Here is a 114,754-nt window from a genome sequence, read left to right on the forward strand (position 1 = left end):
TGCAGCCGGTCGCGAAATCGGCACCGGCGCCGGCAAGATCCACCGGCAGCGCGCCCGCGGAATGTGCCAGATCCCAGAGCGTCAATGCGCCAACCTCATGCGCCTTCCTTGTCAGTGCTGCCATGTCATGCATCCGGCCGGTTCGGTAATCGACCTCGGTCAGCATGACGGCAGCGACATCCTCGGAGATGGCGTCCTCGACCTCCTCGGGCGCGACTACGCGCAATTCATGCCCCCTGTTCAGGCTGCGCAGCAGACCTTGCGCCATGTAGAGATCGGTGGGGAAATTGCCGCTGTCGGAGAGAACGACCTTTCTATCCGGGCGCAGATCAAGAGCGGCCGCAAGCGCCTGATAGACCTTGATCGACAAGGTGTCGCCCATGACCACGGTGCCCGGCGCGGCGCCAATCAGCCTGGCGATCCGGTCGCCGACACGACGTGGCATATCCATCCATCCCGCCCTGTTCCAGGCGGTAATGAGCATCTCCCCCCATTCGCGGCCAATCACTTCCCGTGCCCGCTGTTCTGCAGCAAGGGGAACGGGACCAAGCGAGTTTCCGTCCAGATAGATCACGCCGTCGGGGATGTGAAAAGCGGTCCTTGTGATCGAAAAGTCTGTCATTTCCCCTCCGTTTCGTTGCCGATCCCGCCTTTCGCGGAGATGGCCGGGCAAGCGCGCCCGGCCGGCGCGGTCCCGTTTCCGCCAATGCCGGCGCATCCGTTCGAGAAGACAGGGCGCATGTCAAGCGCCTGAAACTTTCAGACAACACAAAAACGGGGGATGAAACGATGTGTCCGCGGGCACTAGGCGGCGACGACAACCTGATCGCGACCGCGGTTCTTGGCCTCGTAAAGAGCCGCATCGGCACGGGCAACGAGCTTGTCGAACGAGGTATCGCCTTTCGCCAAGCTGGCAACGCCGATCGATACGGTTATTCCGAATGTCCCGTTTTCGGCACGTACATCAATGTCGCCTGCCGCCTTGCGCAACTTTTCGGCCAGCGCAACCGTCTGCCCGAGACCATACCGCGGCAAAAGAAGCAGGAACTCCTCGCCACCGATCCGTGCGAAAATCGCTTCGTCATCGCCGACATCGGCGCGCACAATCTCGGATACCGCTCCTGCCAGCGAAATTAACGCCTGGTCGCCGACGCCGTGGCCGTGATTGTCGTTGATCTTCTTGAAATGATCGACATCGAGAATCGCGACCGAAAGCTCGTATTCTCCGTCGACCGCACATTGCATGTGGCGTTCCGCCTCGGTGTAGACGTGGCGACGATTGTGGACGCCGGTAAGTTCGTCGATGATTGAAAGACGCTGAAGCTGTTGTTCCTTGCGCTTCAGGTCGGTCACGTCCTGCAGGAGGAGCTGGACAACCGGCGTTCCCGCCCATGGCAGGCGTGCGGATATCAGCTTGATCGAGATCATGCGGCCGCGCGGACTGTGCAGCAGCGTCTCCTGCTTGATCGGCCCATCGCTGTTGCCGAAAGAGCGGTCGATCTGCTCCAGGACACCCGGGATCTCCCCTTGCGCAACGAAATCGAGAATATGCTGTCCGATCAACTCGTCGCGGCTCGCCCCAAGCATCCGACACGCTTCCTGATTTGCGAACAGGATGCCTTGGCGCGTGTGAATGAGCAGTCCCATCGGCATGATGTCGAGCATCATGCCCATGCGCTCCTGCGTATCTATCAATGCCTGCCGCGTTGCTTTCGCGGCGTCCAGGGAGTCATCGTCGTCAATGAACTCCCGTTCGGCTGCTTCTCCCATAGCATCCCCCGATACCTCGGGAACACATGCCCCGAGGATCGTAAACATAGCGTTTCCCAAGGGGAAGAAAGTGTTCTGTTTCGAACTATATTCCAATTTTGGTAACTGCTTGCCTACGATTCGCCAACCTATTTGCCCCGGAATGACACAGGTTATGGTTGTCGTGCGCCACATAAGCGGCACAAGTCCAACGATCCGGCGCGGCCGACCGGAATTGCATTCGCGCGGCTCAATCCGCTTTTCGGGACCTCCCCGCAGCCAAGCCGCGTTACGTGAACGACGGGATCGCTGCAACGCACAGGGCGCAACCGCCTCGGCCGGATTCCGGACAAGATCGACGGGCTCGCCGGATGTCAGAGCGGCACGCGCGGCGTGGACTTGATCGATTTCAGGATCAGGTTCGTTCGCACCTGCGCCACGCCCGGCAACCGAAACAGGAATTCTTCGAGGAATGCATTGTAGGCGTCCTTGTCCTCGCAAAGCACGTGAACATGGTAGTCGGCCTCGCCGGTGGTTGCGAAAACCTGCAACACCTCAGGTCGGCGCGAGAGGGCATCCAGGAATTCGTCAAGGTGGTGTCGCTCGTGACGCTGGAGCATCACGTGCACGATGGCGCTGAAGCGCTGGCCGATGCGCTCGCCATCAACAAGCGCGACATAGCCGGAGATGACGCCAGCCTCCTCCAGCGCCCGAACGCGGCGCCAGCAGGCCGAAGCGGACATGCCTATCGCGGCAGCGAGTTCCTGGTTGGATATGCGGCAGTCCCGTTGCAGGTGATCCAGCAGTCGGCGGTCCACCTCGGACAGAGCGACGGTATTCTTCATGGTAGATTTTTCCGTTGTTTTTGCATTTTTCGGATAGATGATCCGAAAAAGTCTTTCAAGTCGGTGTTTCTGACAAATTTTCTCCCGCAGTTCTGGTAAATTGATCAATCCAGGCAAGCGGGAGGATTTGCCATGAACAAGCACGTCGACGGAACGAATCTGCTCACGTCATATGACCTAGGCGACCGCTACACGCAGGAGACGGGCCGGGTTTTCCTGACCGGCACGCAAGCGCTGGTGCGCATCGCGCTCGACCAGGCGCGGCGTGACCGTGCAGCCGGGCTGAACACCGCCGGCTTGGTTTCAGGCTATCGCGGATCGCCGCTCGGCGCAGTCGACCTGGAAATGTGGCGCGCACGAGACCTGACGACGAGTCTCGGCATCGAATTCCTACCGGCCATCAACGAGGACCTGGCGGCGACCGCCATCCTCGGCTCGCAGCAGGTGGAAACGAACCCGGACCGGACGGTCGACGGCGTGTTCGGCCTCTGGTACGGCAAGGGCCCCGGCGTGGACCGCGCCGGCGACGCCCTGAAGCACGGCAATGCCTACGGCTCGTCCCCGCGTGGCGGCGTGCTGGTTGTCGCAGGCGACGACCACGGCTGCGTTTCCTCATCCATGCCGCACCAGTCGGACGTGGCCTTCATGACCTTCCTCATGCCGACGCTCAATCCCGCGTCCGTCGGCGAGTACCTGGAATTCGGCGAATACGGCTATGCACTGTCTCGCTTCTCCGGCATGTGGGTCGGTTTCAAGGCCGTCTCCGAAACCGTCGAATCCGGAGCATCCGTCGAACTGTCACCGCCACGCGCTTTCTCCATGCCGGACTACGAAGCGCCGCCCGGCGGGTTGCACTACCGCTGGCCCGACCTGCCCGGGCCGCAGATAGAGGAGAGGCTGGAGGCGAAGAAGCACGCGGTCTTCGCCTTCGCCGAGGCCAATCCGGTCGACCGGCGCATCCATGAAGTGGAGAATGCGCGGTTCGGCATCGTCACCACCGGCAAGGGGCACCTGGACCTGATGGAGGCGTTGCGCCTGCTGGGCCTCGACGAAAACGAATGCCGCAGGCTCGGCATCGACATCTACAAGGTCGGCATGGTCTGGCCGCTCGCCCGCCGCGACGCGCTGGAATTCGTCAGGGACAAGGAAGAGGTCCTCGTCATCGAGGAAAAGCGCGGCATCATCGAAAGCCAGCTGAAGGAATATTTCTACGACTGGCCCGGCCACAAGCCGCGTGTCATGGTCGGCAAGCGGGACGAGGCGGGCAACCGCCTGGTCCCATGGACCGGCGAACTTTCCCCCAGCCTGCTGCTGCCGATCGTCGCAAAGCGACTCGCGCCGTTCTGCCCCGACATGAACCTCGAGGAACGAGCCGCAGCCCTCACCGCCGCAGACAACCGAGTAATCTCGGTCGCCGGCGCGACGCGCACGCCCTACTTCTGCTCCGGCTGCCCGCACAACAGCTCGACGCGCGTGCCTGAAGGATCAAAGGCGCTGGCCGGCATCGGCTGCCACTTCATGGCGAGCTGGATGGACCGGGAAACCTCGTCGCTGATCCAGATGGGCGGCGAAGGCGTCAACTGGGCCGCCTCGTCGATCTTTACCGGAAAGGGCCACATCTTCCAGAATCTCGGCGAAGGCACCTATTACCATTCCGGTTCAATGGCGATCCGTCAGGCGATCGCCGCCAAGGCCAACATCACCTACAAGATCCTGTTCAACGACGCCGTGGCTATGACCGGCGGCCAGCCGGTCGACGGGCCTATCAGCGTTCAGGCCATCGCTCATTCGGTGCGCGCGGAGGGCGTCGAGCGCATCGCTCTGGTCTCCGACCGGCCGGAAAAGTTCACGGCAGGCGATTTCCCGCCGGGCGTGACGTTCCATCACCGCCGCGACCTGGATGCGGTGCAGCGCGAGTTGCGCGACATCGAGGGCGTCACGGTGCTGATTTACGAGCAGACCTGCGCGACCGAGAAGCGCCGCCGCCGCAAGCGTGGCACGATGGAGGCCCCCAAGCGCTTCGCAGTGATCAACGACCTGGTCTGCGAGGGCTGCGGTGACTGCTCGGTGGAATCCAATTGCCTCAGCGTCGAGCCGGTCGATACGCCGTTCGGGCGCAAGCGCAAGATCAACATTTCAAACTGCAACAAGGACTTCTCCTGCCTGAACGGTTTCTGTCCGAGTTTCGTGACCGTCGAGGGTGCGACACGGCGGAAGAAGGCACCCGACACAGACGCCCTGGCGGAGAAGGCACGGGCACTGCCCGAACCGGATCTGCCTTCGCTTGACACGCCGTTCGATCTCGTCGTGACCGGGGTCGGTGGAACGGGCGTCGTCACCGTCGGCGCGATCGCGACCATGGCAGCGCATCTCGAGGGCAAGGGAACGAGCGTGCTCGACTTCACGGGATTCGCGCAGAAATTCGGCCCGGTGATCTCCTACGTCCGCTTCGGCAAGAATCCGGAGGCCATCAACCAGGTTCGTGTCGACGCGGGAGCGGCCGATGCCCTGATCGGGTGTGACGTTGTCGTCTCCTCTTCACCCAAGGCGTCCAACACCTACCGCGCCGGAATGCGCGCCGTGCTGAACACGGCGGAAATGCCCACCGGCGACATCGTCTTGCGACGCGATGCCGAACTCGGGACCGACGCGCGCGTCGAAGCGATTGCCGGCGTCATTGGCCGGGACAAACTGCGGACAGCAGACGCCAACCGGCTGGCCGAGGACCTTATGGGCGACGCGATCTACGCAAACATGATCATGCTCGGAATGGCATGGCAGGACGGCCTCGTACCGGTCGGCATGGCAGCGATACTGCGCGCGATCGAGCTGAACAGCGTGGAGGTGGAGCGTAACAAGGCCGCCTTTGCAATCGGGCGACTGGCTTCCGCCGACCCCGAAGCGCTGAACGTCACCGGCGCCCCGACCGAACCGGAGAGCCTCGACGCTGTCATAGTACGCCGCGCCGCGTTCCTGGCCGACTACCAGAACGCCCGGTGGGCGGACCGTTTCAGAGCGCTTGTCGAACGCATTCGCGCAGCAGAGGCCGGTCACGCAGGCAGCGAATCGCTGTCGACCGCGGTGGCGAAATCGCTGTTCAAGCTGATGTCCTACAAGGACGAATACGAGGTGGCGCGGCTGCACATGCAGACGGGCTTCATCGGCAAGTTGCAGGAGGGATTCGAGGGCGACTTCAAGGTCCACTACCATATGGCTCCGCCTTTCCTGCCGCTGGGAAAGGATCATCGCGGCCGCCCGCGCAAGATCGAGCTCGGCCAATGGATGCAGTTGCCGCTGCGGCTGCTCGCGAAGCTCAAGTTCCTCCGCGGCAGCGCCTTCGACCCGTTCGGCCACAGCGCCGAGCGGCGCATGGAACGCGAGCTGATCGACTGGTACGCGGGACTTCTCGAGATGATGCTGGAAAAACTCCCGCAAACCGGCATTGAACCGCTGTTGCCGATCGCGGAAGCACCGATGGACATAAGGGGCTACGGGCCGGTGAAGGAAAAGGCCGTCGCCGAGGTCAAGGCGCGGGTCGAGGCCCTGTTGGCGGAGATCGACGCAGCAAACGGCCTCAGGCAGGCCGCCTGACAATGTGATTGTCCCAGGCGAGCGAGGTCTTTCTGCCGTCGAGCATGCCGAGCCCGGAGGACAGAAGAAACCCGTCGCCTCGCGGCGCTGCACCGCAGACGTCCCGGATCTCGTGGCAGGCGCACACTTCTTCCGTTCGCCGGTCGACCTCCAGGGCGACATTGCCCTGGGGCGAGGTGAACACCACCGATCCCGCCTTCTCGTTGACAGCGACGGAACCGATATAGCCGCGCATCAAGCGGAGATATTCGCCCGGCAAGTCAAGCAGGCGAAGGCTGCCATCAGGCGAGACGGAGCCTGCAAGCGGCAACAGTTCGTGGACATCGCCCTGGTTCTGCGCGCCGAACCATACAGTGCCTTCAGCCGTCATCCCCAGGTGGCGGATCGAAAGCTTGTGCATTTGCGGCGGCAGTTGGTGGATCGCGACGATATCGGTGGATTCCAGGTCGACCAGCGCCAGGTTCGGACTCATGGTCGCGACATTCAGCACGGTTCGCCCGTAGTCGGGATGGGTCTCCAGTCCGCCATTGGCAACGAGCATAGCCCTTCCGCCGGGCAGGACGACAATGTCATGGGGACCTATACCCCCGGAATCGAACTCGCCAATGCGACGGAAGCCGTCAGTGGCATCATAGATCCCTATGACGCCGCGCGCGTTGTCGAAGTCGTTTTCGGTGGCATACAGCAACCTCCCATCGGCGGAGAAGCGACCGTGGCCGTAGAAATGCCGATCCGCGGGCGCGTGGAATACAGATGGTTCGTCCTCTCTTGCCGTATCGATCACGGCGGCAAAGGTGCCCGGACGGCGCGCGAAAGTTACAAGCCTGCGACCGGTCGGATCGAACACGGAATCATGCCCACGCCCGGGCAAGACATAGCGGTGGACGATCTCGCCGGCCTCGGTGAACAGGGCAATACCGTAGTCGGTGTAACCGTCGAAGTAGGCCGAGGCATAGACCGCATCGGCATTGGCAAGCGCCGCCGCCGCGCGCGGAGCCAGCCCGGTAAGGAAGGCGCCTCCCGCGGCCTTCAACAAGACACGGCGCTCAATCAAACCCGTGGAACGACACAACTCCATCAGTCACCGTCCAGCGAGGAAAAGCCGACCGAAAGGCCGAGAGTCGCAGTCAACTGCTCGCCGAACAGGCTTTGCAGGCTCTGCGACAGGATGACGAGATACCCCAGATCGGCGACAAGCTCATCGCTGGCGACGATATCCGCGATCGGCATGTCCAGACGCGCCAGCACTCTCCCGGCATTGCCGAACTCGAACTCCACGGAACGGGTCTGCCAGCGCGCCTCTTCCGGAAGAAGATCCGCGATCTCCGCCGTCTCGAAATAGACCCGCAATCCCTCGAATCCGGCCGCAACGAAATCCATCGAAAGGCCCGACCGCCAAAATAGCGCCCGCTTCGGATTGGACTTTCCGTTTTCCGGCACGACCGGCTTCAGCCGCTGGTCACGGATGATCTCGAAGGCCTCGGACGGAATGGAGAGCAACTCGCCGACTGCCTCCTCGGCATTGCGGAATGCCGGATTGTCGGGACCCGGATGCATCCAGGCCGCAGCATAGCCATCCTCGTCCCTCCATTCCGCCTCCAGCTCGAGAGCGATCGAATGGATGTTTTCGGCTACGGCGGTCGCGAAACCGCAACGATGGCCTGCTTGCCTGGCGAGGTCATCCGATCCGGTGCCGAACAGCAGATATTCCAGGGCGGTGAACCCCTGCACCCCGACACTCTTCGCCGGCAGGTTGGCGGCATCCGTGACACTGTCGTCGGCTTCGGCGAGCGCCGCCTGGACCTGGCGCAGCGCGATGCCGCGGCGATCCGGCCAGAACAGCAACCGTTCCAGGCGGTTGTGACGGATGAGCGGGCCGACCCTCAGGAATTCGATCCGGGCCAATGCACGAACGCTGTCTCGGAATGCCCCGCGCGTCGATGCGAGAGCCTGCTCTCCCGGCGCCCCGCACAACCCCGCGGCGGCAACCGCCAGACGTTCCGTATCAGAGGCAAACCGCGCGAATGACGGTCGGATGTATCCGGCCACCAGCTTGCGCACGGAAGCGGCTGCCTGTTCCCCATCCATGGTCAAAGCGCCCGCAGGCGACACCAGCGTGCAGCCAAAGACCAACACCATTGCGAGAATGCGGCTCATCAAAGCGACTCCAGAAAGCGGACAAGTGCCTCGCGATCCCGTCTTGCGAGCGAGGCAAAGCCGTCGCGCGCATCTTGCGCCTCGCCGCCATGCCACAGGATCGCCTCGGTCAGATTGCGGGCACGCCCGTCATGCAAAAAGAAGGTGTGCCCGTTCACGGTCTCGGTCAGCCCAATTCCCCATAGCGGCGCGGTCCGCCATTCGCGCCCGGTCGCCACGCCGACCCGTTGGCCGTCGGCCAGCCCCTCGCCCATGTCATGCAGAAGGAAATCGGAATAAGGCCAGATCAGCTGGAAGGCGTGCTGTTCGGATTCCGCATTTCGGCTGGTCACGTATTTCGGACGGTGGCACGACGCGCAGCCGAGCGCGTAGAACATCTCCTTGCCACGCAGGACCTGCGGATCGTCGTAATCCCGCCTGACCGGAACAGCGAGATGCCTTGAATAGAATGTGACGAGTTCGAGCACCGGATCCGGCGCCTCGGTGTCACCGAGACGCGGCTGGACGCCCGCCGGCATGGCCAGGCACTCCCCCTGCTTCGGCGTGCAATCGCCGTGACTGTCGGGCAGATCCGGAGTCGAAATGCCGATATCATGGGCAAAGGCGTTGGCGGACTGCATGCGGATCGTCGGATTCTGCGCCTTCCAGCCGAAACGGCCGATTGCAATCGGCGAGCCCGGCGTCGCGCGAAACAACTGCACGCGCCCGGAGATTCCGTCCCCGTCGGCGTCGTCAGGATCGGCATTTGCAATGATGTCTGCCGGTTCGATTGCCTCGATCAGCCCGAGGCCGATCATCGGAGGCGCGATCCGCGGCGAAAGGGTCGTCTGCGGGTGCAGCGGTCCGTAGGCGAGATCGTCGACGGAATAGGCGGGCTTGCGCAGCGATACCACCTCGCCATCGGCCAGCATGACCGGCATTTCCTCGTATCCGATGCGCATGTGCCCCTCGGCCCTCAATCCGGGGACCGCATGATCCTGCAACTGCCCGCCATAGACCGGATCCGGGAAATTCATTGCCAGATGGTTTTCGAGGGCAGCGCGTTCAGCGTCCGATTCCGCCGGCCGCGCAAGACGCAGGAACATGGAGGTTGCGTCCGCATCGCCTTCCGGCGGGTGACCGCGACCGTCCTTCAGGTGACAGCTCTGGCAACTGCGCGCATTGAACAACGGCCCCAGCCCGTCTGACGCCTGAGTCGAAGAGGGAGACGACACCCAAAGCTTGCGAAACAGCGCATTGCCGAGATGGAAGTCCTGCTGCTGTTCAAAAGTCAGATTGGCAGAGAAGTGCGAGAATGCATCCCTGTCGACCTTCTTGCGCGACGTCGCGGCGCCGCCGGACATCGCCTCGAAAGCTTCCGGCGCGGAAAATTCCGTCGCCGGTTTCGTTGCCTCGCGCACGCGCACCAGGTCCCCGGCGGACAAGTCCGTGCGCTCGGCCGGCAGGTCGCCGGCCAGTGCTGTTCCGGCAATACCCGCGACGAGAACGGCGGCGAGCGCTCTAGTCGGCCTCGTCGGCACTCTTCGCATTCAACAGTCCGTATCTCTCCTCGCCAAGCTTGCCCAGCAACTCGATCTGCGTTTCCAGAAAGTCGATATGACCCTCCTCATCCTCCAGAAGCTCCTCGAACAGCTTCATGGTGACGAAGTCATCTTCCTCCCGGCAGATCTCACGCGACTTCTTGTAGGATGTGCGCGCATCGTATTCCCCGGCGAGGTCCGCCTCGAGCACTTCCTTCACGTTCTGGCCGATGCGCAGCGGTGCAACGTTCTGCAAATTCGGATGCCCTTCGAGAAAGATGATGCGCTGTACCAGCCTGTCGGCATGGTGCATCTCCTCGATCGATTCGGCCCGCTCCTTGTCCGCCAGCTTGCCGTAGCCCCAGTCTTCCAGAAGACGATAGTGCACCCAGTACTGGTTGACCGCGCCCAGCTCGAGAAAAAGTGCCTCGTTCAGGCACTCTATGACCCTGTCCTTGCCCTTCATCGCATTTCCTTCCGAGGATGAATCCTGTCGCAAGACAGGCCTATACCCGGCTTTCCGCCATCTCAAGCCGCCGTTCGCCGCAATCTTGCCTTTCGCGCAATCATGCGCGCGGTCTCGCACCGTTCGTGCTCTTCACGTATCCTCGCGATGAAGGGGACGATTTTCTCGTCGGGCGTTGCGCGCTCGCGGTGATAGCGCTCTGTCGTCTCGACAATGACCGAAATCACGTTCGGAAAGCAGCCGCAGCACCGTCCACGCTTCTTCAGGGCGTGATACACGGTGCCCGGCGTGATCAGCCGCCAAGCGTCCTCTTCGAGAAGGCCAACGATGGCCTCCTCGATTTCCTTTCGCATGATGACGTTGCAACTGCAGACGATCATGGCGGCAAGACCCTACTGGAAGACAGCCTCGGGATCGTCGAGACTGTCCGATCCCTCGATCTCGATGGAGCCGAGATCAAGAAGCGTGACCACCCTCTCGATCGAGCGGGTCTGGTCGACCAGCGCGTCGATGGCCGCCTGCACGATCGCGTTTCCTTCTGCATTCCCCTCGCCGATCATCTGATCGTAGGCTTCCCCTGCATCCGCGCGCGCGGCCATGGCCGTCATGGCATCGACTGTCGCCTGCAGCTTGCCCTTCAGTTCGGCATCGAGATCGGCATCCCTGGCAGCAACGAGTTCCGAAAGCGACGGTCCGGAAACGACGGAACCGTCGACGCGCTTGTAGGAGCCGAGATAGACATTGCGGATGCCGACGGCGTCGTAGAGGTGCGACTTGTCGGTGTTGTCCGAGAAACAGTCGTGCTCTTCCTCCGGATCGTGCAACAGGAGTCCCAGCTTCATGCGCTCGCCGGCCAGTTCCCCGTAGGAAAGAGACCCCATGCCGGTCAGAATCGCCGACATCCCGGCCTGCGGATCGGCCATCAGTTCCTCCCGCGCGGCGCCACCTTCCTGCCAGTTGCCGACCATTTCCTCCAGATCGGCGACCAGCAAGTCCGACGCAGCGGCGAGATACTGCGCGCGGCGATCGCAGTTGCCGTTGGTGCATTCGGTGGTGGAATAATCGGTCCACGGCCGGTTGCCCGCGCCGGGACCGGTGCCGTTCAGATCCTGCCCCCAGAGCAGGAACTCGATGGCATGATAGCCCGTCGCCACATTGGCCTCGACCTCGCCCGCCTCGTGGAGGACGGAGGACAGGAATTCGGGCGAGATGTTGGATGCGTCGACTTCCTCGCCATTGATCGTCAGCTTGGCATTCGCGATCACATTGGCAGTGTAGAGGCCGTTCTCATCGCTCTCGGTGCCGTAGGAAGCATCGACATAGTCGATCAGCCCCTCGTCCAGCGGCCAGGCATTCACGCGGCCTTCCCAGTCATCGACGATAGCGTTGCCGAAACGATAGACTTCGGTCTGCTGATACGGAATGCGCGCAGCGATCCAGGCATCCTTCGCCGCCTGCAAGGCCTCGGCCGACGGACTGGCAATAAATGCATCCACCGCCTCATCGAGCGCCTTGGCGGTAATCAGCGAATCCTCGTATTTGGCGAGCGCCAAATCCGCGTAGTGCGTAACGACGGCTTCCGGCGTGACATCGGCGGAGGCCGGCAATGCCAGCGCGCCGGCAAATGCCAGCCCGGCCACAAGCGTTACGGTTCTCGGTACAATCATCATATTCTCCCGGTTATTGGTTCAGTGCAGCGTCGGGCTTGGCCGCCCTGCGTATGCCGAGGCGCGCGAGCGGTCGAGAATGTCACGTACGACATGCGCCGGAATCGGCAGAAGCGTCTTGTCAAGGCCGCGCAGCACCAACGCGAAGGAGCCCGCCGCCAGTGCAACCTCGTCGCAGCGCGAGGCACAGGACAATTCCGTCAGACACAGCGACGCGGCAGCTTCATCGTGATTCTGGATGCCGGCAATCAGCCCCATGACCAGAACCTCGTCGCGGCAGACATGGTTCGAACCGCTTTCGAAGGTTTTCAACGGACAGGCGGCACAGCGCCCCAGTGCGGTGACGAATTCCGACAAGGCATGCAACGCCGTAGTCGCGCAGCGGACACCGAGCGTATCGCTGTAGAGAAGAGCGGCCTGGTCCCACGGCTCGCGGCTCCGGGTCGCAAGGCCGCGGGTCCAGTGCCTGTATCCCTCGAGAACGAGACGCTCAGGCTGCCGCGCAAAATAGGCGGCGCTTGCTCCGTTCTGGCAATTGAAGCGATCGGTCACTTTCGGCTCGCGGATAAACCTGACATCGATGATCAGGTTTATGCCGCAGCCGAAAAGTTGTGTCAAACACTCTAGTTTTGAAGGATTCTAAACTTCGTCCTTCCGTACTCAGGCGGCGGCTCTTCCCCGCGCGGACTCGTCCCCGGCAGCGGTCGCCACTTCCGTGCGGAAGCGCGCCATTGCCGCGTTGAGTTCTCCTATCTCCTCGAGCAGTGCATGTACCGAGGCCGTGGTTTCCTCTGCCATCGCGGCGTTTTGCTGGGTCACGCGGTCCATCTGGCGCACGGCCTCGTTGACCTCGTTGACGGAACTCGATTGTTCGCTGGACGACTGCACCAGAGAAGTCACATTGGTGTTGATATTGGTGACGTGCTCTCCAATCTGCGACAGGGCATCGCCGGTACGGCGAACCAGATCGGCCCCCTGCCGGACGAACCTGTTGGAAGATTCGATGAGCGCCTCGATCTCGCCGACGGCGGCAGCCGAGCGTTGCGCGAGCTCCCGCACTTCCTGCGCCACGACAGCGAAACCGGAACCGGCCTCGCCCGCCCTCGCCGCCTCCACGCCGGCATTGAGCGCCAGCAGATTGGTCTGAAAGGCGATCTCCTCGATGGTGGAGATAATCTGGGTCATCTCCTGGGAAGACTTCTCGATCGAGCTCATTGCCTCAACCGCCTCAGAAACGACCTCCCGCGACTGCGTCGTCAATCCGGTCGCTTCCGCCACCATGCGTCCAATCTCGTCGGCGTTCTGGTGCGCAATCTTGACGGTGGCCGCAATCTCCTCCAGCGCAGCGGCGGTTTCCTCTATGGCAGACGCCTGCTTCTCGGTGCGCGCCGACAGTTCGTCCGCCGAACCATTCACCTCGTCGGTACGCGCACGGATCCTGTCGCTGCTGCCGGCAATCGTGGACAAGGCCTCCTTCAGGCTGTCGACGGTCTCGTTGTAATGCTGGCGCAGTTCGTCGAGCTTGCCGGCGAAAGGCGTTTCGATACGCTGGGTGGTATCGCCCGCGGCCAACCGTGCAAGCCCCTGGCCGAGCCCGTCGATCGCTTGCTGAAGCTCGGCCGCGCGCCGTGTGCGCTCTTCCTCCTGACGCGCACGTTCTCGCTCCGACAGCTTGCGATTGCTTTCCGCTTCCTGCTCGAGCTCGACATTGCGCAACAGCGATGTACGGAACACATCGAGCGCGGAAGCCATGGAGCCGATTTCGTCACCACGGCCGACAAAAGGAACCTTCGTGCCGTGCTCGCCCCGGGCGATCTTCTCCATGGAACCGGTAATCGATACCAGGGGACGAATGACGTTCATCCGCATCGCGAACGAGATCCCCGTCGATATCAGGATCAGCAACAGGAACAGGCCGGCAGCGGCCAATTGCCCCTTGGCCGCAATGGCATTGTAGCTGGTACGATCGACGGCGATCACCGCGGAACCGATCACATTGCCGGAGAAATCGCGCACCGGAAACACGGTTCCGGCATATCGGTTGTCGGTGCCGGGCAACGACACATAGGTCACCTCTTCTGCGGCCGCCTCGGCGCTTTCCGGCAACAGGGCGGCAATATCGGTGTCGATTTCGATAGTGGACCCGATCACTTCGGCGCCATTCTCGCGCAGGGCATAGATCGCGGTCTGGTATCCCGTACCGTCCGTGAACTCGTCGACGAATCCCTGATGCAGGCTGAGGCCGAACTCGACGGTACCAAGATGCTTGTCGCCATCACGGATCGGCGCCACGCCGCGAATGCCAATTCCCGCCACGCCCGCTTCCAGGCCATTGACGACCCGGCTTTCGTTGTTGGCCGCGAGAACCGTCTTGCGGAAGCCCGAAAGGTCATCGCCAAACTTCTCGACCTTGTGCACGCGAAGGAACGAAGTGGCCGGGGGCACATGAAACTGGAACTGGCGCACGTCGTATTGGCTCTTTATCGACTCGAAGGGGCCAACGAATTCGCCGGCGAGCGAGTCGCGATCACCGGCAGCCATGGCCTGTTTTACCGAGGCCTGTTCGCCAACGAGAATCGCCATCATTGTCGCGGCCCTCTGGCTGGCAGCCAGTTCCGACGCGAATTCGCTGCGGACGCGCTCGAGCTTGTCGCGCATGGCCTGGTCAACGAACTGGTTTGAGAGGAAGAAAACGGAACCGGAGACGGCAATCGCAGATATCAGCGCTCCACCATAGAGCAATGCATTGAACTTCTTGCCGATGGTGAGATTTTTCACGATGTCCCCCGATAACAACAAGCTGAATTGCGCATCTGGCATTCAATAATATGAATGTTCCGATGGATGCTTTATCGAAGGTTAATCAAAAACCGGAAATACCGCCGTTACGCTAGGTAAATCAAAAGGTTGCCGGCATTCGTCTACGCAAATGCGGCGCCATTACACGGGCGATCCGCGGCGCTGGTAGCGCCGCTGTGGCATTATGTCGCGTCAGGCTGTTTCGATGGATGGGCCTCGGCAAACGCCGGCAGTGCTTCGCATGCATCGTGGATTCCGCGAACCAGCGGCATGGCCGCCAGGTCGACTTTGAAACGGTGTGCGGAGAATACCTGCGGTACTAGACATATATCCGCCAGACCGGGCGTCTCGCCGAAGCAAAAGGTCGTCTGCTTCTCGCGACGCGCAAGCAGCTGTTCGCAGGCGGCCAGGCCGTCTCCGATCCAGCGCTGACACCAGCGCTCGACGCCTTCCTGGTCCTCGCCATAGTTCTCGCGCAAGTAGGAAAGCACCCGCAGGTTCTGCAGGGGATGAATGTCACAGGCGATGATATCCGCGAATGCGCGCACGCGGGCTCGATCGTCCGGGTCATCCGGCAGGAAGGCGGGCTCGGGATACTTCTCCTCCAGCCATTCGAGGATGGCCATGGACTGGCCAACAACCATGTCGCCGGCCTCGAGTGTCGGCACCAGCATCTGCGGGTTCCGCTCGCGGTATTCGGGCTTCTTTTGCTCGCCGCCGTCCTTCAGCAGGTGCACCGGAACGAAATCATAGTCGATACCCTTCAGGTTGAAGGCTATGCGGCAGCGGTATGAAGACGACGAACGGAAATATCCGTAGAACCGGATCATGAGATTCCCCACCGTGGCGGCCCGCCCCTAGAGGCCAAGACCGCCGATGCAGACATACTTGGTATCGAGATATTCGAGAATGCCTTCCCTGCCGCCCTCGGAACCGAGACCGGATTCCTTGTGGCCGCCGAACGGCGCCTCCGGCGTGGTGATTACACCCTCGTTTACACCGACGAGACCGTAGTCGAGCCCCTCCATCACGCGGAAGGCCTGACCGAGATCGCGGGTATAGAAGTAGCAGGCCAGACCGTATTCGGTGTCGTTTGCCAGCGCGATCGCCTCCTCCTCGGTTTCAAACCGGAAGATCGGCGAAACCGGGCCGAATATCTCCTCGCGGGAGAACCGCATCTCGGCAGTGGCATTCGCAATCACGGTCGGCTGGAAGAAGGACTGGCCTAGCTCGTGGCGATTGCCGCCGGTCAGTACCTTGCCGCCCTTCGAGACGGCATCGGCGATCAGTTCCTCTACCTTCTCGACAGCGGCCATGTCTATCAACGGCCCCTGCTGGGTGCCTTCCTCGGTGCCCGGGCCGACCTTCAGGCTCTCAGACTTTCTCGCCAGCTTCTCGGCGAATTCGTCATAAACGCCCGCTTGGACATAGAAGCGGTTGGTGCACACGCAAGTCTGGCCGGAATTGCGATACTTCGCGGCAACGGCACCCTCTACCGCCTTGTCGACATCTGCGGAATCGAACACCAGGAACGGGGCATTTCCCCCGAGCTCCATCGACACCTTCTTTACGGTGTCGGCACACTGCCTGAGCAGAATCTTGCCGACATCGGTTGAACCGGTGAAGGTGATCTTCTTGACAGCAGGGTTCGAAGTCATCTCCCCACCGATCTGCGATGCAGAGCCGGTAACGATGTTCATGACACCTTCCGGCAGTCCGGCCATCTCGGCGATCACGCCCCAGGCGAGACCGGAATAGGGCGTCTGCGAAGCGGGCTTGATGACTGCGGTACAGCCCGCCGCGATCGCCGGCCCGATCTTGCGGGCCAGCATGGACGACGGGAAATTCCAGGGCGTGATCGCACCGACAACACCGACCGGCTCCTTGCGCACGAGGATGCGGCGATCTGCCCATGGTGACGGCACGATGTCTCCATAGACACGGCGTCCCTCCTCGGCGAACCACAGAATGTAATTGGCACCGACAGTTATCTCTCCCTTCGCCTCGGCCAGCGGCTTGCCCTGCTCCAGGGTCAGCAGTTCCGCTAGGGCATCGACATTCTCGATCATCACGTCATGCATGCGGCGCAGCATCGCCGCGCGTTCGGCCGCTGTCGTCTTGCGGAAGCGCTCGAAGGCCGTCGCAGCGGCCTCGATGGCTCGCGCCGCCTCCGCCTGCCCGGCATTGGGAACGGTTCCGAGTACCGCGCCGGTTGCCGGATTGGTAACGGCGAGGGTGTCACCGGAATCCGCGGCGACCCACTTGCCACCGATCAAATTTGCCTCCTTCATGAAGGCACTGGTTCTTGTGAGCATCTGCATTTCCTCCGGGCGGCACTCGCAACCACTTGTTCTGCGAGAACGATCTGCACCAAGCGGGACAGTCGGTCAATGCTCGGCAACTGCGGCGATTGCGCTTACCCTCTCCGCATTGTCCGCAGCGACGGAACCATCGGCGTTCCACAGGCTGTTCTCGAAACCGACCCGCACCTTGCCACCGGCCTCGAATGCGGCAGCCAGTGCCGCCGTCTCGCCGCGTCCGAACGCGCAAACCGCCCAGTCCGCCTCCAGCCCGGACCGGGCCAGTTCTGAGAGAAACGGTTGCAGATCTGCCGGATCGCTCTCCTGGTTCACGGCATAGCGCCCGAGAACGAATAGGAGCTGCATGTCTTCCCTCGGCACGACGCCGACGGACACCAGGGCGGCCAGGCGGGCAATTTCATCGGGCGCATAGAGAATGTGCTGAACCGCGATTTCCGCCTCGTGTGCCCAGGCATAGAACCGCGCCGCGTCGGCGGTGTCGTCGTCATCGGGTAACATCTCGCGGAGCGAAACAGAGACCATTTCCGGCATGACAGCGCGTACAACGGCACGCTGTTCGTCCGGGGTATAGCGACCCACCGCTTCGGTAGTTATCTGCACCGCCATGCCGGGGACCTGGCGCGCCAGTTCCCCGGTCAACTCGGAATATAGACCCGCATCAAGCACATGGCGCTGGTCGGCGTCGCGCACATGAGCGTGGATGCCGCCCGCACCGGCCGCGTAACAGGCTTTCGCCGTATCGACGATCTGCGGGATCGTCACCGGCAATTCCGGGTGGTCAGCAGTGGTACGGCGCGCTCCATTGGGCGCGACCATGATGTCTGGAAGCGACCGCGCGCCCATTTTCAGAACACCGCCCGCATGGCCGTGTCGAGCTTGCCGACGACCTCGTCGATCTGTGCGTCCTCGATGATAAAGGGTGGTGCGAGCAGGACGTGATCGCCCCTTGCACCGTCAATCGTGCCACCCATGGGGTAGCATATCAAACCTGCCTCGAAGGCATGCTTCTTCAAGCTTTTCGCGATGCCGCGTTTCGGATCGAACGGCGCTTTCGTCGCGCGGTCCTCCACGAACTCCATCCCGAGAAACAGCCCCCGCCCCCGTATGTCGCCTACATGCGGATGCTGTCCGAAGGCATTTTCCAGTTCGGCCCTCAATCTCGCGCCCCGATCTTCCACTTTTGCAAGCAAACCGCGCTCGATAATCGCCGTGACCACCGCACCCGCCGCTGCAGTGGCGACCGGATGTCCCATATAGGTGTGACCGTGTTGGAAGAACCCGGATCCGGCGGCGATCGCGTCATATATCTTCGCCGTGCACATCATGGCGCCGATCGGCTGGTAGCCCGCACCAAGTCCCTTGGCAACGGTCACGATATCCGGCGAAATGCCCTCCTGCTCGCAGGCGAAAAGAGTCCCGGTACGGCCCATGCCGCACATCACCTCGTCCAGGATCAGCAGGATGCCGTACTTGTCGCAGATCTCGCGGATGCGCCGGAAATAGCCCTCGACCGGCGGCACGGCGCCCGCCGTCGCGCCGACGACCGGCTCGGCGATGAAAGCAAGTACCGTTTCCGGTCCCAGCCGCTCGATTTCCGCTTCCAGTTCGTTAGCCACACGCTGGCCAAACTCGAAGGCGCTTTCGCCCTGTTCGCGGCCGCGATACTCATAGCAAGGTGATATATGCGATGTCTCGACCAGCAACGGCGCGAACTGGCGGCGACGCCATTCGTTCCCGCCGGCAGCAAGCGCGCCCAGCGTGTTGCCGTGATAGGACTGGCGGCGCGCGATGACGCGATGACGGTCCTGGCCGATCTCGAGAAAGTACTGCCGGGCAAGCTTGATCGCAGCCTCCACGGCTTCCGATCCGCCGGAAACGAAATAGACACGGTCGATGCCTTCGGGGGCATATTCGACAAGAATATCCGCCAGTTCCTCCGCCGGATCTGATGTGAAGAATCCGGTATGGGCAAAGGCGATCCGGTCGAGTTGCTCCTTGATTGCTGCGGTCACACTCGGATCGGAATGCCCGAGACAGGAAACGGCAGCACCGCCGGAGCCGTCAAAGTAGCGCTTGCCGGTCTTGTCGATGATGTAGCAGCCATCGCCCTGCGCTGCCACCGGCAGCGTGCCAACAGTCGAACGGCCGAATATATGCGATCCCATGGATTTTCCCTCCGGCGACCAACTCGGCGGCACCAATCCGCCCGGTCAATTGCGCGGTGGCGCATGCGCCGCAATTGAGGCCGAAATGCGAATGTCGGGAAATGTCTATTCGCGGACGATCAATACCGAGGCGGAAGTGTGTCGAGCGACGTGATCGGCATTCGGACCGATCAGGATGTCAGCCAGTTCCGGACGATGCGATGCCATGACGATCAGGTCACAGCCATTGTCCTCCGCAACGCGCACAACCTCCCGATAGACCTGGCCAACCGCAACGTGCTCGGTGACATCCACGCCGGGCATTTCGCGAGCGACAAGGGCTGTCAGGCCTTCCGCCGCCTTTCGCGTGATCTTTTCCTCGTAGTCATCTGGGAAATACTGCGCGACCATGGCGGTACGGATGTCCTGCACGACCGTTACGACATGCAGCTTAGCCCCAAATGTCATGGCCATCTTGAGCGCCACGGGTATCGCCTTCTTCCATGAGCTCTCGTGCGCCAAGTCGACAGCCAGCAATATTGCCTTGTACATCTTTCTGATCTCCCGCTAGGCGACAGCCTGCTGTTCGCCGGACGCCGGCGGCGCACGACGGCGTTGTGCCCATATGACGAGTGCAAGCAACAGCAGTGCCGGAATGTATATCCAGTATTTCGACGGCGTTTCCGCCGACTTCAGGACGCGAACGATTTCCTGGTCCCAGTCAAGGCCGACATCCTGGGCCGGGGAATCGAAAGCCACATCATCGATGATGGTCTTGCCGTCGCGCTCCACCAGTGTCAGGCCGGCGGCCTCTATCCGTTCTTCTCCGGTGGCCCCGTCGGGCAACTCGAGCAGAACGACCCATTCACGCGTCTCCCCGACGGAATCGAGACCGGATATGCGTAGCCGCAGGTTCTCGCCGGATGGCACCTCGCCGGCCGCAGCCGCGATCTCGGCGGGAGGCACGTCCTCGTAAGGCGGGAACACCATGTCCATCCAGAATCCCGGTCTGAAGAACGTAAAAGCGAGAAGCAGCAGCGCCACCGTCTCCCACAGACGGTTCCTCGCAATGAACCAGCCTTGCGTGCCTGCCGCAAACAACAACATCGCCACGGTCGCGATCACGAAGATGAAAACACCGTGGATCCAGTCCACCTCGATCAGCAGAAGGTCTGTATTGAAGATGAACAGGAACGGCAGCGCAGCAGTGCGCAGCGAATAGAAGAAGGCAACAAAACCGGTACGGATCGGATCGCCTCCCGACACGGCCGCCGCGGCAAATGAGGCAAGCCCGACCGGAGGCGTCACGTCGGCCATGATGCCGAAATAGAAAACAAAGAGATGAACCGCGATGAGCGGCACGAGAAGTCCGTTTTCCTGGCCGAGCGTAACGATCACCGGAGCGAGCAGCGCGGAGACAACGATGTAGTTTGCCGTCGTCGGCAGCCCCATTCCGAGGATCAGGGACAGGATAGCCGTCAGGAACAGGATAGCCAGCAGGTTGCCGCCCGACAGCACTTCCACCACGTCGGCCAGAGCAGAGCCGACACCGGTCTGCGACACGGCGCCGACGATGATCCCCGCCGTTGCCGTCGCAATGCCAATCCCGATCATGTTGCGCGCGCCCGAGATCAGACCGTCGACGAGTTCATCCCAGCCGCGCCGGAAGGCCGCGCCCATTTGGCGCTCGCCGCGGAAGATCGCGAACAGCGGACGTTGTGTGAGCAGGATGAATATCATGAAGGCGGAAGCCCAGAAGGCCGAAAGACCGGGAGAGAGGCGCTCCACCATCAGCGCCCACACAAGCACAACAACAGGTAGAATGAAGTGCAGCCCGGACTTGATTGTAGGACCCGGCAGCGGCAGCGCGCTCACCGGCGCGTTCGGATCATCCAGCTTAGGCTCCGGATAACGGGAACCAAATGCGACCAGCCCGACATAAGCCGCTGTGAGGACAGCGAAGATGACATAGGGCGCGGCAGCGCCGAACGTCGGACGAATCCAGCCCATGCCGTAATAGACGCCAAAGGAAATTGCACAAAGAACCGCCACGCCGAAGACGAAGCCGACGAGACGCCGCATCAGCGGCCCCGGAACATAGGCACGGGGCAGTCCCTCCATGCCCGCCTTCGCGGCTTCGAGATGCACGATATAGACCAGCGCAATGTACGAAATGACCGCCGGCAAAAAGGCGTGCTTCACCACATCGAAATAGGGAATGCCGACATATTCCACCATCAGGAATGCAGCCGCGCCCATGACCGGCGGCATGATCTGGCCGTTGACCGACGATGCGACCTCGACGGCGCCGGCCTTCTCGGAGGAGAAGCCGACCTTCTTCATCAGCGGTATGGTGAAGGTGCCGGTGGTAACCACATTGGCTATGGACGAGCCAGAGATCAGCCCGGTCATCGCCGAAGATACGACTGCGGCCTTCGCGGGGCCGCCCTTCATGTGCCCCATCAGCGAAAAGGCCACCTGGATGAAATAGTTGCCGGCGCCGGCCTTGTCCAAAAGGGCGCCGAAAAGCACGAAGAGGAAGACAAACGATGTCGAGACGCCGAGCGCGATGCCGAACACGCCCTCGGTGCTGATCCAGTGGTGGTTGACGATCTCGCGCAGATTGTTGCCCTTGTGGGCGACGATCTCCGGCATCCACGGGCCCAGCACGGTATAGACCAGGAACAGCGAAGCGACGATGACAAGCGCCGGGCCAAGCGAACGGCGCGTGGCCTCGAGAAGCAGGAGCAGCCCCGCCACCGACACGACATAGTCGATGAAGACCGGCTGGCCGACGCGGTCGGCGATCGGTCCGTAAAACAGGAACAGGTAGGCCGCGCAGAAACCGCCGATGGCGGCCATGATCCATTCGTGGATCGCAACGCGATCATTGCGCGTCGGCAAGGCGCAGGCCGCGGCAACGACAACGGTGATCGCAAGCACGACCCACACCGGGAAAATGTCCCCGGCCGAGAGCGCCAGCAGGCCTCCGAGAACGAGCGGCACGCCAAGCCCGAATATCGTCTGCACGGCACCATGGCCGGGCGGGAAGGCCAAAAAGGCGAGGACAACTGCGAAGGCAAGATGGATGGAACGCGCCTCGGTGTCGTTGAAGACGCCGATACCGACCGCAAATGGCAGCGGCGAGGCGTACCAGAGCTGGAACAGCGACCACAGGAGCGCGATCCCGGCGATCAGCCGACCGATGAAACCTCCGGCGGAACGCCCTCCGGTATCGGCCTGCGCGACGAGTTCATCGATCTCCGCCTGGCTGAGCCCCTCATGTTCCTTCGGCTGCGTTGCATCGACCATGTCCGTCATCCCCGTTCGACCCGCGCATCATGCGGTCTTGAACCTCCCACAGGCCCGAAGGCCCCTAGCAAAACCCCGCGGACCAAGGTCCGCGGGGTTCCGAGGCGGCTTACATCCAGCCGCGTTCCTTGTAGTATTTCACCGCGCCGTCGTGCAGCGGCGCAGACAAGCCGTCCTTGATCATCTGCTCCTCGGTCAGGTTCTCGAAGGCCGGGTGCAGCTTCTTGAAGCGGTCGAAGTTGTCGAACACCGCCTTGACGACCTGGTAGACCACGTCCTCCGGCACGTCCGAGGACGAAACGAAGGTCGCCTTCACGCCGAAGGTCGTGACATCATCGGGATTGCCCTTGTACATGCCGCCCGGAATCACCGCCTTGGCATAGTAGGGATTGTCGGCAACCAGCTTGTCGATTTCCTCGCCGTCGACATTGACGAGAACGGCATCGGTCGTGGTTGTCGCTTCCTGGATGGCGCCTGCCGGGTGGCCGACCGTGTAGATCATGGCGTCGATCTTGTTGTCGCCAAGCGCGCCGGCCTGTTCGGCGGCCTTCAGCTCGGAAGCGAGCGCGAAGTCGTCAAGCGTCCAGCCCTTGGCCTCCAGCACGACATCCATCGTCGCGCGCTGACCGGAACCCGGATTGCCGATATTGACGCGCTTGCCCTTCAGGTCGTCGAAGTTCTCGATTCCGGCATCGGCACGGGCAACGACGGTGAACGGCTCGCCGTGCACGGAAAAGACCGCGCGCAGCTTGTCGAACTTGTCACCCTCGAATTTCGAGGTGCCGTTGTAGGCGTGGAACTGCCAGTCGGACTGGGCAACGCCCATCTGCCGGTCGCCGTTCTTGATCGCATTGATGTTGTCGATCGAACCGCCGGTCGAAGGCGCCGTGCACTTGATATTGTGCTCCGCCGTGCCCCGATTCACCAGCCGGCAGATAGACTGGCCAACGACATAGTAAACGCCTGTCTGACCACCGGTACCGATTGTGATAAAGGTCTCTTCGGCGGTTGCCGCGGCCTGCGTGCCGAGCACCAAGGCGCCAGCAACAATGGTTCGCAGGAGCATATTCATTTCATTCTCCCTTTTGGTAAAGCGGGTACAATTGCGCGATCATTGCGAGAAAGCAAATCCCGCCGGACCGCCGGAGTCTCCGTTTTCCACAACCGGTTGATTCAGACGGTTTTTCGCGTGACGAGGCCCAGCAGAACGGGCAGGATTGCTATCAGCAAGACTATCCGAAAGACATGATGCGTTGCAACGTAAACGGGGTCGTACCCCAATGCCAGCGCCATCGAGGACATGCCCTCGACACCGCCCGGGGCAAACGACACCCAGGTCTGCCCGAACGGCAGATCAAGCAGCATGGAAACCGCTCCGGCTCCAAGGACGGACACCAGCACCGCCGCGGCCGTGGAAACCAGCCCCGCAACGGCAAGCCGCTTGAGGTCGCCGGCCGAAATGCCGGCAAAACGCGCGCCGATGACCGTTCCGGTTATCGAAAATCCGAAAAAGGTCACCGCGTCGGCGAGGCGGCCGGAGACGAGTCCGGATCCGTGCGCAATTCCGGAGACGAGAAGGCCGGCCATGATGAACGGCGCGGGGGCGCGCATCCGTGTCATTGCCATGCCCAGTGCGAAGGTTGCGACGAGCAGGAGCGCACTCCAGCCATGGCCGAGATGCGGCAGATCGACATGCGGCGCATTGCCGACCCCGCCGCCCGCATAGCCGATCATGGGCGGCAGGAGCATGGTGATGAGGAACAGGCGCAGGCTCTGCAATACCATGACGAACCGCAGGTCTATGCCCCGGTCGGCTGCCAGCGACAGGGTATAGGACAATGCGCCCGGCGAAGTGGCTAGCAGCGCCGTCGGCACATCGCAGTCGAAGATCTTCCGCAGGATCAGACCGCATACCAGGAGCACGGCCAGAACGGTCAGGGCCAGCATCGCGATCGACAAGGGCCAGCGGGCAATGTCGGACCAGATGTCCGGAGTGACGCCGGACCCCAGCGAGACGCCGATAACGCAGAATCCGATATCCCGCAGCAGGTCGGGAACCGCCGGTTCGAGCCGCCGTAGCGCCGCGACCGTTACCGCGAAGGTACTGCCCAGCAACGCGGCTGCGGGAAGACCGAGAAACAATGCGAAAAGCGCGCCACCGAAACCGGCGGCGAGCGCTATCGCCAATCGCTTCCAATCGGATTTCATCACCGGGCCCTGCCGTTCAGATTCGAGCGCATGGCGTCACACAGCAAGGCGTCGGGCCATCGCGCCACCGGCGATCAGGCCCGCAGTTGCAACGTGCCTCGTCACGGGCGCGCAAAGGTGCACATATGCGCCGAGCGTGCACCCGACCGGCAATAGGCGAGAACAAGGCCATCGGCCTCGGACAGCGCCTTTTGCATCGTATCAACCATGTCCCGCGTAATCCCGGCCTGGCCTACGGGGACGAAATAGAAGGCAATGCCCTGCTTTCCGGCCTCGGCCTCGATCTCGGCCGCCGTCGGCTGACCGGGCGCCTCGTGGTCCGGACGGTTGCATATGATCGTCGTGTATCCGGCTTCGGCCAGCGCGGCGACATGCTCCGGAAGAACCTGGCCGGAAACGAAAATGCCATTCGCGACCTGACGCAGGGCAGCGGGCAACCGGGCGGTGTCTGCACTCATTCTCGACTTGCTCCATAGTCGCGTCCGATTATCAGTTTCTTCACCATTCCGGCAAGTCACGAAACGGCATTTCCATTTTTTAACGCCGTTGAGTCAGCGTGCGCAAACGCATGATTTTCAAGGCGGAGTCCATGCACGAAACAGCGGCACCTGAACAAACCGAAAGTCTCGGTGTAGCAGGCAGCATCCGCTTGTCCTACTGGCTTGCCATCCTTCTGATCGCAGCCCTTGCGACGGCGTCGTTCGCGATCATGAACCGCGAATTGCGAAACCACCCGACCGACAAGGAGCTGATCCGCTTGGCTGGCGAACAGACCATGCTGTCGCAGCGGATCACCGCACTCAGCCATGCCGCCCATGGAGCCGAGCATGTTTTCGCGCATGCCGCCACCCTGAACGAACTGCGCCGCAGCATCGACGAGTTCGAAGCCAATCACCGCCGTGTCGTCGAGGCGTCGGAAGCCGGCAACGAACTGGACCGCCAGGCGGCCACACGGCTCAAGACACTCCTGACCGATCAGCCCTACACCGTGGATCGCCTTGTCCGCGAATTCGTCGACGACGCACGGGCCTTCGTGGCGCTGTCCGCCGATCCCGCGAAACGCCTGCTGGCGGACCCCGTACCGCTGGATTCGGCCACGGCGGCGCTATCCGGCTACCACCAGATCGTCGATGTCATGTCGCAGAATGCAAGGATGACGGCGGAAAGGACCGCAACTCTCTCGCGCGCGCTGTTCTCAGCAATGATGCTCGTCCTGGCAGCGGCCGTGTTGTTCATATTCCGGCCCATGATCCGCAATGTCGCCGAGCGGACACACGAACTGATCGACGCGCGCAACGAGATGGCGCATCTCGCTGCGCATGACCGGCTAACCGGCCTGCGCAATCGCGTGTTCCTGACCGATCACTTCGAGCACATGATCGAGGGCGCCAAGCGGCGCGGGGAACGGGTCGCGGTGCTGCATCTGGATCTCGACAATTTCAAATTCATCAATGACACCTACGGCCACATGGCCGGCGATCACGTGCTCAGCGAGATCGGCAACCGCATCAAGTCGGTCGTGCGCGCGGCCGACATTCCGGCCCGCATCGGCGGAGACGAGTTTGTCATCCTCCTGAACGCACCCGGCGAGAGCGCCGATATCGAGCGCATCGCCACGAGGATCATCGAGGCCGTCACGAGGCCAATCGAATTCGAGTCGACGGTTCTGCGCTGCGGCGCATCGATCGGCATATCGGTCTATCCCGACGATGCGGACAACCCGGCGGATCTCCTGGTCGACTCCGATCTCGCCCTCTACCAGGCCAAGGAAGCCGGGCGCGGCCATGCGCGCTTCTTCTCCGACGAATTGCGCAGGGAACACGAAGTCCGCCGGGAACTGGAATCCGACCTGCGAAAGAGCCTGCAACGCAAAGAAATCAATGTGCACTACCAGCCGCAGGTGTCACTTGCGACGGCGCGCGTGACCGGCATCGAGGCTCTCGCACGGTGGAACCGCAACGGCAACGAATACGTGCCGCCGCAGGTGTTCCTGCCGGTCGCGGAGAAATCCGGATTGCTTCTGGCCATTGGCCGCCACGTCATTTCCAGTGCGATCGCCCAGGCGGCCGAATGGCATCATGCCGGTCTCGAATACGGCCGCATCTCCGTCAACGCCGCGCGCGCGGAGCTGACGAAGGACGATTTCGTCAGCTTCGTGCTCGACACGGCGCGCGAGCACGACCTGCCGGCCAACAAGCTGTCGGTCGAGATTGCCGAAGGAATGATCCTAGAAGACGACAAGCGCAATGTTGCCGACAACCTGCGCCGCTTGCGCGCTGCCGGCGTCCAGGTGGAACTCGACGATTTCGGTTCCGGGTATGCCTCGCTGACGCACATCAACTCCACCGAAATCGACCGGCTGAAGATCGACGAACGCTTCATCCGCAACATCGACAAGGATCGCGGCAAGCGGCGAATCGTGCGCGGGCTGATCGAGATGGCCAAGGGACTCGACATCGCGGTCGTCGCGGAAGGCGCCGAGACGATCAGCGAAATGGAAACCCTGCGTTCAATCGGCTGCTCGAACGTGCAGGGATACGGCATCGCCTTCCCGATGGATGCCGCGCTGGTCACCGAATGGCTGCACATCCACAGCCCATGCTCGCCCATCCCGCTCTACGACGATGAAATGGCCTCGGCCTGACGGTCAATCGAGTGGTTGAAAGCGGCGGCGCGCCATTTCGCTGCGGCCCGCGCCAGCCTATATTGCGGGGATGGCGCATCCCAGAATCCACCGACTCGACGACACGGTCGTCAACCAGATCGCTGCCGGTGAAGTCATCGAACGGCCGGCCAATGTGGTCAAGGAACTGGTCGAGAACGCCCTCGATGCCGGCGCAACGCGCATCGAGATCCTGACGGCGGCGGGCGGCAAGACCCTGATCCGCGTCACCGACAACGGCGCAGGCATGACCGCGGCGGAACTGCCGCTGGCCATTTCGCGCCACTGCACGTCGAAGATCGACCGCGACCTGACGGCGATCGCCACGCTCGGCTTCCGCGGCGAGGCGCTGCCCTCGATCGGCTCGGTGTCGCGGCTCCTCATCCGTTCGCGACCGCGGGACGGGGTCGAGGGCGCGGAGATCGAAGTCGACGGCGGCGCCATCAGCGGGCCGCGTCCCGCACCCGGCAATCCGGGCACGATGGTGGAAGTGACCGGACTGTTCCGCAGCGTACCGGCACGGCTGAAATTCCTGAAATCCGACCAGGCGGAAGCGAACGCCATCACCGACACGGTCAGGCGCATCGCGATGTCGTGGCCCGGCGTCTCCTTCACGCTGGCCGGCTCCGACCGTTCGACGCTGGAACTGCCGGCCACCGGGGAAGGCGGAGACGCGCTGATCGCCCGCATCGCGCAGATCCTGGGCCGCGACTTCCGCGACAATTGCGTCGAGATCGCCGCCGAGAAAGAGGGCGTGCGGATCGCCGGTTTCGCCGGCCTGCCCTCGTTCAACCGGGCATCGGCCAGCCATCAGTATGTCCATGTCAACGGACGCCCGGTGCGTGACCGGCAGCTGTCGGGCGCCCTGCGCGGCGCCTATTCCGACATGCTGGCGCGCGACCGCCACGCCGTCTGCGCCATCTTCATCGACACCGATCCGCGCCTTGTCGACGTCAACGTGCACCCCGCGAAGGCCGAGGTGCGCTTCCGCGATCCGGGCCTGGTGCGCGCGCTGATGATCTCCGCGATCCGGCGTGCGCTTGCCGACACGGGCATCCGCGCAACAACGACGGCGGCCGAGGCGATGACCGCCGCGTTCCGACCGGGCACAACGCCCCATGCGCGCCCGGCCTTCACGCACGCGCCGGCCGCCCCTTCGCCAAACCGGCCGCTCGACCTGCAAGCCGGATTCTCCGAACGGCCGCAAGCTACATTCGACGGCGGCAATGCCGGCGGCTTCGCGCCCTCGGCGGCGCAGGCGGACGTGCCGGACGCGACCATCGCCCCGGAGGCCGAAGGCTACCCGCTCGGCGCCGCGCGGGCGCAGATACACGAGAACTACATCATCGCCCAGACCGCCGACTCGCTCGTCATCGTCGACCAGCATGCCGCGCATGAAAGGCTCGTCTTCGAGTCGCTCAAGAAGGCGCTTGCCGAGCGCACCCTTCCCTCGCAGATGCTGCTGGTGCCGGAAATCGTCGACCTGCCGGTTGAGGATGTCGAGCGGCTGGTGGGGGAGAGCGAAACGCTCGCCCGGTTCGGCCTTGAGATCGAACGTTTCGGCCCCGGCGCGATCGCCGTCAGGGCAACGCCTGCCATGCTCGGCGAGGTGGACGCTCAGGGCCTCGTCCGCGACCTCGCCGACGATCTCGCCGAGGGCAACGGCGCGCTGCGAATCCGCGACAACATAGAGAAGGTCGCCTCGACGATGGCCTGCCACGGCTCGGTGCGCTCCGGCCGCCGGCTGCGCGGCGAGGAGATGAACGCACTGCTGCGCCAGATGGAGGCGACACCGGGATCGGGCACCTGCAATCACGGGCGACCGACATTCATCGAGCTGAAACTGGCCGACATCGAACGGCTGTTCGGCCGCCGATGACAATGCAATCATTGACGCGCGCGGCATTTTATGGCGCTAAGGACGCATGAACATACTCGACATGCCAAACGCCTCCGAAGCCAGGATCCGCTATCTCGACGCCGACTACCAGGTGCTCGTGCCGGGAACCTTCGTCCGCTGCGCCGTCACCGGAAAGCCGATCCCGCTGGACGAGCTGAAATACTGGAACGTCGCGCGCCAGGAAGCCTATATCGACGCGGAAGCCTCGCTGAAACGCGAGCTGGAAATCAGAGGGGAGGACCGGACCGCCTGATACGGCGGCGATGGTACCTCTCGGCAACCTCCTCGATCAGCGACTGCAGGGCAACCGGACTCTCGAAGGCCAGTTCCACCGCCAGCACATGCGCGCGCCGGCGCAACTCGCCCAACCGCCCCTCGGTATAGGTCAGGCGCGCCGCGTCCTTCTCGGTGGTGACCAGTTCCAGGTTCTCCAGGTCGGCATGGAGCAGCAGATCCTCCGCATCCGCCTCGGTGAAAACATGGTGGTCGCCATAGGCCCGCGTCATGGTCAGCCAGTGCCCCATGCCGCGCAAGGTGTCGAAGAACTTCTCCGGCTCGCCGATTCCCGAGAAGGCCAGCAGCGGCCTGCCTTCCAGCGCCGGCAGCGGACGCGGAACGATGCCGGCGCGCATGATCGGCTTGGCAGCGCGCGCGGCAGCCCGGATCACCGTCTCGCCGGCCTCGCCGTCGCCGATCCTCAGCAGCGCGTCGGCATGGCGCATCTGGTCGATCATCGGGGCGCGCAGCGGACCGGCCGGGATGACCGCGCCGTTGCCGATGCCGCGGCGGGCATCGAGCGCGATCAGGGCGTAATCGTAGTGGACCGAGCGGCTCTGGAACCCGTCGTCCATGATGACGAAGTCGACACCCATCTCGATCAGGTGACGCGCCCCGGCAGCACGCCTCGAGGCGACCACCGTCGGGGCGGTGCGCGCCAGCAGGAGCGGCTCGTCGCCAACGGTCAGCGCGGTGTCGTGGTCAAGATCGACACGATGCGGACCTGTGACGCTGCCGCCATAGCCGCGCGTCAGGAACCCGGCCCTGTAGCCTGCTTCGATCACGGCCTTGCCGACCGCGATCGCCGTCGGCGTCTTGCCGGAACCGCCGACCGTCAGGTTGCCGATGCAAAGGACCGGCGCCATGACCTCGGGGGGACGGGCCCTGTCCATGCGATACCGCGCCACGGCACCATAGGCCCAGCTCGCGGGCGCGAGCAGGCGAGACTGCCAGCCCCGCGGCCGGAACCAGAAGGGCGGCGCCTCACTTCCAGCCAAGGAACCCTCTCCTCGGCCGATCTGCGTCCGTGAGAATGGATTCGCGCTCCCCGCCCTGCGCGTCGCCGCGCAACGCGGCCTCGACGCGCAGTGGATGAACGTAGGGATCGAGCGCCGCCCAGGTCCGGTCGAGCGCGCCCCCCATCTCGGACACGACACGCGCGCCGGCTCGCGCCATCGCCTCGCAGGTCCGGGGCTGGGAAAGCAGATGATGCAGCATTTTGGCCAGCGAGGTCTCGTCGGTGACGAAGCGGGCGCCGCGCGCCGCGATCAGCCGTTCATAGGCTTCCGCGAAATTGGACACGTTCGGCCCGCTGAGCACCGCAGCGCCGAGCATGGCGGCCTCCAGCGGATTCTGGCCGCCCTCGCCGGAGAGCGACTTGCCGACGAAGGCGATGGATGCCAGCCGCAGATAAAGGCCCATCTCGCCGATGGTATCGCCGAGAAAGACGTCTGTCCCCGGCGTCAGCGGCTCGCCGGCGGACCGGCTGGCGACCACCAGACCACGCTCCTCCAGCATGTTGCGGATGGCCGGCGCGCGATCCGGATGACGCGGCACGATAACGGTCAGCAGATCCTTACGATACCGCCGCAACGCCTTGTGCACGCGGGCAGCGACGAGTTCCTCGCCGTCGTGGGTCGATACCGCGGCCCAGCAGGGCCTGCCGTTGATCGACGCCGCAATGCGACGCAGTTCCTCCTCGTCGACGGGCGGCACCGCCACATCAGCCTTGAGATTGCCGGTCACGGTCACCGGGCGGGCACCGAGCGCGCGAAACCGTTCGCCATCCAGCTCGGTCTGGGCAGCGACATGGGCCAGATTCTCGAACAGCGACTCGGCAAGGGCCATGCGCTTCTGCCAGCGGCGGAAGGACCTGTCGGACATGCGGCCGTTGATCAGTATCTGGGGAATGCGACGCGCACCGAGTTCGAGGATCGTCATCGGCCATATCTCGGATTCCGCGAAGATCGCGAGGTCCGGTTTCCAGTGACCGAGGAAGCGGCTGACTGCCGGCTTGATGTCGAGAGGCACGTACTGGTGCAGAAGGTCAGGCCCGAGCCGTTCGCGCGCAAAACTGGCCGAGGTAACCGTGCCCGTTGTCAGGACGACCTCGATGCCAATGCCCCGCAAACGCTGGATCAATGCGGCCACGGCACCGGTTTCACCAATGCTGGCGGCATGCACCCAGATCAGCGGCCCGTCCGGCCGGGCCACCGAGGACCGACCATAACGTTCGCGCCTGCGGCTGTGCTCTTCCTTGCCGCGCGAGGCGCGAAACGCAACATAGGTGCCCATGAACGGAAACGCCGCGGCGCCGAGCCAGCGGTAGGTTTGCAGCGCCGCTTTTGCCCAAAGTTCGCTCATGGCCGCGCATCCACCAGGGCATACGCCTCGTCGAAGACACGATTGAGTTCATCCTCGACCCGCTTGCGGATCGCTTCCAGCGCCGCCTCATCGGCATCGGACGGCACCTCGATCGGCTCACCGATGCAGAAGGCCGCGCGGCCGAAGGGCAGGTTGAGCACAGCCTTGTCCCATGCCTTCTCGAACACGTAACGGCGCGAGGACGCATAGGCGACGGGCAGGATCGGCACGCCGCTCATGCGGGCGATGGAGACGATGCCCTTGCCAGCCTCGCGCGGAGTGCCGTGCGGGATATCCGCGATCATGAACACGGAACGTCCCTCGTGCAGGTGCCTGCGCATGGCCCTGACACCATGCAGCGCGCCCTTCTCGTGCATCTGCCTGGCGGAGCGGCCGCCGGAAGCGCGGACCGTCTGCAGCCCGAAACGCTCGAGAAGCCGGGCGTTCAATTCCGCATCCCGCGAGCGCGACACCATCACCACGCCTGGATGGCCGCGGCGGGAGAAGAACGGCATCATGAAGTGCTGCCCGTGCCAGCAGGTGGCTATGAACGGAGCCTTCTCGTCGATTATGCGGTCCGCAGCCGCCATGTCGTCGCGAAGCAGCCGGTTCGTCCTGTGAACGAGGCGCAGATAGGAACCGAGCACGGCCACCACGAGATCGGCGGCAAGGCGCGATTCGGCAAGCGGCGTACGCATCCGGCGCCACATGCGTTTCATCCAGCCGGCCCTTCTCTGCGGTTTCGTGCCGATCGCGGTCTCGTTTTCCATCGTGCCTTGCCGGATGTCCGGTCTCCGCGACGCGGCATCCGGCCTGTTTCTCTCGGAAATGCGGTATCGCCGCGCCGCAAAGCGCCCGGCGGTCCCGCATGCTTCCACTACGTATCGCTTCCGGGATCGAGAAGGCGATGCAGATGCACGACAAAGTAACGCATGTGCGCATTGTCGACAGTTTGCTGCGCCTTGGCCTTCCACACAGCCTCAGCCGCCTTGTAGTTCGGATAGATTCCCACGATGTCGAGGGCATTGAGATCGCGGAACCGGGTGCTGTCCAGCGACTCCAGCTCGCCGCCGAATACAAGGTGGAGAAGCTGTTTGTCGTCAGCGGTCTCTGACATTGCCTTTTTCCCTTGAAAGATAATCTCGTCGAATTCGGATCACTGCGAGGCGCGAAGCGTTTCGCATATCTGCAGATGCGCTCTATCCGAATGCATCCGCCGTCACAACACCCATCATCGCCCGGACCACGTCCGCCCCGCCGGCCAACATCGCCGGCTTGACGACCGATTCGCCATTGAGAACGACCGGATCACCGTCGAGATCGGTCAGCCGGCCACCAGCTTCCGCCAGGATCAGGTCGGCGGCCGCGATGTCCCAGTCATGCGCAGTCGGCCGCACGACCGTCGCATCCAGAAGGCCCTCCGCGATCATCGCCAGCCGGTAGGCAAGCGAGGGAATGTGTTCGTGGCTCTCGAAGCCGCCCGGAAACGCCCTTTCCAGCTGCGCGAGACACTTCTTCGGCGCGGCAATCACCGGGCGCACCCCCGCCGGACGCACCGCCAGCCGTGTATCGCCCTTCCAGGCTCCGCAGCCGGTACCGGCATGGAAGGAAAAGCCGAGCGCGGGACATTCGAGAACACCGGCAACAGCCTCGCCATTCTCGACGACTGCGACCGAGACACACCACGTTTCCCGTCCTTCGATAAAGGCGCGGGTGCCATCGATGGGATCGACGACGAAGCTCCTCTGCGCCGTCAGCCGCCGGGTGCGCGACACGTCGACGCTTTCCTCCGAAAGCCAGCCGTAATCGGGGCGAGCCTTCAGCAGAAACTCGCGCAGAAATGTGTCTGCGGCAAGATCGCCGGCGCTGACCGGCGAGGTTCCGCCCTTCATGCGCACATCCATTTCCCGGTGTCCGTGGAAATAGGACAGCGCGATGCGTCCCGCTTCCTCCGCCGCAACGCGAATCAGGGCAAGGTCATGCGCAACCGGCGCGAGGGCGCCATCGTTTGCCGCCCCGGTCATGCCCTACTGCCCCGCCAGCGTCATGCCCTCGATCACCAGCGTCGGCGCGGCAGTGCCGAAGTTCCGGTCGAGGTCGCTTGCCGGAACCATTCGCATGAACATGTCCTTCAGGTTCGAGGCGATGGTCACCTCGGAAACCGGAAAGGCGATCTCGCCGTCTTCGATCCAGAAGCCAGAGGCCCCGCGCGAATATTCGCCGGTGACCATGTTGACGCCCTGGCCGAAAACCTCGGTCACGTAGAAACCCGTTCCGACCTCCCCGATCAGTTCTTCCGGCGTCTTCTCGCCCGGTTCGATCGAAAGATTGGTGGAGGAAGCGGAAACGGAGGTACCCGAGCGGGCGCCGCGGCCATTCGTTTCCAGCCCGAGCTCGTTCGCGATTGACGTCGACAGGAACCAGTGATTGAGCACGCCGTCGCCGACCATCGTCAGCTTCGGCCCCTGGACCCCCTCGCCGTCGAACGGCCGCGAGGCCTGGCCGCGCACGCGCGCCGGATCATCGACAACCGTGATCGCGGCATTGGCCACCTGTTCCCCCATGCGGTCCTTAAGGAACGATGTCTTGCGCGCCACGGATGCGCCGTTGATCGCGCCTGCAAGGTGCCCCAGCATGCCGCGAGAAACACGAGGATCGAGGACGACAGTGACCGTGCCCGTATCCATCTTTCGCGGATTGAGACGGCGCACCGCACGCTCTCCCGCCTCCCGGCCAATATCGGCCGGTTCGCGCAGATCGGCAAAGAACAGCCGGGAGGAAAAATCGTAGTCGCGCTCCATGCCGGTGCCCTCGCCCGCGATCACCGAGACCGAGCGGGAAAAGCGCGAACGCCGATAGGCGCCGGAAAATCCGTGCGAGGTGACCAGTACGAGACCGCCGGAACCTGCCGAGACACCGGCGCCCGCGGAATTGGTGACGCCGGGAACGGCGCGTGCCGCCTCTTCCATCGCCAGCGCATCCTCCGTCATGCGCTCCGCCGATATCTCCGTCTCGTCGAAGAGATCGAGATCGGGCATCTCTTGCGCCAGGAGATCCTCCCGCGCCAGGGTATTGAACCTGTCATCGGGCGAAACCCTCGCCATCGCAACGGCACGCTCGGCCAGCGAGTCGACATCGCCGGTCACGTTGGCCGAGACGCTGGCGACCTTCTTCCCGACGAAGACACGCAGCGAGAAGTCATCGCTTTCGGACGCATCCGTGCTCTCGACCTTGCCGAGGCGAACCGACACACTCTTCGAGCGCGAGCGCACGACAACGGCGTCGGCCGCATCGGCGCCAGCGCGCCTTGCCGCCTCGACCAGCGAGGCTGCACGATCGATCAGGCTTTGGGTTTGGTCCTGCATGTCATCTCCGAGGTCGAGCCGGTTTGCCGATTGGCGAAATGCGCTTAGAAAGGGCGCAAGAAGGAACGAGTTCCGGCAGTCATGTATTGCCCGACGCGGTCGGCATCAAGACACGAACCTGATATCACGGAATCGGAACGGACCGGGACAAGGAGAAAGCTCATGGCGGGCGCTGAAGCACCCGGCTTCTATGTCGAGACGGTGGTGCTGCTGAGCGGAGCCGTGATCGCCGCGCCGCTGTTCAAGCGGATCGGACTCGGGACCGTTCTCGGATATCTCGCCGCGGGCGTCATCATCGGCCCAGTCGGCCGGGTGATAACCGGTGCCGAGGAAATCCTTCACGTTGCCGAACTCGGCGTGGTCTTCCTGCTGTTCCTCATCGGTCTGGAGCTGAAACCGGCCCGGCTTTGGACGCTGCGCAGGGACATATTCGGTCTCGGCCTCGCCCAGGTCGTCATTACGGGGCTCGTGCTTTCCGCCCTGGCCCGTTACCTTGCGGGCTTCGGGTTCAATGCGGCCGTCACCATCGGATTCGGATTGGCGCTGTCATCAACTGCGTTCGCCCTGCAAGTGCTCGAGGAGCGCGGGGAGATCAACCGGAGACACGGGCGCAAATCCTTCGCCATCCTGCTATTCCAGGACATGGCTATCGTGCCGCTTCTGGCCCTTCTGCCCTTCCTCGCGCCGTTCGTCGCGGACGACGGCAGCAATGCTCTCAACGACTTCCTCATCGCGATCGCCGCCGTCGCGGCGCTTGTCTTCGCGGGCCGGTTCCTGCTCAATCCCTTGTTCCAGGTCATCGGCAATACGGGTGCGCGCGAGGCGATGATTGCTGCTGCGCTGCTGGTCGTCATCGGGTCCGCGCTGCTGATGAGCTACGCCGGCCTGTCCATGGCGATGGGGGCGTTCCTGGCCGGCGTGATGCTCGCCGAATCTTCCTATCGCCACGAGCTGGAAGCCGATATCGAGCCCTTCCGCGGCCTTCTGCTCGGATTGTTCTTCATGGCCATCGGCATATCGCTGGAGATATCCGTCATCATGGAGAACTGGGTTGCCATCCTGCTGGCGGTGCCCGTTCTGATGTTCACCAAGGCGGCAATCATCTACGCGCTGTGCAGGTCATTCGGAATCGAACACGACGTAGCCATGCGCACGGCCCTGGTCCTGCCACAGGGTGGCGAGTTCGGCTTCGTCCTGTTCTCCACCGCGCTCACCATGAACATTCTTGACGCGGCGACAGCATCCCAGCTTGTCTGCATCGTAACCCTGTCCATGGCCCTCACGCCGGTCAGCGTCCTTGTCGGCAACCTGCTGGTGCGGGAGGAGGATGCCGAGGAGATGGAAGAAGACTTCGAGGACGCCGGCGCCGACGTGCTGATGGTCGGATTCTCCCGTTTCGGCCAGATCGCATCCCAGGTGCTGCTGGCAGGCGGCTATGACATCACCATGATCGATCACTCTGCCGACCGGGTCCGCTCGGCGCAGAAATTCGGTTTCCGCGTCTATTTCGGCGACGGCACGCGCAAGGACGTGCTGGAAGCGGCCGGGATCAAGCGGGCCAAGATCGTCGCGGTGTGCACCCAGAAGAAGGAAATCACCGACAAGATCGTCGATCTGGTGCAGTCGGAATACCCGAATGCCAAGCTGTTCGTGCGCTCCTACGACCGAGCCCACACGCTGGAGCTCAGGGCGCGCGGGGTCGACTACGAGATGCGCGAGACTTTCAAGTCGGGCCTCGAATTCGGCAAGAAGACCCTTGAAGCCCTTGGCAACCCGGAAAGCCTGGCGCAGTCGATTCTCGAGGATGTCGAAAAGCGCGACACCGAACGCCTGTGCATCCAGCAGGCCGAGGGAATATATGCCGGCGGACACATGCTGCATACGCGCCCCGTCACGCCCGAGCCGCTGACCAAGCCGCGCCGCGAGTCGAAGGTGATCGACACGACGGCGAACGGCGACGGCAATGTACTGGAAGAGGACGAAACATGACGCTTGCCCCGTTCCACCTCGCCTTCCCGGTCGACGACCTGGAATCGACCCGCCGGTTCTACTGCGACAAGCTCGGCTGCGCGCCGGGCCGGTCGTCCGATACCTGGTTCGACTTCAGCCTGTACGGGCACCAGATGTCGGCCCACCTCCGCACCGCGGACGACCGACCGGCCTCAAGCGGCGCCGTTGACGGAAAGGACGTGCCGATCCCGCATTTCGGCGTCGTCCTGCCAATGGAAGACTGGAAGGCTCTTGCCGCGCGGCTCGAGGCGACAGACGGCATCGAGTGGATCCACCGGCCAATGATCCGCTTCGAGGGCCAACCGGGGGAGCAGGCGACACTGTTCATTCGCGATCCCTCGGGGAATGCCCTGGAGTTCAAGGGCTTCACTTCCCTCGACGCTGTCTTCGCGCAGCAGGAGTGACCACGTGACGGGCGCGGGCGGCGGAGAGAAGGCGAAATTCACCACCGGCGCCACGATGGGCCACGTCGTGACAATGACGCTGACCGCCTCCATCGGCCTGATTGCCGTATTCGCGGTGGACGCGCTCAACCTGTTCTACATCTCGATGCTCGGCCAGGCGGAACTGGCGGCTGCGATCGGCTATGCCGGCACGCTCATGTTCTTCACCGTCTCCGTCGCCATCGGCCTCACCATCGCCACCGGCGCCCTCGTATCGCGCGCGCTCGGCGCCGGCGATCGCGAAAAGGCGGCCCGGGCGGGAGGCGCGTCGCTCCTCTGCATGGCGGTCATCATGGTGGTCCTGTCGACACTGGCCTGGATATTCATCCCCGAGCTGCTCGGGCTGCTCGGTGCGCGGGGCGAAACCGGGAAGCTCGCTGACGGCTTCCTGCGCATCGTCTTCCCGACGACGCCGCTGATGGCCATCGGCATGTGCACCACCGGCATATTGCGCGGCATCGGCGACGCCAGGCGCGCCATGTACGTGACGCTGGCCGGCGGAATAGCCGCCGCGATCATGGATCCGATCCTCATATTCGGGCTGGACCTCGGCCTCACCGGCGCCGCCCTCTCGACGCTGTTCTCGCGCGTCGTGCTGCTGCTTGTCGGGCTGCACGGCGCGGTGATCGTGCACCGGCTGGTGAGGCTGCCGAACACGGCAACCTTCCGGGAGATGCTGAGACCGTTTCTCACCATCGGCGGACCGGCGGTGCTGACGCAGCTAGCGACGCCGGCGGGCAATGCCTACGTGACCGCGCAGATCGCCTCGTTCGGCGACGGCGCGGTCGCCGGCTGGGCGATCATCGGGCGGCTGATACCGGTCGCGTTCGGCGTCATCTTCGCATTGTCGGGAGCCGTCGGCCCGATCCTCGGCCAGAACTACGGGGCGAAGCTCTACGACCGGCTCTACCAGACGATGCGCGACGCGCTGATCTTCACCACCATATACGTGCTCGCCATTTGGGGCCTGCTGGCGCTGTTCTCTGGCGGCATCGCGGACCTCTTCCGTGCGCAGGGCGAAGCGCGCGAACTGGTGGTCTTCTTCTGCCTCTTCGCCAGCGCGAGCTTCCTGTTCAACGGCGCGCTCTTTGTCGCCAACAGCGCATTCAACAATCTCGGCTACGCCTTCTACTCGACGATCCTCAACTGGGGCCGGTCGACACTCGGCATCATCCCCTTCGTCTGGATCGGTTCGCAGCATTTCGGCGCGACGGGGGTGATCGCCGGCTGGGCGCTCGGTGCCGTGGTTTTCGGCGTCGCGGCCGTCGCCCTGTGCTTCCGCGTCATCGCCTCTATCGAGAGCCGCGACCGACACGACGACGACCTGCTGCCCGGCCCACCGCCGGCGGCGCATTCTCCGTTCACGACCGGCAAGGGCGCAACGCTCGGCTAGGCGGCGCTCACCCGGCTGTCCCGCGGATCCGTTCCTCGATCGCGCGATCGAGCTTGCGCCTGACCTCGTCATAGACCGGCTCGGTCATCCGAATGATCTGCTGCGCCTTGAGAAAGTCCATCACACGGAAATCCGATACGGGCGGCTGGATGAAAATGTCCGGCGGCTGCATGGCGAGCTTCAGCTTCAGGATGGAGCGCATCATCAGTTGCGAAGTGCCGTAGAGACTGTCGATCGGCTTGGGGATACGGCGCGAGTCGCCGCGCGGCGTGCCGACGACATCGATGCCGAGCACGATATCCGCCTTGTCCACGATGTGGTCGTAGGGCACGGGATTGAAGATGCCGCCGTCGATGAATATGCGGCCGTCGCGGCGCACCGGCCGGAAAAGCACTGGAATCGCCGCCGAGGCCGCCAGCGCGGACCAGAGATCGCCCTCGGAGAACACCGTTTCGTGATGCCCGTAGAAATCGGTCGCGACCACGTAGAGCGGTATGCCCAGAGCCGAAAACTCGTGCGGGATGGCATCGGGCATGAAGTTCCGGACTATGCGCTGGACGTCGAACTGGCCGATGCGGAAACCGCGGTCGACCGCAGCGGCTACCGACGCCGGGCGGCGGAAAAGGCGGGCGACGATATCGGCGCGATTTCCGGCCAGGCCGAGCGTGTATTCGCGGATTTCCTCTCCGGTCATTCCGCTGGCCATCGCGGCGCCCATGATCCCGCCGATGGAGGCGCCACTGATCGCGACCGGGCGGATGCCCATGTCATCGAGGGCGCGGATGATGTGGATGTGGGCCAACCCGCGCGCCCCGCCGCCGCCGAATGCCACTGCAACCGTCGGTTCGCCGGAAGCCCGCTTCGCGGGCGTCTTGTGGTCGCTAGACTGCTTGTCCATCGTCGTCACGGGTCATGAAGTACATACGGGTGTCGCCGAAATCGCGCGCGTCGGCAAGTGCAAAGCCTTGCGGTGGCGCAAATCCGGCGTCGGCCGCCTCCTCGACCACCAGCAACGCCCCCGGCTTCAGCCAGCCGCCGTCGAGCAGCGCGGAAAGCGCGCGTTCGGCGAGCCCCTTGCCGTAGGGCGGATCGGCAAAGACCAGGTCGAACGGCTCCATCGTGCCGATCTCGCCCATGCGGGTCGCATCCCGGCGGAACAGCTTCGTGCGTCCCTGCAGGGCAAGCGTCTCGACATTGGAACGGATCAGGCCCCGCCCCTGGACGGAATGCTCGACGAAAAGAACATGCGCCGCGCCGCGGGAAAGCGCCTCGATACCCACGGCACCCGTTCCGGCAAATAGATCAAGTACGCGCGTTCCATCCAGCTTTTCCGGCCAGCGGTGCACAAGAATGTTGAACAGGCTTTCGCGCGTGCGATCCGTGGTCGGACGGATGTCCGTCGCGCCCGGTTTCGGTGACGCAAGCGTGCGGCCGCGAAACTCTCCGCCGACAACGCGCATGGCCTAGCCCTTTTTCTTCGGTCCCCTGCCGGGGCCGCCGGGTTTGAGCTTGCGCCCCGCCGGCTGCGCGGCAGGCTTCGGCTTCCTGCCCTGCGGCCGCGCGCCCGGCGCCATCCACACGTTGGACGAACGTCCCTGGCGTTGCTTGTCGCTGTCGCCGCCACCGGACGGACCACCGCCCTTGCGCGGACCGCGTTCCGGCTTCTTGGTGTCCAGCCTCGAAAGGGCCTCGTTGCGATCCAGCCCCTTTCCCCCGCGTCGCAGTGCCGCCGTTCCCGGCGAGGCACTGACCCAGTCGCCCTGCTTCCTGACCTTGACCAGCCGCGTTTCGCCTTCCTCGCCCTTTACGGGCTTGTTGGAGAACGGCCTACGTACCGGCGCGTCGAAATTGGCACCGGCTTCCGCTATCAGATTCGGACCGAGCTGGTCGCGCAGTGTACGGCCGCGGATCTCCTGAACCGCGCCTTCCGGCAACTCGCCCAACTGAAACGGACCGTAGGAAATGCGGATCAGCCGGTTCACCTCGAGGCCGAGCGCACCGAGCACGTTCTTGACCTCGCGGTTCTTGCCCTCCCGCAAGCCGACGGTGATCCAGACATTGGCGCCCTGCTGGCGTTCGAGCGTGGCCTCGATCGCTCCGTAGAACACGCCGTCAACGGCGATACCGTTCTTCAACTCGTCAAGCCGTCTCTGGTCGATCTTGCCGTGGGCGCGTACGCGATAGCGTCGCAGCCAGCCGGTCTGCGGCAGCTCGAGCACCCGGGCCAGGCCGCCGTCATTGGTCAGCAGCAGCAAGCCCTCGGTATTGATGTCGAGACGACCGACAGAGAGCACGCGCGGCATGTCCGGTGGCAGGCTGTCGAAAACGGTCGGCCGGCCCTGCGGATCGCGACTGGTGGTCACGAGGCCCGCCGGCTTGTGGTAGAGCCACAACCGCGTCCGCTCGATCTCGGGAAGCGGCTCGCCATCGACGAGGATGACATCGTTTGGCGTGACATTGATCGCCGGTGTGTCGAGTTTCCTGCCGTTGAGCGTCACGCGTCCGGCCTCTATCATGCGCTCGGCATCGCGACGCGAGGCGATCCCTGCACGGGCCATGTACTTGGCAATTCGTTCCGGCTCGGCGTCGGTCGCCGGCACGGCGGCATCATCCCTGGCCGCGCGCGCAGGCACGGCACCCTGCGGGCGCTCGCGGAAACCGCGCGAACGCCCCTCGCCCTTGCCGCCCTTGGCACCGGCCGGGCGGTCCTTGAACCCGCGCGAACGCAAATCACCGCTCTTGCTGTCCCGGGCCTTCCGATCCGCTGCCTGCGCGGACTTCCCGGAACTGCCACGGGGCTTGTCTTCATTCGCCATTTGCTGTTTGCCTCATTCAACGGCTCCCTATCAGGCAGCTGCCGGACTTGCGAGAGAAAGTTTGTTCCATATGCCGCACGGCACGGTAAAATCCCCGACCTTCATGGACCTTGCACTGCGCGAAGCGGTCGCCGCCGGCGAGCGCGGCGAAGTACCGATCGGCGCCGTGATCGTGAAGGGGACGACCATCGTCGGTGCAGCCGGCAACCGCACCCGCGAGTTCAACGACCCGACGGCCCATGCCGAGATACTCGCCATCAGGGAGGCCTGCGGCAATCTCAAGCAGGAACGCCTGGACAGCTGCGACCTCTACGTCACCCTCGAGCCATGCACCATGTGTGCCGCCGCCATCTCGTTTGCCCGCATCCGGCGCCTCTACTTCGCGGCAGACGACCCGAAGGGCGGCGCCGTCGTCTCCGGCGTGCGCTTCTACGCGGGCCGGACCTGCCACCACGTCCCCGATGTCTATGCCGGCATCGGCGAGGCAGAGGCGGCGCGCCTTCTCAGATCCTTCTTCGCCGAGAGGCGCGGCTGACCGGCTAAAGCCAGGGGAACAGGCGGCGCAAGCCGGTCTTCGGCTCGGCACTGGCCTTCTTGCGTGCCCGTTCCTTGGCCGACTCCGTCGGGCCAAGATCGCCGTAGGGCGCGGTCTCCGCGGGCTTGCGGTATTCCGAAGGCGGATCCGTCAGGTAAACGCGCTGGCCGGCCGATGCGACCGGACGGGCATTGCGTTGCAACGGATTGTCCGGATCGTCCGTCTCGGCGAGGTTGGGAAGGTAGCGTCCCTCGTCCACCTCGGCCTTGATGCGCGCTAGCCGCTCTTCCGGCGATTCCGGCCACTCGGGCGATGCCTCGGCGATATTCTGCTGCGGTTCGGGCAAGGTGGACGTGTCGGCCGGCTTCACAAGATCCGGACGCGGCTTGTAGTCGATGGCGACCCGTTCCTTCTTGCCCAGCGCAAGCGAACCGCTCAGGTCGTCGAACAGCTGTTCCATGGCCGGCTTGTCCGTGCCATAGGTCGGACCGAGGCAACCGGCAAGCACGAATGCGCTCGCGCCAAGTGCCGCGATTGTTCCGGTCCGCGCTATGCGGTGTGCTTTGCTCATGACGTTGTGCCAATCCTCTCGTCGAAGGCCCGACGGATAACGCGATTTCCTGTCCTGCCCCGCTGACCGGCAAATCCGGCGAATTGATGATGCTGTAGCGAAAAATGACGTATTCGGCAATGCGCGGGCTGCAAGCGCCCGCGCATTGCCGGGATCAAATCCGCCCGAGCGCGCGCAATTCGCGCAGTGCCGCCGCATCGCGCGCCGACACGTCCGGGAACTCGGGGTCGGAACCGACATCCTCGGTCACGCGCCACGAACGGGCGCACTTGGTGCCCTTTGCCAGCGCCGGAACGACGGCGACGCCAGGAACCTCTGCAAGCGTGAACGCACCGTCCGGCGCGGGCTTCGGCGAGATCGAAATACCGGACGTGATGCAGATCTCTGCCATGTCGAGATCCTCGACCGCCTCGCGCAGCCCGTCGTCGGTGACATGAACGAAGGGCGCGGCCTCCAGCGAGGACCCGATGCGCTTTTCCTTGCGCTCGATCTCCAGCGCGCCGGTGACGACGCGGCGCACCTGGCGCACCTTCTTCCATTTCGCGGCAAGCGCATCGTCGCGCCACTCCTCCGGGCAGCCGCGGAACTGTTCCATGTGCACGGATACGGCGTCGGGATAGCGAGCCAGCCATGCCTCTTCCATGGTGAAGGGCAGCATCGGGGCAAGCCAGGTGACCAGCCTGTCGAAGATCAGGCGGACGACCTGCAACGCGGCCTTGCGACGCAGGCTGGACGGCGCGTCGCAGTAGAGCGCGTCCTTGCGGATGTCGAAATAGAAGGCCGACAGCTCGATAACCATGAAGTCGAGCAGGTGGCGCGAAATGCGCTTGAAGTCGAAATCGTCGTAGCCCTTGTTGACGATGTCGTCGAGCTCACGCAGCCGGTGCAGCATGAGCCGCTCCAGCTCCGGCATGTCGGCATGGTCGACGTTCTCGCCCTCGTCATGGGCCAGCGTGCCAAGCATCCAGCGGATCGTGTTGCGCATCTTTCGATAGGCATCGATGTTGGTCTGGATGATCGTCTGGCCGAGACGCTGGTCCTCCCAGTAGTCGGTGTTCATCACCCAAAGCCGCAGGATGTCGGCGCCGGACTTTGCCATGACGTCCTGCGGGAATACCTGGTTGCCAAGCGACTTCGACATCTTGCGACCGTCCTCAGCCATGGTGAAGCCATGGGTGATGACCGTGTCATAGGGCGCGCGTCCGCGGGTGCCGCAGCTTTCGAGCAGCGAGGAATGGAACCAGCCACGGTGCTGGTCGGAGCCTTCGAGATAGACATCGGCCGGCCACTTCAGGTCGTCCCTGTCCTCGAGCGTGAATGTGTGCGTGGAGCCCGAATCGAACCAGACATCGAGAATGTCGGTAACCTGGTGCCAGCGGTCCGGGTCGTGGTCGCCGCCCAGGAAACGCTCCTTCGCGCCCTCGGCGAACCAGGCGTCGGCGCCCTCTTTCTCGAAAGCCTCGAGAATGCGGGCGTTGACGGCCTCGTCCTTCAGCACGTTGCCGTCCTCGTCGGCAAATACGCAGATCGGCACGCCCCAGGCACGCTGGCGCGACAGCACCCAGTCGGGCCGGTCCTCGATCATGGCACGCAGGCGGGTCTGGCCTGCCGCCGGCACGAAGCGGGTTTCGTCAATGGCCTTCAGCGCGCGCGTGCGCAGCGTCGTGCCATCGCCGAGATCCTTGTCCATGTGGACGAACCATTGCGGCGTGTTGCGGAAGATCACCGGCTTCTTGGAACGCCAGGAATGGGGATAAGTGTGCTTGAGGCGTCCGCGCGCGAACAGCCTGTCGGCCTCGATCAGTGCGGTGATGACAGCCTGGTTGGCGTCGCCCTTCTTGCCCTTGTCGTCGATCACGCGGGCCGGCCCACCCTCGCGGTCGGGGCCGAATCCCGGCGCATCCTTGGTGAAGAAGCCCGCATCATCGACGGTGAAGGGGATGGCCGACGAGATGCCCCGCGCCTCGAGGTCGCGGGCATTGTCCATCCAGACATCGAAGTCCTCGCGACCGTGGCCGGGCGCGGTGTGAACGAAGCCCGTTCCGGCATCATCGGTGACATGTTCGCCCTCGAGCAGCGGGACGTCGAACTCGTAGCCGCCGCCGAGACCCTTGAGGGGATGGGCGCAGGTGACCGCGGCCAGCTCATCCGCCGTCACGTCGCGCAGGCGCCTGTATTCGAGCTTGGCCTTGGCGAAGCTCTCCTCGGCGAGGGCATCGGCGAACACCAGCTTTTCGCCCGGTTGCGGACCGAAATCATTCTCCGCCGCCGTGACCTCGTAAAGGCCGTAGGCGATGCGCGAGGAATAGGCGATGGCGCGGTTGCCGGGAATCGTCCAGGGCGTGGTCGTCCAGATGACGACGAAGTTGCCCAACAGGTCATCGGGCCCCTGCGTTACCGGGAACTTCACCCAGATCGTGTCGGACTCGTGGTCCTGGTACTCGACCTCGGCCTCGGCCAGGGCCGTGCGTTCCACAACCGACCACATCACCGGTTTCGAGCCGCGATAGAGCTGGCCCGACATGGCGAATTTCAGCAGTTCGCCGGCGATGCGCGCCTCGGCGTGGAAATTCATCGTCGTGTAGGGATTGTCGAAATCCCCGACAATGCCCAGCCGCAGGAATTCCTCGGTCTGCACCTTGATCCAGTGGGCGGCGAAGTCGCGGCATTCCTTGCGGAACTCGTTGACCGGCACCTCGTCCTTGTTCCTGCCCTTGGCGCGGTACTGCTCCTCGATCTTCCACTCGATCGGCAGGCCGTGGCAGTCCCAGCCAGGCACATAGTTGGAATCGTAGCCGCGCATCTGGAAGGAGCGCGTGATGACATCCTTCAGGATCTTGTTGAGCGCGTGGCCGATGTGGATGTTGCCGTTGGCGTAGGGCGGGCCGTCATGGAGAACATAGCGCGGGCGGCCACGGGCGGCTTCGCGCAGCTTCTTGTAGAGGCCCATCTCCTGCCAGCGGGCAACGATCTCCGGCTCCTTCTTCGGAAGGCCGGCGCGCATCGGGAACTCCGTCTGCGGCAGGAAAAGCGTGCCGGAATAGTCCAGCTCTTTGGTATCAGCGGAATCGGTCATTCGTCTGCATTCGTCTCAGGCTGCGGTGAAGCTGCAGCGTCAATAACGGAAAATCGGATGGCGTGCGCGAAAAAATGCGCGTTTACCCGGTCCTGCGGCGCGGCGTCAGCGGCAGGCCGGGCCGATAATTCGGAATATGGCGAAAAAGGCCGTCATCATGACGCGGCTTTTAGCAATGTGAAGACGCCATGAAAAGGCCCCGACGCTACGCGCCGTCGGCAAAGGTCAGTTCGCGATCGAGACCGGACAGGGGCTGCAGGGCGGAGAGGATCGCACGCGCCTCCTCGGCGTCCCTGCGCATCTGCTCCGTCAGGGCTTCCAGGGTGTCGAATTTCTCCTCGTCGCGCAGGAACGCGCACAGCGCGACCGTGCAGGTCTCGCCATAGATCTCCTCGTCGAATCCGAAGACATGGGTCTCCAGCAGCGCGGCTCCGTCCTCGTCCACGGTCGGCCGGCGCCCGAAGCTGGCCACGCCGTCATGGATCGAACCGTCCGCGCGGATGAACCGGACCGCATAGATGCCGTGGCGAAGCATGACGTCGTCCGGCAGCGCCATGTTCGCGGTGGGAAAACCGAGCGTGCGGCCGAGCTGCTTGCCGCGCACGACCTCGCCGGCCACCCGGTAACGGTAGCCGAGCAGGTCGTTGGCGCCCGCGAGGTCGCCCGAGCCCAGTCGCTCGCGTACCCGGCTCGACGAGACGACCTCGGCGACCTCGTCGCGGAACGCATCGACAAGCGTGACGTGGAAGCCGCGCGTCTCGCCCGCCTCCATCAGGAAGGCCGGACCGCCCTGGCGGTTCCTGCCGAAATGGAAGTCGAAGCCCGTGACGACCTGCCGCGCGGCAAACCCGCCGACCAGGATCTCGTCGACGAACTGGTCGGCCGTCAGCCCGGCAAACTCGCGCGTGAAAGCCAGCTCGACAACACCATCGAAGCCCAGCCGGCCGAGAATGTGGGCCTTCATCGCCGCGGGCGTGATGCGGAACAGGGGACGGTCGGGCTGGAACAGCCGGCGCGGATGCGGCTCGAAGGTCAATACCAGCGCCGGGCAATCATGTTCGCGCGCGAAGCCGAGCGCCGTTTCCAGCACCGTCTGGTGGCCGCGATGCACGCCGTCGAAATTGCCGATGGCGATGACGGCGCCGCGCAGCCGGTCGGGAAGATCCTGCAGGGACGAATATCGAAACGTCACGGCAGCTCCGTTCATGCGAGATTCTTCATCGTGGCGACCGGATGCGCACCGAAACCGTCGAGATGGGCGGCAAGCTTCTCGGGGTCCGGATTGCCCGGCGTCCCGTATTCGCGCGCATGAATGCCGTCGGAAATGAACAGGAGGTCGATGCCGTAATCCATCGCGCCCTTGACGTCCGTGGTCAGGCCGTCACCGATGGCAAGAACGCGGTCGCGCCCGACCTCACGGCCGAGCACCTTGGCCGCGCGTGCCATCGCCTCGCGGTAGATCGGGGCATGCGGCTTTCCGGCGATCAGCGTGCGCCCGCCCATCAGCCCGTAGTCCTTGGCCAGCGCACCGGCGCAGTAGATCAGCCGGTCGCCCCGCTCGACGACAATGTCCGGATTGGCGCAGATGAAAGGCAGGTTGCGGGCGCGCAGGCGCTGCAGCAGTTCCCCGTAATCCGCCGGCGTCTCGGTATTGTCATCGAAAAGCCCGGTGCAGACCACGGCCGATGCCTCGCGCTCCTCGACCAGTTCCACGTCGAGTCCGTCATAGAGCGAGGTATCGCGGTCCGGCCCGATATGGAACACCAAGCGGGCGCCCTCGCTGATCAGCGCGCGCGTCACGTCGCCGGAGGTGACGATGTCGTCATACGCCTCATCCGGCACGCCAAGGCTCGCCAGCTGCTCGGATACCGGTCCGGCGGGCCGGGGCGCGTTGGTGATCAGCACGACCGCCTTGCCCGCCTCCCGGGCCGCGGCGAGCGCCTTCCATGCCGCCGGCCAGGACCGCACGCCGTTGTGGAGCACGCCCCATACGTCGCAAAACACGGCGTCGTAACCGCCGGAAATCTCAGCCAGGTTCGCGATCTGACGTATGTCCAAGGCCCAACATCCCGCTCGTAGTGCGGCGCGCGGCCGCCATTTCCCTTCACCGACGTCAAAGTGCCGGTTCCTGCCGGTCGGATTAGAGCGTTTCGGCCGCAAATGGAAGCCACAGCATCGCCCCGCCGCGCCCCGATTTCGTTAACGGGCGGTGAAAGCGGCACAGCGAATGCGGGTGTCGTCGTGAACCCGAAAAAAAGCAGCCGCTGGTATGCACGATTCTCCGAACGGATGCCGTGACCGATGGAAAGTTTGCGCCAGATAGGATTGTGGGGCGGCGCAAGAAGGACCGTCCAGCGTACCCGCCATGCACTCGGCGGTTACCGGCGAAACGTGGCCGGTGCCACCGCCATGGAATTCGGCATGATCGCTCCGGTCTTCCTGTTCCTCGTCTTCACCATCATCGAGACGTCGGTTTACTACTACAAGCAGAGCCACCTGAAATACGTCCTCAGCCAGGCCGGGCGCGGACTGCAGACCGGAGAAATCCAGAAGAGCGACACGCCGAAGGACGATTTCGATGCCGTCGTATGCGACACGGCGGAGATCGTATTCGACTGCTCCAAGGTCCATCTCGACGTGCGGTCGTTCGCAACCGTTGCCGACGTCACGTTTCCCGATCCCGCATTCGACGAGAACGGCAAGCCGACCAATTTCGTCTTCCAACCGGGGGGAACGTCCCAGATCACGGCGATGCGGGCCTCGGCGACGCACAAGTTCATCACGCCCTTCCTGACCGACATCCTGCAGCCCGACGGCAAGCCGGTCATCCTGGTCGGGTTCTCGATTTTCAAGAACGAGCCGTTCTGAGGTCGCGATGGGCATTCTGCACAAACATTATTGGCCGATCCGGATCTTGCGCATGCAAGCGACGAGGCTTGCCGCCGACCGGCGCGGCGTGGCGGCGACCGAGTTCGTTCTCCTGCTGCCGGTGATCCTGCTGATGTCCTTCGGCCTGGCAGAGGTCTATGTTGAACACGCGACCGAGGACCAGTTCCGCCGATACGTGCACCAGGCCGGAGACCTGCTCGCCCGCGAACCGACGCTGACAACGGCTTCCATCACGACAATCCTCAACGCCGCCGACCAGATGATCGAGGGCTTCGACCCGGACCACAAGATCGACATCCACGTCTCCTCCATCGGCTTCAAGGCGGATGGCACACCGGTCCTGTTGTGGACGCGTTCGGCCGGGGGCGCGCCCCGGGTCTTCGGTGTCGAGGAGGTCACGGGCATGGGCCTGCCGGCAGACACCGTGCTGCGACTGGAGGCGCACATGACCTATTCGAGCCCGTTCAACTTCATCTGGGAATCCGATTCCCGCGAAATCTCGACCGTCGTCTATTTCCGGCCGCGCGAAACGCGCGCGATCGCGATGGACGGCAATGTCTCCGAAACCGATCCCGACTGGGATTACATCCCGCCGGAATGATTGTCCGGGAGGCGCCGACATGAACAAAGACATGAACCGCAACCGACCTGTCCCGACACGCCGAAACAAGCGCCTGCTGGAGCGGCTGCGCGACCTGTTGGACGATGGCCGCGGCGCGATGGCGGTGAATTTTGCCATACTGCTCATTCCGCTGCTCGGCGCGGTGGGCTTCTCCATCGACGGTTCGCGGTTCCTGCTGACGCAGTATCACCTGCAATCGGCGGTCGACGCCGCGGCGCTGGCCGTGGCGACCGTCTACGAGGATCAGGACACGATCGACGCGCTGGCCGAGAAATTCGTCGAACAGAATTTCACGCTCGACGATGCCGCCCTGACCTCGGTTTCCACCAGCACTTCCGGCGACGAGATCACCGTGAACGGCCAGGCCTCGATGGAGACGCTGTTCATGTCGATCTTCGCGGTCACGGAAGTCGAGGTGGCGGTGACGACGACCGTGAAGCGCGCCGGCGGCGGCCTGCTCGTCAGCCTGGTGCTCGACAATACCGGTTCGATGTGGAGCGGTTCGAAGATCGAGGCCCTGCGCAGCGCCTCGGACATCCTGGTCGACGCGGTCTTCGACGGCGAAAGCGACCCGGAGGATCTCCGCGTCGCCATCGTGCCCTATGCATCCGTGGTCAATCCGGGCGAGGAGGCGGAATCGATCGTGGATCCCTCCCACCCCTATGGCGAGCGCGACCCGGACGACAAGACCAAGTGGAAGGGTTGCGTGCTGGAACGCAGCGGCGCCAACTCGATCGCCGACACCGGACCAGACGTCGAGAAGTGGCAGCCGTTCTGGTATCCGGATGACGACGACAACGATTACGACCTCGACGACCCGGACTCGATCATCCCCGGCGGCGAGCGCGATTCCAACGGCATCACCGGCCCGAATATCGGCTGCCCGACCCCGATCACACCCCTGACCAATTCCTACGCCACCGTCTCGGCGGCCGTCGACGCGCTGACGGCCTGGAACCGCGGCGGCACCCTCGGCGACATCGGCATGGCCTGGGGTATCCGCACGCTATCGCCCGGCGAGCCGTTCGACGAAAGCACGGAGATCGACCCGAAGACAGGGGCGACGCTGTGGGACAGCCCACGCTGGCGCAAGGCGATCATGATCATGACCGATGGCGACAACCTGTTCTACGACCTGCCCGGCGATGCCGGGCCGAACAAGGCCCACCCCGGCGCTTCCGACTATACCGGCTACGGCCGACTCGGCGAGGCGCAGGCCAACGAGATATTCCACACGACGAACAAGAACACGGCCAAGGGAATCGTCGACCAGCGGCTGAAGACGCTGTGCACGACGGCGAAAAACCAGGACATAATCGTCTACACGGTGACCTTCGGATCCAGCCCGAGCTCGAGTACGAAAACGCTGTTCCAGGACTGCGCCACCGATCCCGGCAAGTACTACCATGCGCCCGGCAGGGCGACGCTGGAGAGCGCCTTCGGTGCCATCGGCGCCGAGCTGTCCAAGCTGCGCATCGTCAAGTAGCGGCCTGCGGTCGCCGCCCGGATCGGTGGCGGCCGCGTTTACCATGTTCTCCGCATGGCCGGCCCATCCTTGACTCGGCCTGTCGGCGTCACTATGTCCTCCCCGCTAGCACTCGACAGGAGCGAGTGCTAATAGATTTCACGCCAACATTTACAAGGTACAGGTCAATGGCAGAGATGAAATTCCGTCCGTTGCACGACCGCGTCGTCGTGCGCCGCGTCGAATCCGAGGAAAAGACCGCAGGCGGCATCATCATCCCGGATACCGCAAAAGAGAAGCCGTCGGAAGGCGAAGTTGTCGCCGTCGGTCCGGGCGCGCGCGACGAGAACGGCAAGCTGGTCGAACTCGACGTCAAGGTCGGCGACCGCATCCTGTTCGGCAAGTGGTCGGGCACGGAAGTCAAGATCAACGGCGAAGACCTTCTGATCATGAAGGAAGCCGACATCATGGGAATCGTCGGCTGAGGCCGGAACCCGTCATCCTTTCCAGTAAGTTCTGATTGGGCGAAAAGCCCGGGAGTTATCCAACCATGTCAGCCAAAGAAGTCAAATTCGGCCGTACCGCGCGCGAGCGCATGCTGGACGGCGTCAACATCCTCGCCGACGCGGTGAAGGTCACGCTCGGCCCCAAGGGCCGCAACGTCGTCATCGACAAGTCCTTCGGCGCGCCGCGCATCACCAAGGACGGCGTTTCCGTCGCCAAGGAAATCGAGCTCGAGGACAAGTTCGAGAACATGGGCGCGCAGATGCTGCGCGAGGTCGCTTCCAAGACCAACGACATCGCCGGTGACGGCACCACCACCGCGACCGTTCTCGCCCAGTCCATCGTCCAGGAAGGCCACAAGGCCGTTGCCGCCGGCATGAACCCGATGGACCTGAAGCGCGGCATCGACCTCGCCGTTTCGGAAGTCGTCGCCGAGCTGCAGAAGAAGGCAACCAAGATCAAGACCTCCGAGGAAGTCGCCCAGGTCGGCACCATCTCGGCCAACGGCGAGAGCGAAATCGGTTCGATGATCGCCGAGGCGATGCAGAAGGTCGGCAACGAGGGCGTCATCACCGTCGAGGAGGCCAAGACCGCCGAGACCGAGCTGGAAGTCGTCGAGGGCATGCAGTTCGACCGCGGCTACCTCTCGCCCTACTTCGTGACCAATCCGGAAAAGATGGTCGCAGAGCTCGAAGACCCGTACATCCTGCTGCACGAGAAGAAGCTTTCCAACCTGCAGGCCATGCTGCCGGTTCTCGAATCCGTCGTGCAGTCCTCGCGTCCGCTGCTCATCATCGCTGAAGATGTCGAGGGCGAGGCCCTGGCCACGCTCGTCGTCAACAAGCTGCGCGGCGGCCTGAAGATCGCTGCCGTCAAGGCTCCGGGCTTCGGCGACCGTCGCAAGGCCATGCTCGAGGACATCGCCATCCTCACCGGCGGCCAGGTGATCTCCGAGGATCTCGGCATCAAGCTCGAGAACGTCACGCTCGACATGCTCGGCACGGCCAAGAAGGTCTCCATCACCAAGGAAGAGACCACGATCGTGGACGGCGCCGGCGAGAAGTCCGACATCGAGGGCCGCGTCAACCAGATCAAGGCCCAGATCGAGGAGACCACCTCCGACTACGACCGCGAGAAGCTGCAGGAGCGCCTTGCCAAGCTCGCCGGCGGCGTCGCGGTGATCCGCGTCGGCGGTGCGACCGAGGTCGAGGTGAAGGAGCGCAAGGACCGCGTCGACGACGCCCTGAACGCGACCCGCGCGGCCGTCGAGGAAGGCATCGTCCCGGGCGGCGGCACCGCGCTGCTGCGCGCATCGGGTGCGCTGTCGGTCAAGGGCGCGAATGCCGACCAGGACGCCGGCATCAACATCGTCCGCCGCGCACTGCAGGCTCCGGCTCGCCAGATCGCGACCAACGCGGGCGAGGAAGCCTCCATCGTCGCCGGCAAGATCCTCGACCAGGCGTCGGACACCTACGGCTTCAACGCCCAGACCGGCGAATATGGCGACATGATCAAGATGGGCATCGTCGACCCGGTGAAGGTCGTGCGCACGGCCCTGCAGGATGCAGCCTCGGTTGCCGGCCTGCTGATCACGACCGAAGCCATGATCGCGGAGCTTCCGAAGAAGGAATCCGCTGCCCCGGCAATGCCCGACATGGGCGGCATGGGCGGCATGATGTAAGCCTCGCGCTTGGCATCAGCCATTCTTTCGGGAAGGCCGGGCAATCGCCCGGCCTTTTCCTTTTCGCGCGAACCGCCGCCCGGCAGCGCCCTATCCACACTTTTCCCCAGATGCACGCCCGGCGTCACACAACGTTCATCGAAACGTCAAGATAAGTTCAACGGACTCTCCTAGCCCCTGCCGAAGCGTTCCAATCGTGGAACGTCCTCAGGAGGGAACAACATGATCCGTCACATGCTCGCAGCAGGCATATTGCTGTCTTCTTCCGTTTCCGTCTTCGCGGAAACCGAGATCGAATGGTGGCACGGAATGGGCGGCCATCTCGGCGATGTCGTCAACCGGATCGCCGAGGGCTTCAACGAAAGCCAGGACGAGTACAAGATCACCCCCGTCTTCAAGGGTTCCTACGAGGAAACCCTGACGGCCGCCATCGCGGCATTCCGCGCCGGCGAACAGCCCAACATCGTCCAGGTATTCGACGCCGGTGCCGCGACCGTAATCGGCGCCAAAGGCGCGACCGTACCGGTCCAGGACCTTCTCCAGGCAAACGGTGTCAACTTCGACATCGAGGACTACATCCCGGGCGTCCGCTACTTCTACGCCGATGCCGACGGCAAGATGATCGGCATGCCGTTCAACTCGTCGTCGCCGGTCATGTACTACAATGCCGACGCCTTCAAGAAAGCCGGCGTCCAAGTGCCGGAAACCTACGAGGAATTCGAGGAGATCGCGCCGAAGCTCAAGGAAGCCGGCTATATCCCGCTCGTCCAGACGCACCTGCCCTGGGAATTCGTCGAGAACTTCCACTCGCGCCACAACCTGCCGTTCGCCACCAACGAGAACGGCTACACCGGCGCCGAGGGCACGAAGATCCTGATCAACTCGCCCGAGATGAAGCATCACTTCACCAGGGTGAAGGCGTGGCTCGACGAAGGCCTGTTCGGCTTCTTCGGGACCGGATGGGATGACAACAAGGCCCAGTTCGTCGACCAGAAGGCCGCCATGTATATCGGCTCCTCCGGCGACTTCGGCGGCCTGACCGCCCTCGACCTGCCGTTCGAATGGTCCAACACCTTCCTGCCCTACTGGTCCGAGATCACCGGCGGCGAGGGCTACCAGACCTTCATCGGCGGTGCCTCGCTGTTCGCCATGGCCGGCCATCCGGACGAGGAGAACGCCGCGACGGCGAAGTTCTTCGAATACCTGACCTCGCCGGAAGTCCAGTACATGTGGCACCGCGAGACGGGCTATGTGCCGATCACGACGGCCGCCTACGAGATGGCCCGGGAAGACGGCCACTACGAGCGTTTCCCGGCAGCCGAAACCGGCATCAAGCAGCTGTCGCTGCGCGCCGGCGAGAACACCAGGGGCTACCGCATGGGCTTCTACGTCCAGATCCGCGACGTCGAAAACCGCGAACTCGCCCGCTTCCTGAACGGCGAAACCTCGATCGATGACGCCCTGGCGACCATCGAGAAGGAAGGCAACGAGCTGCTGGGCCGCTTCGCCCAGACGCTGAACTAGCCATCCCTCGCACTCCCGCCGGCGGTCGCATCGGGCGGTCGCCGGCTCCACCATTGCACGAGGCACGACTTGAAACGCGCGGTTTTCACGACACGATGGCTGCCGATCCTGCTGCTTCTGCCGCAGCTGTCGATCATCGCCCTTTTCTTCTACTGGCCAGCATTCCAGGCGCTGCGGTCGTCCTTCTATCTCGAGGACCCGTTCGGCTTCGGTTCCACTTTCGTCGGGCTGGAGAACTACCTGCGGCTGTTCCGCAGCGACGAATACCTCAAGACGGCCTGGTTCACCGTGGTCTTCTCCGTGCTGGTCACATTCTTCTCTCTGGCCATCGCGCTCCTGCTCGCGGTCAAGGCCGACGGCGTGATCCGGGGCGCGAAGACCTACCGTACGCTGCTGATGTGGGTCTATGCCGTGGCCCCGCCCGTCGCCGGCTTCATCACGCTGATCGTGTTCAACCAGCGCTGGGGTCCGCTGACCGAGTTTTTCGCGCTGTTCGGCTGGGACTTCCGCGTACGACTGGACTATTTCGATACCGCCTTCGCGATGATCGTCGCATCGGTGTGGAAGCAGATTCCCGTCAATTTCATCTTCTTCCTGTCCGGACTGCAAAGCATTCCGCGCGCCATCCGCGAGGCGTCCATGATCGACTGCAAGTCGGGTCTCCGGCGCTTCTTCACGGTCACCTTCCCGCTGCTGGCGCCGACGGGCTTCTTCCTGCTGATCATCAACATCACCTACTCGCTGTTCGACACGTTCGGAATGATCGACACGATCCTGCGCAACAATGTCGGCGATAACCCGATCACGCTTGTCTACAAGGTCTATCTCGACGGCTTTCGCGGACAGGATATCGGCGGGTCGTCGGCGCAGTCGGTCGTGCTGATGGTGCTCGTTCTCATCCTCACCCTCTTCCAGTTCCGGCTGGTCGAGCGGCGCATCCACTATTCCTGAGCGAGCCAAGGCCATGACAGATATCACCGATGCACACTTCACCGCCGCCCCGGCAGTCGCCGCCAGGCCGGCAAGGCGGCGCCTGCGCTGGGGCGCGGTCGCCGATCACGCCATCCTGATCGCGGGCGCGCTCTTCATGATGGCGCCGATCGCGATGCTGCTGCAGATGAGCACCGTGCCCGACGCCGAGATCATGCAGCACGGGCCGTCGCTTTCGATCGGCAACCAGTTCGGTCCGAACTTCGAGAAGGCGATGTTCGGTTCGATGAGCTTCTCCGGCAGCAATTCCGGGCTCACCATGTTCATGAACTCGCTGATCCTCGGGGTAGGCTTCGCCATCGGCAAGATCGTCATCTCGCTGTGCGCGGCCTATGCGATCGTGTATTTCCGGCTGCGCCTTGCCACGCTGGCTTTCTGGCTGATCTTCACGACGCTCCTGCTCCCGCTCGAGGTCCGCATCGTCCCCTCCTACGAGGTGACGCAGAAGCTCGGGCTGCTGAACACCTATACGGGCCTCATCGTGCCGCTGATCGCCTCGGCGACCGCGACGTTCTTCTTTCGCCAGTTCTTCATGTCCGTGCCGGACGAGCTGGTGGAGGCGGCCCGGATCGACGGCGCCGGCCCGGTGAAGTTCTTCATCGACATCCTGGTCCCGCTGTCACGCACGATGATCGCGGCGATCTTCATCATCATGTTCGTCTATGGATGGAACCAGTATCTCTGGCCGACGATGATCGTCACCGACGAGAGCAAGTTCACGCTCGTCCAGGGCATCAAGCAGATCACCCAGGGCCTCGAAGGCAACCACATCCCGGAATTCGGCCGCTCCAACCTGCTCGCGATCCTCGCGATCCTGCCTCCGGTCGCGATCGTGATCTTCTTCCAGGGCTGGTTCGTCAAGGGTCTGACAGAAAGCGACAAGTGAGGCCACCATGGCACAAGTGAAAATCGACAACGTAAGCAAGGAATATCAAAGCGGCCTGCGCGCGGTGAGCGAGGTCTCTCTCGACATCCGGGCCGGAGAGTTCATCGTTCTGGTCGGGCCTTCCGGCTGCGGCAAGTCCACGCTGCTGCGCATGGTCGCCGGGCTGGAAACGGTCACGGAGGGCGAGATCGGCATCGGCGACCGCGTCATGAACGACGTCGATCCGGCCGACCGGGACATCGCCATGGTGTTCCAGAACTACGCGCTCTACCCGCACATGTCCGTACGCAACAACATGGCCTACGGGCTGAAGAACCGCGGCATGAGCAAGGCGGACATCGAAACGCGCGTGGCGGAAGCGGCGGCGATCCTGCGGCTGGAGGAATATCTCGACCGCAAGCCGAAACAGCTTTCCGGCGGCCAGCGCCAGCGCGTCGCCATGGGTCGCGCCATCGTGCGCGAGCCGGCGGCCTTCCTTTTCGACGAGCCGCTCTCCAATCTCGACGCCAAGCTGCGGGTCGACATGCGCGGCGAGATCAAGCAGTTGCAGAAGCGCTTGGGCACCACGTCGATCTACGTGACTCACGACCAGCTCGAGGCGATGACCATGGCGGACCGGATCGTGGTTCTCAATGGCGGACGGGTCGAGCAGATCGGCAGCCCTCTCGACGTCTATCGCAACCCTCAATCCGCCTTCGTGGCGAGCTTCATCGGCTCCCCGGCGATGAACCTCGTGCCGGCGCGAGGCGAAAACGGCAACCTTGTCATCGGCGACCAGACGGTCGCGATGTCCAACGGTCACGCGGTGGCTGACGGCCCGGTCACCTTCGGCGTTCGTGCAGAGGACGTCAGCCTTGCCGGAACCGGCGAAAAGGCGGACTTGGAACTCGTCATCGACTATGTCGAGGAACTGGGCGCCGGACGCCTCGTGCACGGGCGCGTCGGCGGCGAGCGCCTGGCCGTCTCCCTGCCTTCCGGCGAACCACTTTCGGACCGGGTCGGCCTGAAGCTCGACCGCGAGCGCGTACACCTGTTCGATCCCGAATCGGGCAAGCGTCTCTAGCCCCAAAATCGCCGGTCGGCCTCCGCCCGGATCGGCCGCGCCGTCCCTTCCCGGGAAAAAGTCTGCGGCTGCATGGGTGCCATGCAGCCTTTTCTATTGCAATGCAGCATTAAATCGTTTCAAAGGGACGCACCCACAACAAGGACCAAATCATGACACGAGCGACGCTTGCCGCGCTCGCCGGCCGCTTTCCGCTTGCCGGCCGCGAGCCCGGCACCTTTGCCCTTCTCAATCCGAAAACGGTCAGAACCGAGCTTCTTTCAGGCCTCACGGTCGCGCTCGCGCTTGTTCCCGAGGCAGTGGCTTTCGCCTTCGTGGCCGGCGTGCATCCGCTTGTCGGCCTCTATGCCGCCTTCATGGTCGGCCTCGTCACCGCCGTCCTCGGCGGACGGCCCGGAATGATCTCCGGCGCCACCGGCGCGCTGGCCGTCGTCATGGTTTCGCTGGTAGCCGAGCACGGTGTCGAATACCTGTTCGCGACCGTGGTGCTCATGGGCATACTGCAGGTGCTGGCCGGCGTGTTCCGGCTCGGCAAGTTCATCCGCCTGGTGCCGCATCCCGTCATGCTCGGCTTCGTCAACGGTCTGGCCATCGTCATCTTCATGGCGCAGCTCGGCCAGTTCAAGGTGGCCGGAGCCGACGGCGCCATGCAATGGATGACCGGCTGGCCCCTCGTCACCATGCTCGGCCTCGTTGCCGCGACCATGGCGATCATCTGGGCGACCCCGAAACTGACCGGCGTCATCCCGGCACCCCTGGCCGGGATCGCGATCGTCGCGGCAATCGTCATCGCCTTCGGGATCGACGTGCCGCGTGTCGGCGACCTCGCGTCCATCGAGGGCGGCCTGCCGACCTTCCACATCCCGATGGTTCCGCTCACCCCGGAAACGCTTTCCGTCATCATCCCCTATGCGGTCATCCTCGCCGCTATCGGCCTCATCGAGAGCCTGCTGACGCTGAACCTGGTGGGCGAGATCACCGGGCAACGCGGCGGCGCATCGAAGGAATGCATCGCCCAGGGCACGGCCAATCTCCTGACCGGCTTCTTCGGCGGCATGGGCGGCTGCGCGATGATCGGCCAGTCGATGATCAACGTGAAGTCCGGCGGTCGCACGCGGCTTTCCGGCATCGCGGCGGCGCTGTTCCTGCTCGCCTTCATCATGGTCGGCTCGGCACTGATCGAGCAGATCCCGCTCGCCGCGCTGGTCGGCGTGATGTTCATGGTGGTTATCGGCACCTTCGCCTGGCAGACGCTCAAGATCCTCGGGCGGATACCGCTCACCGACGCCATCGTGATCGTGCTGGTGACGGTCGTAACCGTGATCACGGACCTCGCCGTCGCCGTCGTCGTCGGCGTGATCGTGTCGGCGCTGGCCTATGCGTGGAACAACGCGACACGCATCCATGCCCGCAGCCACGTCACGCCGGAGGGCGCCCGGGTGTACCAGATCGAGGGGCCACTGTTCTTCGGCTCGGCCGAGGGATTTGCCGAGATATTCGATCCGGCCGGCGACCCGCAGACGGTAATCGTCGATTTCATGAACAGCCGTGTCGCGGACCAGTCTGCGCTGCAGGCCATCGAGGATCTCGCCTCGAAATACGAGGCGCGCGGCAAGACCCTCGTGCTCAGGCACCTGTCGCATGACTGCCACCGGCTGCTCAAACGCGCGGGCCAGCTGATGGTGGATTCCGACGACGACCCGGACTACGGCATCGCCGTCAACTATTCGGTGAAGACCGGCGTGTTCGGCGGCGGGCACTAGAGCGACCAATATATACAGGCGTTGCAATTTGTTGTGACGCCTGTACTCCTAGCAAGCCTTGTCGAAAATCGTTTCGCTGGTAGTCTTTTTCGCACTCTCTGCAATATACTTTTGCGGGATTGAGTGCTGGGAGGGCGAAATGACGATTGATATCGCAACAAAAAGGCCCAGAGACGGGGGCGGACTTCAATGCGAATTCAACATACTTGAATCGCTTGGTTATGTGATTTTATGGATAATCCTTTGCATTTTTACAATCGGAATAGGATTGTTCGTAATGCCGTACTACTTCTATAAGGCGATTCTGAACAAGACATGGATCGTCAACGCATCCGGCGAGAAGATTTACAGATTTCAGTGCGATCTAAACATTTTCGAGATGATTGGACATATCATCCTCTGGATCATTCTCACAGTCATTACTCTCGGTATTGCGCTGATTTTTTACTACTTCAGAACACTCCGGCTTTGCATAAACAGAACCTATCTACAGCGTATCTAAAGACGCTGCATAAACAAGACGGCGGGCGCTAGTGCCCGCCCGTTGCCGGTTCTAGCGCACGATCACCTTCGTGCCGACGCCGACGCGTCCGTAAAGGTCGATCACGTCCTCGTTGCGCATGCGAATGCAACCCGACGAGACGGCCTGGCCGATCGTCCACGGCGCGTTGGTGCCGTGGATGCGATAGAGCGTCGAGCCGAGATAGAGCGCGCGTGCGCCGAGCGGGTTGGCCGGCCCGCCTGCCATGAAGACCGGCAGTATCCGGCCCTTGGCCTTCTCGCGCTTGATCATCTCTGCGGGCGGACGCCAGGACGGCCACTCGGCCTTGCGGGTGATCTTGTGCGTTCCGGCCCACTCGAAGCCCGGCTTGCCGACGCCGACGCCGTAGCGACGGGCGGTGCCGTTCTCCCCGACCAGGTAGAGAAAGCGATCGACCGTGTCGATGACAATCGTGCCCGGTGCCTCCGGCCCGTGATAGGCGACGGTCTGCGGCAGGAAGACCGGATCCAGCTCGAAGCCTTGCGTGGGGTTGGCCGGGCGCGGCGCGGAAACCGTCTGGACCCGGGGTGCCGTGCGTACCGGCGGCGCGGCGCGCTTCGCCGGCCGGACAATCACCTTCTTCGCGTTCGAGCGTACCGAATTGCCCGTGATAGACCGCTGCGAGTTGAGCTGCATCACCCACGGGGCGGCGAGGTCGGGGCTGAGCACCACCGGCGGCTTGGAGCGGTAACGCTCCTGCGCGGTCGCGGGAAGGGCGAAAATGAAACAGGCGGCGATCGCCGCCAGAAGGCGTATCGGTTTCATCGGACGTACTCTCTACCAGGCGTCACCACAGCCGACATGACCTGTCAGCAGCTTTCACATCCGAGGATGACGCATCGGAACCACCCAATTATGAATCGTGAGCCGCTAAAAGGCCAATTCGGGCGTCAATCTGCTGTCAAGGTTACCACCGGGTTGCCACAGATGGTAAACGGGAAATGAACGACGAGGAGGCTACATCCGTGGACGGACTGACCGAAGGGCCGGACGGCAGGCTGCGTTGCGCCTGGCATGGCAATCTGGACGACTATCTCGCCTACCACGACAGGGAATGGGGCCGCCCGGTCGACGACGACATCCGGCTGTTCGAGAAGATCTGCCTGGAAGGCTTCCAGGCCGGCCTGTCCTGGCTCACCATCCTGCGCAAGCGCGAGAATTTCCGCGCTGCCTTCGCCGGTTTCGATTTCGAGGCGGTCGCCCGGTTCGGCGAGGCCGATATCGAACGACTGATGCAGGACGCCGGGATCGTCCGCCATCGCGGCAAGATCGCCTCCACGATCAACAACGCCCGGCGCGCACTGGAACTGCGCGACGAGTTCGGTTCGCTGGCTGCCTATTTCTGGTCGCACGAGCCGCCCGCCTCGGAACGGCCCGCCGTGATCGACTGGCCGACCCTGAAGGCGATGCCGACGACGCCGACATCCACCGCGATCTCGAACGATCTGAAAAAGCGCGGCTGGTCGTTCGTCGGGCCCACGACGGTCTATGCCTTCATGCAGGCGATGGGACTGGTCAACGACCATCTCGAAGGCTGTTGCTGCCGGGAAGAGGTCGAGGCGGCGCGCACGGCGTTCCGTCGGCCGGGACGGTGATGGCCGCCGGAAACATGGTTAACAAAATATTGCTGTAGATACCTGCATTCGCCATAGTATGCTGCCGGCCAAGGACGGAAATAATCCGCCATACAGGAGGCAGTCATGAATATCGCAACATTCGCAGGCGCCGCGATCGCGGCCTGCCTGCTCGCAATGCCCGCCAAAGCCGCGGCTTTCAGCCCGATATCGGTCGAGCCGGTCCGCGGCATGACCTCGCAGGACGGCGATACCGCAGTCCGGAAAGTCGGCTATCGCAACGGCGGATACGCGAAGTTCCACGGCGGCATCAGCTATACCGGCGAGTACGGGCTGAAATACGCGCCGAGCTACTGGCGCAAGCGCCATCACGGGCACGACGTGAACGTCAACATCTATGTCGAGCGGAGCAAGCGCCCCAAAAGCCGGCGAGGCGCGCAACCGCTGATCATTGAGCTGCCCCGCTAGGGGCCGGCTAGCCGCCCATCAGGTCAAGAAGATCCGGGCCGATAGCGCCCTCGATCTTCAGCAGCCTCCGCTTGGTCTCGGTTCCGCCCGGGGCCGAGAAGCCGGTCATTGTTCCCCCCGCCCCGACGACGCGGTGGCACGGCACGACGATGGGGAACGGATTGTTGCCGAGCGCCTGGCCGACCCGGCGAGACAGGGCGACATCGCCCAGTTCGCGCGCGATCTCGCCATAGGTGCGGATCTCGCCCGGCGCGATCCGCCGCGTCAGGTCGTAGACACTGCGCTCGAAATCGCCGACGCCGCCGAAATCGAGCGGCGCTTCCCCGAAACGGGCGTCCCCGCCGTCGGAAAGCTTCCGGATACCCGAAATCACCGTCGCGATCGCCTCCGGCGCCTCGGCGGCCTCGACCGCGCCAGCGGCGCGACGGCGAAGGCGAGCGAGCGTCCCGTCGTCATCGACTTCCGGAAAGCTGACGGCGACAATCCCGCCCGCGCCCCAGGCGATGCCGCAGCGGCCGAGGGCAGTGTCGAACAGCATGACGGAGGTTTCGCTCATGGCATCCCTTAACACGCTTCGCGCCTCCGGTGCATGTCCACGTGCCTCCGGCGGCAGCCGGTCAGTCCCTTCGGCCCCAGCGCTCCGCGAATAGGAGTTCGTCCAGCGGCAATCGCTGCCGCCAGCCCTTGATCGCGAGTTCCGGCTCCCGGTACAGCCGGTCGACATGACCGACGCACAGATAGGCGACGATCTCGACATGTGCCGGGATGGCGAGCAGCTCCTTCAGCTCGCTGTCGCGGTAGATGCTGACCCAGCCGACGCCGACGCCCTCGGCACGCGCCGCCAGCCACAGGTTCTGCACGGCGCAGGCGGTCGAATAGAGGTCCATCTGCGGATTGTGGGTGCGCCCCAGCACCACCTTCCCGCCCCGGGTCCGGTCGCAGGTCACGCAGATGTTGACCGGCGCCTTGAGAATGCCCTCGAGCTTGAGCGATCGATAGAGTTCCCGCCTCTCGCCCTCGAACATTTCCGCGGCCTCGTCATTTGCCGAACGGAACAGCTCGGCGACGCGTTCGCGTCGCGCGCGATCGCGTATCACGATGAAGTTCCACGGCTGCATGAAGCCGACCGAGGGCGCCCGATGGGCGGCTTCCAGCAACCGGCGCAGCAACGCATCGGAAAGTTCGTCGGACAGAAACTGGTCGCGCACGTCGCGGCGGGTTTCTATGGCGCGATAGACGGCCTGGCGGTCGGCTTCGGGAAAGGCACCGGCGGGCGCAGGATGAAGGTCTCGATCTTCGAGCATCGTTTGTTCCCCAACAACGCTTGATGCAACCGCACCGCCGTCCGCGCGGTGCGGTCCGATCCGCCTGGCCGGTCTTCTGACTCGGGTTCATCCGGTTCGCGCGGCCTTCCCGGCGCCGCCAGTGGCCGGGACGGCAAGCCGCCCCGATGCGCGTTCCGTCCCCCTCACAGCGTTGGGCACGTTCCCGGTTCGCACGGGATTCCCGATTCTCCCGCGATGCGGGCACCAGGCCGGTCCCATAGACCACAGGGCGCGCGGCCCGGCAAGCGGAGACGCGGCCTCGGATACGTCGTCGCGATGACGGCCGTCGTCTTGCGGCAAGTGGGCCGGTCTTGTAGGGAAGGCGCGACCCAGCATATCCCTGCCAGACAGGCCTTCCCATGTCCGACAAGAAACAGAAGAAACAGCAGAAACTGAAAGCGCGGCTGCCGCGCGGCTTCGTCGACCGTTCGCCGGCCGACATCCGCGCCACCGACGAGATGGTCGCCAAGATCAGGGCGGTCTACGAGCGCTACGGTTTCGATCCCGTGGAGACGCCGATCTTCGAATATACCGACTGCCTCGGCAAGTTCCTGCCCGACCAGGACCGCCCCAACGAGGGCGTGTTCTCGGTGCAGGACGACGACGAGCAGTGGATGAGCCTGCGCTACGACCTGACCGCGCCGCTGGCCCGTCACGTCGCCGAGAACATCAACACGATCCAGCTTCCCTACCGCACCTACCGGGCCGGATGGGTGTTCCGCAACGAGAAGCCGGGACCGGGCCGGTTCCGCCAGTTCATGCAGTTCGACGCCGACACGGTCGGCGCGCCGGGCATCCAGGCGGATGCCGAGATGTGCATGATGATGGCCGACACGATGGAGGCGCTGGGGATCGCCCGCGGCGACTACGTGATCCGTGTAAGTCATCGAGACTTGCTCGAAGGGCAGCTTGACGCCACATACGTCATAGACGGACTACAAAGGCTTCAAGCGCTAAGGAATGCCGACAAACGTGATCGTCTCGGTATCTCCGGCGTCTGGCAATTGAATGCTGAGGGCCGAAGGGACGAAAGCGGAGCATTCGTCGAAGGTGCGAAAATCGTCAATACAGCGAATACCGCCATCACTGCGACAATCAGCGCCTCATTTTCAGATATTTCGATTGATGACGATACCATTTCCATCAGGATCGATCCAAATGTAAGAGAGGTTATCGTTGAGGGAATTGGCGGCAGCCACAGTACGGACAACAATGAAATCATCATAGATGATTCCACTAGCTCTGTACGCATCCGAGCGACGGGCGACACTACAAAAATAAAGAAGGCCCAAAGTGAGCTACAACAGCTTCAGGGTCTGTTCGAGTCAGCAGGCTATGGCCCCGACCGTATCCGCATCGACCCCTCGGTCGTCCGCGGCCTCGAATACTACACCGGCCCGGTCTACGAGGCGGAACTCCTCTTCGACGTCACCAACGAGAAGGGCGAGACGGTGCAGTTCGGCTCGGTCGGCGGCGGCGGGCGCTATGACGGGCTGGTGAAACGCTTCACCGGGCAGGACGTGCCGGCGACCGGTTTCTCCATCGGCGTGTCGCGGCTGATGACGGCGCTCAAGAACCTCGGCAAGCTCGGCCGGGAGGAAATGGTCGCGCCGGTTCTCGTCACCGTCATGGACGGCGACACGGAGGCGCTCGGCCGCTACCAGAAGATGGTGCAGGACCTGCGCGCCGCCGGCATCCGTGCCGAGATGTACCAGGGCAACTGGAAGAAGTTCGGCAACCAGCTCAAATATGCCGACCGGCGCGGCTGCCCCATCGCGATCATCCAGGGTTCCGACGAGCGCGCCGCAGGCAAGCTGCAGGTCAAGGACATGATCGAAGGCCGCAGGCAGGCCGCCGCGATCGCCTCCAACGAGGAATATCGCGAGGCCCGGCCCGGCCAGTTCGAGATCGCGGAAACCGACCTGGTCGCCGAAGTCGCGAAACTCCTCGCCCACCAGGCCGAGGACCGGGCAAAGGACGGGAACTGACCCTTGAACGCCCTTCGCTCATTCTCGGCCCGTGCCGACATCGAGACCATCCTCGCCCAGCTGGGCGCGGAGCGGCTCGACGTGCCGGTGCTGCAGCCGGCCGACCCCTTCCTGGACACCGCCGGCGAGGAACTGCGCCGCCGCATCTTCCTGTCGGAAAGCGAGACCGGCGAAACCTTGTGCCTGAGGCCGGAATTCACCATTCCCGTCTGCCTGCACCATATCGGTGCCGGCGAATCCGCCCCGCGCCGCTACGGCTATGTCGGCACGGTGTTCCGGCAGCGCCGTGCGGGCGGCAACGAGTTCCTGCAGGCCGGGATCGAGGACATAGGCAATACGGACAGCGCCCCTGCCGACGCCCGCTCGCTGGCAGACGCCCTTGCCTTCCTGGAGGCGCTCGGCGTCAGTGCGCCGACCGTGACCACGCTGGGCGACCAGGCGGTATTCAACGCGGTCATTGCCGGCCTCGGTCTGCCGCAGGGCTGGGCGGTGCGGCTCAGCCACGCCTTCGGCGACCGCGCGACGCTCGACGCGACACTCGACGCGCTGGCCGTGCCACCGCCCCCGCCCGAAGTGCCGGCCGACATTCTCGAACCGTGCGAGGCGCGTGACCGCGCGGCACTCGTCAACGCACTGTCGATGCGGCTGCGTATCGCCGGGCTGGAAAACTCCGGCGGTCGCGACGCCGACGAAATCGCCGACCGGCTGATCGCCCGCTTCGACGCGGCAGAGATCGCGCCGGACGAGAAGGCGCTCGCCACGCTGCGCACCTTTCTCTCCATCAGCGCTCCGCTGAACGAGGCCGCCGGTGCGCTGGCCGGTTTCGCCGAGGCTGCCGGCCTCGATCTGTCCGATGCCATTGCCGCCTTCGGCGCCCGCGCGACGGAAATGGAAAAGGCTGGCGTCGATACCGCCGCCATTTCCTACGACGCCGCCTTCGGACGCGCGCTCGACTACTACACCGCGCTTGTCTACGAGATCGCCACGGCGGACGGCCTCGTGCTGGCCGGCGGCGGGCGTTACGACAGGCTGCTGACCATGCTCGGCGCGGGTAGCGACGTGCCGGGCGTCGGCTTCTCGGTCTGGCTCGACCGCGTTGCCGCGCTGACGGGAGGCGACGCATGAGCACCCGCATCACCATCGCCATTCCCTCCAAGGGCCGGCTGAAGGAAGAGGCGCTGAAGCGCATGGAGGCTGCCGGCTACGGCGTCGAGCCGCCGAAGGATGCGCGCACCTACCGCGCCGCCGTCGCCGGTCACCCGAATGTCGAGGTCGCCTTCCTGTCGGCCTCCGAAATCGCACGCGAACTCGGCAAGGGCTCAATCGATCTCGGGATCACAGGGGAGGACCTCGTACGCGAGGGCCTGCCGGACAGCGAAAACCGCGTGACACGCCTGGCGCAACTGGGCTTCGGCCATGCCGATGTCGTCGTCGCGGTGCCGGAACCCTGGTTCGACGTGGAGACCATGGCCGATCTTGGCCTCGTCGCCGCCGACTTCCGCCAGCGGCACGGACGGCGGCTGCGTATCGCCACGAAATACTGGCGCCTGACGCAGAAGCATTTCTCGCAGACGCACGGGATCCAGCTCTACCGCATCATCGAGAGCCTCGGCGCCACCGAGGGTGCCCCGGCGGCCGGCCAGGCCGACGTGATCGTCGACATCACGTCGACCGGTTCGACGCTGCGGGCAAACCACCTGAAAGTGCTGAAAGACGGCGTGATCCTGCAGTCGCAGGCCTGCCTGTTCGCGCCCACCCCCGGAACGGACGATCCGGATCGCCGTGAGACCGTCGCCGCGCTGGCCGGGGCGCTCGGCGCCTGAGACGAAAAAGCCGCGCGGGAAGAGGACAAACGGCGCGGCTCTCCCGTTCCGGAAGCGTATCAGCGGGCCGCTGCCCCGCCCTGCATCGACGCGGACAGGACCGCCGCGACCTCGGTCGACGACTTGCCGGATGCCTCGGCGATGGCGTTGAGCGTGTCCTCGGTCGAGGCCACGCTGAAACCCTTTTCCCGCAGGCTCTCGGCAAGTCCCTCGCCATCCTGTCCGAAGACGGGCGCGACGACGCTGATCGGCGCGTTCTGCATCGCCCTCACCATCGCGAATTCGGGCCGTCCGCCCGGCCCGCCGGTCGTGCCCGACGTCATTGCCGGCAATGCAAAGGCGACGCCGGCGACAAGCGAGACCGCCAGCGCGACCGCCATGGCGGGACGCTTGAAATAGTTGGCGAAGGGGCGCCAGTTCTTCCACAGATGCAGCACGAAGGGCAGGATCAGGACCATCGAAAGCCACTCGTGCATGGAGTGGAAATAGGCGGAGCCGAGATGGAAAAACAATGCGACGCCGGAAACCAGCGACACGACGAAAAGGCCGGTGATCAGGGGCGTGGCGTAGCGTGAAAGAAACGATGGCATGGAACTAACCTCTTGAATGTGCGGGCGGAAACTAGCGCCCCGTCCGATGCCGTGTCCCGTTACAAATAGGAAAGGTTGCGCGTGCCGCATGGCAGGCATTCAGCCGGAGAATGGCAATGAAAAAAGGCGGGGCTGAAGCCCCGCCGCTCATTCGGACGCCATGCGTCGGTCAGGCAAGGGCCGTCCTGGCCGTGCCGAGCTTTGCGTCGACGGACAGCGTTCCTGCCCCTGCAACAGCAAGCGACAGGAAGCCGCCGGCGATCGCCAGGTTCTTCATGAAGGAGATCATCTGCATCTGGTCTTCCGGCTGGAAATGGAAGACGAAGCCGGCAAAGACGCAGAATGCGGCCAGCAGCCAGGCCGCCTCGCGGGTGCGGAAGCCGACCAGTATGGCAAGTCCGGCCACGAGTTCGAAAATCGCGGCAGCCCAGGCAAGCAGCGTCGCCGCCGGCAGGCCCACGGATGCGATGTAGCCGGCAGTGCCGTCGATGGCGAAGAGCTTGCCCCAGCCGGACATGATGAAGATGACGGCAAGCAGGATGCGCGCCAGGAGAAGGGTGATTGCGTTGGACATTGTGCATTCCTCGATTGATGGTGGCCGCGGAACATATGCCCCCGCGGCAACACCGCAATCCGCCAATACCGCGACAGTTCGTTCACCAATCAAGAACGAACATTTCCTTCCCGTTCATCAAACCATGTTTTCCGGGCGCACGATGCGGTCGAACTCCTCCGCCGTGACATGGCCGCTGCGGATGGCCTCCTCGCGGAGCGTCGTGCCGTTCTTGTGCGCCGCCTTGGCGATGGCCGCCGCATTGTCGTAGCCGATCGACGGCGCCAGCGCCGTGACCAGCATCAGCGACCGGCTGACGAGATCGCCGATGCGCTCGCGGTTCGCCTCGATACCGGCGAGGCAGCGGTCGGTGAAGGAGACCATCGCGTCGGAGAGCAGGCGCACCGATTGCAGCACCGCGTCGGCAACGACCGGCTTGAACACGTTCAGCTCGAAATGGCCCTGGCTGGCAGCCATGTTCACCACGGTCTGGTTGCCGATGACGCGGGTGGCGACCATGGTCAGCGCCTCCGCCTGGGTCGGGTTGACCTTGCCTGGCATGATCGACGAACCCGGCTCGTTCTCCGGCAGGATCAGCTCGCCGAGGCCGGAGCGCGGACCGGAACCGAGGAAGCGGATGTCGTTGGCGATCTTGAACAGGTCGCCTGCCAGCGCCGCCAGCGCGCCGTGGAAAGCGGCAAGCGCGCCATGGCTCGCCAGCGCCTCGAACTTGTTCTCCGCGGTGCGGAACGGCAGGCCGGTGATGCGGGCGACATTGTCGGCGAAGAGTTCGGCGAAGCCCTCCGGCGCGTTGAGGCCGGTGCCGACGGCGGTGCCACCCTGGGCGAGCGCATGAACGTCGCCCAGCGCGCCCTCGATGCGGGCCAGCCCCAGCTCGAGCGCAGCACGGTACCCGGAAAACTCCTGGCCCAGCGTCAGCGGCGTGGCGTCCTGCGTGTGGGTGCGGCCGATCTTCACGATATCGGCAAATTCCTTCTCCTTGGCCTCCGCCGCCGCCATCATGTGGTTGAGCGCCGGGATCAGCCGCTCCGCCGTCTCCACTGCAACCGCGATGTGCATGGCTGTCGGGAAGGTGTCGTTGGAGGACTGGCTGGCATTGACGTGGTCGTTCGGGTGGACCGGGTCCTTCGACCCGATCGTGCCGCCGAGCAACTCGATGGCCCGGTTGGCGATCACCTCGTTGGCGTTCATGTTGCTCTGCGTACCCGAACCGGTCTGCCAGACCGAAAGCGGGAAGTGATCGTCCAGCCTGCCCTCGATCACCTCGGTCGCCGCCTCGACAATTGCCGCCGCGCGCCGCGCGTCAAGCTTGCCGAGATCGCGGTTGGCGAGCGCGGCAGCCTTCTTGACGATGCCGAGCGCGCGGATCAGCGGCAGCGGCATCGTCTCCGTGCCGATCGGAAAGTTCATCAGCGAGCGCCCGGTCTGCGCGCCCCAGTAACGGTCGGCCGGAACCTCGACCTCGCCCATCGTGTCGGTTTCGATACGCATGTTCTCGCTCATGTCGGTCTCCTTTGCCCGTTATGGCATGCACCGCTTCGGTTCATCGCCGCAAGGGACAGGCCGCCACGGCTTGCATGACGCGCCGCCGTCGCTAGATAGATGGCGGGCCGGGCACCGCACCGGCCTTCCCACCGCGACCAATCCCGAAGGACATTCCATGCCCGGCAAGACCCTCGCCGATTTCCCGATCACGAAACGCTGGCCTGCGCGCAATCCCGAAAACATCCAGCTCTACTCCTTTCCCACGCCGAACGGCGTCAAGGCGTCGATCATGCTGGAGGAGACCGGCCTGCCCTACGACGCCCACACGGTGAAGCTGTCGGAAACGACGACGCCCGAGTTCCTGTCGCTCAATCCGAACAACAAAATCCCCGCGATCATCGATCCCGACGGCCCCGGAGGCGAGCCCTTCCCGCTGTGGGAGTCGGGCGCCATCCTGATCTATCTGGCCGAGAAGACCGGCAGGTTCCTTCCGAAGGATCCGGCACGCCGCCACGAGACCATCCAGTGGCTGATGTTCCAGATGGGCGGTGTCGGCCCGATGTTCGGCCAGTACGGCTTCTTCGGCGTGTTCGGCGGCAAGGAGATCGAGGATCCCCGCCCGCGCGAACGCTACAGAAAGGAGGCCGTCCGCCTTCTCAACGTGCTGGAGGGACGGTTGAAGGACCGCGCATTCATCATGGGCGACGAGTACACCGTCGCCGACATCGCAACCGCCCCCTGGATCCGGGCGGCGCGCGAGGTCTACGGCGCCCATGACGCCTTCGAGATGGACAAGGTGCCGAATGTCATGGCCTGGCTCGAGCGCTTCCTCGAAAGGCCGGCCGTGCAACGCGGTCTTGTCCAGCCGCCGCGCGAATAGGCCGCTACTTCACCGTCAGCACGGCGCAGGGCGCGAGCTGCGAAACCTTCGTCGTCGTGGAGCCGACCAGCAGCCCGGACAGCGATCCCAGGCCGCGGCGTCCCATGACGATCAGGTCGGCCTTGCGGGCCTTGGCCTCCTCGACGATGGCATGGGCCGGATCGCCGGAAACCAGCTCGCTGGTGAAGTCGGAAAGGCCGGCCTCGCGCAGGAAGGCTTCGGCCGCGCCGATAACCTCGCGGCCCGCCTTCTCCATCTCCTCCTTGGTCGGCGGCACCGGCACGGCCGTGTAGCCGACGATCAGGGTGTCGCCGACTGCCTGCGGCGTGTGCACGATGTGCAGACTGGAATCGTACTTGCCCGCGAGGTCGCAAGCGACCCTGAGCGCCTCGTTGGCATGGTCCGAGCCATCAGTGGCCACTACGATCTTCTCGAACATGGGATCCTCCGGTTGGTTTCCGTCGAATCTCGCATGGGGCGCCCGCCGGCACATTGATCTCTGTCATGCCGGCAGGCGGACGCGCGAAGCGTCAGCAATAGCGTTCGGGACCGATGGTCTGCGTATCGGAATAGCGGTCGCCATAGGCGAAGCCGACCGGCAGCAGCCTGTCGATCTCGGCAAGCTGCGCCTCGGTCAGCACGATGTCGGCGGCCTTCGCGTTCTCGGCGAGGTGTTCCGGCGAACGCGTCCCGGGAATGGCGATGACATGCTCGCCCTTCTGCAGCACCCAGGCATTGGCCATGGTGGCCGGCGACATGCCCTGGCTGTTGGCGTATTCGTTGAACCTGGAGACGATCGCCTTGTTCAGCGAATAGTTCGGCTCCATGAAGCGCGGGTTGTTGCGCCGGAAGTCGTTCTCCGGAAGCTCCTCGATCACCGGCATCCGATTCGAGAAGATGCCGCGCCCGACCGAGGAAAATGCCACGAAGGCGGTGCCCAGCTCGGCGCAGGCCTGGAGCAGGCCGAGCTCCGGCAGGCGCGTCCACAGCGAGTACTCGTTCTGCACCGCCATGACCGGGTGGACCTTCGCCGCGCGGCGCAGCGTGTAGGGCGCGATTTCGGACAGGCCGATGCCGCCGATCTTTCCCTCCTCCTTGAACTTCACCATCGTCGCCATGACGTCCTCGATCGGAATGTCCTGCTGGCGGCGGTGGATGTAGAAGAGATCGACATGGTCGACGCCGAGCCGTTTCAGCGAGCCTTCCAGCGACTCGCGCAGATAGGCTTCCGTATTGTCGAACCGCCGTTCCGGCTTGGTGACGATGCCCGCCTTGGTGGCGATGGTGAAGCGGTTCGGGTGATCCTTGATGAAGGAACCGATATAGCTCTCGGACACGCCCCCGCCATAGATCAGCGCCGTGTCCAGATGGGTGACGCCGAGGTCGAGCGCGGCGGCGAGAACCCTGTGCGCCTCCGCCTCCGAGATCTTGCCGTATGCGCCGGCAAAGCTCATGCAACCGAGCCCGATTGCACCGACTTCAGGTCCGTCTTTTCCCAGTTTGCGCTGCTGCATCCATTCTGCTCCGGTCTGTTCTGGTGAATGTCGCCAACCATCTAGACGATCGCCGGATCGATGGCGAGGGCGTAAAGCCGGTGAAAAACCGCGTGAACGGCACTATATGGGAGACGTCACGGAGCTGGTGAAATGAGACTGTTCTGGCTTGCGATCGGGTTCCTCGCCGTTGCCGCGGCGGCGGCGGGTGTCGTGCTGCCGCTGTTGCCGACGACACCCTTCCTGCTGGTCGCCGCCTTCGCCTTCGCGCGCAGCTCGCCGCGCCTGGAGGCATGGCTTCTGCAACATCCCCGCTTCGGCCCGCTCATCGTGGACTGGCGCACGGAAGGGGCGATCGGTCGCCGGACGAAGGCGATCGCGCTGGCGACCATGGCCGCCACGCCCGGCGTCACCTGGGCGCTTGGCGGGAGCGGCACCATTCTCGCCATTCAGGTCGCGGTGCTTTCCGTCTGTGCGCTGTTCATCGCCAGCCGCCCGGCGCCGACGCGGCGCTAGGCCGGGATTGCCGCCTGTCCGGCCGCCAGCAGCGCTTCGAGCCGCGACGGCCTGGCGTCGGGCACGCCGTCCGGTTTCGGTCCGCCGAAGGCCCAGTCGAGCAGTTCGACCGTGTGCAGGATCGGGATGCCGGTCCCCGACGCGATCTGGGTGATGCAGCCGATATTGCCGGTGGCGATGACATCCGGCTTCGTCGCCTCGATGTTCCTGACCTTGCGCTCCTTCAGCTTCGCGGAGATTTCCGGCTGCATGATGTTGTAGGTGCCGGCAGAGCCGCAGCACAGGTGCCCCTCCGCCGGGTCCTTGACCGAGAACCCCGCCGCCTTCAGCAGGTTTTTCGGCGCGGCGGTGATCTTCTGCCCGTGCTGCATGGAACAGGCGGAATGATAGGCGACGGCGAGGTTCGGCTTCACGACCGGTTCCGGAAGCTCGATGGAGGCGAGATACTCGGTGATGTCCTTGGCCAGCTCGGAAACGCGCTCCGCCTTCCCGGCATAGGCCGGATCCTCGCGCAGCATCCAGCCGTAATCCTTGATGGTCGTGCCGCAGCCCGAGGCGGTGACGATGATGGCGTCGAGGCCGCCGTGCTCGATCTGGCGCGTCCAGGCGTCGACATTGCGCCTCGCATCGGCGAGCGCCTGTTCCTCGCGGCCCATGTGATGCACCAGCGCGCCGCAACACCCCTCGCCCTCGGGCACCACCACCTCGATGCCGAGCCTCGTCAGGAGACGGATCGTCGCCTCGTTGATTCCCGGCTTCAGCACCGGCTGGGCACAGCCGGTCAGGATCGCCACCCGGCCGCGCCTTTCCGTTGCCGGCCGGTGCGTCCCCGGTTCGGAGACCGGAGACGGCTTCCCGATCGTCTTCGGCGCAAGTTCCAGCATGGCGCCGAACGCCTTCAGCGGCGGGATCGCCTTCAGCAGTCCGGCGAAGGGCCGTCCCAGCTTCGCGGCATGGAGCGAGGCCCGGAACCGCCCCGGATAGGGCAGCACCATCGCCAGCACGGCGCGCGTCAGCCGGTCGAAGAAAGGGCGACGGTAGGTCTTCTCGATATGGGCCCGGGCATGGTCGACAAGGTGCATGTAGTGAACGCCCGACGGGCATGTCGTCATGCAGGAGAGGCAGGACAGGCAACGGTCGATATGGGTGACCACCTTCTCGTCGGCCGGGCGGCCGTTTTCCAGCATGTCCTTGATCAGGTAGATGCGCCCGCGCGGACTGTCGAGCTCGTTGCCGAGCGTCACATAGGTCGGACAGGTCGCCGTGCAGAAACCGCAATGCACGCAGGAGCGCAGGATCTTCTCCGACGCGGCGACGCCGGGGTCCTCGAGCTGCTCTGGCGTGAAACTGGTCTGCATGGCGACATTTCTCCCGAAAGGTTCAGATCCACCACGTGGCCGGATCGGGCATGGGCTCGTTCCGGTTCAGCGCCATCAGGCCCTTGACGAGGCGGATGACTGCCCAAACCGCGACCGCGAACAGAAGAAGAAAGCCGATGCCGATGAAGAACAGGACAATCGAAATCGCGGCATAGGCGAGGGATATCCAGAAGGTACGGATCAGCCAGGTGTAATGCGTCTCGACGAAACCGCCGGCCTTGTTGCGATTCAGATAGGCCATCACGATGCCGACAATGGTCGGAAATCCACCGAACACGAAACCGGCAAGGTAGAGAATGTAGATGAGGAGCGCGTTCTGCGGGCCGGGTTCGAGCCACTTGTCGGTCTGGCGCGGCATGGGCGGCGTGGTGTTCTGCGGATCGGTCATGAATTCCCCTTCGAATGGTTCAGGCGGCCTTGCGGCCGCCATTCCACACCATTCTGCCCGGATTGAAAATGCCGGCGGGATCGAGCGCCGCGCGCACCCGCTCCGAGAGCGCGGCAACGGGCACCGGCTGCGGCTGGAACACGGGCACCGACGCGCGGACCGCTTCCGGGGCCCGCACCAGGGTCGCGTGACCGCCGCCGCATTTCGCCACCGCCTCGCGCACGATTGCCGGCGCGGCATCGTTCCCGTCATCGAGCTGCAGCCAGACCAGCCCGCCCTGCCAGTCGAAAAAGGCCTCGCCCTGGACCTCCCGCAGGACCATCGCCGCCACGTCGTGGCCGGCCATCGGCGCGACCGATACCTTCCACAGGGGACGCCCGGTTCCGGCGAACGGCTCGACATCGCGCACCCGCTTCCAGGCTGACCGGGACCGCGCCTCGTCCAGCACGCTCGTCCCCGGCGCGCCGGGAAGCGCCGCGCGCAGCCTGTCCAGCCGCACCGCGATCGATTCGGCGAACCCCTCCAGCCGCAGCAGCGTGGCGGCGCCGCCATCGAGGCCGACCCGTTTCGCCACGCCCTCCGGCAGGTGCGCCGCACCCGATACCTCCGTGCTGGTGCCAAGCGCCGCGGCCATCAGGTTGGCGGCCTCGCCGTCGGTCGCACCGTGGATCACCAGCGTCTCCTCGGTCCCGGTACGCGGCAGCACCTTGAAGGAAACCTCGGTCAGGAAGCCGAGCGTGCCCCAGCTTCCCGCCATCAGCTTGACGAGGTCGAGACCGGTGACGTTCTTCATCACCTTGCCGCCGTTCTTCACGATCTCGCCGCGCCCGTTGACGAAGCGCACGCCAAGCAAGGCGTCGCGCGCGGCGCCGGCCGAAATTCGCCGTGGGCCGGAAATGTTGGCGGCGGCCAGCGCGCCGACGGTCGGCGTTCCGTCCATGCCGGTCAGGCCGCGCCAGTCGCCCGGCTCGAAGGCCAGCATCTGGCCGTTCTCCCCGAGAGCCGCCTCGATCTCGGCGACCGGCGTTCCCGCCCTCGCGGTCAGCACCAGCTCCGCCGGGTTGTACTCGGTGATGCCGGAAAGCGCGGCCGATGACAGCGTCCGGTCCGCCTCGAAAGGCTGGCCGATGCCGCGCTTGGTGCCGCCGCCGGCGATCTCCAGCGTCGTGCCGGAGGCGGCGGCCTCGCGAATGATGTCTGCGGCCTCGGCTTCCGAGGCCGGTGCGATGATTTCCCGATCCGCCATTCTCACCCCGCCTTGCGCATGTCGAGATCGAGCGGGAAGACCTTGGACGGGTTGAGCAGCCAGCCCGGGTCGAAGGCCGCGCGAACGGCCATCTGCTGGTTGAGGTCGGTCTCGGTGAACTGGTGCAGCATCAGGTCCCGCTTCTCGATTCCGACGCCGTGCTCGCCGGTCAGGCAGCCGCCCGCATCGACACACAGCTTCAATATCTCGGCGCCCGCGGCCTCGGCCTTCTCCGCCTCCTCGGGATCGTTGACGTTGTAGAGGATCAGCGGGTGCATGTTCCCGTCGCCGGCATGGAACACGTTGGCGACGCGCAGCCCGTACTTCTCCACGATGTTCGCGGTCTCGCGCAGGACGTGGGAGAGCTGGCCGAGCGGCACCGTGCCGTCCATGCAGATGTAATCGGCAACGCGACCGGTCGCGCCGAAGGCCGACTTGCGGCCCTTCCATATCTGCGCCGCCTCGATGGCCGACTGGCTTTCCCGGACACGCTTGACGTTGTGCTTCCTGGCAATGGCGATGATCCTGGAAAGCATCGCGTCCATCTCGTCTTCGGAGCCCTCGACCTCGACGATCAGCAGCGCCTCCACGTCCATCGGATAGCCGGCATGGGCGAAGGCCTCGCATATGTCGATGGCCGGCTTGTCCATGAACTCGATGGCGACAGGAATGATGCCCGCGCCGATGATGTCGGCAACGCAGGCGCCGGCAACTTCCGAGGAATCGAAACCGAACAGCACGGGCCGCGCACCTTCCGGCTTCGCGATCAGCCGCACGGTCGCCTCCGTCACGATGCCGAGCTGGCCCTCGGAACCGCAGACGAGCCCGAGCAGGTCATAACCCTCCGCATCCAGCGCCTTGCCGCCCAGCTCGATCACCGTGCCGTCCTGCAGAACCATGGTCACGCCGAGCAGGTTGTTGGTCGTCACGCCGTATTTCAGGCAATGGGCGCCGCCGGAATTCATGCCGATATTGCCGCCGATCGTGCAGGCAAGCTGCGAGGACGGGTCCGGCGCGTAGAAGAAGCCGTCGGCCGACACCTCGTCGGAGATGCGCAGATTGGTGACGCCGGCCTGCACCCTGGCGGTGCGGTTCTCGTAATCGACTTCCAGGATGCACGACATCCGCGAGACGCCGATCACCACCGCGTCCTCCTGCGGGATCGCTCCGCCGGCAAGCGATGTTCCGGCACCGCGCGGCACCACCGGCACGCCGTTGTCGGTACAGTACTTCATTACCGCTGCGACCTGCTCCGTGGTTTCCGGCAGCACGACGGCAAGCGGCACACGACGATACGCGGTGAAGGCATCCGTCTCGAAGGGCACCAGCTCCCGCTCGTCGGTCACGAGGCAATCGGCCGGCACGACATTCGCCAGCCCGGTCCGTATTTCTTCGCGCCGGGCGACGATGTCGGCACGCGGCTCGAGAAAGCGTATCTTGTCCATGCAACCTCCCGCGCGGCACGCGGCCGCAAGTGGTAAAGATACTTTACCAATTTGCAAAATCCGGCGCAACCGTTCCCGCCGCGCGGAATGTCCGCACGGCGCTGTCGCTACCGGTCGATCGGAGCCGTCAGTCCAGCAGGGTTCTCGGCAGCCACAATGCCAGTTCGGGGAACAGGATGACCAGCGCCACCGCGACAAGCTGGATCAGCACGAAGGGTATGATGCCGCGATATATCTGCTGGATCTTGATCTCCGGCGGCGCGACAGCCTTCATGTAGAATAGGGCGAAACCGAATGGCGGCGTCAGGAACGATGTCTGCAGGTTGACCGCCAGCAGGATCGCGAACCAGTAGGTGACCTCCGTTCGCGCGACATGGTCCCCGAAATCCAGCCCGGCAATCACCGGCGCGAAAACCGGCAGCACGATCAGCGTGATCTCGATCCAGTCGAGAAAGAAACCGAGCACGAAGACGATGAGCATCAGCATGAACAGCAGCCCCCAGGCCCCGAGTCCCAGGTGCTCGATGAAATTGTCCACCTGCGCCTCGCCGCCCAGCGCGCGGAACATGTAGGAGAACAACGTCGCGCCGACGAAAATGCCGAACAACATGGCGTTGGTCAGGCCGGTGCGCAGCACCACGTCCTTCACCACGCCCCAGAAATGGACCAAGTCGGCGCCAAGTCCCCTGCCCGTCGCGTGGTCGTCGAGCGCGGCATTCGCCTCGCCCTCGAAATGGAATTCCGGAACCTTGAGCGCGGGCAGCACGACAAGATTGACGAGCGCGAGGATGACCGAACCGGCGGCGCCCACCCCGGCCGCTTCCGTCGGCGTGGCAAAGCCGCCAAGGATGGAGCCCAGGACGCAGACGATCAGGAACACGGGCGGCAGGAAGGAACGCGCCAGCATCAGCACATAGGCGCCCGCCGACTGCGGCCCGAGTTCCGCCGGCAGCTTGGGCGCCAGTTGCGGTTTCAGCATCGTCACGATCACGATGTAGATCACGTACATGCCCGAAAGCATGAAGCCGGGAATGACGGCGGCGACGAACAGGTTGCCGACCGAGCGCGACAGCAGGTCGGCCATGATGACCAGCATGATCGATGGCGGGATCAGGATGCCCAGCGTGCCCGAGGCCGCGATGGTGCCGCTTGCAAGCGACGGCGCATAGCCGCGCTGGATCATCACCGGCAGCGCCAGCAGGCTCATCATGACGACCGACGCGCCGATGATGCCGGTGGTCGCAGCGAGGATCGTGCCCATGAGCGTCACCGCCAGCGCCAACCCGCCGGGCACGCGGCGCAGCAGCACCTGCAGGCAGTTGAGCAGGTCGCGCGCCACGCCGGACCGTTCCAGCATGGTGCCCATGAAAATGAACATGGGAATGGCGGTGAGGATCAGGTTTTCCGCGATGGCACCGAAAATGCGCGACGGCAGCGCGCCGAACTGGGCGAGATCGAACAGCCAGGGATCGACCCAGTAGGCGATGAAGCCGAAACCGAGACCGATGCCGCCGAGAACGAAAGCGACCGGAAACCCGGAAAAGAGAAATACGGCCAGCGCGACGAACATCAGCGAAGGCAGGTAGGGACCGAGCCACTCCATCAGCCTTCACTCCCCAGCGTTTCGGCGACCATGCCCTCGGGCAGGACGCCCCGATAGCCGGCGAGCGCCTTGATGAATTGCGATATGGCGGCGATCCCCATCAGGACGAACATGGCGACCAGCGCCGACTTGACGATCCAGATATCGGACAGGCCGATCGTCGATTTCGACATCTCCTGCTCGATGAAGGAGGAACGCGCGTACTTGAAGGTGTACCAGGCCCCAAGCAGCGAATAGGTGAACAGGAAGATGGCGATACCCACCATCTCCACGAGATATTTCACCCGGGTCGGGAAATTGTCGCGCAGCAGGTCGATGCGGACATGGGCCTGGTGCCTGTAGGCATAGCCGATCATCAGCGCGAACAGGAAGGTATGCAGCCAGTATTCCGATTCCTGCAACTGGGTCGAATTCCAGCCGAACGGTTTGGGCACGCCGAAATAGCGCGTCACCACGTCGACGCAGACGGCAATGATCAGCAGGAAGCCGGCCCAGGCGCCGATCTTGCCGAAAACGGCAAGGATCCGGTCCAGGGCCGCACTCAGGCCAAGCAGCGATTGCATGTATTTTCTCCTCCCCCGAGCCGCGATCCGGCAGAACCCCGCTGTTCCGCCCCCTCCGATCGCGGAAAGACGCACCGGCGATGCGATGCGGGAGCCGGCACCCCGACGGCGCCGACTCCCGGTTTCATGCGAAACGGATCACTTCAGGTATCCCAGTTCCGCCCAGACCCTGTACTCCTCGCGGAACGCCTGCAGCGACTCCCAGGTTTCCGCGAAGGTCGCGTCGGCAGCGGCCTGTTCGGCGGCGACCTCGTTCCAGGTCTCCTGCAGCTTGTCGAGGATCTCCTGCGGCCAGCGATGGATCTCCACACCATTGGCCTTCAGCTCGGTGAGCGCCTTGCCCTGGATGGCCTCGCCCTCGGCAAAGCCGAGCGCGATATTGGCGCGGCACGCCATGGTGATCAGCTTGCGCTGGGAATCGCTCATGGCGTCCCACTTCTCCTTGTTGATCATCAGCTCGAACATGGTCGACTGCTGGTGCCAGCCCGGGAAGTAGTAGTGCTTGGCGACCTGGTAGAAGCCGAGATTGAGATCGATGGCCGGCATGGAAAACTCGGTCGCATCGATTGTGCCGCGCTCCAGAGCCGGATAGATATCCGCACCGGCGAGAAGCTGCGTGTCGACGCCCAGCTTCTGCATGACCTTCGCCCCGAGGCCGAAGAAGCGCATCTTCTTGCCCTGCAACTGGTCGAGCGATGTGATTTCCTCGCGGAACCAGCCGGAAGCTTCCGGCGCGATAACCGCGCAGATGATCGAGTGAATGTTATGCTTGGCGTAGATCTCCTGCATCCTGGCCTCGCCGCCGCCGTTCAGCAGCCATGCGAGAAACTCGCCGGCCGAGGGACCGAAGGGAACAGCCGCGAACAGCGCCAGCGCCGGTTCCTTGCCCTGCCAGTAGCCCGGCGTCGACCACGCGGCGTCGACCGAACCGTTCTTGACCGCGTCGAACACCTCGAGTGCGGGAACCAGCGCCCCCGGCTCGAAGAACTTGAGCTGGATGTCCCCGCCGGACGCCTCGGTTATGTTCTCCTCCAGAAGCTTGCCGAGCGTGCCGAGCTGCGTCAGGCTCGACGGATAGGTCGAGGCCATCTTCAACCGCACGGGCTCGGCGACGGACACCCCTGCGGCAAGAGCGCAGGCGACGCCCGCGAGCAGAATTTTCTTGATCATGTATTTTCCTCCCTGTGGCGGGTCCGGAAACCCGTTGACGGGCACAGGCTATAGGTTGGAGAGGATAAATCAACATGAACTGCCGCAGGGTAAGCAATGAGCCCAACCGGCCCCTCTCCGGAGACGTGCCGGTTGCCCGCAGGCGCGCGGAGCGACGCCGGCACCATTCGGCCGGCGGCGGCAAACGGTATCCGCTACTAATTCACAATAGGGAATTAGAAGCGGTTGTTTTATTTCCATCAGACATTACGTAACGTAATACAATATCCTCAGAAACGGTCGGGACCCCGGAAGAACATGAGCAATTTTGGCGACCTCGAAATCTTTGCCCGCGTCGTGGCGGCGGGCAGCATGTCGGCCGCCGGCCGCGAGCTCGGTCTTTCCCCGGCCGTCGTTTCGAAACGCCTGCGCAGGCTGGAGGACCGGCTCGGCTCGCGCCTGCTGCAGCGGACCACGCGCCAGATCGCCCTCACGGAAGCCGGACAGGGCTTCTACGAACGCGTTGTGGCGATCCTGGCGGGCGTCGAGGAGGCGGAAGCCTTCGTGTCGCGGCGCTCGGCCATGGCGCGCGGCACGCTGAAGGTCACCGCCCCCACCTCCTTCGGCCGCCTGCATGTCGCGCCGCATCTCGGAACCTTCATGGAGGCCAATCCCGATCTCGCGATCAACCTCGTCCTGACCGACGATTTCGTGGATATCGTCGGCGAGGGATACGACGTGGCCATCCGCATCGCCGAACTGGCCGATTCCAGCCTCGTGGCGCGCAAGATCGCGCCCGTCCGGCGCATCCTGTGCGCCGCGCCATCCTACCTGAAGCGCCACGGCACGCCGCAAAGCCTCGAGGCGCTGTCCGGGCACAACTGCCTGACGCATGTCTCCGGCGAGGCATGGCGGCTCGAGGGCCCGAACGGCCCCGTCTCTGTCCGCCCCAACGGCACGCTGATGACGAACTCGTCCGAAGTGGTGCGCGAGGCCGTGCTGGCCGGCATCGGCATCGGGCTGCGCTCGACCTGGGACATCGGCCCGGAACTCGCCTCCGGAGAGCTGGTGCAGATCCTTCCCGAATATGGCGGCTCCCGCAACATAGCGGTGCACGCGATCTACCCGTCGCGCCAATTCCTGCCCGTGAAGGTGCGCCTGTTCATCGACTTCCTGACCGATCTCTACGGGCCGTCTCCCTACTGGGAAAACGGCATCGACGCGGCGCAGGACGCCGGTTCCCGCGCGGAACCGCTCCGGCGTGTCGCCTCGGCGGTCCGCTGAACGACCGAAGACGCTAGCCGTCGCTGTGCGAGCGGCGGATGCGGCGCACCACGGCCCAGATCGCCAGCACGACAACGGGCACGGCCAGCGCCGTGACCGCGGTGTCCGGAACGCCGAAGCGTTTCGGATCGATTCCCTTGACGACATAGGCGATCAGCCCGACCACGTAGTAGGAAACGGCGGCGACAGACAGGCCCTCCACCGTCTGCTGCAGGCGCAGTTGCAGCTTTGCGCGCTTGTTCATGGAATGCAGCAGGTCGCGGTTCTGCTTCTCCACCGCCACGTCCACCTTCGTGCGCAGCAGCGTGGCGGCGCGGGCGAGCTTCTCCGACAGGTTGGCCAGCCGGTCCTCCACCGAGCGGCAGGTACGCATCGCCGGCGCGACGCGGCGCTCCAGGAAGGAGAGCCAGGTGTCGTAGCCGGTCACCGGCTCCTCGCCGAGCGCGGCAAGGCGGTCGTGCACGATCTCGTCATAGGCACGGCTCGCGCCGAAGCGGTAGAGGCTGGAGGCGGCGTCGGCCTCCAGGTCGGCGGCGAGCGCGGTGATCTCGTCGAGCAGCGGCTCGGCATCGCCGGCGTCGATCGACCGCATGCGGTGGGTCAGTTCGGCGAGCTGGTCCTCCGCCTTGCGCAGGCGCGGCGACAGGCGTTGGGCCAGGGGCAGGCCCAGCATGGCCAGCGTGCGGTAGATCTCGATGTCGAACAGCCGCTGCGCCAGCGCGCCGGTGCGCTGCGGCGTCATGCCCTTGTCGAGGACGAGAATCCGGGTCAGCCCGGAGGCATCCTGGCGAAAATCGGTAACCACGACCGCGAGTCCGCCCTCGACCAGCGAGCAGCACAGCGTCGCCGGATCGAAGGAGTCGACCAGCTTCATCGTCGCCGGGCTGTGCTTGCGGATCTCCATGCGCACGCCGGCAATCAGGGTGCCGGGCGGCGGGAACTCCTCGCCGAAGGGATGGCCGGTGGGCAGATCGCCGGGGCGGCGGGACAACGGCCCCTCCCACAGGTAGGTCGAGGCCTCGGTATGGCGCTCCCACCTGAGCGAACCCTTGCCGGTCTGGATCGTGTGGTGACGGGCCTGCCTGTCCGGCGGCGCGGCGCCATGGCGGCGCGAAAGCTCGGCGAGCGCGGCATGGTCGACCGTGGAGCCGGCCTCGGTCATGAAGCACAGCTTGATCAGGGCGCGCGGGGCCGAGATCGATGGTGCGGGCCGGGCATGGATCTCGCCCAGCGCGACGGCGCGGCTGGGATGCAGGGGAAAGCCGAACGCGCCGTGGCGCGCAAGGCCCGGCGCGGCGGGCGTTTCCGGCGTCTGGATTTCTGTCTGCGTTTCGTTCATCGCATCGGTTCCGGCGGACAATTGCCGCCGGACTATAACCTGCGCCCCGGCAAATGACATGCCGCAGGGTCGGGCAAATTGCCTCGCCCGCGGGCGCGCACCATGTAAATTGACCGGGCGGCCCCCGTGCCGCTACTTTCCGCGCTGACAGGAGAACAGGCATGCCGGGAGGATATTTCAAGCGAATCGATCAGTCGCGCACGGCCGACGGGATATGCGCGCAAATCGAGACCCTCGTGCTGGAGGGCGTGCTGCGCGTCGGCGACAAGCTGCCGGGCGAGCGCGAGCTTGCGCGCCGGTTCGACGTGTCGCGGCCCGTGCTGCGCGAGGCGCTGAAGGAGCTGGAAAGCCGGGGCCTGCTGGTGACCCGCCACGGCGGCGGCACCTTCGTCGCGGACGTGATCGGCGACGTGTTCTCGCCCGCGATGCTGGAACTGATCGCCCGCCATCCGAAGGCCACGCAGGACTACCTGGAATATCGACGCGACGTGGAGGGCATCGCCGCCGCCTATGCCGCCGAGCGCGCCACCGATCACGACAAGGCGCTGCTGACCGACATAATGACCCGCATGGAGACGGCACACGCCCAGGAGAATCTCGACGAGGAAGCGGAGTCCGACATCGAGTTCCACAATGCCGTGTGCGAGAGCGCCCACAACATCCTGTTGATGCACGCCCTGCGCTCCTGCTACCGGCTGCTGCAGAACGGTGTCTTCTTCAGCCGGGCGCTGGTCTACGGGCTTCCCGGCGCGCGCGCCGCGCTGCTTTCCCAGCACCGCGCCGTCTACGACGCGATCATGGCCGGTGATGCCGCGGCGGCGAAACGCGCGGCCGAGGCCCACATGGAATACATCCAGACCCACCGCCTCGAGGCGGAACGGATACGGTCATGGGAGGCTGTATCGCAGCTGCGTCACGCGCAAAGAACGGAAAGCGCGGAAGCGCCGCGCGACGAAAGGCGGAAACCGTCGCGCCAGCGCTCGCAGCCCGTGTCCTAGCAGAGCCGGACCGGCGCGCCCGCGACCTAGCCCTTCGCCGGGGCCTTGGCCCTGCGACCGGCGCCGGCCTTCGGCTTGGACCCGGCTGCTGACGTCCGCTTGGCCGCCGAAGCCGCTTTCGCGGCGGTCGTCCGCTTCGCCGCGGCGGACTGGGCCTTCTTCCTTGCCGGCGCCTTCGCCTTCACCGTCTTGCGCACCGTCGCCGGCGGCTCCAGCAGGTTGTGATGGCCGACATTGTTGATGTCGGTCTCGCCGGCCAGCGCCATGGTGAGATCGAGTTCCTTGCGCAGGAGTTCCAGCGCCTTGGTCACGCCGGCCTCGCCGGCGGCGCCGAGGCCGTAGACGAAGGCACGGCCGACATAGGTCGACTTCGCACCGAGCGCGACAGCCTTGAAGATGTCCTGGCCGGAGCGGATGCCGGAATCGAGATGGACCTCGATCTTGTCGCCGACCTTGTCGACCACCGGCGCCAGCATGTCGATGGTGGCCGCCGCGCCGTCGAGCTGGCGTCCGCCGTGGTTCGACACGATGATCGCGTCGGCACCGGTCTTGGCGGCGATCTCGGCATCCTCGACATCGTTGACGCCCTTGAGGATCAGCTTGCCGTCCCAGTGCTTCTTGATCCACTCGACCGACTCCCAGTCGAGCGTGGGATCGAACTGGCTGTTGGTCCAGTCGGAGAGCGAGGACATGTCCTCGACGCCCTTCACGTGCCCGACGATGTTGCCGAAGGAGCGGTTCTGCGTGCCGAGCATGCCGAGGCACCAGGCCGGTTTGGTGGCGAGGTTGAGAAGGTTCGCCAGCGTCGGCTTGGGCGGCGCCGACAACCCGTTCTTGATGTCCTTGTGGCGCTGGGCGAGAATCTGCAGGTCCAGCGTCAGCACCAGCGCCGAGCAGCCGGCCGCCTTGGCGCGGGCGATCAGGTCGGCGGCAAAGCCGCGGTCGCGCATCACGTAGAGCTGGAACCAGAAGGGCTTCGTCGTCGCCTCGGCGACCGCCTCGATGGAGCATATGCTCATGGTCGACAGGGTGAAGGGCACGCCGAACTTCTCGGCCGCGCGGGCGGCATGGATCTCGCCGTCGGGATGCTGCATGCCGGTCATGCCGACCGGCGCCAGCGCGACCGGCATCGACACGTCCTGGCCAACCATGCTTGTCGCGACCGTACGATTGTCGATGTTGCGGGCGACGCGCTGGCGGATCCTGATCTTCCCGAACGCGGACGTGTTCTCGCGATAGGTCGATTCCGACCATGCGCCCGAATCGGCATAGTCGTAGAACATGCGCGGCACGCGGCGGCGCGCGATCCTCTGCAGATCCTGGATGTCGGTAACCTTGTCGAGATTCATGCCTGCCAGTCCCTCCGCAATATTGACCCACAGGTCATAGCGGCAATGGGCGGCAAGGAAAAGACGGCAGGCGCGGCGAAGCGATCAGCCCGCCGCGGCGACCAGCCCGACGGAAATGCCGTAGCCGTCGACCGGCGTCTTCCCGGCCTCGGCCCGCTCGGTATAGACCGCAAGCCCGAGGAAGGAGATGGTCAACAACAATGCTGCCGACAGGAAAGCCGCGCGCGCGTGCATGAATCTTTGCTCCTGAAATCTCTTCGGTTTCGCCGCCATCTCGCCAGATCCGGCGCGAAATCGGTGTGCCGGCCGTCACAGGGGAGTCGGGCACGGCGGGCCGTATAGGGTTTACAAAGGATAAATGCCAGAGCCTTTGAACGGTTGGATCGCCATTTCTTCGAGGGAATTCGACAGTGTTGCAGAATCGCGTCACCCCGTGGGGTGATATCGTCGCCGATCCCGCGCGCGGCATGTTCACCGGCAATCGCGGCATATTGCACGACCCCGCAACGTGCAGGCTGCATCCGCGCCGCCGCTGGACGTCGAAGGCCTGGATCGTCTGCGCCTGCAACTACCGCGGCACAAGGCGCGACGTGATGGGTCACAACGGCAGGGACGGGAAATCCGCCGGCTGGACCGAGCTCTTCTTCCTCGACGAAGCCACGGCGCTGGCCGCCGGCCACCGCCCCTGCTTCCGCTGCCGCCGGGCCGATGCCGAGCGGTTCAGGGCCGCCTGGGCCGCGGGCAACGGCACGGAACCGCCGACGGCCGGCGAAATGGACACGGCGCTGCACCGCGAGCGCCTCGACGGGCGGCGGAAGCGGCTTCACCCGCTGCCCTGCCCGGCCGGGGAACTGCCGGACGGAACCATGGTCACGGATGGCCGCGACGCCATGGTGATTCGCACCGGGCGGGCATGGCGCTGGTCCTTTTCCGGCTATGACGCGCCGCAGCCGCCGCCGGACGGGCTGATGATGCTCACCCCGCCCTCGACGGCCAGGACGCTGCGCGCCGGCTACGTTCCGGCGATTCACTTCACCGCGCTTCACTACCCGCCGGCCGCAGGGAATTGACCTTTTGCGCGCGACGGTCCATCCGTCCCGCCATGCGCGCGAACTACAGAATGCAACGCCTCTACGTCGACCACCCCCTCGCGGCGGGAGGAACGATAGCCACCGACAAGACCCGGTCGAACTACCTGCTCAACGTGCTGCGGATGGACGAGGGCGCCGAGCTGCTCGTCTTCAACGGCCGCGACGGGGAATGGCGCGCCATACTGCGCAGGCCGGGCAAGAAACAGGCCGCGCTCGAGCTTGCCGAACAGGTGCGTCCGCAGCCCGCCCCGTCCGACCTCGTCTACTGCTTCGCGCCGCTGAAATCCGGCCGTCTCGACTACATGGTGCAGAAGGCCGTCGAGATGGGCGCCGGCATCCTGCAGCCGGTGATGACGCATCACACCCAGGTCCCGAAGGTGAATGTGGACAGGATGGCCGCCAACGCGGTCGAGGCGGCGGAACAGTGCGGCATATTGTCGATTCCCGAATGCCGCGAACCGGTGAAATTCGACAGGCTGCTTGCCGGCTGGGACCCGGAGCGGCGGCTGGTCTTCTGCGACGAGGACTCCGAGACGAACAACCCGCTGGCAGCGCTGCAGTCGGTGAAGGAAAGGAAACTCGGCGTCATCATCGGCCCGGAGGGCGGCTTTTCCGATGCCGAGCGCGACCAGCTTCGCGCCCTGCCCTTCGTCACCGCCATCCCGCTCGGCCCGCGCATCCTGCGCGCCGACACGGCGGCCGTGGCGGCGCTGGCCGTCATCCAGGCGACGGCAGGCGACTGGAAGTAATTCAATATTCCTTGAACGGCCATCAGAAAAATGGGCTTGCCCTGACGGCTCCCCTCGTCCATCAAGCCCCGCGAATATACCGGACGAGGCGTTCCATGGCGCGTGACACCACCGACGAAACCCCGATCTCCTCGATAGAGGAACTGGCCGCCTATCTCGCCTCCGGCTGCAAGCCGAAGGACGAGTGGCGGATCGGCACGGAGCACGAGAAGTTTCCCTTCTTCACCGAGGACAACAGCCCGGTGCCCTATGAGGGGGAGCGCTCCATCCGCGCCCTGCTGGAAGGCATGCAGGAAACGCTGGGCTGGTCGCCGATCATGGACGAGGGCCGCATCATCGGCCTCTACGAGCCGACCGGCATGGGCGCCATCAGCCTCGAGCCGGGCGGCCAGTTCGAGCTGTCCGGCGCGCCGCTGGAGACGATCCACCAGACCTGCCGCGAGTCCAACGCCCACCTGTCGCAGCTCAGCGAGATCGCCGATCCGCTCGGCATCAAGTTCCTCGGCCTCGGCGCAAGCCCGAAATGGACGCTGGACGAAACGCCGCGCATGCCGAAATCGCGCTACGACATCATGCGCGCCTACATGCCGAAGGTCGGCAATGAAGGTCTCGACATGATGCACCGGACCTCGACCATCCAGGTCAATCTCGACTTCGCTTCCGAGGCCGACATGCGCCGGAAGATGCAGGTTTCCTACCGCCTGCAGCCGGTCGCCACGGCGCTGTTCGCCAATTCGCCCTTCACCGAGGGCAGGCCGAACGGGCTGCTGTCGTGGCGGGCGAACATCTGGCGCGACACCGACCCGGACCGCACCGGCGTCCTGCCCTTCGTCTTCTCGGAGGATTTCGGCTTCATGGACTATGTCGAGTGGGTGCTCGACGTGCCGATGTATTTCGTGCTGCGCGAGGGCCGGTACCACGATTGCACCCACGTCACCTTCCGCCAGTTCATGGACGGTGCGCTGGAGGGCGAGATCCCGGACCCGCACCCGAACATGGGCGACTGGACCAACCACCTGTCCACCGTGTTCCCGGAGGTGCGGCTCAAGAAGTTCATCGAGATGCGCGGCGCCGACGGCGGGCCGTGGCGGCGCATCTGCGCCCTGCCGGCGCTGTGGGTCGGGCTGCTCTACGACGAGACGGCGCTGGAGGCCGCGGACGCGCTGACGCGGGACTGGACCTGCGAGGACGTGGTGGCGCTGCGCGATGCCGTGCCGCGCGAGGGGCTGAAGGCGACGATCAGGGGCCGCACGGTGCGGGAAATCGGCTACGACGTTCTCCGCATCGCCCGCGAGGGCCTGAAATCGCGCGCGAAGCTCAATTCCGAGGGCTTCGACGAGGCGCATTTCCTCATTCCGCTGGAGGAGATCGTCGCGCGCGGCACCACGCCGGCCGAGCAGATGATCACCGAGTACCACTCGGTATGGGCCGAGTCGATCGAGCCCGTTTTTCTCGAATATGCCTACTGAGCGGGGCCGCGCGGGCGGAAAAAATCGCCAAAAGCCGGAAGCTTTCGCGTCCGTTTAACCTCTGGTTGTGTTTTTTGTTGCAGATAGTTCCGCCAAAAGGAACCGCTGCGATACAACATGTCCGACCAGATAGCGACATCGCCGATCAATGACGCCGACATTTGGCAACATGCCCTCTCGGTCGCGCGCCTCGGCGTCATAGACAGGAATTTTGCGACCGGCGAGACGTCGCACTCGGCGAGCTGGAAGCGCATGCTCGGCTATGACGAGCACGAGTTGCCCGACCACGAGGACTTGTGGCTGTCCCTGATGCATCCCGACGACATCGAGCGGGTCAGGGACATCAGCCGGCGCAATGTCGTCGGCGAGACGGAATACCTGGAGGCCGAATTCCGCCTGCGCCACAAGAGCGGCGAATGGCGCTGGTTCCTGGGCCGCGGCTGCGTCGTCGAGCGCGACCCCGACACGGGCATCGCCATCCGCCTGATCGCGCTGCAGACCGACATCACCGGCCAGAAGAACTCCGAGACCGAGCTGCGCCATGCCAACGAGCGGCTGCGGCTCGCACTCGACGCAAGCGGCATCGGTACCTGGCACTACGAACCCGACACCGGGCGGATGTTCTGGGACGAACGCATGCGCGAGATCTACGGGATCGGACCGGAATTCGAGGTGTCGCTCGACACCTGCCCGGCATTCGTCCATCCCGAGGACCGCGACGCGGTCGAGGCACAGGTTGCCCGCCTGATCGAGACCAGGGAAACCCTGCATGCCCGCTACCGCATCGTGCGGGCGGACGAGGAAATCCGCTTCATAGACGCGCACACGCGATATCTCTCGGAAGGGCAGCACTCCGCGCGGGTGGTCGGCATCGTCCGCGACGTGACGAGCGAGGTTCGGGCGGCCGAGGCACTGGCGACGGAGAAGGAGACGCTGCGCGTCACGCTTCACTCGATCCGCGACGCCGTGGTGGCGACCGACGGCGAAGGCATCATCACCTATGCCAACGAATCGGCGATTCAGCTGTTCGGCTGCGAGAATTCGGACATGATCGGCCAGCCGATCGGCGCCTGGCTCGCCGGACGCTGCAAGACCCGGCGCGACGAGGACGCGAAGACCCTGCTGGCAATGGCCGGCGATGACGGTTCCGAGCGGGTGATCCGCCACACGGCGGCGCCCATCGCGGCGGGCACCGGTACCGTGTCCGGCTCGGTGCACACCTTCCAGGACGTCACGCAGGAACATGCGCGCAAGCGCGAGCTGGCCTATGCCGCGCGCCACGACTCGCTGACCGGCGTGCTCAACCGGCGCGCCTTCGAGGAAACGCTGGCCGATTTCGTGTCGGATGCCGAGGCGCCATCGTTCGCCCTCTTCTACATCGACATCGACTATTTCAAGGCGATCAACGACATGGCCGGCCACGCCGCCGGAGACGCGGCGCTGAAGGGCGCCACGGAGGCCATGAAGCAATGCCTGCCGTCATCCGCCATCGTCGGCCGCCTCGGCGGCGACGAGTTCGCGGCCATCGTGCCGACCTCGGACCGCGACTCGGCCATCGCGGTCGCCGAGCGGATGCTCGAGGCCATCCGGTCGACACCGCTGCCGGCCGGGATGCGCCATCGCGATTTCGGCGCCAGCATCGGCGTGGAATTCGTCGACGCGCCGGGCGAGTCCGCGACCAACCTGCTCGCGCGGGCCGATGACGCCTGCTACGCGGCGAAGGCCGGCGGGCGCAACCGCGTTGCGGTGCGCGACGGACGCAGCGACACCGCCGGGGGCCTTGCCGCGATCCGCATGGCGTCCGATCTCGGCGACGCGATGGAGGACGGCCGCCTCAAGCTATACGCGCAGGAACTGCGCCGGCTCGACGATCCCTGGAACACCTGCGGCACGGTCGAAGTGCTGACCCGGCTCGTCGATACCAACGGCAACAACGTGCCGCCCAGCGAGTTCATTCCCGCCGCCGAGCGTTTCGGCATGGCCTCCATGCTGGACCGGTGGGTGATACGCCAGGCGCTGGAACGCCACGGCTCGCAGATGGGTCCCGACGGTGCGCTGTCGCTCGGCTTCAACCTGTCGGCCCAGACGCTGAGCGACCCGTCCCTGTGGACCTTCGTCAAGGAAACGATCGCGGAAAACGGGGTCGCGCCCAACCATGTCACCTTCGAGATCACCGAGACGGCGACCGTCACCAATTTCGAGGCGGCCCAGCAATTCGTGCGGCACGTGCGCGCGCTGGGATGCCGCGTCAGTCTCGACGATTTCGGCGCCGGGCTCAGCTCCTTCGGCTATCTGCGCCGCTTCTCCGTCGACTCGGTGAAGATCGACGGAGAATTCGTCGAGAACATTGCCCGCAGCCGGTTCGACCGCGCCATCGTCTCCTCGATCACCGGCATCGCCCGCGACCTCGGCTTCTACGTGGTCGCCGAACGGATCGAGGAGGAAGCGGCGCTGGACGTGCTGAGGGAACTCGGCGTGCGCAAGGTGCAGGGCTACCTGCTGCACAAGCCGGAACCGCTGGAAGACCTCATCGCGCGCATCTGCGGCCACGCCGGGGCCGAAACCGCGGAACGCCGGGCCGGCTGAGCGCCGGGCCGGTCGGCCGACATCGGGGAAGCCGCACAGCCCGGCAGGACTATGCCTTCAGCTCGACGGTCGCCGACAGGCCGCCGAGCCGCGACGTGCCGAGGTCGAGCCGGCCGCCCGTCTCGGCCAGGATGTCGCCGACGATGGCGAGGCCGAGGCCGGCCGCGCCCCTGCCGCCCTCGTCGAGCCGGCGGCCGCGCCGGAGAATCTCGGCGCGCCGTTCCTCGTCCACGCCCGGCCCGTCATCCTCCACCGCGATCCGCACGATATCGCCGTCGCGCCGCGCCGAGATCAGCACCCGGCTGGCGGCATGGCGCACCGCGTTCTCGGCCAGGTTGCCGAGGATCTCGTTGAAATCGTCCGAATCGACGCGGGCGGCAAGGTCCGGCGGCACGTCCGCCGCGACCTGCTTGCCCTCGGCCGCGGGGGTGCGTTCCAGCGCCCGCACGATGGCCGCCGCCGCGGGCGCCAGCGCAACCGCGGGTGCCGCGGCGCCGTGGCGCAGGCGCGCGCGCGCCATCTCGCGCTCGACATGCACGCGCATCCGCCCGGCCAGCTCGTCGATATCGTCCGCTATCTCGGCCGCGCCCAGGTCCCGCAGCTTGCGCGCGTCGGCGGCAAGCGCGGTCAGCGGCGTCTTGAGACCGTGGGCCAGGTCCGCTGCCCGGTCGCGGGCGCGCAGCATCGCCGCCTCTTGGTGGTCGAGCAGCGTGTTGACCTCCTCGACCAGCGGCGCGACCTCGCTCGGCACCGCGCCGTCCAGCCTCTTGCGCCGGCCCGCCCGGATATCGGCGATCGCGGCGCGAAGGGTATCCATCGGTTGCAGCCCGGCGCGAATCTGCACCGCGAAGCCGATCAGCAGCACCAGCCCGGCAACCACCAGCGCAGGCGCAATGTCGCGGGCGAATCCGGCGCGCAACTCGTCCAGTTCGCGCGTGTCGATGGCCACCGACAGGCGAATCCGGCGATCCGTCGCACCGGCATCGACCACGACCGCCTGCTCGTGAACCAGCAGGGACGAGCCGCGCGGACCCGCGATCTCGTGAACATGAACGACGCCCGGCGCCAGCAGGTCGTCCGGCAGGGCGAGCTCGGTGTCCCACAGCGAACGCGAACGCAGTGACGCGCCTGTCCCGGTATCGGTGACCTGCCAGTAGAGCCCGCCGAAAACCCGGTTGAAGCGCGGATCGGCCGGTTCGCGCGCCAGCGATATCTCGCCATCGGGCGAAAAGCGCAGCGCCCCGGCGATTTGGGCGACATGGGTGTCCAGCTCCTGGCCGACGCGGCGTTCGAGATTGCGGGCAAACAGCGCCGTCAGGCCGAAACCGGCGACGATCAGCGTCACCGCCATGATGCCGGCGGCAAAGGCCATCAGGCGCAGGCGCAGCGACCGGCGGGCGAAGGGGCGGATCATGCGCTTTGCGCCGGCGTGTCGGGGATCGTGTAGCCGAAGCCGCGCCGCGTCTCGATCAGCCGGATCGGCAGCTTGCGGCGCACCCGCGCGATCAGCACCTCGACGGCATTGGATTCGCGCTCGAAATGCAGCGACTGCAAGTGCTCGGCCAGTTCCTGCTGCGGCACGACACGGCCCTTGTTGAGCATCAGGTAGGCGACCAGGCGGTATTCCTGCGGCGACAGGTTGACCGGCACGCCGCGCACGGAAAGCCGCATCTGGCGCGGATCGAGTTCCGCCTCGCCCGCCCTGATCACCGGCGCGGCATGGCCGGCCGAGCGGCGCAGCACCGCGCGCAGGCGCGCCAGCAATTCCTCGACGCGAAACGGCTTGGCGAGATAATCGTCGGCGCCCGCATCGATGCCCTCGACCCGCTCCGTCCAGGAGCCGCGCGCGGTCAGGACGAGCACGGGAAGGTCACGCCCGGCCTCGCGCCAGCGCTTGAGCACCGCCAGGCCGTCCATGTGCGGCAGGCCGAGGTCGAGGATCGCCGCGCCGTAGTCTTCCGTGTCGCCCTTGAACCAGCCCTCCTCGCCGTCTTCCTCCGGATCGACGATGTAGCCGGAGGCCTCCAGCGCGGCGGTCACGTCCTCGCGGATGCGGCGGTCGTCCTCGATCAGCAATATGCGCATGGTCAGTCGTCCCCGCGCTCGAGGATCGAGGCGTCGCGGGCGTCCACCGTGATCTCGCGGCGGCGGCCGTCGGCGCCCAGATAATAGATCTCGTAGAGAAAGCGCCCGTGCTCGCGGTCGATCTCGACCTCGATGACATTGTCGCCGATCCCGCCCGGCAGGCGGTCGAGAATCTCCGAAAGAGCGAGTATGTCGCCGCGCTTGCGCGCCGCGTTCAGTTCCTCGCGCTCCCTGCGGTCGCTGTCTGCATGCACCGGCGCTCCCGCGAAAGCGAGGGGGACAAGCAGCATCGCGAGTAAGACATGCCGGCGCATGGGCAAACCTTCGCATTCCCAAGATGACAAAACGCTTACAACCAGCGTCAGCCGGTTGTCATCGCGCATTTGCGAAAAGGTTTCCACGGTCGGCAACGGCCGGACCGAAACCAAGGAGACAAACCATGAAGAAACTCGTACTCGCTACCATCGCAGCCGGCCTCATCGCGGCGCCCGCCATGGCATCGGACTTTCGCTGCACCGACGCGCCGATCGACCAGTGGATGTCGGAACAGGCGCTCAAGGAAAAGATCACCGGCATGGGCTACGAGGTTCGCCGTATCAAGGTCGATGACGGCTGCTACGAGGTCTATGCCCTCGATGGCAACGGCATGCAGATCGAGGCCAAGTATCATCCGGTCACCGGCGAGATGGTGCGCGCCGGTCTGGACGACTGATGACCGCGCAGGCGGTGACGGAAGCCGGCGGTGAAACGCGGCCGGCGACCGTCCGGGTCTGGGACCCGCTGGTCAGGATCTTCCACTGGTCGCTGGTCGGCCTGTTCGCCTTCGCCTTTGTCACCGGCGACGAATGGGAAAAGGCGCATGTTGCCGCGGGATACGCCATCGCCGGGCTCATCGCCTTCCGCGTCGCCTGGGGCCTTGTCGGCCCGCGCCATGCCCGCTTCGCCGATTTCGTGCGCGGCCCCGGCACGATCCTCGCCTATCTGCGCGCCATGCTGGGCAGGACAGCGCCGCGCCATCTCGGCCACAATCCCGCCGGCGGCGCGATGGTCGTGGCACTGCTGCTGGCGATCGGCGGCATCGCCGCAACGGGCTACATGATGACCACGAACGCCTTCTGGGGCGTCGAATGGGTCGAGGATGTCCACGAGGCGCTGGCCTTCGGCACGCTCGGCCTCATCGCGCTGCATGTCGGCGGCGTCATCCTCGCCTCCGTCGAGCACGGCGAAAACCTCGTTCGCGCGATGATAACGGGTCGCAAGCGGCCGCTCTGATCCCGGTTCCGGGCTGGCCCGAGAGGCCGCCCGGTTTTTTTCGGCCCGAAACGCTTTCGAAATGAAAATGTAATCCACCGCGCTTCCACCCCTCTTATCCTGTTCCCGCCGCATGGTGCGGCACGGAGAGAGGCGATGCAGTTCGACTGGGCAATGGCGATAGAGAGGAACCGCAGGGACCTGCTGCGCATCCTGCGCGACCTTTTCGCGCTGGCCGGGCTGGATCTCGGGACGGCTGCCGAACCCGCGTCCGGTCCCCTTGCAACCCCCGAGGCCGACGCTGCTTCGTTCACCCTTCCGCCAGTCCTCCCGGCCACCCTGCCGCGCTACGCCGTACTCCACATCCGCCGCATCCTGCGCTCCGCCGAGGCCGCCGTGCGTCGCCTGATCGTGATCGCCGCGCGCGACATCGAGGTGCAGGTCCGCCATGCGCCGGCATTGAAGCCGAAGACGGAGCGCAGTGCCGGAGAAGCGCGCCCTCCCTTCTCCCCAGGCGAAACGCTTCGGGCGACGAACGCGCCATGCGGCGGGGTCGCCAGCCATGGAGCCACCCCCGTCACCGTCACCATCCGGCCCGAGCCGCCGTTGCCGGAAAAACCGCTTCCCGGTGCCCCGCAGCTCGTCCGCGTGCCGGTGAACCTGGGGCTGGCGAATATCCGCTACCTTCCCGATCCCGAGCCGGAACCGGAGGAAGAGCCCGACGGCCCGGTGCCGCTCGGCCCCATCCCGGCCTTTCCGCTGGTCGATCCGCGCAAGCGCTTCGATTTCATCCGGCCGCGCCGGCGCTACGGCCGCAGCCGTCCGCGCATCCGCCTGCTGGGCGACAACCCGTTTCCGGTCTACATGCGCCACCCGCCATTGCCGGAGCCTGATCTTCGCCTGCCGGGCGATGCGGTTCCTGCCGCGACCCTGCTGCGTCGCCTGGTGTCGGCGCGCATGGCGCTGGACAATATCGACCGCGAGGCCCGGCGTCTTGCCCGCCACGAGGCGCGCGTCCGCCGCCGCCCGCCGGACAGCCGGAAGGTTATCTACACCGCGCTGCGTCCCGGCCCGCCGCCCGGGCACCGGAAGCGAGGCCGCCACGCCATCGACGAGGTTCTCAAGGAATGCCACCGCGTCGCGGTCTGGGCGGAAAGGGAAGGGCCGCCGTGACCGGGAGAACAGGGAAGTGCCACGCGACCTGCTCCCGGACACGGGGCGCGGGAGGATTTCGCGCGGCCGGAGCCGGTCGCATCGCCTGGCACGTCATTGCCGCATTCGCCACGCATGTTATGGTCGCAATCACATTACGGGAGGAAACGCGATGGCGCCGCTGTTCGACATGTTCACGAATGCACAGAACGGCGAGGCGATCGCCGAGATGGCCCGCCGGTTCGGCCTGTCGCAGAAGCAGGCCGAGGAAGCGATCGCCGCGCTGTTGCCCGCGTTCTCAACCGGGCTGAAGCGCAACGCCTCGGATCCGACGGGCATCGCCTCGTTCCTGCAGGCGCTCGCCGGCGGCAACCACGCCCGCTATTTCGAGGACATGGGAAAGGCCTTCGCGCCCGAAGGGGTCGAGGAGGGCAACGGCATCCTCGGACACCTGTTCGGCTCCAGGGAGGTGTCGCGCGCCGTCGCCGCCCAGGCCGCGCAGGCCACCGGCATCGCCCAGGATATCCTCAAGCAGATGCTGCCCGTCATCGCCGCGACCCTGATGGGCGGTTTCGGCAAGCAGTCGGCCGGGCAGATGAACGCCATGCCCGGATTCGGCGCGGCGCAGGGCAATGTTTTCGGCGAAGTCATCGAGCGAATGATGCGCCAGCAGGCGGACATGGCGAAGAAGATGCAGCCGCGCGAAACCGAGGCGGAGCCGGCGCCGAACCCGTTCGACAATCCCTTCGGCAGGGCGATGGAGGAAATGTTCGGCGGCGGACGGGAAGCGGAAACGAAAGGGCGCGAACACGCCGCCGATCCGGCGGACCCGGCGGACAATCCGCTCGGCCGCATCCTCGAGGAGATGCTGGGTGGCGGCGCGCGGCGATCCGACCCGGAACCCGAACAGGAAGCAGGCAATCCCCACGGCGACCTGTTCGGCGAGATGTTCGAGACCGGACGGCGCACCCGGGAGGAATACCAGAAGTCGATGGAGAGCATTTTCGACAGCTACCTGAAGGGCATGCAACGGCGCTGACGGCGCGGCCTTGACCGCGGCCCCGCCCTTGGCGTTACTGGCACCATGAACAAGACGGCCCCGGGCAGCGATTCCCCACGTTCCAATGTCGCGGAATTTTCCGTTTCGGAGATTTCCTTCGCCATCAAGCGCACCATCGAGGACACCTTCGAGCGGGTGCGCATCCGCGGCGAGGTGTCGGGCTATCGCGGCCCGCATTCGTCGGGCCATGCCTATTTCACCCTGAAGGACGAGAAGGCCCGCATCGACGCGGTGATCTGGCGCGGCGCGTTCTCCAAGCTCGCCTTCCTGCCGGAGGAAGGGCTGGAGGTGATCGCCACCGGCAAGCTGACCACCTATCCGGGCTCGTCGAAATACCAGATCGTCATCGACAATATCGAGCCGGCGGGCGCCGGCGCGCTGATGGCGCTTCTGGAGGAGCGGCGCAAGAAGCTCGCCGCCGAGGGGCTGTTCGCAGAGGAACGCAAGCAGCTGCTGCCCTACCTGCCGCGCGTGATCGGCGTCGTCACCTCGCCCACCGGCGCGGTGATCCGAGACATCATGCACCGCATCAACGACCGCTACCCGCTGCGCGTCGTCGTCTGGCCCGTCCGGGTGCAGGGCGAAACCTGCGGCGCCGAGGTGGCCAACGCGATCCGCGGCTTCAACGCGCTCGACGGCTCGCAGGGCATTCCCCGCCCGGACGTGCTGATCGTGGCGCGCGGCGGCGGCAGCCTGGAGGATCTCTGGGGCTTCAACGAGGAGGCCGTGGTTCGCGCCGCGGCGGAATCGATGATCCCGCTGATCTCGGCGGTCGGCCACGAGACCGACTGGACGCTGATCGACCACGCCGCCGACGTCCGCGCGCCGACGCCGACCGGCGCCGCGGAGATCGCCGTGCCCGTCAAGGCGGAACTGGAGGCGAGCATTGCCCAGCTCGGGGCCCGTCTGCAGGCCGGCATCGGTCGGCTTGCGGATCGCAAGCGCGAGAGCCTGCGCGCCGCGGCGCGCGGTCTGCCCGCGCCCGACGGGCTGCTCGCCATGCCGCGGCAGAGCTTCGACGCGCTGGAACGCCGGCTCGCCCAGGGCCTCGGAACGAATGTCACCGCCAAGCGCAACGCCCTGCAGCTCGCTTCCGGCCGGCTCAGCCCGAGCCGGCTGTCCGCGCTGCTCGACCGCGACACCCGCGCGCTGGAACGGTTCGACCGCGACCTGCCGCGCGCGCTGCAACTGGTCGCGGACCGCAAGCGCGAGGCGCTGAACCTGCGCGCCTCGCGGCTCACCGTATCCGGGATCGAGCGGCAGCACCGCCAGGGTGCCGACCGCCTGCAGGGACTTGATGCCCGGCTCGGCCGCACGATCGAGCTGCGGATCTCGGACGCCCGCAACCGGCTCGACCAGCGGGAACGCCTGCTCAGGACGCTCTCCTACGAGGCGGTGCTCGACCGCGGTTTCGCGCTTGTGCGCGACGAGAACGACCGGCCGGTCAAGCGGGCCGGCGAAGTGAAGAAGGGCGCGCGCCTGACGATCGAGTTCGCGGGCCGCGAACGGGTCGGCGTCATCGCGGCAAACGGCACCGGGACGGCAAGGCCGAAACCGGCGGCCAGGCCGAAGAAGCCGCCGCATCAGGGCGACCTTTTCTGAGAACGGCGACGGCAGAAATTTCCTGGGACTACTCTCGTCAGAACGCCCGTCTCGGGATATGGACGTCCGATGCGAGGCTTTGAGACAGGACCGATGGCCATGAACCGGACGGGGCGGATGCTGACACTGCTGCGCACCGTTCTGGCCGCCATCCTGGCATTGCACGTCGCCGCATTTGCCGATCCGGCCCCGCCGGAACTGCCGGGCGACGCCAGGGGCTCGATCACCGAGGCCCGCTTTGCCCATCCCGGCAAGGTTCCCGAACCGATCTGGATCGTCGGCCGCGCCGATCAGGACGCGCCCGACCTGAACTCCGGACATGGCGGTGCTTCCGCGTTGCCCGGTTCGGCGCCTGTCGGTTTCCGCCCCGACCGAACCGGCATGTCCGGCCGGTCCCGGGACGCGATTTTCCGTTCCCTTGCCGGCAACCGCGCGCGCGCCCGCGCGCCGCCTGCCCGTTCCGCCTGACCCCACTCCCGAAAACCGCGCACCGGTAGCGGTCCGGGTCCGGCTACAGGACCCGGCTCGTCGCCGTGCGAGCAATCCCATCCGCTCGCGGCAAGGCCAATGCCGGCGAGCTACAGGCGAACTGCAAAATGAAACGAATCATAACCTTCCAGAGCATCCTCGGCGTCGCCGGGGTCACCATTTTCATCGTGAGCCACATCGTCGCCGTCGCCGGCTTGTTCCTGTGGATCACGATCGGCTACTTCCGGCTGGGACCAGCGGCCTCTGTCGCGGTCTCGGCCATCGCGGCCATCCCCGTCCTGCTTGTATCGGCCAAGGTGGCTCTCCTCGCATACGAGGCTGAAACCGACCCGGAGAACAACGGCTATCGACCGCCGGAACGACCGGACGTCAACAGGTAGAACTTGACGGAAAAGGGGTGGTACGAACGGGTGGATTCGAACCACCGACCTCTGGAGCCACAATCCAGCGCTCTAACCAACTGAGCTACGTTCGCGCAATCATGCGAGACACGGCGCGTGAAATACGCGACCGATGCCGCGATTGCAAGACCGGATTGCGGCGAGATGCATGCAAACCGGCAAAGAAAAAGGCCGGACAAGTCCGGCCTTTCTCTGTCGCGCCCGCCACCGGGAGGAGGATGTGGCGGTCGCGTTTCGAATTCAGGCTACCTTGACCGAGGACATCGCCTTCTCGGTCGCCGCCTTGACCGGTGCCGACAGCGCCTCGAAGGCTTCCTTGGAAACGCTCTGCATTTCCTTGGCCTGGTCGACGGCCAGTTCGGCCTGCTTGCGGAAGAATGCGGTCTGGATCTCGAAGGCCTCGCCCAGCGACTTTACGCCAACGAGCTTTTCGAGATGGGCGAAGCTGGCCTCGGTATTGGCGCGCATAGCGCCGATCGCGGTCAGCGAGAGCTTGGAGCCCTGTTCCTGCGCGGTCTCGACCGTCTTCTCGACGGTCTTCTGCGCATCATCCATGGTGGATTTCATGGTATCATAGGCTTCCTTCGACTTCGCGAGGCCCTGCTCGGCGAAGTTGCGGAACTGGTCGGCGAAGGGCGCGGCGTCCATGGCCGGGAAGGCGAAGACGTCAGCGGTTTCGGTCTTGTCGGTCGCTGCTTTGGCCATGTCATTATTCCTTTGGGTTGACTTGGTATCTTTCATTGACCCTCATATAGCAGATTTTTTGTGCATTGCAACATTTTATTGCGACGCACAATAATTGCCGGTTCTCCGTGGGGAAATTAACTACACATCGAACTTGAACCCGAGGCAGACTGCGCTACGCTGGATTCCCGCGTGGCGAAGTGGCAATTAATCCTTTGTTAACCGCCGAAAAGGCGCCGCACAGGACATTCCGATGGCAGAATCCGGGACGAACCACTCGTTCATCGACATCGCCGCGTGGGACGGCATTCGCGAGCACTTCCTGTCCGGACGTCCCCTCGCCGTGTTCTCGGAAGACCTGGAGACATTGCTCTGGGCGAACGGCCGCGCGGCCAGCCTGTTCGGCTTCTCCTCGATCGGCGAGTTCGAGATCGAGGGTCCGGACGGAATGGGCACGGCACTGCGCCAGTTGCGCTCCGCGGCAAGCCGGACGGATGCCGGAAGCCCCGTCCGCACGATGCTGCGCATTACCTCCGGCATGAGCAGCCGGCTGGTCGGCGCGGAACTGCAGCGCATTCCCGGTCATGACGGGACGCCCTGCATCAAGGTGTTGATCGACAGCGACGGTCCCGACGAAAGCGAATGCGACACCGCCATGGCGGCGATTTCCGGCCTGAAGGAAGAGGGGGCAGGAGCGGCCATCGTCGACGGCGACGGCAGGCTGCTTGCCGCAGACTCCCTGTTCGCCGGCTTCTCCATCCCGGAAGACAAGATCGGGGCCTTGGTCCGCGATGTGCGCCACGAGGAAGACAGGCTGGTCAAGCGCCTGCTGACGCCGAGCCCGGCAACGCCAGTTGCCATCGCGATCGCGCGGCTGACCGACATGCCGGCGCGGCACCTCGTCATGGCGGTTCCTGCAGCCGACGAAGCCCGGCCGGCGGAAAAACGGGTCCTCCCGGAAGCGCATGACGCGACGGAGCATGGCGAGCCTGCCGATGAAACCGTGTCACTCGCCGCTGAGGTTCAGACACCCGTCGCGGAAGCTCCGGAAGCTGCACGGCTTCCTGATGACGCGCAAGCTACGAGGCTCGTTTCCTTCGAGCCGGATTTCGAGGCCGTGCGCGGACCGGTGCGGTTCGTCTGGAAAACGGATAGCAACGGCCGCTTCACCGACATTTCCCCCGAGTTCGGCGCCGCCGTCGGTCCCAATGCCGCCGATATCGTCGGACGGACCTTCGAGGATGTGGCCCGCGTCTTCGAACTCGATCCTTCGGGCGAGATCAGCGCCTCGCTGACGCGCCGCGACACATGGTCGGGCAAAAGCGTCATGTGGCCCGTCCAGGGAACCGCCTATCGGGTTCCCGTCGACCTGGCCGCCCTGCCCTCCTACAACCGGGATCGCGAATTCGAGGGCTACCGCGGCTTCGGCATCGTTCGCATGGGCGAGCGCAGGGAAGACCCGGAGGGACTTGGCCTCACGCTGACCGTCGCACAGGCCGAGGCGGCTTCCGGCGACGAAGCCGGGGATCGGAAGACGGAAAGCGCGGAAGCGATCGCGCCGCAGGAACCGGAACGGCCCGAGGACGATCCACGGGAACAGGAGGCCGACACCGCGGTAACCCATGACGCCGAGGCGCCACAGGCCGCGTCACCGTCGCAACCGGATCACGAAGGCGACAAGGTAATCGACCTCGCCTCCAAGCGCCGCGGCAATGCGCCGGGCGAGGCGCTGAACGCGAACGAAGAAGCCGCGTTCCGCCAGATCGGCGACCTGCTCGGCTGGGCAAGGACCATGCCCGACGCCCGGGAACCGCAACCGGACGAGCCGGATGAGATGCCGGAAACCGATCCACCGCTCGCCGAGTCGCCGCAATCTCGCGAAGACGACTACATCGCCGCCTGCGAGGACGACGCGCAGACCGATCTTCAGCCGGATGTCCCGGTTTCCGAAGGTGACGGCGAAAGCGCCCCCGGCGCGGAAGTACCGGAAGATGCTGCGGAGGCGCGGGACACGGGCACCGGTGAAGAAGCGGATCCGGCGGCGGACGAACACCATTACATTCCTTCCGCATTCGCGACCGGCCACGAGCCCGAAAGCGCGGATGATCGCGGCGACCTGACGCCAAGCTTCCTCGACGACCTGCCCCTGCCGGTCCTGATCCACCGGGACGACGAGGCGCTCTATGTCAACGAGGCCTTTGCAGGGATGAGCGGCTACGAAACTCCCGACGCCCTCAATCGAGCGGGCGGGATCGACGCGCTGTTCAACGGCGAGACCGGCGGCGACGGCATGCTCTGCCTGAACGCCACCGACGGCTCGACCGTGACAGCGCGCGCGCACATGCAGGCCATTCAATGGGGCGGCAGAACGGCACTGCTGTTCGTCTTCGAGCCGCGCGAACAGTCCGCCGGAACAGACGACCTGCCGGCAGACGCCGGCGTTTCGGAAGCGGAGGAACTGCGGGCCATCCTCGACACCGCGTCGGACGGCGTCGTGGTCCTGACGGCGGAAGGGGTTATCCGTTCCGTCAACGCGTCCGCCTCCGCGCTTTTCGGCTATTCCGGCGAGGAACTTGAGGGAAAGAGCTTCGCCATCCTGTTTGCCCAGGAAAGCCAGGCGGCCGCGCTCGACTACCTGCACGGCCTCTCCCACAACGGGGTGGCCAGCGTGCTCAACGAGGGACTGGAGGTTCTCGGCCGGGAAAAGAACGGCGGATTCCTGCCGCTGTTCATGACGATCGGCCGGCTCGAGACCTCGAACGGCTTCTGCGCGGTGGTGCGGGACATCACCGCATGGAAGCAGACCGAGCAGGCGCTTCGCGAGGCCCAGCGGAACGCCGAAAACGCATCGACACAGAAGACCGAGTTTCTCGCCAAGATCAGTCACGAAATCCGCACCCCGCTCAACGCGATCATCGGATTCTCCGAACTGATGGCGGAAGAGCGCTTCGGACCGATCGGAAACGAGCGCTACAAGAGCTACCTCGCCGACATCAACAAGAGCGGCAAATATGTGCTCGATCTGGTCAACGACCTGCTCGACATCTCGAAGATCGAGGCCGGAAAGCAGGAACTGGAATTCGAAAGCGTGTCGCTGAACGAGGCGGTGAGCGAAGCCGTCGCGATGATCCAGCCGCAGGCCAACCGCAACCGCATCATCGTGCGCTCTTCGCTGGACGAGGATCTTCCGGACGTGGTCGCAGATGCGCGCAGCCTCAAGCAGATCGTGCTCAACATCCTGTCCAACTCGGTGCGGTTCACCCACTCCGGCGGACAGGTAATCATCAGCACCTGCTACAATGCGCGAAGCGAGGTCGTCCTGCGGATCAAGGATACCGGCATCGGTATGTCGGCCAAGGAAATCGAGACGGCATTGCAGCCGTTCCAGCAGGTAGCATCGCTTGGCCGGGCGCGCGGCGACGGTACAGGGCTCGGCCTGCCGCTGACGAAGGCGCTGGTCGAGGCGAACCGCGCGGAATTCGCCATCCAGTCGGAACCCGGACGCGGCACTGCGGTGGAGATCGTCTTCCCGCCGTCGCGGGTGCTGGCGAGCTGACAAAAAAAAGGCGCCAAATGGCGCCTTAGATCAGTGACTGCTGGAATTACGAGCGGCTCAATCGTGTCCGAGGAGCATCTTAAAACCTGTTAGGAGACTATTAACGACCGCTCCTTAACAGGAAGTTAACAACGCCGTTGGCTGTATGAAAGCGATACGGATGCGGGACGCTTGGTTAACGTCCCGGCATCGTTCACGCTTGCAATTCCGGCAGCTCCCGGAAGAGTTCCAGTGCCTCGGGATTGGCGAGCGCCTCCTTGTTCTTGACCGGACGGCCATGCACCACTTCGCGGACGGCAAGCTCGACTATCTTGCCCGACTTGGTACGCGGGATATCCGTCACGGCAACTATGCGCGCCGGCACGTGACGGGGCGAAGCGCCCGTACGGATCTTGTTGCGGATCTTCTTCTGCAATTCATCGTCCAGCTTGGTGCCGGGGGCGAGGCGCACGAACAACACCACACGCACATCATTGTCCCATTCCTGGCCTATGCAAAGGGCCTCGAGCACCTCCGGCAACTGCTCGACCTGGTTGTATATCTCCGCGGTTCCGATGCGCACGCCGCCGGGATTGAGGGTCGCATCCGAGCGGCCGTGGATGATCATGCCGCCATTCGCGGTCCACTCGGCAAAGTCGCCATGGCACCAGACATTGTCGAACCGCTCGAAATAGGCCGCCCGGTACTTCGTGCCGTCGGAATCGTTCCAGAAGGCAACCGGCATGGAGGGAAACGGCTTCGTGCAGACAAGCTCGCCCTTCTCCCCGACGACCGGCCCGCCATCGTCGTTCCACACCTCGACGGCCATGCCGAGACCGGCGCCCTGTATCTCGCCGACATGGACGGGAAGGATCGGCACCCCGAGCACGAAACAGGAAACAATGTCGGTTCCGCCGGAGATCGACGCCAGATGGACGTCGCGCTTGATCGCGTCATAGACATAGGCGAAACACTCCGGCGACAGCGGCGAACCGGTCGAGGAAATGACACGAACGGTCGACAGCTCATGGGTGTCGATCGGCCGCAGCCCTTCCTTGCGCACCGCATCGATATATTTCGCCGAAGTGCCGAAATAGGTCATGCCTTCCTGCTCGGCGTAATCGAAAAGAACCCTCGCATCAGGCGCGAAAGGCGATCCGTCGAACAGCAGGAGTGTCGCGCCGCTGGCAAGGCCCGAGACCAGCCAGTTCCACATCATCCAGCCGCAGGTGGTGAAATAGAACACGCGATCGCCCGCGCGAATTCCGGCATGATAGCGGTGTTCCTTCAGATGCTGCAGCAACGTGCCGCCGGCGGAATGGACGATACATTTCGGAACGCCCGTCGTGCCGGAGGAAAACAGGATGTAGAGCGGATGCGAGAACGGCAGCCGGTTGAACTCCAGCGGCTTTTCCTCGTAGCGATCCAGGACGGCCGACAGCGCTTCCGCATCGGGCAATGCGGCCGCTGTCTCCCCGGCGCGCCCGAGGTAATCGACGATTATCGTGCCCTTCACAGTCGGCAGGCTCGGCAGGATCTCGGCAAGCTTGCCGGAGATGTCCTGTTCCTTGCCGTTGTACCAGTAACCGTCACAGGCAATGAACAGAACAGGCTCGATCTGGGAGAAGCGGTCGAGCACGCCCTTCGGGCCGAAGTCCGGCGAGCAGGACGACCAGATCGCGCCGAGCGAGGTCGCCGCCAGCATCGCGGCAATGGTTTCCGGCATGTTCGGCATCATGGCGGCCACGCGGTCGCCCTCGCCTATGCCAAGCGAACGGAAATGCTGCTGCAGACGCGAGACCAACGCCCGCAGTTCCGCCCAGGACAGGCGGCGCTCCACCTTGTCCTCGCCGCGAAACACCAGGGCGTCGCCCTCACCCGCCTTGGCGAGCAGGTTCTCGGCGAAATTCAGCTTCGCATCAGGAAAGAAGCGCGCGCCGGGCATCCTGTCGCCATCTGCAAGGACACGATCGCCCTTCTCTCCGACAACGCCGCAATCATCCCAGACGAGCGACCAGAAGTCCTCACGATTGTCCACGGACCAGCGGTGAAACTCCGCATAGCTGCCGGTCGGCGCATCGAACCGGTCACGGGCGGCTTTCATCAGTCCCGTCATCGCAGCTTCGCGAATTGCCTCGTCACTCGGCGTCCAGAGCGGCGTCATTCTCCATTCTCCTCCGTTGCAGTGTGCAAAACCTCGTAAAGCGCAGCGACAAAAGCGGCAAGCCTTGAATTGACCGCACTTCCGTATAGGCTCGCGCGAAAATGGCGGGAAGGCCGGACGCTGCTGCGACCGGAACAACAGACGGATCGAGAATGACGGCACGAGCGGCGCGCATAGGTCTCTGGCTTGCGGCAGCCTTCGTGTTTGTCGTTCTCGCGAGCTGGATGCTCCTGCCCTTCTTCATATCCAGCGAATTCGTCCGCACCGCAATCGAGCGGGAACTTGCCGACATCACCGGCCAGCCTATCCGCGTCGACGGACGCGTCGACCTCGATCTATTTCCGACGCCGCTGGCACGCCTCTACGACATGAACATTCCTCGCCCGGCTAGCGGAACGGGCGATAGACAGGCTGACTACCTCAGCGTCGATACGGTCGAAGTCGCAATACCGCTGTCCAGCCTGATGGCGCGCGACCCGACGTTCTCGCAGTTCCGGCTCATACGCCCGGTCGTGCGCATCGCGATGGACGGCGAAGGGTCGGTCGGGCTCGGCCTTCTCGGCGGAAGGCTGGGCCGGGCGATCGCCGGACTTCAGACGGCCGGGTACGAGGATGACGGCGAGAGCATATCCGACCTGGATACCACGGCTCTGCGCTATTCCCGCCTCGGCACGGTGACGATCGTCAACGGCACGGTCGAGTTCGCAGGCCCCGGAGACAATGCCCCCGAGAACATTACCGCCATCAACGGCAGCATCTCATGGCCGCGGCTCTCGGAGCGGCTGACCACGTCGCTGAAAGGTATCTGGCGCGGCATCGCCTTCGAGCAGCGCGGCGAGATAGACGATACAATCCATTTCCTGGCCGGCGAGATTACCGGCGTACGAACATCCTTCACGAGCGACACCCTGTCCTATTCCTTCGATGGCCGGATGGGTGTCGGGCCGAAGCTTTTTGCCGAGGGTGCCGTCACCATGGACACGCCGTCGATGCAGCAGGCACTTGACTGGCTGCAGCTCGGCATTCGGCCCGGCGGTGTCGTGGGGGACGTCTCGTTGTCGGCCACGCTGAAAGCCGATTCCCGCAAGGTCAGGTTCGAGGATCTCGAAATGACGCTGCAAGGCAGTTCCGGCATGGGCGTGCTCGAACTGGCGTTCAAGGAAAATGCCAAGCCGGCCCTCACCGCCACGCTGGATTTCGTGAAGATGGATGTGCTGTCGTTCCTCTCCGCGTTCGCCGGATCCCCCAGCCGCGCCGCCGATCTGCCCCGCCCGGCCTCGCCGGCGGTAATCGATCAGCTGGATGTCGATCTCCGCCTCTCGGCAGACAGCGCCAATGCCGGCGCGCTCCAGCTCTCGGAGCTGGCCGCGGTTACGCAGATACGCAACGGCAGCGCGGTGTTCGAGATCGCCGACGCCATGGCCTATGGCGGCCACCTCCAGGCCCGGTTCGCAATCGACAGAATGGGCCGCGCGCTGTCCGCAGCGCTCGGCGTGTCGGCGAGCGACATCAACGGCGCGGCGGTTGCCGATGCGCTCGGCCTGGCCGGCCTGTTTCCGCGCGGCCCGACATCGGGAAACCTGAACGTCACCGCGCCGCTGCAATACTGGAGCGATATGCTGAAACATGCGCGCGGCAAGCTCGACGTCACGGTCAACGATGGCACGATCCCCGGCATCGGATTCGAGACTTTCGGCGGCGACGGCAGCGAACCCCAGACATTCTTCCGGCTGCAGGAGAATGGCAGCGGCGGCGGGACCTTCTCGTCGCTGAGTGTCGACGCCCTGGTGCAGGACGGCGTCATCATCGTGGACAATGCATCCATCGAATACCCGGAAGGCACGGTTCAACTGAACGGGGTCATTCCCTACGGCACCGCCAGCATCGCGCTCACCGCGATTGCGCAGCAACGGGAGAACGAGGAAGCCGGACCGGTCGCCCAGCATTTCATCGGCGGCTCCTGGAACAATCCCTACGCGACCCCGGTCCTGGTGCCGCAAAGCGGGCGATAGGAAAAGGTAAACGCCCCGTTACTTTCGATTGCCGGATATTAAACAGTTTTTAGAGCTTTCGGCGATAATCGGCCCGGGATTTCGGAGGGCCGGCAACCTTGATCCAGGTGCTGACGACAATTGCGAAGATTGCTGTCGCGTCACTTCTCTGCGGCGCGATGCTGTCTGCATTCGACATGTCCGCAGCCGACATGCTCGCCCGGATCGGGCTGACCCCGCAACGCATCCTCGAACTGTTCCAAATGGCCGTCTCCTGGGCACTGCCGAACATGGTACTCGGCTCGATGATCATCCTGCCGCTGTGGGCCATCGCCTACATGCTGCGCCCGCCGCGCGGCTAGCTACCCGCCGGGCGTCCATCCAGCATCGCACGACGCTTGTTGAGAATGGTCGCGATGATGACACCTGTCGTCACGATGGCGATCAGGATCGTGCAGACAGCATTGATCTCGGGTGTCACGCCGAGCCGGACCTGGCTGTAGATCTTCATCGGCAGCGTGGTGGCACCCGGCCCGGAGGTGAAGGACGCGATCACGAGATCGTCCAGCGACAGGGTGAATGCCAGCATCCAGCCCGAAATCACGGCCGGAAAGATCACCGGCAACGTGACCTTCACAAAGGCCTGAAAGGGCGTGCATCCGAGATCTTGGGCCGCCTCCTCCAGCGACCGGTCGAAGCTGACGAGCCGGGACTGCACCACGACGGCGACGAAGCACAACGAGAAGGTGATGTGTGCCAGCGTCACCGTCCAGAAGCCGCGGGCGAAATTTATCGAGACGAAGAGCAGCAGCAGGGACAGGCCGGTGATGACTTCCGGCATGACAAGCGGCGCGTAGACCATGCCGGTGAACAGCGTGCGACCGCGGAAGCGCGTATGGCGAACCAGCGTGACGGCGGCGAGAGTACCGAGCACGGTGGCGACCGTCGCCGAGATCAGCGCGACACGCACGGTCACCCAGGCCGCGTCGAGGATGCCCTTGTTCTGGAACAGCGCTCCATACCACTTGGTCGAGAAGCCCGCCCACACGGTGACAAGGCGCGACTCGTTGAACGAGAAGATCACCAGCAGAACGATCGGCAGGTAGAGAAAGGCGAAACCGAGCACCACGGAGGTGATGTTGAACCAGGACCAGCGTGCCGTCATCGACCCGCCTCCGCCGAGCGCGCCTGGGCGTTCTGGAACAAGACGATGGGCACGACGAGAACGACCAGCAGAATGATGGCGATGGCGGATGCCACGGTCCAGTCGCTGTTGTTGAAGAACTCGATCCACAGCGTCTTGCCTATCATCAACGTGCCCGATCCGCCGAGCAGGTCGGGAATGACGAACTCGCCGACCGCCGGGATGAAGACGAGAAGGCAGCCGGCCATGATGCCGGGCACCGCCAGCCGCGCCGTCACCTTCCAGAACGCACCGATGCGGGTGCAGCCGAGATCACGCGCCGCCTCCACCAGCGACTCGTCCATCTTCTCCAGCGTCGAATAGATCGGCAGCACCATGAACGGCAGGTAGGAATAGACGATGCCGATATAGACAGCCTTGTTGGTGGACAGGATCTCGAGCGGCGCGGAAATGACCCCGAGCCACAGCAGGAACTGGTTGAGCAGTCCTTCCTGCTTGAGGATCCCGATCCATGCATAGACCCTGATCAGAAAGGAGGTCCAGAATGGCAGGATGACCAGCATCAGCAGGACCGGGCGCAGCCCGTCCGGCGCCCGTGCCATGCCGTAGGCGAGGGGGAAACCGATCAGCAGCGTCAGGACGGTCGAGACGAACGCGATCTTCAGGCTGGACAGGTACGAGTTGATATAGAGCGAGTCCCCGGCAAGAAAGACGAAATTCTCGAAGTCGAACTGCCCCACCTTGTCTAGGATCGCATCCCATCCCTCGGCAAGCGAGAACTGCGGCGCGTAGGGCGGCGAGCCGTATTCCAGATCGGACAGCGCGATGCGCAAGACGATCAGGAAAGGCAGCAGGAAGAAAAACAGCAGCCAGACATAGGGGATCAGTATGACCAGCCTGTCCGTGGCGGCGCGCAGCATGGCGTTCACCTGTCCAGCACGATGCCGGCGTCCTCGTCGAAGGACAGCCAGACACGTTCTTCGTAGCCGATCGGATCCTCGACCAGGCGCGAACGGTTGATCATTGACGCTTGCACCACCTTGCCGGAATCGAGCTTCACATTGATGATCGTCATGTCGCCCAGATAGGCGATGTCCCAGACCTCGCCCTCAAACGCATTGACCGTACCCTCGGGCTTTCCGCGACTGACGTGCATTTTTTCCGGCCGTATCGCGAACCATGCCGTCTCGCCGTCGGCGGGCGCGCAGGAACGGACCGCGCCGACGAAGCGGCCGTCCGGACCGTCGATGACGACGTGCCCGTCACCGGAGGAAACCACCCTTCCCTCGACGAGATTCACCGAGCCTATGAAATCGGCCACGTAGCGCGAATTGGGCGCCTCGTAGATTTCCGCCGGCGTACCGACCTGAACGATGACGCCCCTGTCCATGACCGCTATGCGGTCCGACATGGTCATCGCCTCTTCCTGGTCGTGGGTGACGATCATGAAGGTCAGGCCCAGTTCCTGCTGCAGGTCCATCAACTCGAACTGGGTTTCCTCGCGCAGCTTCTTGTCGAGCGCGCCGAGCGGTTCGTCGAGGATGAGAAGCTTGGGCCGCTTTGCGACCGAGCGCGCAAGCGCCACACGCTGGCGCTGACCACCCGAGAGCTGGTGCGGCTTGCGGCGGGCGAATTCCTCCAGCTTGACCAGCCTGAGCATCTGCGCCACGCGCTCCTCGCGCTCCTCCTTCGGCATGCCGTCCTGCTTAAGGCCGAAGGCGATGTTGTCGGCGACGCTCATGTGCGGGAACAGCGCGTAGGACTGGAACATCATGTTGACCGGGCGCCGATGCGGCGGAACGCCCTTCAGCGGCTGGCCGTCGAGATAGAGCTCCCCCTCGGTCGGCTCCTCGAAACCGGCCAGCATGCGCAGCAATGTCGTCTTGCCGCAGCCGGACGGGCCCAAGAGCGAGAAGAACTCGCGCTCATAGACATCGAGCGAAAGATTGTCGACGGCCGTGAAGTCGCCGAACCGCTTGGACACGTTCCTGAAGGAGATATACGGCTTCGCGGCGGGATCGTTCCACGGCGCGAATGAACGACGAATGTTTCCGAGCGACGGCATGACGATCCCACCCCACGAGACAAGGGTCCCGGCGCCAATCCGCCGGGACCTTCCTGGTCACTGGCCAGATTTTACCGCGGTCCAGGCGCGGTTGAGTAATCTTTTTTCACGCGCGTTTTCCGGAGAGACCGTGTAGAGACGAGCCATGGTATCGTCGTCCGGGTAGATGGCCGGATCGCCGATCACATCCTCGATGAGGAACTCCTTCGAGGCCGCGTTGCCATTGGCGTAGTAGACATAGTTCGACGCCTTCGCGATGACCTCGGGGCGCATGATGTAGTCCAGAAAGGCATGAGCCTCCTCGACATGCTGCGCGTCGGAGGGGATAGCCATGTTGTCGAACCACATCAGCGCCCCTTCCCTGGGGATGATGTACTCGACGGTCACGCCGGCATCGGCCTCGGCAGCGCGGTCGCGCGCCTGCAGCACGTCACCCGACCAGCCGATTGCCAGGCAGATGTCGCCATTGGCCAGCGCGTTGATGTATTCCGACGAGTGATACTTGCGGACAAAGGGCCTGACGCTCAGCAAAAGCTCCTTGGCCTTGTCGATGGACGCCTGATCCTTCAAATCCGGATCCAGCCCCAGGTAGTTCAGCGCGGCCGGGATGATTTCCGTCGGCGCATCGAGCTGGAATATGCCGCAATCCTCGAGCTTGGCGGCGATTTCCGGATCAAATACCAGGTCCCAGGTGTTGAGATCCGCATCCTCGCCGAGGCGCTCGGTGACCATGTCGACATTGATGCCGATTCCGGTCGTGCCCCACATGTAGTTGATGGCGTATTCGTTGCCCGGGTCGTATTTTTCCAGGCGCTCCATGATCGCCGGATCCATGTTCTCCAGGTTCGGAAGTTTCGACTTGTCCAGCTTCCGGAACACGCCGGCCTTGATCTGGTTGGCGAGGAAGGTCCCGGTCGGAACCACGATGTCATAGCCGGTCGAGCCGGCGAGAAGCTTGGTCTCCAGCACCTCGTTGGAATCGAACACGTCATAGACCACCTCGATGCCAGTCTCGGCGGTGAACTCCTCCAGAATGGATTCATCGATGTAGTCGGACCAGTTGTAGATGTTGACGACGCGGTCCTGCGCGACCGCCGATACGGCCATGGCCGCGAGAGCTGCGCTTGTTGCCCAAAGCACTTTCGAACGGAACATATGGATCTCCCTGTAACGGAGCCGAGAGAGCCACGCTGCACCCCCGGACCCTGCGGGAAGAGTATTGGGGAAACGGCAGATGCACAAGGATTTTTCACGCGCGCAAACTGCTGAAAAAACAGGCAGTTCCTAGAGATAGGTCGTCCGTTCGAGCGGCGTGATCTCCGACCAGAACGCGAGGATCTCCGCCCGCTTCAGATCCTTGTAGATCTTCGCAAGTTCGGGGCCGAGCGCGCGATCGCAGAACTGCCCGGCCTGGGTCAGCTGAAGCGCCTCGTCCATGTCGTCCGGCAATTGCGCGGCCTCGGTGTTCGCGTAGGCGTTGCCGGTGACCGGCGGCGGCGGCGTCTCGAGCTTCTCCAGCCCGTCCATCATGGCCTGCAGGATGGCGCATAGAACGATGTAGGGATTGGCGTCGGCGCCGGCGATGCGATGCTCGACACGCCGGTTCTCCTCCGTCGAGGCGGGTATGCGCAGCGCCACCGAGCGGTTGTTCTCCGCCCAGACCGCGCGTGTCGGCGCATAGGATCCGGGCTGGATGCGGCGAAAGCCGTTCCACGTGTTGATGAAGAGAAGCAGCGCCTGCGGCATGGTGCGGATCAGTTCGGCGATCACGCCCCCGAGATTCTTCTTTCCCGCTTCGCCGGCGAACACGTTCCTGCCCTCCGCGTCCAGCATCGAGGCGTGCACATGCATGCCGTTGCCGGCATACTCGATGAAGGGCTTTGCCATGAAAGTCGCCTGCAGCCCGTGCTTGCGGGCACAGCCGAAGACGATGCGGCGGAGCATGATCACGTCATCGGCCGCGCGCAGCGGATCGCACCGATGCTTCAGGTTGACCTCGAACTGGCCGGGAGCCGCTTCCTTGACGATCGTGTCGATCGGCAGGTTCTGCGCATCGGCGGCGCTCCTGATGTCATCGAACAGCGCACCGTACTCGGCGAGATCGTCGAGACCGTACATGCGCTGCCGGTCCGGGCCCGACGTGGCGCCCACAGGTGCCGGCATGCCGTCATCCCAGTCGGTGCCCGGCTCGAGAAGGTAGAACTCCAGCTCGAACGCGACATCCGGGTAGAGGCCACGCCTGGCCAGCGCCTTGGTGATGCGCGACAGCGTGTTGCGGCAATCGAAGCGCAGCGGTTCGCCTTCCGGCGTGAAGCCGCGCAGCAGCACCTGCGCGGTCGGCCTGGCGGCCCAGGGCACCCGCGACAGCGTGCCGGGCACGGCACGGAAGTAGCCATCCCGGTCGCCGGATTCGATATGCAACCCGGTCTCGGCAACCTCGCGCCCCCAGATGTCCAGCCCGTGGATAGACATCGGGAAATTCACGCCTTCCTCGAACGCCTTCTTCAGGCTGTCGGCGGGCGCCCACTTGCCCCGCATCACGCCGTTGGGATCGACGAGGAGGAACTCCACGGCCTGCAAATCTGGGTTCGCGGCCATGAAGCGTTCATATTCTTCTATTGTCGGGAGCTTGTCGAAGGATGTCTGATCCGCAGGATTGATCGACGGCACTTTTGCACCAGGTGCTGTTGGCGATGGGACAGACTGGCGCGCCTCCCCCCGAAAAGTCAACTCGCCCGGATTGACGCATGCAGCGGAATTTTCCGCTCCCCGCACCTGCCCCGCCAGGCGGGGATCACCCGTAGCTCACACCGCCCGGCTGTTGCGCGGGGCGAGGTTCGGCGGCAGGCGGAGCGCCACCGCAATGCGCCGGGCAAAGACGAACGGCGCCAACAGCCAGCCGGGTAACGGCTCCGCATGCGTATCATAAAACTTGTCAACTTCTTCCGGCGTCATCGACTCTCGGCGGCGCGCCACCGTTATCTGCACCGGGAACGGATACGTCATTTTCGCCTCTCGGACCTTTCGTTTTTCACGAATGGACTATACCTTTCCTGAGAAGTCGCCCTGTACGGCCGAATTCGCATCCTGCTTTTCAGAATTGAACGACATGAACTGGGACGACCTGCAAATATTCGCCCATGTCGCGCGCGCCGGGGGCCTGACAAAGGCCGCCGAGGCGCTATCCATGAGCGCGCCGACGGTGGGGCGGCGAATGCTTGCACTGGAACAGGCGACGGGAAAATCGCTCTTCGTGCGTTCGCGCACCGGATACACGCTCACCGAGGACGGGCGATCGCTGCTGCACAAGGTCCAGGGCATGGAGGCAAGTGCGCGCCCCATCGAGGAATGGCTGGCCGCCGGCGTCGAGCGCCCCGTGGTGCGCATCTCCGCGGGAACATGGACGGCGAATTTCATCGCCGACAACTTCTCGCGCGTCTGGACGGCGAACGACCCGTTCCGCATCGCCTTCAAGACCACCGAGGCGCGGCTCGACATCGCGCATCGCGAAATCGAGATCGGCATCCGGAACCGGCCGGCGGATGGCGGCAATCTCGCCTCGCGGCGCACGGTGGAGATCGCATTCGCTCCCTATATCGCCCGCAACCACCCGGACCCGAGGGGCAGCGAGTGGGTCTCGCTGGGATCGGACGAGGCGG

The 114,754-nt window shown here is 64.6% G+C and carries 104 protein-coding genes, 1 tRNA gene, 1 pseudogene and 1 riboswitch (2 of these 107 only partly in view); of the genes and pseudogenes, 43 read left to right on the plus strand and 63 right to left on the minus strand.

What is annotated here, in order from left to right:
* The 3 genes from kynU to HTY61_RS12310 form a co-directional block, all read right to left on the minus strand.
* A protein-coding gene (gene kynU / locus HTY61_RS12300; protein ID WP_175277072.1) for a kynureninase crosses the window boundary here: on the minus strand, positions 1-622 show its 5' portion. Its footprint begins 572 nt before the window's first position; only the first 622 of its 1,194 coding nucleotides appear in the window; its start codon is at positions 620-622; the stop codon falls past the left edge of the window.
* A 182-nt stretch (positions 623-804) separates the two neighbouring features.
* On the minus strand, positions 805-1,944 hold the full coding sequence (locus HTY61_RS12305) for a sensor domain-containing diguanylate cyclase (RefSeq protein ID WP_175277073.1): 1,140 nt from the start codon (positions 1,942-1,944) through the stop codon (positions 805-807).
* A 179-nt stretch (positions 1,945-2,123) separates the two neighbouring features.
* The gene (locus HTY61_RS12310) at positions 2,124-2,594 is read right to left on the minus strand and encodes an Lrp/AsnC family transcriptional regulator (RefSeq protein WP_175277074.1); all 471 of its coding nucleotides are present in this window, start codon (positions 2,592-2,594) and stop codon (positions 2,124-2,126) included.
* Positions 2,595-2,726: 132 nt separating this feature from the next.
* Between HTY61_RS12310 and HTY61_RS12315 the strand changes: the two genes are divergently transcribed.
* On the plus strand, positions 2,727-6,185 hold the full coding sequence (locus HTY61_RS12315) for an indolepyruvate ferredoxin oxidoreductase family protein (protein ID WP_175277075.1): 3,459 nt from the start codon (positions 2,727-2,729) through the stop codon (positions 6,183-6,185).
* Here the strand turns inward: HTY61_RS12315 and HTY61_RS12320 are convergent.
* From HTY61_RS12320 to HTY61_RS12400, 17 genes are all read right to left on the minus strand, one after another.
* Positions 6,169-7,221 (minus strand): DUF1513 domain-containing protein, encoded by a 1,053-nt coding sequence (locus HTY61_RS12320; RefSeq protein ID WP_175277076.1) that lies wholly within the window; start codon positions 7,219-7,221, stop codon positions 6,169-6,171. The genes HTY61_RS12315 and HTY61_RS12320 overlap by 17 nt on opposite strands.
* A 41-nt stretch (positions 7,222-7,262) precedes the next feature.
* Positions 7,263-8,342, minus strand: a complete 1,080-nt coding sequence (locus HTY61_RS12325; RefSeq protein ID WP_175277077.1) for an imelysin family protein — start codon at positions 8,340-8,342, stop codon at positions 7,263-7,265.
* On the minus strand, positions 8,342-9,871 hold the full coding sequence (locus HTY61_RS12330) for a di-heme oxidoreductase family protein (protein WP_175277078.1): 1,530 nt from the start codon (positions 9,869-9,871) through the stop codon (positions 8,342-8,344). The genes HTY61_RS12325 and HTY61_RS12330 overlap by 1 nt, the downstream gene beginning before the upstream one ends.
* The gene (gene bfr, locus HTY61_RS12335) at positions 9,843-10,328 is read right to left on the minus strand and encodes a bacterioferritin (protein ID WP_175277079.1); all 486 of its coding nucleotides are present in this window, start codon (positions 10,326-10,328) and stop codon (positions 9,843-9,845) included. Before bfr ends, HTY61_RS12330 begins: the two co-directional genes overlap by 29 nt.
* A 62-nt stretch (positions 10,329-10,390) precedes the next feature.
* On the minus strand, positions 10,391-10,708 hold the full coding sequence (locus HTY61_RS12340; RefSeq protein ID WP_175277080.1) for a (2Fe-2S)-binding protein: 318 nt from the start codon (positions 10,706-10,708) through the stop codon (positions 10,391-10,393).
* A 12-nt stretch (positions 10,709-10,720) separates the two neighbouring features.
* Positions 10,721-11,995 (minus strand): imelysin family protein, encoded by a 1,275-nt coding sequence (locus HTY61_RS12345; RefSeq protein WP_246272796.1) that lies wholly within the window; start codon positions 11,993-11,995, stop codon positions 10,721-10,723.
* A 21-nt stretch (positions 11,996-12,016) separates the two neighbouring features.
* The gene (locus HTY61_RS12350) at positions 12,017-12,613 is read right to left on the minus strand and encodes a hypothetical protein (RefSeq protein ID WP_428978262.1); all 597 of its coding nucleotides are present in this window, start codon (positions 12,611-12,613) and stop codon (positions 12,017-12,019) included.
* Between the two features lie 42 nt (positions 12,614-12,655).
* Complete coding sequence (locus tag HTY61_RS12355; RefSeq protein WP_175277082.1) at positions 12,656-14,773, minus strand: methyl-accepting chemotaxis protein; 2,118 nt, start codon at positions 14,771-14,773, stop codon at positions 12,656-12,658.
* Between the two features lie 203 nt (positions 14,774-14,976).
* Positions 14,977-15,624 carry a maleylacetoacetate isomerase gene (maiA, locus tag HTY61_RS12360; RefSeq protein WP_175277083.1) on the minus strand — a complete coding sequence of 216 codons (648 nt, stop codon included), beginning with the start codon at positions 15,622-15,624 and terminating at the stop codon, positions 14,977-14,979.
* Positions 15,625-15,651: 27 nt separating this feature from the next.
* Positions 15,652-17,109, minus strand: a complete 1,458-nt coding sequence (locus HTY61_RS12365) for an NAD-dependent succinate-semialdehyde dehydrogenase (protein ID WP_175277084.1) — start codon at positions 17,107-17,109, stop codon at positions 15,652-15,654.
* Positions 17,110-17,181: 72 nt separating this feature from the next.
* Entirely contained in the window at positions 17,182-17,958 is a 777-nt protein-coding gene (locus HTY61_RS12370; RefSeq protein ID WP_197945314.1) for a beta-keto acid cleavage family enzyme, read from the minus strand.
* A 2-nt stretch (positions 17,959-17,960) separates the two neighbouring features.
* Entirely contained in the window at positions 17,961-19,280 is a 1,320-nt protein-coding gene (locus HTY61_RS12375) for an aspartate aminotransferase family protein (protein WP_175277085.1), read from the minus strand.
* A 105-nt stretch (positions 19,281-19,385) separates the two neighbouring features.
* Positions 19,386-19,811 carry a universal stress protein gene (locus HTY61_RS12380; protein ID WP_175277086.1) on the minus strand — a complete coding sequence of 142 codons (426 nt, stop codon included), beginning with the start codon at positions 19,809-19,811 and terminating at the stop codon, positions 19,386-19,388.
* A gap of 15 nt (positions 19,812-19,826) precedes the next feature.
* Positions 19,827-22,571 carry a TRAP transporter permease gene (locus tag HTY61_RS12385; protein WP_197945315.1) on the minus strand — a complete coding sequence of 915 codons (2,745 nt, stop codon included), beginning with the start codon at positions 22,569-22,571 and terminating at the stop codon, positions 19,827-19,829.
* Positions 22,572-22,680: 109 nt separating this feature from the next.
* Positions 22,681-23,643: a TAXI family TRAP transporter solute-binding subunit gene (locus tag HTY61_RS12390; protein ID WP_175277088.1), complete on the minus strand. Its 963-nt coding sequence runs from the start codon at positions 23,641-23,643 to the stop codon at positions 22,681-22,683.
* Positions 23,644-23,744: 101 nt separating this feature from the next.
* Entirely contained in the window at positions 23,745-24,779 is a 1,035-nt protein-coding gene (locus tag HTY61_RS12395; RefSeq protein ID WP_175277089.1) for an AbrB family transcriptional regulator, read from the minus strand.
* A 101-nt stretch (positions 24,780-24,880) separates the two neighbouring features.
* Positions 24,881-25,237 (minus strand): protein tyrosine phosphatase family protein, encoded by a 357-nt coding sequence (locus tag HTY61_RS12400; RefSeq protein ID WP_175277090.1) that lies wholly within the window; start codon positions 25,235-25,237, stop codon positions 24,881-24,883.
* Between the two features lie 131 nt (positions 25,238-25,368).
* Between HTY61_RS12400 and HTY61_RS12405 the strand changes: the two genes are divergently transcribed.
* From HTY61_RS12405 to HTY61_RS12415, 3 genes are all read left to right on the plus strand, one after another.
* Complete coding sequence (locus HTY61_RS12405) at positions 25,369-27,423, plus strand: putative bifunctional diguanylate cyclase/phosphodiesterase (protein WP_175277091.1); 2,055 nt, start codon at positions 25,369-25,371, stop codon at positions 27,421-27,423.
* Positions 27,424-27,493: 70 nt separating this feature from the next.
* Positions 27,494-29,320, plus strand: a complete 1,827-nt coding sequence (gene mutL / locus HTY61_RS12410; protein WP_175277092.1) for a DNA mismatch repair endonuclease MutL — start codon at positions 27,494-27,496, stop codon at positions 29,318-29,320.
* 46 nt (positions 29,321-29,366) lie between these two features.
* Positions 29,367-29,594: a DUF2093 domain-containing protein gene (locus tag HTY61_RS12415; RefSeq protein WP_175277093.1), complete on the plus strand. Its 228-nt coding sequence runs from the start codon at positions 29,367-29,369 to the stop codon at positions 29,592-29,594.
* Here the strand turns inward: HTY61_RS12415 and lpxK are convergent.
* The 6 genes from lpxK to HTY61_RS12445 form a co-directional block, all read right to left on the minus strand.
* Positions 29,569-30,615: a tetraacyldisaccharide 4'-kinase gene (gene lpxK, locus HTY61_RS12420; protein WP_175277094.1), complete on the minus strand. Its 1,047-nt coding sequence runs from the start codon at positions 30,613-30,615 to the stop codon at positions 29,569-29,571. The genes HTY61_RS12415 and lpxK overlap by 26 nt on opposite strands.
* Positions 30,602-31,981: a lipid IV(A) 3-deoxy-D-manno-octulosonic acid transferase gene (gene waaA / locus HTY61_RS12425; RefSeq protein ID WP_175277095.1), complete on the minus strand. Its 1,380-nt coding sequence runs from the start codon at positions 31,979-31,981 to the stop codon at positions 30,602-30,604. Before waaA ends, lpxK begins: the two co-directional genes overlap by 14 nt.
* Positions 31,978-32,751, minus strand: a complete 774-nt coding sequence (locus tag HTY61_RS12430; RefSeq protein ID WP_175277096.1) for a lysophospholipid acyltransferase family protein — start codon at positions 32,749-32,751, stop codon at positions 31,978-31,980. Before HTY61_RS12430 ends, waaA begins: the two co-directional genes overlap by 4 nt.
* 107 nt (positions 32,752-32,858) lie before the next feature.
* Positions 32,859-33,098: a DUF4170 domain-containing protein gene (locus HTY61_RS12435; protein ID WP_175277097.1), complete on the minus strand. Its 240-nt coding sequence runs from the start codon at positions 33,096-33,098 to the stop codon at positions 32,859-32,861.
* 82 nt (positions 33,099-33,180) lie between these two features.
* Positions 33,181-34,005: a 3'(2'),5'-bisphosphate nucleotidase CysQ gene (locus tag HTY61_RS12440; protein WP_175277098.1), complete on the minus strand. Its 825-nt coding sequence runs from the start codon at positions 34,003-34,005 to the stop codon at positions 33,181-33,183.
* A gap of 3 nt (positions 34,006-34,008) precedes the next feature.
* Positions 34,009-35,346 (minus strand): TldD/PmbA family protein, encoded by a 1,338-nt coding sequence (locus tag HTY61_RS12445; protein WP_175277099.1) that lies wholly within the window; start codon positions 35,344-35,346, stop codon positions 34,009-34,011.
* Between the two features lie 162 nt (positions 35,347-35,508).
* Here HTY61_RS12445 and HTY61_RS12450 point away from each other — a divergent pair, with 162 nt between their 5' ends.
* The 3 genes from HTY61_RS12450 to HTY61_RS12460 are packed head-to-tail and all read left to right on the plus strand — an operon-like array spanning position 35,509 to position 39,192.
* On the plus strand, positions 35,509-37,335 hold the full coding sequence (locus HTY61_RS12450; RefSeq protein WP_175277100.1) for a monovalent cation:proton antiporter-2 (CPA2) family protein: 1,827 nt from the start codon (positions 35,509-35,511) through the stop codon (positions 37,333-37,335).
* Positions 37,332-37,760, plus strand: a complete 429-nt coding sequence (locus HTY61_RS12455) for a VOC family protein (RefSeq protein WP_175277101.1) — start codon at positions 37,332-37,334, stop codon at positions 37,758-37,760. The genes HTY61_RS12450 and HTY61_RS12455 overlap by 4 nt, the downstream gene beginning before the upstream one ends.
* A gap of 4 nt (positions 37,761-37,764) precedes the next feature.
* Entirely contained in the window at positions 37,765-39,192 is a 1,428-nt protein-coding gene (locus HTY61_RS12460; RefSeq protein ID WP_246272797.1) for an MATE family efflux transporter, read from the plus strand.
* A 7-nt stretch (positions 39,193-39,199) separates the two neighbouring features.
* Here the strand turns inward: HTY61_RS12460 and HTY61_RS12465 are convergent, their stop codons facing one another.
* Genes HTY61_RS12465 through HTY61_RS12475 form a run of 3 tightly spaced genes read right to left on the minus strand, consistent with a single transcriptional unit; the run spans position 39,200 to position 42,008 of the window.
* The gene (locus tag HTY61_RS12465; RefSeq protein ID WP_175277102.1) at positions 39,200-40,090 is read right to left on the minus strand and encodes a patatin-like phospholipase family protein; all 891 of its coding nucleotides are present in this window, start codon (positions 40,088-40,090) and stop codon (positions 39,200-39,202) included.
* A complete protein-coding gene (rsmD, locus tag HTY61_RS12470; protein ID WP_175277103.1) occupies positions 40,074-40,652 on the minus strand; it encodes a 16S rRNA (guanine(966)-N(2))-methyltransferase RsmD in 579 nt (192 codons plus the stop codon). The genes HTY61_RS12465 and rsmD overlap by 17 nt, the downstream gene beginning before the upstream one ends.
* 3 nt (positions 40,653-40,655) lie before the next feature.
* Positions 40,656-42,008, minus strand: a complete 1,353-nt coding sequence (locus HTY61_RS12475; RefSeq protein WP_175277104.1) for a pseudouridine synthase — start codon at positions 42,006-42,008, stop codon at positions 40,656-40,658.
* A gap of 103 nt (positions 42,009-42,111) precedes the next feature.
* On the opposite strand from HTY61_RS12475, the gene HTY61_RS12480 reads away from it, so the two are divergent.
* Positions 42,112-42,543 (plus strand): nucleoside deaminase, encoded by a 432-nt coding sequence (locus HTY61_RS12480; protein WP_428978263.1) that lies wholly within the window; start codon positions 42,112-42,114, stop codon positions 42,541-42,543.
* A gap of 4 nt (positions 42,544-42,547) precedes the next feature.
* Here HTY61_RS12480 and HTY61_RS12485 read toward each other — a convergent pair whose 3' ends face one another.
* The 4 genes from HTY61_RS12485 to HTY61_RS12500 all read right to left on the minus strand — a co-directional run bounded on the left by HTY61_RS12485 (position 42,548) and on the right by HTY61_RS12500 (position 48,248).
* Positions 42,548-43,114 carry a hypothetical protein gene (locus HTY61_RS12485; protein ID WP_246272798.1) on the minus strand — a complete coding sequence of 189 codons (567 nt, stop codon included), beginning with the start codon at positions 43,112-43,114 and terminating at the stop codon, positions 42,548-42,550.
* A gap of 154 nt (positions 43,115-43,268) precedes the next feature.
* Positions 43,269-46,190, minus strand: a complete 2,922-nt coding sequence (gene ileS, locus HTY61_RS12490) for an isoleucine--tRNA ligase (protein ID WP_175277105.1) — start codon at positions 46,188-46,190, stop codon at positions 43,269-43,271.
* A 205-nt stretch (positions 46,191-46,395) separates the two neighbouring features.
* Complete coding sequence (locus tag HTY61_RS12495; protein WP_175277106.1) at positions 46,396-47,397, minus strand: bifunctional riboflavin kinase/FAD synthetase; 1,002 nt, start codon at positions 47,395-47,397, stop codon at positions 46,396-46,398.
* The gene (locus HTY61_RS12500; protein WP_175277107.1) at positions 47,394-48,248 is read right to left on the minus strand and encodes a TIGR01459 family HAD-type hydrolase; all 855 of its coding nucleotides are present in this window, start codon (positions 48,246-48,248) and stop codon (positions 47,394-47,396) included. The genes HTY61_RS12495 and HTY61_RS12500 overlap by 4 nt, the downstream gene beginning before the upstream one ends.
* Before the next feature lie 243 nt (positions 48,249-48,491).
* On the opposite strand from HTY61_RS12500, the gene HTY61_RS12505 reads away from it, so the two are divergent.
* From HTY61_RS12505 to HTY61_RS12555, 11 genes are all read left to right on the plus strand, one after another.
* The gene (locus HTY61_RS12505; RefSeq protein WP_175277108.1) at positions 48,492-49,058 is read left to right on the plus strand and encodes a TadE/TadG family type IV pilus assembly protein; all 567 of its coding nucleotides are present in this window, start codon (positions 48,492-48,494) and stop codon (positions 49,056-49,058) included.
* 52 nt (positions 49,059-49,110) lie between these two features.
* A complete protein-coding gene (locus HTY61_RS12510; RefSeq protein ID WP_175277109.1) occupies positions 49,111-49,680 on the plus strand; it encodes a TadE/TadG family type IV pilus assembly protein in 570 nt (189 codons plus the stop codon).
* A gap of 19 nt (positions 49,681-49,699) precedes the next feature.
* Positions 49,700-51,187 (plus strand): TadE/TadG family type IV pilus assembly protein, encoded by a 1,488-nt coding sequence (locus HTY61_RS12515; RefSeq protein WP_175277110.1) that lies wholly within the window; start codon positions 49,700-49,702, stop codon positions 51,185-51,187.
* 167 nt (positions 51,188-51,354) lie between these two features.
* Positions 51,355-51,651, plus strand: coding sequence for a co-chaperone GroES (gene groES / locus HTY61_RS12520; protein WP_175277111.1), 297 nt, complete (start codon positions 51,355-51,357; stop codon positions 51,649-51,651).
* Positions 51,652-51,716: 65 nt separating this feature from the next.
* Positions 51,717-53,351, plus strand: a complete 1,635-nt coding sequence (gene groL, locus HTY61_RS12525) for a chaperonin GroEL (protein WP_175277112.1) — start codon at positions 51,717-51,719, stop codon at positions 53,349-53,351.
* 222 nt (positions 53,352-53,573) lie between these two features.
* The gene (locus HTY61_RS12530) at positions 53,574-54,875 is read left to right on the plus strand and encodes an extracellular solute-binding protein (RefSeq protein WP_175277113.1); all 1,302 of its coding nucleotides are present in this window, start codon (positions 53,574-53,576) and stop codon (positions 54,873-54,875) included.
* A gap of 69 nt (positions 54,876-54,944) precedes the next feature.
* Positions 54,945-55,826 carry an ABC transporter permease subunit gene (locus tag HTY61_RS12535; protein WP_175277114.1) on the plus strand — a complete coding sequence of 294 codons (882 nt, stop codon included), beginning with the start codon at positions 54,945-54,947 and terminating at the stop codon, positions 55,824-55,826.
* A 136-nt stretch (positions 55,827-55,962) separates the two neighbouring features.
* The gene (locus tag HTY61_RS12540) at positions 55,963-56,751 is read left to right on the plus strand and encodes an ABC transporter permease subunit (RefSeq protein ID WP_246273042.1); all 789 of its coding nucleotides are present in this window, start codon (positions 55,963-55,965) and stop codon (positions 56,749-56,751) included.
* A 7-nt stretch (positions 56,752-56,758) separates the two neighbouring features.
* The gene (locus HTY61_RS12545) at positions 56,759-57,814 is read left to right on the plus strand and encodes an ABC transporter ATP-binding protein (protein ID WP_175277116.1); all 1,056 of its coding nucleotides are present in this window, start codon (positions 56,759-56,761) and stop codon (positions 57,812-57,814) included.
* A 152-nt stretch (positions 57,815-57,966) separates the two neighbouring features.
* Complete coding sequence (locus tag HTY61_RS12550) at positions 57,967-59,577, plus strand: SulP family inorganic anion transporter (protein ID WP_175277117.1); 1,611 nt, start codon at positions 57,967-57,969, stop codon at positions 59,575-59,577.
* A 58-nt stretch (positions 59,578-59,635) separates the two neighbouring features.
* Positions 59,636-60,079 (plus strand): DUF6693 family protein, encoded by a 444-nt coding sequence (locus tag HTY61_RS12555; RefSeq protein ID WP_343045194.1) that lies wholly within the window; start codon positions 59,636-59,638, stop codon positions 60,077-60,079.
* A 51-nt stretch (positions 60,080-60,130) separates the two neighbouring features.
* Here HTY61_RS12555 and HTY61_RS12560 read toward each other — a convergent pair whose 3' ends face one another.
* The gene (locus tag HTY61_RS12560; protein ID WP_175277119.1) at positions 60,131-60,883 is read right to left on the minus strand and encodes a L,D-transpeptidase; all 753 of its coding nucleotides are present in this window, start codon (positions 60,881-60,883) and stop codon (positions 60,131-60,133) included.
* A 176-nt stretch (positions 60,884-61,059) separates the two neighbouring features.
* Here HTY61_RS12560 and HTY61_RS12565 point away from each other — a divergent pair, with 176 nt between their 5' ends.
* Positions 61,060-61,713 carry a DNA-3-methyladenine glycosylase I gene (locus HTY61_RS12565; RefSeq protein ID WP_175277120.1) on the plus strand — a complete coding sequence of 218 codons (654 nt, stop codon included), beginning with the start codon at positions 61,060-61,062 and terminating at the stop codon, positions 61,711-61,713.
* 105 nt (positions 61,714-61,818) lie between these two features.
* A complete protein-coding gene (locus tag HTY61_RS12570) occupies positions 61,819-62,160 on the plus strand; it encodes a hypothetical protein (protein WP_175277121.1) in 342 nt (113 codons plus the stop codon).
* A gap of 7 nt (positions 62,161-62,167) precedes the next feature.
* Here the strand turns inward: HTY61_RS12570 and HTY61_RS12575 are convergent, their stop codons facing one another.
* Together HTY61_RS12575 and bluB are read right to left on the minus strand one after the other, a co-directional pair.
* Complete coding sequence (locus tag HTY61_RS12575) at positions 62,168-62,716, minus strand: methylated-DNA--[protein]-cysteine S-methyltransferase (RefSeq protein WP_175277122.1); 549 nt, start codon at positions 62,714-62,716, stop codon at positions 62,168-62,170.
* Between the two features lie 61 nt (positions 62,717-62,777).
* Positions 62,778-63,464 carry a 5,6-dimethylbenzimidazole synthase gene (gene bluB / locus HTY61_RS12580; protein ID WP_175277123.1) on the minus strand — a complete coding sequence of 229 codons (687 nt, stop codon included), beginning with the start codon at positions 63,462-63,464 and terminating at the stop codon, positions 62,778-62,780.
* A 49-nt stretch (positions 63,465-63,513) separates the two neighbouring features.
* Positions 63,514-63,709: riboswitch (cobalamin riboswitch) on the minus strand.
* 135 nt (positions 63,710-63,844) lie between these two features.
* Here bluB and hisS point away from each other — a divergent pair.
* Genes hisS through hisG form a run of 3 tightly spaced genes read left to right on the plus strand, consistent with a single transcriptional unit; the run spans position 63,845 to position 67,296 of the window.
* Entirely contained in the window at positions 63,845-65,473 is a 1,629-nt protein-coding gene (gene hisS / locus HTY61_RS12585; RefSeq protein WP_175277124.1) for a histidine--tRNA ligase, read from the plus strand.
* A 3-nt stretch (positions 65,474-65,476) separates the two neighbouring features.
* Positions 65,477-66,598, plus strand: coding sequence for an ATP phosphoribosyltransferase regulatory subunit (locus tag HTY61_RS12590; RefSeq protein WP_175277125.1), 1,122 nt, complete (start codon positions 65,477-65,479; stop codon positions 66,596-66,598).
* Positions 66,595-67,296: an ATP phosphoribosyltransferase gene (gene hisG, locus HTY61_RS12595; RefSeq protein WP_175277126.1), complete on the plus strand. Its 702-nt coding sequence runs from the start codon at positions 66,595-66,597 to the stop codon at positions 67,294-67,296. The genes HTY61_RS12590 and hisG overlap by 4 nt, the downstream gene beginning before the upstream one ends.
* 59 nt (positions 67,297-67,355) lie before the next feature.
* Here the strand turns inward: hisG and HTY61_RS12600 are convergent, their stop codons facing one another.
* From HTY61_RS12600 to fumC, 3 genes are all read right to left on the minus strand, one after another.
* On the minus strand, positions 67,356-67,886 hold the full coding sequence (locus HTY61_RS12600) for a DUF4405 domain-containing protein (protein ID WP_175277127.1): 531 nt from the start codon (positions 67,884-67,886) through the stop codon (positions 67,356-67,358).
* A 169-nt stretch (positions 67,887-68,055) separates the two neighbouring features.
* Positions 68,056-68,460, minus strand: coding sequence for a DoxX family protein (locus tag HTY61_RS12605; RefSeq protein WP_175277128.1), 405 nt, complete (start codon positions 68,458-68,460; stop codon positions 68,056-68,058).
* Between the two features lie 117 nt (positions 68,461-68,577).
* Complete coding sequence (gene fumC, locus HTY61_RS12610; protein WP_175277129.1) at positions 68,578-69,963, minus strand: class II fumarate hydratase; 1,386 nt, start codon at positions 69,961-69,963, stop codon at positions 68,578-68,580.
* 157 nt (positions 69,964-70,120) lie between these two features.
* On the opposite strand from fumC, the gene HTY61_RS12615 reads away from it, so the two are divergent.
* Positions 70,121-70,825: a glutathione binding-like protein gene (locus HTY61_RS12615; protein ID WP_175277130.1), complete on the plus strand. Its 705-nt coding sequence runs from the start codon at positions 70,121-70,123 to the stop codon at positions 70,823-70,825.
* A gap of 4 nt (positions 70,826-70,829) precedes the next feature.
* Here HTY61_RS12615 and HTY61_RS12620 read toward each other — a convergent pair whose 3' ends face one another.
* Both HTY61_RS12620 and HTY61_RS12625 read right to left on the minus strand, forming a co-directional pair.
* On the minus strand, positions 70,830-71,264 hold the full coding sequence (locus HTY61_RS12620) for a universal stress protein (RefSeq protein WP_175277131.1): 435 nt from the start codon (positions 71,262-71,264) through the stop codon (positions 70,830-70,832).
* A gap of 91 nt (positions 71,265-71,355) precedes the next feature.
* Positions 71,356-72,339 (minus strand): aldo/keto reductase, encoded by a 984-nt coding sequence (locus tag HTY61_RS12625; protein WP_175277132.1) that lies wholly within the window; start codon positions 72,337-72,339, stop codon positions 71,356-71,358.
* 132 nt (positions 72,340-72,471) lie between these two features.
* Between HTY61_RS12625 and HTY61_RS12630 the strand changes: the two genes are divergently transcribed.
* Positions 72,472-72,834 (plus strand): YbaN family protein, encoded by a 363-nt coding sequence (locus HTY61_RS12630; RefSeq protein ID WP_175277133.1) that lies wholly within the window; start codon positions 72,472-72,474, stop codon positions 72,832-72,834.
* Here the strand turns inward: HTY61_RS12630 and glcF are convergent.
* The 7 genes from glcF to HTY61_RS12665 form a co-directional block, all read right to left on the minus strand.
* Positions 72,831-74,192, minus strand: coding sequence for a glycolate oxidase subunit GlcF (gene glcF / locus HTY61_RS12635; RefSeq protein ID WP_175277134.1), 1,362 nt, complete (start codon positions 74,190-74,192; stop codon positions 72,831-72,833). The two genes, HTY61_RS12630 and glcF, sit on opposite strands and share 4 nt — an antisense overlap.
* A 22-nt stretch (positions 74,193-74,214) precedes the next feature.
* The gene (locus tag HTY61_RS12640; protein WP_175277135.1) at positions 74,215-74,601 is read right to left on the minus strand and encodes a DUF4870 family protein; all 387 of its coding nucleotides are present in this window, start codon (positions 74,599-74,601) and stop codon (positions 74,215-74,217) included.
* Positions 74,602-74,620: 19 nt separating this feature from the next.
* Positions 74,621-75,847: a glycolate oxidase subunit GlcE gene (gene glcE, locus HTY61_RS12645; RefSeq protein WP_175277136.1), complete on the minus strand. Its 1,227-nt coding sequence runs from the start codon at positions 75,845-75,847 to the stop codon at positions 74,621-74,623.
* Positions 75,848-75,849: 2 nt separating this feature from the next.
* Positions 75,850-77,292 (minus strand): FAD-linked oxidase C-terminal domain-containing protein, encoded by a 1,443-nt coding sequence (locus HTY61_RS12650; protein WP_175277137.1) that lies wholly within the window; start codon positions 77,290-77,292, stop codon positions 75,850-75,852.
* A gap of 127 nt (positions 77,293-77,419) precedes the next feature.
* A complete protein-coding gene (locus tag HTY61_RS12655) occupies positions 77,420-78,895 on the minus strand; it encodes a TRAP transporter large permease (RefSeq protein WP_175277138.1) in 1,476 nt (491 codons plus the stop codon).
* The gene (locus HTY61_RS12660) at positions 78,895-79,458 is read right to left on the minus strand and encodes a TRAP transporter small permease subunit (protein ID WP_175277139.1); all 564 of its coding nucleotides are present in this window, start codon (positions 79,456-79,458) and stop codon (positions 78,895-78,897) included. Before HTY61_RS12660 ends, HTY61_RS12655 begins: the two co-directional genes overlap by 1 nt.
* A gap of 138 nt (positions 79,459-79,596) precedes the next feature.
* Complete coding sequence (locus HTY61_RS12665; RefSeq protein WP_175277140.1) at positions 79,597-80,628, minus strand: TRAP transporter substrate-binding protein; 1,032 nt, start codon at positions 80,626-80,628, stop codon at positions 79,597-79,599.
* A 297-nt stretch (positions 80,629-80,925) separates the two neighbouring features.
* On the opposite strand from HTY61_RS12665, the gene HTY61_RS12670 reads away from it, so the two are divergent.
* Positions 80,926-81,891 carry a LysR family transcriptional regulator gene (locus tag HTY61_RS12670; protein WP_175277141.1) on the plus strand — a complete coding sequence of 322 codons (966 nt, stop codon included), beginning with the start codon at positions 80,926-80,928 and terminating at the stop codon, positions 81,889-81,891.
* A 13-nt stretch (positions 81,892-81,904) separates the two neighbouring features.
* On the opposite strand, the gene HTY61_RS12675 is transcribed toward HTY61_RS12670, so the two are convergent.
* Positions 81,905-83,230, minus strand: coding sequence for a DUF3422 family protein (locus tag HTY61_RS12675; protein ID WP_175277142.1), 1,326 nt, complete (start codon positions 83,228-83,230; stop codon positions 81,905-81,907).
* Between the two features lie 161 nt (positions 83,231-83,391).
* Between HTY61_RS12675 and HTY61_RS12680 the strand changes: the two genes are divergently transcribed.
* Positions 83,392-84,228 (plus strand): FCD domain-containing protein, encoded by an 837-nt coding sequence (locus HTY61_RS12680; RefSeq protein WP_175277143.1) that lies wholly within the window; start codon positions 83,392-83,394, stop codon positions 84,226-84,228.
* Positions 84,229-84,458: 230 nt separating this feature from the next.
* Here HTY61_RS12680 and HTY61_RS12685 read toward each other — a convergent pair.
* Positions 84,459-85,577, minus strand: a pseudogene (locus HTY61_RS12685) (alpha-hydroxy acid oxidase); the annotation flags it as partial.
* An 84-nt stretch (positions 85,578-85,661) separates the two neighbouring features.
* On the minus strand, positions 85,662-85,811 hold the full coding sequence (locus tag HTY61_RS12690) for a hypothetical protein (RefSeq protein ID WP_175277144.1): 150 nt from the start codon (positions 85,809-85,811) through the stop codon (positions 85,662-85,664).
* A gap of 233 nt (positions 85,812-86,044) precedes the next feature.
* Between HTY61_RS12690 and HTY61_RS12695 the strand changes: the two genes are divergently transcribed.
* The 4 genes from HTY61_RS12695 (at position 86,045) to HTY61_RS12710 (ending at position 91,472) form a co-directional block, all read left to right on the plus strand.
* Positions 86,045-86,647 carry a hypothetical protein gene (locus HTY61_RS12695; RefSeq protein WP_175278542.1) on the plus strand — a complete coding sequence of 201 codons (603 nt, stop codon included), beginning with the start codon at positions 86,045-86,047 and terminating at the stop codon, positions 86,645-86,647.
* Between the two features lie 32 nt (positions 86,648-86,679).
* Positions 86,680-87,417, plus strand: a complete 738-nt coding sequence (locus tag HTY61_RS12700) for a 16S rRNA (uracil(1498)-N(3))-methyltransferase (RefSeq protein WP_175277145.1) — start codon at positions 86,680-86,682, stop codon at positions 87,415-87,417.
* Between the two features lie 95 nt (positions 87,418-87,512).
* Positions 87,513-88,886, plus strand: a complete 1,374-nt coding sequence (locus HTY61_RS12705) for a glutamate--cysteine ligase (protein WP_175277146.1) — start codon at positions 87,513-87,515, stop codon at positions 88,884-88,886.
* A gap of 117 nt (positions 88,887-89,003) precedes the next feature.
* The gene (locus HTY61_RS12710; RefSeq protein WP_175277147.1) at positions 89,004-91,472 is read left to right on the plus strand and encodes an EAL domain-containing protein; all 2,469 of its coding nucleotides are present in this window, start codon (positions 89,004-89,006) and stop codon (positions 91,470-91,472) included.
* Between the two features lie 49 nt (positions 91,473-91,521).
* On the opposite strand, the gene HTY61_RS12715 is transcribed toward HTY61_RS12710, so the two are convergent.
* From HTY61_RS12715 to HTY61_RS12725, 3 genes are read right to left on the minus strand one after another with little or no spacing between them, the layout of a single operon-like run.
* The gene (locus HTY61_RS12715) at positions 91,522-92,886 is read right to left on the minus strand and encodes a sensor histidine kinase (protein ID WP_175277148.1); all 1,365 of its coding nucleotides are present in this window, start codon (positions 92,884-92,886) and stop codon (positions 91,522-91,524) included.
* Positions 92,883-93,557: a response regulator transcription factor gene (locus HTY61_RS12720; RefSeq protein ID WP_175277149.1), complete on the minus strand. Its 675-nt coding sequence runs from the start codon at positions 93,555-93,557 to the stop codon at positions 92,883-92,885. The genes HTY61_RS12715 and HTY61_RS12720 overlap by 4 nt, the downstream gene beginning before the upstream one ends.
* A 2-nt stretch (positions 93,558-93,559) precedes the next feature.
* Positions 93,560-93,811 carry a PepSY domain-containing protein gene (locus HTY61_RS12725; protein WP_175277150.1) on the minus strand — a complete coding sequence of 84 codons (252 nt, stop codon included), beginning with the start codon at positions 93,809-93,811 and terminating at the stop codon, positions 93,560-93,562.
* Between the two features lie 185 nt (positions 93,812-93,996).
* On the opposite strand from HTY61_RS12725, the gene HTY61_RS12730 reads away from it, so the two are divergent.
* The 7 genes from HTY61_RS12730 to HTY61_RS12760 all read left to right on the plus strand — a co-directional run bounded on the left by HTY61_RS12730 (position 93,997) and on the right by HTY61_RS12760 (position 99,491).
* Entirely contained in the window at positions 93,997-94,269 is a 273-nt protein-coding gene (locus HTY61_RS12730; protein ID WP_175277151.1) for a PepSY domain-containing protein, read from the plus strand.
* Positions 94,269-94,829, plus strand: coding sequence for a cytochrome b/b6 domain-containing protein (locus tag HTY61_RS12735; protein ID WP_175277152.1), 561 nt, complete (start codon positions 94,269-94,271; stop codon positions 94,827-94,829). Before HTY61_RS12730 ends, HTY61_RS12735 begins: the two co-directional genes overlap by 1 nt.
* Before the next feature lie 135 nt (positions 94,830-94,964).
* Positions 94,965-95,981, plus strand: coding sequence for a hypothetical protein (locus HTY61_RS12740; protein WP_175277153.1), 1,017 nt, complete (start codon positions 94,965-94,967; stop codon positions 95,979-95,981).
* 151 nt (positions 95,982-96,132) lie between these two features.
* A complete protein-coding gene (locus HTY61_RS12745; RefSeq protein ID WP_175277154.1) occupies positions 96,133-96,999 on the plus strand; it encodes a DUF937 domain-containing protein in 867 nt (288 codons plus the stop codon).
* Positions 97,000-97,044: 45 nt separating this feature from the next.
* Positions 97,045-98,622 (plus strand): exodeoxyribonuclease VII large subunit, encoded by a 1,578-nt coding sequence (xseA, locus tag HTY61_RS12750; protein ID WP_175277155.1) that lies wholly within the window; start codon positions 97,045-97,047, stop codon positions 98,620-98,622.
* 99 nt (positions 98,623-98,721) lie between these two features.
* Entirely contained in the window at positions 98,722-99,090 is a 369-nt protein-coding gene (locus HTY61_RS12755; RefSeq protein WP_210268615.1) for a hypothetical protein, read from the plus strand.
* 128 nt (positions 99,091-99,218) lie between these two features.
* Positions 99,219-99,491, plus strand: a complete 273-nt coding sequence (locus HTY61_RS12760; protein WP_175277157.1) for a hypothetical protein — start codon at positions 99,219-99,221, stop codon at positions 99,489-99,491.
* A gap of 18 nt (positions 99,492-99,509) precedes the next feature.
* On the opposite strand, the gene HTY61_RS12765 is transcribed toward HTY61_RS12760, so the two are convergent.
* Positions 99,510-99,586 (minus strand) — tRNA-His (locus tag HTY61_RS12765).
* Positions 99,587-99,752: 166 nt separating this feature from the next.
* Complete coding sequence (locus HTY61_RS12770; protein WP_175277158.1) at positions 99,753-100,217, minus strand: phasin; 465 nt, start codon at positions 100,215-100,217, stop codon at positions 99,753-99,755.
* A gap of 232 nt (positions 100,218-100,449) precedes the next feature.
* Here HTY61_RS12770 and HTY61_RS12775 point away from each other — a divergent pair, with 232 nt between their 5' ends.
* Positions 100,450-103,752: a PAS domain S-box protein gene (locus tag HTY61_RS12775; RefSeq protein ID WP_246272799.1), complete on the plus strand. Its 3,303-nt coding sequence runs from the start codon at positions 100,450-100,452 to the stop codon at positions 103,750-103,752.
* 193 nt (positions 103,753-103,945) lie between these two features.
* Here HTY61_RS12775 and HTY61_RS12780 read toward each other — a convergent pair whose 3' ends face one another.
* Entirely contained in the window at positions 103,946-105,895 is a 1,950-nt protein-coding gene (locus HTY61_RS12780; protein WP_175277159.1) for an acetoacetate--CoA ligase, read from the minus strand.
* A gap of 152 nt (positions 105,896-106,047) precedes the next feature.
* On the opposite strand from HTY61_RS12780, the gene HTY61_RS12785 reads away from it, so the two are divergent.
* Both HTY61_RS12785 and HTY61_RS12790 read left to right on the plus strand, forming a co-directional pair.
* Positions 106,048-107,907 (plus strand): AsmA family protein, encoded by a 1,860-nt coding sequence (locus HTY61_RS12785; RefSeq protein ID WP_175277160.1) that lies wholly within the window; start codon positions 106,048-106,050, stop codon positions 107,905-107,907.
* Between the two features lie 107 nt (positions 107,908-108,014).
* Entirely contained in the window at positions 108,015-108,248 is a 234-nt protein-coding gene (locus HTY61_RS12790) for a DUF6460 domain-containing protein (RefSeq protein ID WP_246273044.1), read from the plus strand.
* On the opposite strand, the gene HTY61_RS12795 is transcribed toward HTY61_RS12790, so the two are convergent.
* The 6 genes from HTY61_RS12795 to HTY61_RS12820 all read right to left on the minus strand — a co-directional run bounded on the left by HTY61_RS12795 (position 108,245) and on the right by HTY61_RS12820 (position 114,101).
* Positions 108,245-109,051 (minus strand): ABC transporter permease, encoded by an 807-nt coding sequence (locus HTY61_RS12795; RefSeq protein ID WP_175277162.1) that lies wholly within the window; start codon positions 109,049-109,051, stop codon positions 108,245-108,247. The two genes, HTY61_RS12790 and HTY61_RS12795, sit on opposite strands and share 4 nt — an antisense overlap.
* Positions 109,048-109,950: an ABC transporter permease subunit gene (locus HTY61_RS12800; protein ID WP_175277163.1), complete on the minus strand. Its 903-nt coding sequence runs from the start codon at positions 109,948-109,950 to the stop codon at positions 109,048-109,050. The genes HTY61_RS12795 and HTY61_RS12800 overlap by 4 nt, the downstream gene beginning before the upstream one ends.
* A 5-nt stretch (positions 109,951-109,955) precedes the next feature.
* Complete coding sequence (locus tag HTY61_RS12805; protein ID WP_175277164.1) at positions 109,956-111,095, minus strand: ABC transporter ATP-binding protein; 1,140 nt, start codon at positions 111,093-111,095, stop codon at positions 109,956-109,958.
* 57 nt (positions 111,096-111,152) lie between these two features.
* Positions 111,153-112,250: a polyamine ABC transporter substrate-binding protein gene (locus tag HTY61_RS12810; RefSeq protein WP_175277165.1), complete on the minus strand. Its 1,098-nt coding sequence runs from the start codon at positions 112,248-112,250 to the stop codon at positions 111,153-111,155.
* Positions 112,251-112,379: 129 nt separating this feature from the next.
* On the minus strand, positions 112,380-113,693 hold the full coding sequence (locus HTY61_RS12815; protein WP_175277166.1) for a glutamine synthetase family protein: 1,314 nt from the start codon (positions 113,691-113,693) through the stop codon (positions 112,380-112,382).
* A gap of 207 nt (positions 113,694-113,900) precedes the next feature.
* Positions 113,901-114,101 carry a hypothetical protein gene (locus tag HTY61_RS12820; protein ID WP_175277167.1) on the minus strand — a complete coding sequence of 67 codons (201 nt, stop codon included), beginning with the start codon at positions 114,099-114,101 and terminating at the stop codon, positions 113,901-113,903.
* 103 nt (positions 114,102-114,204) lie between these two features.
* On the opposite strand from HTY61_RS12820, the gene HTY61_RS12825 reads away from it, so the two are divergent.
* Positions 114,205-114,754, plus strand: the 5' portion of a protein-coding gene (locus HTY61_RS12825) for a LysR family transcriptional regulator (RefSeq protein WP_246272800.1). It continues 332 nt past the right edge of the window; the window shows 550 of its 882 coding nt (coding positions 1-550); the start codon lies at positions 114,205-114,207; the stop codon falls past the right edge of the window.

This window comes from Oricola thermophila (genome assembly GCF_013358405.1).
GTDB lineage: Bacteria > Pseudomonadota > Alphaproteobacteria > Rhizobiales > Rhizobiaceae > Oricola > Oricola thermophila.

Bases quoted from the DNA above. Each gene is read 5' to 3' on its own strand.
- HTY61_RS12305 (WP_175277073.1), bottom strand. From the start codon at position 1,944: ATGTGGCGCACGACAACCATAACCTGTGTCATTCCGGGGCAAATAGGT.
- HTY61_RS12310 (WP_175277074.1), bottom strand. From the start codon at position 2,594: ATGAAGAATACCGTCGCTCTGTCCGAGGTGGACCGCCGACTGCTGGAT.
- HTY61_RS12315 (WP_175277075.1), top strand. From the start codon at position 2,727: ATGAACAAGCACGTCGACGGAACGAATCTGCTCACGTCATATGACCTA.
- HTY61_RS12325 (WP_175277077.1), bottom strand. From the start codon at position 8,342: ATGAGCCGCATTCTCGCAATGGTGTTGGTCTTTGGCTGCACGCTGGTG.
- HTY61_RS12330 (WP_175277078.1), bottom strand. From the start codon at position 9,871: ATGCGAAGAGTGCCGACGAGGCCGACTAGAGCGCTCGCCGCCGTTCTC.
- bfr (WP_175277079.1), bottom strand. From the start codon at position 10,328: ATGAAGGGCAAGGACAGGGTCATAGAGTGCCTGAACGAGGCACTTTTT.
- HTY61_RS12340 (WP_175277080.1), bottom strand. From the start codon at position 10,708: ATGATCGTCTGCAGTTGCAACGTCATCATGCGAAAGGAAATCGAGGAG.
- HTY61_RS12345 (WP_246272796.1), bottom strand. From the start codon at position 11,995: ATGATTGTACCGAGAACCGTAACGCTTGTGGCCGGGCTGGCATTTGCC.
- maiA (WP_175277083.1), bottom strand. From the start codon at position 15,624: ATGATCCGGTTCTACGGATATTTCCGTTCGTCGTCTTCATACCGCTGC.
- HTY61_RS12365 (WP_175277084.1), bottom strand. From the start codon at position 17,109: ATGCTCACAAGAACCAGTGCCTTCATGAAGGAGGCAAATTTGATCGGT.
- HTY61_RS12370 (WP_197945314.1), bottom strand. From the start codon at position 17,958: ATGGGCGCGCGGTCGCTTCCAGACATCATGGTCGCGCCCAATGGAGCG.
- HTY61_RS12375 (WP_175277085.1), bottom strand. From the start codon at position 19,280: ATGGGATCGCATATATTCGGCCGTTCGACTGTTGGCACGCTGCCGGTG.
- HTY61_RS12380 (WP_175277086.1), bottom strand. From the start codon at position 19,811: ATGTACAAGGCAATATTGCTGGCTGTCGACTTGGCGCACGAGAGCTCA.
- HTY61_RS12385 (WP_197945315.1), bottom strand. From the start codon at position 22,571: ATGGTCGATGCAACGCAGCCGAAGGAACATGAGGGGCTCAGCCAGGCG.
- HTY61_RS12390 (WP_175277088.1), bottom strand. From the start codon at position 23,643: ATGAATATGCTCCTGCGAACCATTGTTGCTGGCGCCTTGGTGCTCGGC.
- HTY61_RS12395 (WP_175277089.1), bottom strand. From the start codon at position 24,779: ATGAAATCCGATTGGAAGCGATTGGCGATAGCGCTCGCCGCCGGTTTC.
- HTY61_RS12400 (WP_175277090.1), bottom strand. From the start codon at position 25,237: ATGAGTGCAGACACCGCCCGGTTGCCCGCTGCCCTGCGTCAGGTCGCG.
- HTY61_RS12405 (WP_175277091.1), top strand. From the start codon at position 25,369: ATGCACGAAACAGCGGCACCTGAACAAACCGAAAGTCTCGGTGTAGCA.
- mutL (WP_175277092.1), top strand. From the start codon at position 27,494: ATGGCGCATCCCAGAATCCACCGACTCGACGACACGGTCGTCAACCAG.
- HTY61_RS12415 (WP_175277093.1), top strand. From the start codon at position 29,367: ATGAACATACTCGACATGCCAAACGCCTCCGAAGCCAGGATCCGCTAT.
- waaA (WP_175277095.1), bottom strand. From the start codon at position 31,981: ATGAGCGAACTTTGGGCAAAAGCGGCGCTGCAAACCTACCGCTGGCTC.
- HTY61_RS12430 (WP_175277096.1), bottom strand. From the start codon at position 32,751: ATGGAAAACGAGACCGCGATCGGCACGAAACCGCAGAGAAGGGCCGGC.
- HTY61_RS12435 (WP_175277097.1), bottom strand. From the start codon at position 33,098: ATGTCAGAGACCGCTGACGACAAACAGCTTCTCCACCTTGTATTCGGC.
- HTY61_RS12440 (WP_175277098.1), bottom strand. From the start codon at position 34,005: ATGACCGGGGCGGCAAACGATGGCGCCCTCGCGCCGGTTGCGCATGAC.
- HTY61_RS12445 (WP_175277099.1), bottom strand. From the start codon at position 35,346: ATGCAGGACCAAACCCAAAGCCTGATCGATCGTGCAGCCTCGCTGGTC.
- HTY61_RS12450 (WP_175277100.1), top strand. From the start codon at position 35,509: ATGGCGGGCGCTGAAGCACCCGGCTTCTATGTCGAGACGGTGGTGCTG.
- HTY61_RS12455 (WP_175277101.1), top strand. From the start codon at position 37,332: ATGACGCTTGCCCCGTTCCACCTCGCCTTCCCGGTCGACGACCTGGAA.
- HTY61_RS12465 (WP_175277102.1), bottom strand. From the start codon at position 40,090: ATGGACAAGCAGTCTAGCGACCACAAGACGCCCGCGAAGCGGGCTTCC.
- rsmD (WP_175277103.1), bottom strand. From the start codon at position 40,652: ATGCGCGTTGTCGGCGGAGAGTTTCGCGGCCGCACGCTTGCGTCACCG.
- HTY61_RS12475 (WP_175277104.1), bottom strand. From the start codon at position 42,008: ATGGCGAATGAAGACAAGCCCCGTGGCAGTTCCGGGAAGTCCGCGCAG.
- HTY61_RS12480 (WP_428978263.1), top strand. From the start codon at position 42,112: ATGGACCTTGCACTGCGCGAAGCGGTCGCCGCCGGCGAGCGCGGCGAA.
- HTY61_RS12485 (WP_246272798.1), bottom strand. From the start codon at position 43,114: ATGAGCAAAGCACACCGCATAGCGCGGACCGGAACAATCGCGGCACTT.
- ileS (WP_175277105.1), bottom strand. From the start codon at position 46,190: ATGACCGATTCCGCTGATACCAAAGAGCTGGACTATTCCGGCACGCTT.
- HTY61_RS12495 (WP_175277106.1), bottom strand. From the start codon at position 47,397: ATGAACGGAGCTGCCGTGACGTTTCGATATTCGTCCCTGCAGGATCTT.
- HTY61_RS12505 (WP_175277108.1), top strand. From the start codon at position 48,492: ATGGAAAGTTTGCGCCAGATAGGATTGTGGGGCGGCGCAAGAAGGACC.
- HTY61_RS12510 (WP_175277109.1), top strand. From the start codon at position 49,111: ATGCAAGCGACGAGGCTTGCCGCCGACCGGCGCGGCGTGGCGGCGACC.
- HTY61_RS12515 (WP_175277110.1), top strand. From the start codon at position 49,700: ATGAACAAAGACATGAACCGCAACCGACCTGTCCCGACACGCCGAAAC.
- groES (WP_175277111.1), top strand. From the start codon at position 51,355: ATGGCAGAGATGAAATTCCGTCCGTTGCACGACCGCGTCGTCGTGCGC.
- groL (WP_175277112.1), top strand. From the start codon at position 51,717: ATGTCAGCCAAAGAAGTCAAATTCGGCCGTACCGCGCGCGAGCGCATG.
- HTY61_RS12530 (WP_175277113.1), top strand. From the start codon at position 53,574: ATGATCCGTCACATGCTCGCAGCAGGCATATTGCTGTCTTCTTCCGTT.
- HTY61_RS12540 (WP_246273042.1), top strand. From the start codon at position 55,963: ATGATGGCGCCGATCGCGATGCTGCTGCAGATGAGCACCGTGCCCGAC.
- HTY61_RS12545 (WP_175277116.1), top strand. From the start codon at position 56,759: ATGGCACAAGTGAAAATCGACAACGTAAGCAAGGAATATCAAAGCGGC.
- HTY61_RS12550 (WP_175277117.1), top strand. From the start codon at position 57,967: ATGACACGAGCGACGCTTGCCGCGCTCGCCGGCCGCTTTCCGCTTGCC.
- HTY61_RS12560 (WP_175277119.1), bottom strand. From the start codon at position 60,883: ATGAAACCGATACGCCTTCTGGCGGCGATCGCCGCCTGTTTCATTTTC.
- HTY61_RS12565 (WP_175277120.1), top strand. From the start codon at position 61,060: ATGAACGACGAGGAGGCTACATCCGTGGACGGACTGACCGAAGGGCCG.
- HTY61_RS12570 (WP_175277121.1), top strand. From the start codon at position 61,819: ATGAATATCGCAACATTCGCAGGCGCCGCGATCGCGGCCTGCCTGCTC.
- HTY61_RS12575 (WP_175277122.1), bottom strand. From the start codon at position 62,716: ATGAGCGAAACCTCCGTCATGCTGTTCGACACTGCCCTCGGCCGCTGC.
- bluB (WP_175277123.1), bottom strand. From the start codon at position 63,464: ATGCTCGAAGATCGAGACCTTCATCCTGCGCCCGCCGGTGCCTTTCCC.
- hisS (WP_175277124.1), top strand. From the start codon at position 63,845: ATGTCCGACAAGAAACAGAAGAAACAGCAGAAACTGAAAGCGCGGCTG.
- hisG (WP_175277126.1), top strand. From the start codon at position 66,595: ATGAGCACCCGCATCACCATCGCCATTCCCTCCAAGGGCCGGCTGAAG.
- HTY61_RS12600 (WP_175277127.1), bottom strand. From the start codon at position 67,886: ATGCCATCGTTTCTTTCACGCTACGCCACGCCCCTGATCACCGGCCTT.
- HTY61_RS12605 (WP_175277128.1), bottom strand. From the start codon at position 68,460: ATGTCCAACGCAATCACCCTTCTCCTGGCGCGCATCCTGCTTGCCGTC.
- fumC (WP_175277129.1), bottom strand. From the start codon at position 69,963: ATGAGCGAGAACATGCGTATCGAAACCGACACGATGGGCGAGGTCGAG.
- HTY61_RS12615 (WP_175277130.1), top strand. From the start codon at position 70,121: ATGCCCGGCAAGACCCTCGCCGATTTCCCGATCACGAAACGCTGGCCT.
- HTY61_RS12620 (WP_175277131.1), bottom strand. From the start codon at position 71,264: ATGTTCGAGAAGATCGTAGTGGCCACTGATGGCTCGGACCATGCCAAC.
- HTY61_RS12625 (WP_175277132.1), bottom strand. From the start codon at position 72,339: ATGCAGCAGCGCAAACTGGGAAAAGACGGACCTGAAGTCGGTGCAATC.
- HTY61_RS12630 (WP_175277133.1), top strand. From the start codon at position 72,472: ATGAGACTGTTCTGGCTTGCGATCGGGTTCCTCGCCGTTGCCGCGGCG.
- glcF (WP_175277134.1), bottom strand. From the start codon at position 74,192: ATGCAGACCAGTTTCACGCCAGAGCAGCTCGAGGACCCCGGCGTCGCC.
- HTY61_RS12640 (WP_175277135.1), bottom strand. From the start codon at position 74,601: ATGACCGATCCGCAGAACACCACGCCGCCCATGCCGCGCCAGACCGAC.
- glcE (WP_175277136.1), bottom strand. From the start codon at position 75,847: ATGGCGGATCGGGAAATCATCGCACCGGCCTCGGAAGCCGAGGCCGCA.
- HTY61_RS12650 (WP_175277137.1), bottom strand. From the start codon at position 77,292: ATGGACAAGATACGCTTTCTCGAGCCGCGTGCCGACATCGTCGCCCGG.
- HTY61_RS12655 (WP_175277138.1), bottom strand. From the start codon at position 78,895: ATGGAGTGGCTCGGTCCCTACCTGCCTTCGCTGATGTTCGTCGCGCTG.
- HTY61_RS12660 (WP_175277139.1), bottom strand. From the start codon at position 79,458: ATGCAATCGCTGCTTGGCCTGAGTGCGGCCCTGGACCGGATCCTTGCC.
- HTY61_RS12665 (WP_175277140.1), bottom strand. From the start codon at position 80,628: ATGATCAAGAAAATTCTGCTCGCGGGCGTCGCCTGCGCTCTTGCCGCA.
- HTY61_RS12670 (WP_175277141.1), top strand. From the start codon at position 80,926: ATGAGCAATTTTGGCGACCTCGAAATCTTTGCCCGCGTCGTGGCGGCG.
- HTY61_RS12675 (WP_175277142.1), bottom strand. From the start codon at position 83,230: ATGAACGAAACGCAGACAGAAATCCAGACGCCGGAAACGCCCGCCGCG.
- HTY61_RS12680 (WP_175277143.1), top strand. From the start codon at position 83,392: ATGCCGGGAGGATATTTCAAGCGAATCGATCAGTCGCGCACGGCCGAC.
- HTY61_RS12690 (WP_175277144.1), bottom strand. From the start codon at position 85,811: ATGCACGCGCGCGCGGCTTTCCTGTCGGCAGCATTGTTGTTGACCATC.
- HTY61_RS12695 (WP_175278542.1), top strand. From the start codon at position 86,045: ATGTTCACCGGCAATCGCGGCATATTGCACGACCCCGCAACGTGCAGG.
- HTY61_RS12700 (WP_175277145.1), top strand. From the start codon at position 86,680: ATGCGCGCGAACTACAGAATGCAACGCCTCTACGTCGACCACCCCCTC.
- HTY61_RS12705 (WP_175277146.1), top strand. From the start codon at position 87,513: ATGGCGCGTGACACCACCGACGAAACCCCGATCTCCTCGATAGAGGAA.
- HTY61_RS12710 (WP_175277147.1), top strand. From the start codon at position 89,004: ATGTCCGACCAGATAGCGACATCGCCGATCAATGACGCCGACATTTGG.
- HTY61_RS12715 (WP_175277148.1), bottom strand. From the start codon at position 92,886: ATGATCCGCCCCTTCGCCCGCCGGTCGCTGCGCCTGCGCCTGATGGCC.
- HTY61_RS12720 (WP_175277149.1), bottom strand. From the start codon at position 93,557: ATGCGCATATTGCTGATCGAGGACGACCGCCGCATCCGCGAGGACGTG.
- HTY61_RS12730 (WP_175277151.1), top strand. From the start codon at position 93,997: ATGAAGAAACTCGTACTCGCTACCATCGCAGCCGGCCTCATCGCGGCG.
- HTY61_RS12735 (WP_175277152.1), top strand. From the start codon at position 94,269: ATGACCGCGCAGGCGGTGACGGAAGCCGGCGGTGAAACGCGGCCGGCG.
- HTY61_RS12740 (WP_175277153.1), top strand. From the start codon at position 94,965: ATGCAGTTCGACTGGGCAATGGCGATAGAGAGGAACCGCAGGGACCTG.
- HTY61_RS12745 (WP_175277154.1), top strand. From the start codon at position 96,133: ATGGCGCCGCTGTTCGACATGTTCACGAATGCACAGAACGGCGAGGCG.
- xseA (WP_175277155.1), top strand. From the start codon at position 97,045: ATGAACAAGACGGCCCCGGGCAGCGATTCCCCACGTTCCAATGTCGCG.
- HTY61_RS12755 (WP_210268615.1), top strand. From the start codon at position 98,722: ATGAACCGGACGGGGCGGATGCTGACACTGCTGCGCACCGTTCTGGCC.
- HTY61_RS12760 (WP_175277157.1), top strand. From the start codon at position 99,219: ATGAAACGAATCATAACCTTCCAGAGCATCCTCGGCGTCGCCGGGGTC.
- HTY61_RS12770 (WP_175277158.1), bottom strand. From the start codon at position 100,217: ATGGCCAAAGCAGCGACCGACAAGACCGAAACCGCTGACGTCTTCGCC.
- HTY61_RS12775 (WP_246272799.1), top strand. From the start codon at position 100,450: ATGGCAGAATCCGGGACGAACCACTCGTTCATCGACATCGCCGCGTGG.
- HTY61_RS12780 (WP_175277159.1), bottom strand. From the start codon at position 105,895: ATGACGCCGCTCTGGACGCCGAGTGACGAGGCAATTCGCGAAGCTGCG.
- HTY61_RS12785 (WP_175277160.1), top strand. From the start codon at position 106,048: ATGACGGCACGAGCGGCGCGCATAGGTCTCTGGCTTGCGGCAGCCTTC.
- HTY61_RS12795 (WP_175277162.1), bottom strand. From the start codon at position 109,051: ATGACGGCACGCTGGTCCTGGTTCAACATCACCTCCGTGGTGCTCGGT.
- HTY61_RS12800 (WP_175277163.1), bottom strand. From the start codon at position 109,950: ATGCTGCGCGCCGCCACGGACAGGCTGGTCATACTGATCCCCTATGTC.
- HTY61_RS12805 (WP_175277164.1), bottom strand. From the start codon at position 111,095: ATGCCGTCGCTCGGAAACATTCGTCGTTCATTCGCGCCGTGGAACGAT.
- HTY61_RS12810 (WP_175277165.1), bottom strand. From the start codon at position 112,250: ATGTTCCGTTCGAAAGTGCTTTGGGCAACAAGCGCAGCTCTCGCGGCC.
- HTY61_RS12815 (WP_175277166.1), bottom strand. From the start codon at position 113,693: ATGGCCGCGAACCCAGATTTGCAGGCCGTGGAGTTCCTCCTCGTCGAT.
- HTY61_RS12820 (WP_175277167.1), bottom strand. From the start codon at position 114,101: ATGACGTATCCGTTCCCGGTGCAGATAACGGTGGCGCGCCGCCGAGAG.